Raw genomic sequence first — 89,355 nt, 5'->3', positions numbered from 1 at the left:
CCGGAACAGAACCCACAACTCATCCGGCGCCAACCGCTCAACCAGATCCTTCATGCACGATTCAACGAGCGACAACCCCATAAGAAACGACGTCTTAGTAGCAATTCCGGCCGCACGCCTCCCTTCCCACCGGCACTCCGGTTCCCCTCGGAGCCCCGGCACGCTGCGAGTTCATCTGACCTCATGCCGGAAGGAAACCCACCGGAACGTCCATCACCCATAGACCTGACAAAGCCCTACTGGTAGCGGCGTTCGCCGTCACCGCTGAGGGGAGACCACCATTGCGTGTAGTTTGTCCCGCCGTCTCCGAAGATGCCGCCGTACCCCTCGACGACTTTGCCGTTCTCCCACTTCAGCATCTGTACGCCGGAGATGTCGAGCACGTCGAAGGGCGAAGTGCTGCCTTCCGGAGCTCCCTCGCGCACAGCGTGGATCTTGTTGGCGTCGATCGAGTAGCCGTCCTCGTTGTTGATGAGCAACGTGATCGGCTCCATGCTCCAGGAGACTCCAGACGCCTTCAGCATCTCCTGTACATAGGCCAGGAAGCTGTCGATGCCGACGTGCCAGCCGGAGCCGGCGTGGCTGCCCGGTGCGAGGAAACGCAGGTCCTCAGACCAGTACTGCGCGGTCTTCTCACGGTCGCCGAAGGTCACCGCTTCGTATGCTGCAGCGACCAGGGCAGGAGTGATCTCGGTCATCTTTCCTCCATGTACTCGTGGTGGACATCTTGGTTCCCGAATTCCGGACTGCACTCAACGCTGCGTGTACGTCTTAGGTCACCAGGCGGAAGATGGATCGTCGCGCATGACCTGCGTGCCCGGCGGACTGGGCTGCGCTTGGATATCGATACAGCACCGCCGGGTCCGCACAATCAAGCAGGTCGACATCCCGCCGGATCCCGACCACTGCAAGGCACCCCTCATCGGTCCTATTTCTACGCATCACACGCCCGTGGTTAAAGCTGGACTTTCGTACAAGATTAGTGAGAGATGGTGTACGAAGGTGCACTTACGGCGACTGCGAAAGCGTGTTAAAAGGTGGTTGGAAGGGATTCTTGAATACGCACTGGAGGACCGACGCGTCGGGTAGTGGCGCGACGCGATTCTCGTGTGATGTTTGCCGGATATGTTCCTCTTATGCCCCGTTCGACATCGTTTTCGAGGTGGCCTCGTTTGCAGAACGTTCGGTTTTTCCCTCGCTCTGACGGCGTGTCCGAATTCCCGAAACGCGATCGGCCCAGCATGCCTGCCCGCCGGCGGGACATCGCGTCTCGCCGTACTCGTCTTCGTTCCTTGGTCGTTCGCCGAATTCATGCACGCTGCCGGACGGACGACTCTCGGAGGCCGTCGTGTCCTGCGCGGTGATCTGATAGGCGTACGCGACCAGTCCCGCTTGCAGTCGTGACTCAACGCCGACCTTGTTCATTATCCGGGCAACGTGAGCCTTGACCGTTCTTTCGGTGATGCCCAACTTGGTTGCAATCGACCGATTCGAGGAGCCGGCCCCCAGCAGGAAGAACACCTCAATTTCCCGAGGTGTCAGAAGTGAAGCTCTTTCAGCCTCCTGGGCCCAGGTGCGTGGTTCTGCACCGTGCACCCCTTCTCCATGTTGTGACTCGGGCGAACTCCACGCTGTGCGCGGTAATCCTCCCTGGACCGTGGGTCCGATGGACTGTTCACTCGAGGAGAACCGATCCCGAACACGCGAATCGATGTTGCGCAGCTCGGCCAATTTGCTCGCTCCCCCGCTGGTTCGGTCATGGTCGTATCGGAAATTAGTCACTAACGTCCAAACTTCGGCCATATCCAGTCGGAATCTAACATGCCAGCACTACCCGGCATATGCTCAGAGGAAAACTTTGCATTTTATTTGCATGTCATTTTCAGCCAGTCGAATCCAGTTGCCGTTGGCGTGATCCATGCGTATGGAGAACTGCCGCACTCAAGATCGATAAACCATCGATACTCGGCCTGGGGAAGGCTCTGACCAGGTAGATCTGATGGCCTCAACGCCGTCGCCGGCTCATAATGATCAACGGGGAAGGTGTCCCACTCCGAGAGAAACACGCCACTCCGCACGAAATCGAATGTCGTATTCCGATCTCGACGGCTCCCCGCAACCCTCTCCCGTGCGACTGAAGGTGCCGATTCGCAGCATCCCGAAGCCACGCATGGAGGCCAGGAGTTTCCTCACCGCTGTTGTTGTTCCTGGGGCACCTGAGATTAAAGTCAACTGGCGAGGGTAATGTTGCGCAGGGGCGCAGTCTGAAAAGTGGCCCCAGATATATCCACCACCCACGTCCGTCTGCGCTGTTTCGGCCAACGGCACCAATCGCCCCGGCCGTGGCCAGTGCTCCCCGGAGACTGTCGATACCAGCTGCGGTGGGAGTCCCTTTGGGTGCGACGCCGCGGCGGATTGGATCGGCTGCGGGACGTGCTCTGGAGGACCACAACCCGCGGGTGATCCCTTCTTGTTGTCATCCCTGCTCCTCCATGGTCAGCCGGTGGCCGGACGCGGTTCCCCCGAGACGCGGGGAAAGGTGACAACAGGTCTGCCTGCCTGGCCGTCGCCTCCAGGGCGAGCCGGCACAGGGAGGCTGTCGCACTTCCCGGGAAGGGAGCGTCGTCCAGGGTGGCGAGGGCAGCGGCCCGTCGCGTGTTGATCATTTTCAGCGCGATACGCGTGAACCAGTAGCCCTGAGTGAGTTCGCCAATGAAGACGCCCTCGTCCAGCAGGCCGAGGAGGCCGCTCGTCTGCTGGAGAATCGCGGGCATGTCTCCATGCTGGAGACACTGGCTTGGATCGGCGTATCAATCACCTTCGAGGACCTGCGCGAGGCAGACCGGGTCTGCGCCGAACGGGCCAACCACGGCGCCCGGTTCGACCACGCCCTCGACCAGCTTGCAGCGCAGGCATTTGCCGCACCTAGCGGCGCCATCCAGCTCCAGTCGTTCGTCGCGACCACGCTCTTCCTGGGTGGGCACCTCGACATCGCGGTAGTCCTGCGTGCTGCCCGCTTCCTGCGTGATTACGGCCTGGCGGTGCTCACCCCCGCTGAAGGCCAGCCCCAGACTCTGACATCGACATCAGGCGGCGAAAACTGTGCGATGTCCGGAAAGAAGGTGAGGAAGTGCATGAGTACCAAAGCACCCCTGCGGTAGGTCCGACGTTCATCCAGAACGTCCACGGTGGCACCGCCGCCCAGCGCTTCAACGTTTCCCAAAACGTGGGAGTCCAACCCGATCAGTTGGCTGGTCTGGTACGCCAGCTGCGCGGCCTGGCGGGGGAGGTCCCAGAGCAGGCGCGGGAAGGGTTTCTGCAGGATGTCGAGGTACTGGAGGACACCGAGCGAGCCCCCGAGCAACGAATGCGCGCTGGGCAGCGGATCGTGGCTGCGTTGAACGCCGTCCCCGCACTTCAGGCCGCTGTAGAGGGAGGTGAGGCGATCATTGAGAGCGTCAGCCAGGTGGTCGGTGCTCTCGGCGGATGACCAAGCACACTGCTGACTACCTACCGTTGATCTGACGGGTGGGCTCTGAGCTGCACGGTTGCGTCCCGGAGGCTGCGCGCCCACGGCGTCAACTTTGTCGTCCTGGCCACCGGAGCAGCCGTCATCTGGCGCTGCTCAACTTCCTTCCGGCCCTCTCCCTCGCCACCATGACCGACGGGCTGCTGTGGCGAAGGCAGTGGCTGAGCCTGGGGCCGTCAGCACGTCACCCTTTACAGACTCAGCCGGTACGGGAGGAGGCAGACGACGACGTCGGTACGTGCTCTCAGCGCGGTGGCCAGCAGGATGCCGCGCTGGTTCTGAAGGATCTTGTAGCGGCGGTGGCGCGGCTCGACCTCGGGGATGAGAACGGCGATCTGCCGTCCCCTCTCTGCCTCCCGCTTGACGTACTCGACGACGGGCTGCACCAGCGAGCGCTGCGGGCTGTCGATGATGTCCAGACGTACCCCCGGATTCCAGCGCTCCCAACTCTCCCTCAGACGGTTGACCTTGGCGGGATCACCGTGCACGGCGACCGCGACGACCTCATCGCCGAGGGCGCGGGCTGCCGTCAGCGCATGCTGGGTGAGCTTGCTGACCTCGCCGACCGGCACGATGACCAGGGAATCGGTGTGCCGCACCGGCGGCGGGATCTCGCCGAGCCCGAGTTCCGCGCCAACCACTGTGTAGTAGCGCTGGACGCGGGCGAACAGCAGCATCAGCAACGGCACCGCGACGACCACCACCCAGGCTCCTTCGAGGAACTTGGTGGCCAGCAGGACCAGCAGTGCCACGGTGGTCAGTACCGCGCCGATGCCGTTGAGCACCGCATGCCGGAGCCAGCCGGGCGGCCGCTGCCCCGCCCAGTGCCGTACGAGCCCGATCTGGCTGATCGTGAAGCCGATGAACACGCCAATCGCGAACAGCGGGATCATCCGGTGCGTGTCGGCGTTCACGGCGATCAGCAACAGCGCCGCGAGCAGGGCGAGCGCCACCACGCCCCAGCGGTACACCGGGCGTTCCGTGCGCAGCCCGAAGAGGTGAGGCAGCCGGTGATCCCTGGCCAGCAGGCTCATCAGGACGGGCAGGCCGCCGAAACTCGTGTTGGCGGCGAAAAGAAGGGCCAGGGTGACGACAAGGTTGGTCGCGTAGTACGCCCAGCCCGTCCCGTACGAGCCTGCAGTCAGCTGCGCGAGGACGGTCACACCCTCGCGCGGGGCCACGTGGTCGCGGCGGATCAGCACGGCAAGGCCGATCAGCATCAGCCCGAGCAGCGCGCCCAGCATCAGCTCGGTGCGCTGCGCCCGCTTGACACGGGGCTGGCGGAACGCGGGTACCCCGTTGGCGATGGCCTCCACTCCGGTCAGCGCGGAGCAGCCGGAGGAGAACGCCTTCAGAAGCAGCAACAGCCCCAGTGCTTCGGTGGCATGGACGGGTTGTGCACTGCCGACGACGGCCGCAGGGTGGTCACGCAGCAGTCCCAGAATGATGATGCCGAGGATGCTCACGATGAACAGCACGGTGGGCAGCATGAGCACCCGGGCACTCTCGGCCACTCCCTGCAGGTTCACTGCGGTGAGCAGGGCGAGTCCGATGAGACAGACGGCGAGCAGATGCTCCCCGAACCAAGGGAAGGCGGAAGCGAGACTCGCGGCGCCAGCGGCCAGACTGACGGTCACGGTCAGCACGTAGTCGACGACGAGGCTGGCCGCTGCGAGCAGACTCGTCCTGGGGCCGAGGTCCTTCTTCGCCACTGCGTAGGCGCCACCGCCGTCCGGGTGCACAGCGATCACCTGGCCGTACGAGACCACAAGTACTGCAAGCAGAGCGGCGATGACCAGCGTCACCGGCAGCGTGGCGGTCAGCGCCCCGGTCCCGGCAGCGATCAGGACGAGCACGATCGCCTCGGGTCCGTACGCGACCGAGCTCAGCGCGTCCAAGGACAGTGCGGCGAGCCCCTCGATGCTGGTCAGGTGGTGCTTGTTGCCCTCCCCGTGCTGCAGCGGAACTCTCGGCCGCAGCTCTCGGCGGGCAAGACCGTACGCCATGGGAAACCTCGCGGTGCAGGGGTGCGGGGGCTGTCCAGGGACAGTGTGGCGGGGCCACTGTGGCGCGGGACGTCAAGGACGCGCCGAGGCTTGGCATTGATCGCTCAGAGGGCCGTCAACGCGGGGGTGCGGGGGTATGACGCTCGTAGCGTCGGTGGTACCGACGGCGATTGGCGACCGGCGACTCATCCGGTCGCCCAGCAGGGAGGAGGCACCCCGCACGTCACGGCCAGCACGTTCGAGCTGTGGCCAGAACTTCAGAGCGATGGACATATTTGTCTCCGCTGTGGTGCCCGGACGGCCCCTGGGTGCCGGTGTCGCTGTCCACGCTGGACTGTGCGCTGCGGTGGTCACCGCGGGTTGGTCGGAGTGTGCGGTGAGGGCCGGCGGGCGGTGCTGGGACGGGCCGCTGTGTGGGTGGTGGGGCTGTGCGTCTTGTGATGGAGGGGATGCGGCGGCGTCCTTGACCTTCGGTGAGTTCGAAGGTCAGGGCCTGCAATGCGAAGGCGGGGGTGTATGGGGATGCGTGGAGTGCCCAGTCGGGACGGTCGGCCGTGTTGCCGCCCCAGATCACCCAGGTCAGGAGGGTACTGCCGCGCGCTTGGGCTGCGAAGGCGTCGAGCTGGACGCCGACGGCGTCCTCGTTGGGCGGGCTCCAGCCCGCGAACCCCGGCATCCGGCTCCTGAGGTAAGGGGCACCCGGACCGGGCCCTGCCCTGTCCTCGGACTGGTCCCTGCCAGACCCGGTGCTCACCGCGGCCGGCCGACTGCGAATCGATGTGACTCAGTGCGGTGAGGCGGGAACGCGCCGGAGCCGGCCCGCCGAAGGACACGGTGGTCATCCCCGCCGCCGGCTGGGCACAGGGGTATGGAGCTCCACCCGGACGGGGCGGCGTACGCCGACGAGATGTCGGAGCAGACCGCCCCGGGCGGAGGGAGTTGCGGGAGGCGACCCGCGCGTGCATTCCGGTTACTTCGGGTCGCGGTCGAACAACGCCATCGACCAGCGGTAGCCGAGCACGGACAGGCCGACGCACCAGGCGAGGGCGATCCAACCGTTGTTGCCGATCTCGGTGCCCAGGAGGAGTCCGCGCAGGGTCTCGATGGCCGGGGTGAACGGCTGGTACTCGGCGATCGGCTGGAACCAGCCCGGCATCGTGTCGGCCGGGATGAAAGCGCTGGAGATGAGCGGGAGGAGGATCAGCGGCATGGCCATGTTGCTGGCCGCCTCGGGGTTCGGGCTGGCCATGCCCATCCCGACCGCAATCCAGGTGAGTGCCAGGGCGAACAGCGCGAGCAGCCCGAACGCCGCCAGCCACTCCAGGGCCGTGGCGTCCGTGGAGCGGAAACCGATGGCCACGCCGACGGCGCCCACGAGGACCACGCTGGCGATGCACTGCAGCACGCTGCCGACCACGTGTCCGATGATCACCGAGCCGCGGTAGACCGCCATCGTGCGGAAGCGGGCGATGAGGCCCTCGGCCATATCCATGGAGACGTACACCGCGGGCCCGATCACGGTGCTGCCGATGGTCATCAGCAGGATGCCCGGGACGATGTAGGCGATGTAGTCGGAGCGGTCGGCGCCGCCTCCGCCGATGCCCGCGCTCATCACGTCGCCGAAGATGTAGACGAAGAGCAGCAGCATCATGATCGGCGTGAGCAGCAGGTTCAGGGTCCCGGACGGGTAGCGCCACGCGTGCAGCAGGTTGCGGCGCAGCATCGTGTTCGAGTCGCGGACGGCGAGGGAGAGGGCGCTCATCGGACGGTCTCCTTGGGCTGGTCGGGGACGTTGGTGCCGCCGGTCAGGGCGAAGAAGACGTCGTCCAGGTCGGGGGTGTGCATGGTCAGCTCGTCCGCCTCGATGCCGGTCGACTCCAGCCAGTCGAGGAGCGAGCGCAGTTCGCGCTGGCTGCCGTCGCTGGGAATCTGGAGCGCGAGTGCCTCGTCGTCGCGGGTGACCTCCCGCAGGGCGACGGCCGCGGACTGGTACGCCGCCGGGTCGGTGAACCGCAGCCGCACGTGCCCGCCCGGGATGAGCCGCTTCAGTTCGTCGGCGCTCCCTTCGGCGGCGATCTTGCCGTCGTTGAGGACTGCGATGCGGTCGGCGAGTTCGTCGGCCTCTTCCAGGTGCTGGGTGGTGAGGAAGACGGTGACGCCGTCGGAGACCAGCTCGCGGATGATTTGCCACATGTTGTGGCGGCTGCGGGGGTCGAGGCCGGTGGTCGGCTCGTCGAGGAAGATGATCCGCGGGCTGCCGACCAGCGTCATGGCGAGGTCGAGGCGGCGCTTCATGCCCCCGGAGTAGGTGGAGGCGGGCTTCTTCGCCGCCTCCACCAGGTCGAACCGCTCAAGGAGTTCGGCCGCGGTGCGCCGGCCCTCGGGCTTGGACAGGTGCTGCAGGTCCGCCATGAGGAGCATGTTCTCCTCGCCGGTGATCAGGCCGTCCACTGCGGAGAACTGCCCAGTGACGCCGATCGCGGCACGCACCCCGTCCGGTGATGTGGCGACGTCGTGGCCCGCGACCTGGGCCTGCCCGCCGTCGGCGGTGATGAGCGTGGACAGGATCTTGACGACGGTGGTCTTGCCGGCGCCGTTCGGGCCGAGCAGCGCGAACACAGAGCCGGCCGGAATGTGCAGATCGATACCGTCGAGGACGAGCTTTTCGCCGTACGACTTGCGTAGCCCGACGGCGGAGACGGCGGTCGGCAACGGGTGACCGTCACCCTTTTTGGATGTGGGCATGACAGATAAAGGCATGGTGACTTCCTTTCGAAGGCTGAAGACACAGGGGGAGTGGAAGCTGATTCGGAACTCGGATTGAGTGGCTGTCCCTGACTACGCGTCAGTCGCGTCGTCCTGGGGAGCAGTGTCGAGCGACCCGCCGCCGGAGACCTGCTTGCCGAGGGCGTTGCCGGCGTTGGCAGGGCTGTGCCAGGTCTTGCCGTCCTGCTCGACCACCTCGGTGGACAGGATCTGCGGCGGCGTCTGGTGGCCGGTCGACCCGCGCCTGCCCGCGCTGCGCCGAAGCGATGAACCGCGCCTGCCCGCGCTGCGCCGAAGCGATGAACCGCGCGTGCGGGCTACGCCCACTGGTATGAGGCGACGGGTGTTACTTCTCAGCCCTGCCGGGTTCCCCACTGATGGACTCCTGATAGATGTCCGCATAGGTGCGTGAGTCCTTGACCAGGTCGTCGCAGAACGCGGCGACGTCCTTGCCGATGAGTTGCAAGACCCCCTTGCCCGCGACGACGCCCTCCTCGAAGAAGTCGACGATCCCGGGGAGCAGGGGCCCGTCAGGCAGGTCGATCGGTCCGACTTTGAACAGGTACCTCTGAATCTCCTTGTAGACGATCCGGTAGTCCGGCGGGAGCGCCTTGACCCGGTCCATGTGCGCCCGCCACTGCTTCTTGCCCTCGATGATGTCCTGGATGCCCACGTCAGCCTCCCAGCCGGCTCAATTTCCTTGCGACGTTCCTGTTCAACTGTTCGCGCCACCGGTCGCGATAGGTTCGAGCCCCTTCTCCACCGGCCAGCGCTGCGCAAAAGCCTCGGATGTCGTCGCCGAGCACCTCATGGACGCTCTGCCCGTCCGCCGCTGTTTCTTCGAGCAGCCCCAGGGCGGCGTCGAGGATCGGCATCAGGTTGCGGCCGGTGAAGCCCGCATAGGGAGAGAGGTGGCCCTTGATCTGTTCCCACGCCGCCCGGTACTCGTCTGGCAGGGCCTCGGCCCGGGCTTCGAACGCCTTCCATTCCCTGGTGAGATCGCTGCCTGTGATGGTCTCCCAGAAGTTCATCTCCCGCCCTCCTTGAGCCTGTCGATGCGTGATGAGACGTACTGCCATTTCGCCCAGAACTTCGCGAGTTCCTCGCGTCCGGTGTCGTTGAGCGCGTAGAACTTGCGCGGCGGACCGACCCCGGATGGTCGTTTCGTCACCTGGACGAGTCCGTTCCTCTCCAGTCGCAGCAAGATGGTGTACACCGTCCCCTCGACGACGTCGGCGAAGCCGAGCTCGTTCAGCTGACGGGTGATGGCGTACCCGTAGGTTTCCTCGCTGCCGATGATTTCCAGCACGCACCCTTCGAGCGTGCCCTTCAGCATCTCTGTCAGGTCGTCCATCGCAAGTCCCCCTCAGTCCTATCGGTACTGCGTGCTACCGAGTACCACTACACGGTATCACCGAGTAGTGGAGGATGTCACCGATCGGCGAACACGGACCGGACTCTGCGATCCGCGAAGTGAAGGAAGAGATCCAATGCCACGTGGACCTCGGTCCTCTGGTGTTCGAAGGGGACTTCACCGCAAAGGACGAGACCGCACCGGCTGGGGCATGCTCAACCTGAATGGAGGTGTCGTCACGGCAGGCAAGGGGTGGACGAACGATGGCTCGGTCCACGAAGTGCACTCCTTGAAGCGGCGAGCCGTCAAGGCGGCGCGTCCCGTGCCGAAACCGCCGTCGTTCGTGCGCACGTTGCGAGATCACGTCGATCGTTTCGGCGTGGCGCCCGATGGGCGAGTGTTCCGCAATGCGGCTGACGGATACGTCGATGCAGCGGCCTACGGCAAGACGTGGGAGCGGGCCCGCAAGAAGGCCCGGGGTTCCGCTTCGAGTACCCGGACACCGACGACATCGTTGATGTGGACTGGTACGAGCCCACCGGGACGCTTGCCGTCAGTGTCTACGCCCCGTGCGGGAAGCTCCCGGCCGGCTTCGACGAGTACGCGTGGCCCGACTCCGAATGGAGTGCCGGGTGAGCGCCGCGCGGAGACGGACCGGCACGTCGCCCCCTGAGGGAACGGCTCGTGGAGCGGCGTCGGCCGCGGTCCGGTGGTACCGGGCCGCGGCGGGCGAGCGGGGTCAGCGGGCGGAGAAGGCCGGGTCGCTGGTGCTCGCGTGGCCGCTCTCCACATGGGCGGCCAGGCGGCGCACGAAGGTGCCGTCGTGGTCGGCGGTCACGGTCAGGTCGTACCAGCCATGGGTGCGCTCGGTCCTGGCCGAGTGCACCACGTGGGCGCCGGGGCGCAGCCGGTAGGTGGCCGGCTTGTGCTTGCCGTACTCGTCCTTGATCGTGAGCGTGACCGTGCTGTGGCCGTCGTTGGTCAGGACGAGGCGCACGGCTCCGTCCTTGCTGTCGTGGCGGGCGCCGACCTCGGGGCCTGCGGCGGTGACCTTGCCGGCGAACTGGCGCAGGAAGCCGTTGGGACCGTGGACGGTGAAGTCGTAGGCGCCGAGGGAGTTCGCGGAGACGTTCCAGACGCCGGACAGCGAGTGCCCCGAACCGACGGTGTACGTCCAAGGGCCGGAGGCGTCCGTCGCGGAGGTGACCAGGAAGCCGGCGCCGGCCTTGCCGTGGGAGGCGAAGTCGATCCGCAGCGAGCCCGCGGCGCCGACCTTGCCATCGGCCGCGAGGTCGTACGGGATGGGCCGGGCGGGGCGCAGGCCGTGCTCCTGGCGGGGCAGGGCGCCCTTGGCCGGCGGCGTCGGCGCGTAGTCGGGGTGCCGGTCACCGTCCGGCGGCAGGTAGCCGGTGGTGTCGGGCAGGTGCGGCGTGCGGCTGTCCTTGTGCCGGAAGTCGAATGCCGTGGTCAAGTCGCCGCAGACGGCACGGCGCCAGGGGGAGATGTTGGGCTCCGTCACGCCGAAGCGGCGCTCCATGAACTGGATGATCGACGTGTGGTCGAAGGTCTGGGAGCAGACGTAGCCGCCCTTGCTCCACGGCGACACCACGAACATCGGAACGCGCTGACCCAGGCCGTACGCCCCCGCCGGGCGGCCGCTGTCGCCCGCGTACAGGTCGCCGCTGACGTCGACGGTGGACTTGCCCTGTGCGGCCGAGCCGGCCGGGAAGGGCGGCACGACGTGGTCGAAGAAGCCGTCGTTCTCGTCGTAGGTGATGAACAGCGCTGTCTTGCTCCACACATCGGGGTTGGAGGTGAGCGCGTCCAGAACCTGCGAGATGTACCAGGCACCGTAGTTGGCGGGCCAGTTCGGGTGCTCGGTGAAGGCCTCGGGCGCGACGATCCACGAGACCTCGGGCAGCTTGCCGGCCTTCACGTCGGCACGGAGGATGTCGAAGAAGCCCTCGCCCTTGCGTGCGTCGGTGCCGGTGCGGGCCTTGTCGTACAGCGGGTCGCCGGGCTTGGCGTTGCGGTACTGGTCGAAGTACAGCAGCGAGTTGTCGCCGTAGTTGCCTCGGTAGGCGTCCCCGATCCAGCCCCAGCCGCCGTCCGCGTCCAGGCCGTCGCCGATGTCCTGGTAGATCTTCCAGGAGACGTCGGCGTTCTCCAGTCGCTCCGGGTACGTGGTCCAGGCGTAGCCCGCCTCGTCGTTGCCGAGGACCGGGCCGCCGCCCTTGCCGTCGTTGCCGGTGTAACCCGACCACATGTAGTAGCGGTTCGGGTCGGTGGAGCCCATGAACGAGCAGTGGTAGGCGTCGCAGACCGTGAAGGCGTCGGCGAGCGCGTAGTGGAACGGTATGTCCTCACGGGTCAGGTGCGCCATCGTCGTGGCGGACTTGGCCGGGATCCACTTGTCGTACTTGCCCTTGTTGAAGGCGGCCTGGGTGTCGTTCCAGCCGTGCGGCAGGTCCTCCAGGAAGGCCAGGCCGAGGTCCTTGGCGTCCGGGTGGAAGGGCAGGATCTCCTTGGTGCCGTCCGACTGGTGCCATACCGGCTTGCCGCTCGGCAGCGTCACCGGGCGCGGGTCCCCGAAGCCCCGAACGCCGCGCAGCGCGCCGAGGTAGTGGTCGAAGGAACGGTTCTCCTGCATCAGGACGACGATGTGCTCGACGTCCTTGATGGAGCCCGTCCTGCGGTGCGCGGGGATCTCCGCCGCGCGAGCGATGCTGGTGGACAGAGCGGACAGAGCAGCGGTGCCGCCCGCAAGTTGCATGAACCGTCTGCGGTCGATGGCATTCATGAAGAGCATGTCTCCCGGAAAATCCGTGGGCCGTAAAGAGTGCAGCGGCCAGCATTTCCCAACTTGTTCAAACAAGTGGCGGCGGAGAAACGAACCATTCGGGAAACCTGTCCCAACCCGGCGCGTGACCGGGGGCAGGGTGGACCGAGCCACCAGGGCACGGCTGTTGTCCCGGGTTGCAGTGTGCGGGTTTCGCTGCGTGGAGCCTTCCCCCTGCCGGAACCGGGCCTCAGCTGCCGGTGGAGGACGTCGACCTGTCTTCCGCCGTAGGCGCCGCCACGGGCGGCAGCGGCGGTCACTTGAGCGGATGTTCTCAATCAGCAGGCGCGGTCGGTACCGATGAGACGGGACGGATCACCTGCACCACGTCGATCCCCTCGGCGGCGAGCCGGTCCACGTGCCGGCGGATGGGTTGGGTGCCAGCGCCTACCGGTGGCTTCTACGGGGCGAATCGGCGCGCGAGTGCGGTAGCGCGTGCGCGTGCCAGGCGTCGCAGGGCGGGCGGGACGTCACGGTCATGCCTGGGCCCGGAGGCCGGGATCCGGTGCGACCCCGGGCCGGCGGCCCCCGACTGTCTTCGCCGGACTCGCCGGCGTCGCGCCCGGGCCGGTCCGACGGGCCAGTGCGTTGTTGCCTATCGAGTTGTGGACGCTGAAGCTCACCGCGTCGGAGCAGTACCGGTCGTCGGACCACTCGACGGGGCGGCCCTCGCGGGTGGTCGTGACCCGGCGCACCCGCAGCAGCGGACTCGTCCGGCGCACGCCCAGCAGTTCGGCGTCCTGCGCTCCCGCCGCCACCGCGTCGATCAGATGCTCACCGTACGCGAAGACCAACCCCGAGTCCTCGAACAGCCGTTGCGTCACCGATGGACAGTCCGCCTCGATGCGCTCCACAGCCGGGGCGATCCAGTCCGCGTACACCGTCCGTTCCAGCAGCACCGGTTCGCCGTCCAGGCCACGCAGCCGCAGGACGTGGAGCACCGGCACGCCGACCGGCATCTGGAGGCGTACCGCGTCCTGGGCGGTCGTGGGGCGGTACTGCGAGGACACCACCCGGCCCGTCGCCGTACGGCCCATCGCGCCCGCCCACTGGGCGAAGCTGCGCAGCTCGGCGAAGCTCTGATTGCGGCGGCTGGCGAGCACCACGCGCCGCGCGCCCTGCCGGGACCCGATCAGACCCTCCGACGTCAGGGCGGCGACGGCCTGGCGGACGGTGCCGCGCGAGACGCCGTAGTGTGCAGCGAGTTCTGTCTCCGGGAGCAGTCGACTGCCCACCGCGTACTCCTCGCGATCGATCGCCCGGCGCAACTCCTCGGCGATCTCCTCGTGTCGGGCTGCCATGGTCCCCTCTCGTGCTGTGCGCAGTGTGCAGGTGAACCAGCGTAGACGAGAACAGGAAGGGGGCCGTTCTCCTGGAGGGCATTCGGCGAGTGTCCAGAAGAGTGGGGGTCGCAGTTGCCCCTCTGTTCACCGGGGCGTCATGGAGGACGTGCCTACTGAGGTCAACTTGTTCAAACAAGTTCTGTCGAGCCCCGGCGGGAATCTCCGCCCGGGGCGCCACACCAGGAGAGATCGTGACGTTGCCCCTGTCCAGGATCGCCGTTCTCACCGGCGGCCTCGCTGTCGCCGCACTCGGCCTCAGCGCCTGTGGCGCAGCCACCAGCCAGTCCGCCACCACCCCGGACGGCAAGAAGGCCGCCACCGCCACCTCCGCGACGGACTTCGGCGGCATGGACGCCCTCGTCGCCGCGGCGAAGAAGGAGGGCACGCTGCACGCCATGGCTCTGCCCCGCGACTGGGCCAACTACGGCGCGCTGATCGACGGCTTCACCAAGAAGTACGGCATCAAGATCGAGGTCGAGAACCCCGACGGCAGCAGCCAGGACGAGATCAACGCGGTCACCTCGCGCAAGGGCCAGAACCGTGCCCCCGACGTGCTGGACCTGGGCAGCTCGTTCGCCCTGAGCGGGGCCCAGCAGGGACTGTTCGCGTCGTACAAGGTCGCCTCGTACGACGACATCCCGGCCGCGCAGAAGGACCCGCAGGCACGCTGGTACAACGACTACGGCGGCTACGTCTCCATCGGCTGCGACGCCAAGCGCGTCAAGCACTGCCCCACCACCTTCAAGGACCTCCTCAAGCCCGAGTACAAGGGCCAGATCGCGCTCAACGGCAACCCGACCAAGTCCGGCTCCGCGTTCGGCGGCGTCTACGCGGCGGCCCTGGCGAACGGCGGTTCCCTCGACGATGTCCAGCCGGGACTGGACTTCTTCGCCGAGCTGAAGAAGAACGGGAACTACACGCCGGTCGAGTCGACCCCGGCGACCGTCGAGAAGGGCGAGACGCCCATCAGTATCGACTGGGACTACCTCAACGCCGGCTATGCCGACGAGTTCAAGAGCAAGGGCGTCGACTGGAAGGTCTCCGTCCCGTCCGACGGCCGGTACGCGCAGTACTACTCGCAGGCCATCACCAAGGACGCGCCGCACCCCGCCGCCGCCCGCCTCTGGCAGGAGTACCTGTACAGCGTCGAGGGCCAGAACCTCTGGCTCAAGGGCTACGCCCGCCCGGCGCTGATGCCGGCCATGGACAAGGCGGGGACGCTCGACAAGGACGCGGCCGCCAAGCTGCCCGAGGTCTCCGGCGAGGTCACGTTCCCGACCGAGGCCCAGCAGAACAAGGCCAAGGGCGTCATCGCCCAGGGCTGGGGCAAGGCCGTCTCGGGATGACCTCCGGCATGACTGTCACTTCCGCGCCGCCCCCCGTCGTCGCTGCGCCCGGCGCCGCTGCCTCGGGGCGGCGGCGCCGGAGCGCCGGGTGGCTCGCCGTCGTTCCGTTGCTCGTCTTCGTGGCGATCGCCTTCGGTGTCCCGGCCCTGGCCATGCTGAACGGCGCCTTCACCGTCAAGGACCCGGCCACCGGCGCCACGTCCTACACCACCGCCAATCTGACCGCGTCGCTGCACGGCGCCTATCTGACAGCGCTCCTGGGCAGCGTCAAGCTGTCCGCCGTCTCGGCGGCCATCGCCATGCTCCTCGGGCTGTTGCTCGCCCAGGCCGTGGTGGTCTCCCGCTTCCGCGCACTGCGCGAGGCCGTACTCACCGCCTCCGGGGTGCTCGCGAACTTCGGCGGTGTCCCGCTCGCCTTCGCCTTCGTCGCGACGCTCGGCAACTCCGGTGTCCTCACAACGCACCTGGGCCTCGCCGACGCGGGCTGGACCCTGTACAGCTTCTGGGGCCTGACCCTTACGTACCTGTATTTCCTGATCCCGCTGATGGTCCTCACCATCACGCCCGCCCTCGACGGGCTGCGCTCCCAGTGGCGCGAGGCCGCCCGGAACAACGGCGCCACACATGCCCAGTACTGGCGGCACGTCGCCCTCCCGGTTCTCGCGCCGTCGTTGCTCGGTGGCCTGGTGCTGCTGTTCGGCAGCGCGTTCGCCGCCTACGCCACTGCGGCCGCGATGGTCGGTAGCTCGGTGCCGCTGGTCACCCTGCAGATTGCCGACGCCATCTCCGGCAACGTCCTGGTCGGCCAGGAGAACGTGGCTCTGGCACTCAGCCTCGACATGGTCCTCGTCGCGGGCCTGGTGATGGCCGTGTACCTGCCCCTGCAACGACGGAGCGCGCGATGGCTCGCCTGAACACCACCTTCCGCCCCGGGCGGGCCGCGGTCCTCGCCGTCGCCGGGCTCTACTTCCTGGTACCGCTGGCAGCCTCCGTGATCTTCACGGTCGACGTGCCGGGTCAGGGTCTGAACGTCGACGCGTACGCGCAGATCCTCGGCACCGACGGCTTCCTGCCCAGCCTGGTGCTCTCCCTCGAACTGGCCGCCGCCACGATCGCCGTCGTTCTGCTGCTGATGGTGCCCGCCATGGTCGCGTTGCGGCTCGGCGCACCCCGGCTGCGGCCCGTGGTCGAGGTCATCTGCTCGCTGCCGCTGATCGTCCCGCCGATCGCGTTCGTCGCCGGGATCGGAACGGTCCTCAAGTGGGGTCCCGAGTACCTCGCGACGACGCCGCTCTTCCAGACGTTCGTCGCGCTCCAGAACCCGGACTTCCCGATCGTGCTCGTCCTCGCCTACGTCGTGATGGCTCTGCCGTTCGTCCACCGTGCCCTCGACGCGGGGCTGCGCGCCGTCGACGTGCGCACGCTCGTCGAGGCCGCCCGCAGCTGCGGCGCGGGCTGGCCGCAGGCCCTCGTCCGCGCCGTGCTGCCGAACCTCCGCGGCGCGCTGCTGAACGCGGCGTTCCTCACGCTGGCACTCGTGCTGGGGGAGTTCACGGTCGCCCAGCTCCTCGGCTTCCAGCCGTTCGCCGTGTGGATCTACAGCATCGGCGGCTCCCAGGCCCAGATGTCCGTCGCCGTGTCCGTACTCAGCCTGTTCCTGACCTGGGCACTCCTCCTGGCGGTCGCCACCCTCGGCGGCCGCCGCGCCCCCTCCCGTACCGCCTCCCAGGGATGACCCCCACCATGACGATCACCACGCTGGAGAAGGCCGCCACGACCGGCGCCGCAACCGTCGAATTTAGCGGTATGCGCCGCAAGTTCGGCGCGACCGTCGCCCTCGACGGCCTCGACCTGACCGCGCGGCCCGGGGAACTCCTGGCCCTGCTCGGCCCGTCCGGCTGCGGCAAGACCACCGCACTGCGCGTGCTCGCCGGGTTCGAGCACCTGGACTCCGGCGAGGTACTCGTCGACGGCGAGGACATGACCCGGGTGCCGGCCCACCGCCGCGACGCCGGGATGGTCTTCCAGTCGTACAGCCTCTTCCCGCACCTCAGCGCGCTCGACAACGTCGCGTTCGGGATGCGTATGCGCAAGGTCCGTACGGCCGAGCGGCGCGCCCGCGCCGCCGAGCTGCTGGAACTGGTAGGCCTCGGGGACACAGGTGAACGCTTCCCGCACCAGCTTTCCGGCGGGCAGCAGCAGCGCATCGCGCTCGCCCGCGCGCTGGCGCTGCGCCCGCGGGTCCTGCTGCTCGACGAACCGCTGTCCGCGCTCGACGCCAAGGTACGGCTGACGCTCCGCGAGGAGATCCGCCGCCTGCAGCAGGAACTCGCCATCACCACACTCTTTGTGACGCACGATCAGGAAGAGGCACTCTCGATGGCCGACCGCGTGGCCGTGATGCGCGCGGGGCGGCTGGAGCAGTGCGCGGCCCCCGCCGAGCTGTACGCACGGCCCGCCACCGCGTTCGTCGCCGAGTTCGTCGGCACCATGAGCCGGATCCCGGGCGTCCTCGACGCCGAGCGCACGACGGTGGCGGTCCTGGGACGACGGCTGCCCGTGGACGGCGACCCGGGCGAGAGCGACGACGTGGACGTTCTCGTACGACCCGAAGCCGTCCGGCTCGCCGCGGACGACATGGGCGATGCCAGGGTCGTCGCCACCGCCTTCCTCGGCGCCGTCACCCGCGTCACCGTCCGCCTCGCCGACGGCACCGAGGTCAAGGCCGACCTGCGGACGCACGAGGCGGCGGTACTCGCCGCGGGCACCGCTGTGACCGTGATGCTCCCGGACCGGCCCGTGCTGGTCGCGGCGCGGCGCCACTGACCCCGGCGCCGCCGCATCCGACCGCCCGCAGGACGTCTGCAGGCGTACTGCCCTGCAGCACGTCAGCACCCGCCCTACGTCAACCCGCTGAAAGAGACCTCTGTGAAGCACCCTCGCACCACGCCCGTCCAGCCATCGCTGCTGGAGGCCGTGCTGTTCGACATGGACGGTACCCTCGTGGACACCGAGCAGTTGTGGTGGTGGGCCGTCGACGAGGTGGCTGCCGGGTTGGGGTACGCACTCACTGAGGCCGACCAGCCCGATGTGCTGGGCCGCCCCGTGGAGCACACGGCGAAGGTACTGAGCCTGGCCGCCGGCGCGCCGGTCGACGCGGTCGCCGCCGAGCTCCACAGGGAATTCGCGGCCCGGGTGAGCGCCGACGTCGTGCCGCGCCCCGGCGCGGTCGAGCTGCTCGTGGCACTGCGCAGCGAGGGCGTTCCCACCGCTCTCGTCACGGCCTCGCCGCGGCACGTCGCCGATACCGTCGTGAAGGCCCTGGAGGCATTGGGCGCGGGCCGGTTCACCACCACGGTGACCGCCGACGACACGCTTCGCACGAAACCCGACCCCGACCCGTACCTCGCCGCCTGCCGAGCCCTGGGTGTGTCCCCGGGCGCCTGTGTGGCCGTGGAAGACACTCCCACGGGCGTCGCCTCGGCGGAGGCGGCTGGCTGCCATGTCCTCGCGGTCCCGTCCGTCGCACCCATCGAACCGAGGGACCGGCGCACGGTTCTCGGGAGCCTGGAGGAGGCGTCCTTGGGACTGCTGAGTGCGCTGGTGTGCTCCGGGATGCCGGGGCCGCGTGCGCTCACCGAGCCGACGCCGGCTGAGGGGAGGCGTGCCCTGGGCCCGGCCCGTTGAGGCTGGGCGTGGTGGCGGCCGCGTCACCGGCCGGGCCGACTATTCGACGTATCGCCACAGCTCACAGCGGTGTGAGCGCACCGCGCCGGACGGCCCCTGGGCGCCGGACGGTCGTGCTGTCCAGCACCCAGGGGGCCGTCGGTTGGTGACCGCCGGCTGCGGTCAGCTGCCGTCCGGGCACAGGTGCAGAGCCAGGACGTTGCCGCCGCTGACGGTCACCTGGACCCGGCCGAGTGTGCCGGTGTCCCCGCTGTTGGTGACCCGGAAGTCGCTGCCGGCGTTCTCACCGTTGTGGAAGGCCGCGTCGTCCAGGGTGAAGGTCGCCGTCTTCCAGGTATCGGTGCCGGTCTTGGCCACCGAAGGGGACTGCTTGTAGGCGCCGGCGGTGGAGTCGTACTGCAGGCTCCAGCTGCCGGTGCCGCGGTCGTAGTGAGGCAGTCGAGGAGGCTCGGAGGGGCTGGATGGAGAGCTCCCTCTTCGGTGAGGTGAAGGGCTACGACGGCGACCGGCCGCCCCCGAACTGCCGCCGGTGGCGCTGAAACGTTGAGGACGGGTGCGCTGACTTGCGGGTGTCAGCTCCTGGCCCGGATGCGAGAAGGGCTGTTCGTCGACATGAGCGGCCGGAACAGCCCGCAGGCGCCCCCCCCGGAGGATGCCGGCCGCCCCCTGCGCTTCCCCGTCCTGAGAGCGGCCCGGTGCCCCTCGCCTCGGATCGGCGGCGAGGGGCACCGGCAGATGGAGCGGTCAGGGCTGGGCTGTGAGCGTGAAGCTCTGTGCGGAGGAGCCGTCGCAGGGTCGCTGGGTGAGTTGGACGCCGTTCGCCGAGGAGCTCGCGGATCTCAGGCACTGGCCGCTGTGCCGGGCGGTGAAGTGGTAACGCCCGCTGCTCTCCTTCACGGGCTGCCACTGCTGGTTCTGCCCGCCCGCGTAACTCCACAGTTGGAGTGGTGCGTTGTCGGCGGTCGAGCGGTCGGTCACATCGATGACCTGTTGCGGGTTCCCGCGAATGGTGATCCGGGTGAATCCGCTGTCCGTCGAGCGGAACTGGAACTGCTGGGCCAGGGTCCCGTTGCAGGAGTACTGCTGGATCGCCGTCCCGTTCGCCGTGGCGGCGGAACGGGCGTCCACACAGGTGCCGTTGGCGGTGTTCGTCAGCGAGTACCAGGCGGTCTCGGAGATCGGGTCCGCCGGTGGCACGGTGCCTCCGGCCCCGGCCAGCCACTTCAGCCCGTCGAGCAGGAACCGGTTCTGTGTCTCACTGGCGAACGTCGACGACAGCGCGGTGTTGGATGCGTAGTCCATCGCGTTGTGACCGAAGTTCGCGTACAGCATCTTGTACTTCGTATTGGTCCACAGGATCGGGTAATAGCCGCTGTACCAGGTCTGGTTGGGGTCCGTTCCCAGCGGGAAGCTGCTGGGGTCTATCGAGGCGAGAATTTTGATGTCCGGATTCTGCCGCAGGTCGTTGGACCAGCTGTACCACTCGCTGACCGACGAGGTGAAGGTCGCGGGCAGGCTCGTGGTGGACGGGTGAGTGCGGTCCTCGACCTTCAGGACGGCCGTGGTCGGACCCCAGGTGTTGGACTTGAGGGTGCCGCTTCCGAGGAACTGGTTGTGGTACCAGGGCCAGGACTGTGCGTCCGTCGTGAAGGCGGAGACGTGGAAGCCCATCCAGGCTCCGCCACCGCGCATGTACTGCTCGAAGCCCGACCGCTGGGCGGCGGTCTGCGGTAGGTCGTCGAGGAACAGGACGACTTGGTAGGCGTTCACGCCACCGTTGCTGAGCAGGTCCCAGTTGTTGCTGGCCGTGTAGGTGAAGCCGTTCTGGGTGGCCTGTTCGGGGAACCAGTCGTTGGCCTCGTGGACGAAGCTGATGTGCGCGGCGTCCCAGGTGCCGTTGTAGAGGGCGAGCACCTTGAACGGCGTTGCCGCCGTGCTCGCCCGGGCGTCGGGCGGTGCCGCCAGGCCGAGCAGCGTCGCCAGCAGGACGAGGACCCACAGGGTCGCACGCGCCGGACCGGATCTGCTGATGTCCGTGCTGATGTCCATCGGCGATCCTTCCTTGAGCGTCAGGGGTAGCTGACGAGGTTGGCGACGCTGGTGGTGGAGTTGGACGGGCCGCCCCGGTCGTTGATGACGTGCCGGATCGTCCCGGTGCCGCCCAGCGAGACCGTCACCATGTCCTTGAAACGCACATTCGCGTTGATGGGCGCCTCGATGGCGTGCTCGGCGGTCACGCTCGGATTGACGTTGAAGTAGCAGTAGCTGCCGAACCCGTACACCTGATGACTCGTTACGGAGTCCGCGACCTTGTAGGCGGCGTAGCCCTGCGTCGAACCATTCATCCAGGAGGCCTGGTTGGGCGGGTCGTACGGCATCTCGTTCTGGTAGAAGTACGTGCGGCCGCCGTTGCCGTTCCAGATGGTCTGGTGCTTCTGGTAGTGCTCGACGAACAAGCCGTACATCGTCACGTTGTTGCCGTTGACGACGAGCCCCGTGGCGCCGGTGTTGCTGGTCCAGCCCACACCACTGCCGTGGTCGGCGCGCCACAGCCACAGGTGGTCGCCGATGACGCCGTTGCTGTTGATGGTCAGGCTGGTGGTGGCCTTGCCGACGCCCGCGCCGCCGATCCGGAAGAACACGTCGTGCAGGGAACTGGGGTCGGCGCTGTGGTCGGCCGACGATCCGCTCGGACCCATCTCCAGGAGCTGGGACGAGTTCGTGGTGCCGGCGTCGATCAGCAGTCCGGCCAGCTGGACACCGTTCACGTCGGCGACCGTCATGGCGGTGATCCCGTTGTCGGGAATGAGTGTGGCCAGGCCGAGGCCCAGGACCACGGTGCCGGCCCTGTTCACCTTGAGCGTCTGGTCGAGGTGGTAGACACCCGGCGTCACCAGCAGGTTCTTGCCCTGGGCGAGTGCGTCGTTCATCTGTGCGGCCGTCGCGCCCGGCTTGACGATGAAGAAGTCGGATAGGGGCAGGGATGTGCCCGCAGGCGTGCCCGAACTCCACGAGGTCCCGGACGAGTTGGTGCGTACGCCGGGCACGAACACCTTGTAGGCGCCGGACGCGTCGACGTACAGGAAGGGCTTCTCGCGCGACACGGGGGTCTGGTCGACGGTGGTGTACGGCGGGCTCGGGAAGCTGTTCGCGGGAGCGTTCTTGGCGCCGACGTAGACCATGTTCCAGTTGGAGCCGGTCCAGCTCGACCACTCGGTGTTGCGCGACAGCCACTGCTGCTGCGAACCCGAGTTGACCTGACCGTCGATCTTCGTGTCGGCCATGTAGCCGCCGCTGGACCAACCGCCGTCGTCCAGCCGGAGGTTGCCGCGCAGATGCATCCGGCGGTACGGGGCGGCCTGCGACACCGCCCAGCGGTCCGTGCCGGAGGTCGGGGTCACGGACAGGTTCTCCGCCGACCGCCAGAAGTTCTGGGTGGCGTTGCCCTGGAACCAGTCCGCCTCGGTGTGTACCGCACCGCGGATGGTGACGTCGTCGGGGGAGGGGCCGAGCCCCGCGACCTGGGTGTAGAAGCCGACATTGGCATCGGCGTCGTAGGTGCCCGGCTTGAAGAGGAAGGCCTTGCGGGCGGTGCCGAACTGGTTGGTCTCCTGCTGGGCGAAGGCCGCGTTCAGGCTGCTCTGGATGGTGGCAGCGGGTGTGGACGGGTCGAAAACGGTGACATTCGGGCCGAGGTCCGGTGTCCCGGGCGGCTGTTGGGGATCCGCGGGGTTGACGTGGAAGGACTGGGCCGCGCTGCCGTTGCAGGTGTACTGCTGGAGCTGCACGCTGTCCGCGGTCGAGGCGCTCGGCACGTCGAGGCACTTGCCGCTGTTGCGGTTCACGAAGTGATACGCGCCGCTGGACTCCGCCACGGCCTGCCACTGCTGGTTGTTTCCGCCGCCGTACGTCCACAGCTGCACGAGCGCGCTGTCCGCCGTCGATACGTCGGTGACGTCCCAGACCTTGGTGGCGTCGGTGCGATTGCCGACCTGGGTGAATCCGCCGGAGGTGGCGGCGAACTGCCACTGCTGGGCCTGGCTGCCGTTGCAGGCGTACTGCTGGACGACGGTGCCGTTCACCGCTCCCGCGGCGCGCGCGTCGACGCACTTGCCGCTGCCCACGTTGACCACAGTGGCCCAACTGGTCGGTAGCGCGGCGGCCTGCGCGGTCGCCGTGTCCTGCGAGGCGGCCGCGACACCGGTTCCGGTCGTGGCCACGAGGGCGATCAGGGTGAGCAGCTTCGGTATCCGGCGACGGCCGGTTTCTCTCTTGGATCCGGGCACGGTGGGATCTCCTGTACGGGTCGGGGTGGAGGGTGGGAGGGGCGGACGTGTCCGTCAGCCGGTCTACTGCGCGAGGACGCGCATGCAGTCCCGGTCCTGCCGGCTCACTCCGGAGCAGCTGTCGGCGAGGCTGCAGGCCCACAACTCGACCTTGGCTCCGTCGGGGTCGAATTGTCGGTGCCGTCGGGGCGCTTGCCCGAGAGACCGGTGATCATGCCGGTGGCGGCCGCGGCCGGCGACACGCTGAGGGCACTGGCCGAGAGGGCGAGTACTGCTGTCGAGAGGGTGCCGCGCAGTGGCGTGGAGCGCAGAAGTAGATGTCTGGCCATCGAGGGGTCACAGCCTTTCGTGCGTGGCCGACGGTGGGGGCGTGGCGCGCAGGTGCAGGCATCGGGACGGAAGGATCGTGGCCCGTCCAGACATATGAACGTTGAGTGCATCCATGGAACGGTGGTGATCGGTGAACCTAAAGGTCTGAACCAGGCACGTCAAGATGTGAAGCAAAGAGACGCCGAAATTGCTCTGCATGTGCAAGGAGTTGAACGCACGGTGGCAACGACGGCTTCGTATGGTCGGCGGACTCATGTGGTGACGGCGGCACCCGTGTTCACGGTCGGAGCGCCGAACTGGCCTTCGCGGGCCCGCGGCACTCCTGGGGGGAAGGCTGCCCCGCGCTTTGGCTGAAAGGGCCCCGTGCGCACCTAGGGCGCGTATCGGGTTGTGATCAATCTGCCGGATTCAGCTTCGTGGCGGAGTCTGATCAGGTAGATCGTCATGCGTGACGCGAGTGCAACTGACAGACGTGGAGTGGGAGTTCATCGAGTCGTATCTTCCAATCGGCGGGTTCGGCCCGTACCCCGGGCGACTGCGGCAGCAGTTCGAGGGTGTGATCTGGCGCTTCAGGACGGCAGGGCAGTGGAGGGAGATGCCGAAGGAGTTCGGTGCCTGGTCGACCGTCCACAACCGCTTCCGGCAGTGGAGGGACGCCAGTGTCTTCGAGGCCCCGCTGGAGGGTCTGATCGCTGAAGCCGCGAAGCGGGGCGAGGTGGACTTGTCCCTGGTCAGCGTGGACTCCACCACTGCCAGGGCCCACCACGACGCTGCTGGGATGCGCCTGGGCTCCGACACGCTCGCCGCCGTGGAGAAGGCCGCCGCAGAGGAGGAGAAGGCCCGGCAAAGGGGGGCGGTCCGGAGGAACAAGCCGGGCGGGACACCGGAGATGGTCCGGAACGAGAGGAACGGCGACATGTCCGGCGCCATCGCAAGCTCCGGCTGAAAGTCGCGTTGCTCGGACGATCGAGGGGCGGCCTGACCAGCAAGGTGCACCTCGCCGCCGACCGCAAGTGCCGCCCGTTGACGTTCGTCCTGACCGCTGGACAGGCCGCGGACAGCCCACAGTTCATCCCGGCGCTGAAGAAGATACGGGTCCGGGGACCTGTCGGCCGTCCTCGCACCCGGCCGGACGCGGTCGCCGGGGATAAGGCCCACTCGTCCCGCGGTAACCGCGCCCACCTGCGGAAACGTGGTACCAAGGCAGTCGTCCCGGAGAAGAGGGACCAGGCGGCCATCCGGGCGTACAAGGGCTCCAGGGGCGATCGGCCCGTCAGCCACGACGCCGGCCTCTACAAGGAGCGGAACACCGTCGAGCGTCTGATCAACAAGCTGAAGGCCTGGCGAGGCATCGCCACCCGGTACGACAAGACCCCGGAGAGCTACCTCGCCGGCCTCCACCTTCGCGCCTCGATGATCCGGATCAAAGACCTCACCCAGGCCACCTCTTGATCACAACCCGATACGCGCCCTGGGTCGCATTGCAACTGGTCCCCGGACAGCGCCTGTTGGAGGTCAAACCGGGCCTCGATCTCGGTGTGCCGGGCCTCTTCCGTGGCGACAGGTTCACGATCCGGCAATGTCGCAGGGGATGCACGTCTCTGACGTCGGCCGGCAGTTCGGGGCTGGTCCGACTGGTCACCAGGACGCGGAGGTTCGGCGGGGGCCGCTCTGGCAACAGTGAGGCGATGCTCGTGCCGTTGCCGCCGGGCAGGAGGGACTGGTCCTCGTCGAGTCTGTTTACGACAAGGAGGAGAGTGCCGCCGTCTTGGGCGACGCGCTCGGCGGCTTCGCGCAGGAGCATCCTGCGTTCCCCGTCGAGCGCGGTCGCGGAGCGCGTGAAGACGGAGGCCGGCTTGCCTGAGTCGACGAAGCCCGAGACGAGCAGGCCTTCACCGGCCGGGGTGGTGATGGGGGCGTTGGTGGTGGCGTCGTAGATCTGTGCGCTGTCCCGAAAGATCGCAAGAGACCGATGCCGGCAGTTACGGTGCGGAGTCACTGCGCACCGACGCTCGGATTTGCGCCGGCGCGCTCAGTTCGACCGAAGGGGGGCACCCCTGGCACAAGGACAAGCCAGGTGCCAGGGGTGCGGTCGAACAAGTCAGGGTCTGCCGCGAGGGTCAGCGTACGGCGTACGCCCTGATCAGGGTCTGTTCGATCTTGCTGCCGTTGGCGTCCCATGCCTTGACGCGCAGCGATACGTAACCCGATTCCGGGTTGCGCAGGGTCACCGTATAGCTGTCTCCCTTCTTGCTCTTCACCTTCGCGGGGTGCCAGGTGTCACCGTCGTCGGTGGACATCGTGACCTCGACCCCGCGGAGGTCCGGAGTGGTGCCGGTCTGGAGCGCGAACGCCAGATCGAAACGGTCGGTCCTGCCACCTCGGGCGGTGTTCTCCGCGTCCAGGTCGAAGCCGTACTTCGGCCAGAGCAGTGCGAGGTTCTCCTGGCCGCTCGCCGGTCGGGCGGACTTGAATGTCCATGCGGTGCTGGTCTGCGTGGACAGCGGGAACCACGCCGGGCGCTGGGTCTCCAGGGTGAGGCGGTAGGTAGCCGGGTCCGGGCTGACCGGCAGCGTGGTCAGCGAGAGGCGCGGCACCTCCTTGAGGAGCTTCCCGTCCTGGTACAACCGCACCGCCCGCTTGTCGGCTTCGTGTTCGAAGAAGCCGGCGTGCCCCTGACTGTCACTCATCTCCGGGACGGTGAGGGTGATGTTGTCACCCTCGCGGACCGCATGGTCGGCGAGCGGTCCGGCCGGGCCGTTCGCCGCGCCCAGCCAGGTCTCCTTGCGCTGCTCGCCCGGCTGGTAGGTGCGGACTTCGTCCCTCATCATGCGGGAGTTGTCGGCGCGGTCTGGGTAGACCCTGTGCCACCACCGTATGTCCTTCATCATCGGGTGCTTGCTGCCGGTGGAGTACCACTCCTCCCGGTCCACCGGCGCGTCGAAGGAGTCATAGGCGTCGGTGACAAGGCCGTCGTTCGGGCGGATCGGCGAGACGACGTCGCCGATCACGGTGCCCTGGGTGCTGCGGTAGTGGGACTTCATCACGGCCGAGTTCGTCGCGGTGACCGCGTCGACGGGGTCGGTCGGAATCCTGCCGGGAACCATCATCGCGATGTTGTACACCTGGGGAACGCCGGTGATGCCCCTCAGGTTGATGCGGGTGGTGCCGTCGGCCAGACGGTCGAGGAGCCCCGCGCCCTCGTCCTGAGTGAGTGACCAGGCCGGGATGGTGGAGCCGGTGGCGCGCGGCACGATGGTGGCGTACGGGCCGGGCCGGTCGTTGACGATGATCACTGCCTTCGCGCCGGCGCCGGCGGCCGCGGTGATCTGGTCAATAGGCTTCCGGGAGGCATCGCGGGTGACGACTGCGAGCTTGCCACCGAGATCCTTGCCGGTCAGGTCCTCCGGCCGCGCTGTGCCGGCGTCGACCGCCTGGAGCGTGCTGGTGCCGTACAGCCGGGCCGCATACACCACGGGTTCCAGCGGGAGCGTGCGTTCCTGCCCCGCATAGGTCGCGCGGATCACCGGCGAGTACCTGCGCTGCTGGAAGTGGAACCCGAACGAGCCGAGCTTCACCGGCTTGGTGGGCACCACGTAGGAGTGGTCCCAGAGCGGGCTGAACGCGCCCTTCAGGAAGTCGATTCCCCGCTTTCCGGGGAACTGCTGGCGGTATCCGAGCTTGGCGCCGCCCGTCGCCTCGGACTCCTTGGGGGTCGCGACCTTGACCTCCTTGCCCAGCCGGGCATCCAGCGTGATCGTCCGATCCGCCTTCAGCTCCACCACGGGCTCACCGGCGAGGGTGTAGTCCGTGACCTGGGACGAGGCCTTGTCCCTCGTGTGGACGACACCCATGACGGAGTAGCGTCCCTGCGGCACGGCGACCCTCTTGGTCCCGCCCTGGGGGAAGACCTGCTGGACAGCCCCCGTGTCCAGGTTGAACACCGCGAGTTCGCCACTGGCCGGCTCACCGTGCCGGTCGATTGTGTTGACGGTGAGGTCGACGGTGGGCGCCCCCTTCGTCGCGCCGACGGTGGTGTGGATCGCGGCGCCATCGGTCGCGGTGGCGGTGATGACACCGGTGTAGTCACCCAGGTCGCCGAGCTCGGGGTGGTAGGTCACCGTCACGCTCGCGGTGGAGTTCGCCGGGACCGTCACGCTGGTGGCGCCGAGCGTGAACGTGCCTTCCGGCGCGGGCCCGGTCTCCCCGGAAGAGGCAAGGCCGAGCGACAGCGTGGTGTCCGTCGCGGAGGTGTTCACATAACTGACCGTCTTGGTGATCGGCGCGCCCTCGGCCGACGACTTGCCCATGCTGACGACGGCAGGGCTGGAGTAGAACGGGGCGTCGATGGCCTTGGCCACATCGACCCGGCCGTTGCCCTGCTGGTAGGCGGTGTACGAGCCCTGCTTGGCCGTGCCGACCAGCACCTGCTTGAGCCGGCCGGCGGTCCAGTCCGGATGGCGCTGCGCGAGGATCGCCGCGGCGCCGGACACATGCGGGGTGGCCATCGAGGTGCCGCTGGCCGCGGTGTAGTCGGCGTCGACGGGGGTACCCATCGAGGTGCCGGCGGCACGCGCGGCGACGATGCCCACGCCCGGTGCGGTGATCTCCGGCTTGACCACGAAGGTGTCCTTGAGCGGGCCGCGGCTGGAGAAGTCCGCGAGTTCGTCCTGCTTGGACACCGCGCCGACGGTCAGCGCGGCGTCGGCGGCACCCGGCGAGCCCACGGTCGACTTGCCGGGGCCTGTGTTGCCGGCCGCGATGACGAACAGCGAGCCGGAGGACGCGGTGAGCTGGTCGACGGCCTCGCTGAGCGGGTCGGTGCCGTCACTGGGGGCCTCCGAGCCGAGGCTCATGCTGACGACGTCCGCGCCCTGGGCCACCGCCCACTCCATGCCGGCGATGACCCCCGACTGGGGGCCTTCACCGGCGCTGTTGAGGACCTTGCCGATGTACAGGTCGGCGCCCGGCGCCACACCCTTGTACTTGCCGCCCGACGCGGCACCCGAGCCGGCGATGGTCGAGGCGACATGCGTGCCGTGACCGTGGTGGTCGACCGCGTCGGGGTCGTCGGTGAAGTTCTGCGTCTGCTTCACCCGCCCCGCCAGATCAGGGTGGTTGGGGTCGAGACCGGTGTCGAGGACGGCCACCTTGGTGCCGGTGCCGTCGTAGCCCTTCGCCCACGCCTCCGGCGCGCCGATCTGCGGCACACTCTGGTCCAGCGTCACCTGCACCGGCCGGTCGAGCCAGAGCTTCTTGATGCCGTCGGCGAGCTTCGGTGCCTTCGTCGCGGCGGCGCTGTCGTCGTCGACCGCCTCCCAGAACGTCGCCGCCTTCTTCTTGTTCGCGCGCAGGGCCACCGCGTTGGCGCTGGGCAGTTCGTCGTCCTTCACCGAACCGGCCGGCGCGGCCTGCTTGAGCGACTTGCCCGCCTTGCCCGGCGAGCCCGCGAAGGTCGCCATCAGCGGCACGGCGGAGCGGTGCGCGTCGTCGTAGCCGTACTCGACCAGCTTGGTGACGTTGAACAGCTCGCGGTCGAGCTTGTTCGCGGCAAGGTACGGCTGTGCCTTGTCCGGGATGACATAGACCTCGTCGCCCACCTTGATGGAGGAGAACGCCGCCGGGGTGCCGTCGGGTGCGGGCGCGACCGTCGCCGCCTGCAAGCCGTTGGCATGGCGCTCCAGCGTCACGACCTCGCCCGTGACGAGGGTGAGCGTGTGTGTGACGACGACCGGGCCGTTCTGCTGCGGCTGGGTCGCCCGGGTGGCCGGCGATTCGGCGGCAGCGACGGCGGGGATGCCGAGCGTCCCGGCCACGCAGGCCGTGGCCAGCAGCGCTGTGAGTGCCCGATTCGAGCTGTGTGGCAAGCGCCGGAATATGGGGATGGTCAGGTGGACCGGGAACCTGGATGCCCCAGCCGGTAGTGACTGTCTCATGCGGCAAAGACCTTTTCTGAGGGGAGAATGCGCGCGGATACGGCGCGGTTGCGGGGATTCGGCATCGCGTCGAGTGGCTGCGATGAATGTGGTTGGTGCCAACCAGTGCTGCTTCAGGCCGATCGGTGGCGCAGCGCCGGGCGGCGATCGGCGCGTCCTGCTGCTGCGGCAGTGACCTGGCACCGGTCGGTCAGTCTGCGGGGTTGGCCCCGGAACCTAGCTGTGCCGGAGAGCCGGGGCGGATGGGCCGGTCGAGGCGATTCGTCGGATTCGACCGTGCGGCAGAAGGCTCGCGGACGCGGGGGGACGAGTGGCGACAGGCGGAGGCGTTGGTTCCATGCCGCTGAGTGTTGTTCACGCACAGGCCACCGCACGATTGGGCAGATGACCCAACTTTGCTGTCGCGCTCGCCTAACGGTGGGCGCCGGCCCGGCTGTCGACGACGACGCCGGCTTCGACGACCTTCACGGCCAGCGCCGTCCGGGACGACACCTCGAGCTTGCGCATGGCTGTCTCCACGTGCCGCGCGACCGTCTTCGGCGACAGGATGAGGACACCGGCGATCTCCCGGTTGGTCCGGCCTCCGACGAGCAGCCGGACCACGTCGAGCTCCCGGGGAGACAGCTGATCTCCGTAGCTTCGCCGTCCACCGTGCCACGACGGACGCTTCACCCCGACACCGGATGCACGCAGTGCGCGCATGACGCGCTCGGCGTCGCCACGAGCGCCGAGGGTGGACAACCCCTGGAAGGTTTCCGTGAGGACGGAGAGAGCCGCATCGGACTGGTCCGCACGTAGCAGACAGCGGGCCTGTCGTTCACGGCTGAGCAGGGCGTCGTACGGCCGCGGAAGGCCCTGCCACGCGTCGGCCGCGCGCGCGAACAGTTCGGCGGCACTGAGGGGATCGCCTTGGTGCTGGGCCAGGATCGCCCTGCAGGTCGACAAGGCTGCGTGCGGGCCGGGTGCGCGGCGATCGCGTACTCCCGCCGCGAAAGCGTCGACCAGGTCGCCGGCTTCGTCGGGGCGGCCGGCCATGAGTAGTGCCTCGGCCCGGACCGGGGCGATTTCGGTGGCCCAGATCCACGTACCTTTGCGTTCCAGGAACCGGATCGGCTCGTCGGTCAGCCGCAGCACGTCGTCGATCCGCCCGGCGCCGAGCCGGAGTTTGGCCAGGGCGCCGGCAGGTTCGACGGAATACTCCGCACCGCCATGTCGGTCCGCCTGTTCAAGGACGAGCCGCAGGCACTCGTCCGCTCTGTCCTGGGCGCCGCGGGCCGCATACAGCAAGCCGGTGACCATGGCCGGCGCCAAGCGACTCACCGGCTGCAGGAGTTCCTCGTCACCGGCCAGCGATCCGGCCCGGTCGGCCAGCCCGTCCCAGTCTCCGGTGAGCCAGTCCAGATGGGCCAGCGTCACCTGCCCGAGCCTGCGGAGCTTCCGGTACTGATACGTGTCGGCCAGCCCTGCGGCCAGCGTGAGCACCCGCCTCGCCTCCGGGTACCTCCCCCAGATCAGCGCCATGTGCCCGACGTTGAGTTGGCCGATCGTGATCTGCTGCCTCTCCGCGGCGGTGGATGCGTCATCGGCGATCAACGCCGCCTCCGCCCACCCCTCCTCCTCACCGAGCAGCAACAGCCCGCTCGCCCGTCCGACCCGGATGCTCAGCCGGTCCCCCGGCGCCATCGCGACCGGCACCTGCGCAACGCGCCGCAGCCACCTGAGGTGTTCGGCCGCCGGCGTCGTCGTCCCGTACGGCAGGCCGAGAAACACCATTGCGCGGGCTGCCTTCGCCGGGTCGTGCCCGAGGTCGGGCAGCGCTCGTTCCATCTCGATCCGGGATTGCTCGAAGGCCTCCATCTGCTGCAGCAGCCGAGCGACATGGAAGCGGATCTCCGCCGCCTCGCTCGGCGCCGGCTCACCGGTGTCCAGCACGAGGCGGAGAGCGTCCATAAGTTCGCGGTAGCGTTCGTGCCCGCTGAGCAGAGAGAACGGAACCTTGCTGGTCAGCCGCACCACGTCGGCGGGCGGCAGGTCGGCGTTGGTGAGCAGATCGTGCAGCAGGACGACCGTCGTCGCATCGTCACCCGAGGCGAGGGCGAGGTCGGCCGACTGTTCCGTGTACCGGCACCATGCCGTCGTGTCGCCGGCCTCCCGGAAGTGGCGCGCGAGCTGGGCGACCGGGGACGGGGTGGCGCCATCGAGGACGTGTGCGGCACGCAGGTGCATCGCCCGCCGCTGCGGCACAGGAATTGCCTCGTACACCGCGCGGCACGCCAGCATGTGCCGGAACGAGACCAGCCCGCGCTGGTCTTCCCTCAGCAGCCCCGAACCCACCGCCTCCGCCAGGCCTGCCGGCCTGCTCGCCGGATCGCCATCCGGAGCCATCACCTCAACGACGGTGTCCTCGGGGGCGGGGCCGGCGAGTACGGCGGCCGCGCGCAACGCCGCCTGCGCCGCCGGGCCGAGCCGTGCGCTGCGTTCCAGTACGACGTCCCGCACCGTCGGCGGTACGTCTATCTCACTCAGTCGTTGCCGCACCCAGGAATCACCCCGCCGGGTCGGGCCTGCGCGGTTCCACATCAGCCGGACGGACTCCTCGACCGCGAGTGGAAGCCCGTCGGTCCGGTCGTGCAGGATGGTCGCGAACTCGTCGGAAACCCGTTCCCCACCCAGCATCGAGGACACCAACGCGGCAGTCCCGGGGACGTCCAACGGCTCCAACGACAGCCGCAGCCGCGCCGCACCCGCCGGTTGCCGCGACGACAACCGCAGCAGCAGAGAGTCCGGCGCGATTTCCTCCGGGCGATAGCTCACAAGCAGACTGACCTGTTGTCGCGGACGTGATGCCAGGAACAGCAGAAACTCCAGGGTCGCCTCATCTGCCCAGTGCACGTCCTCGACCGCGAGCAACCCGATCTTGAGCCGTTCGAGGATCTCCTCGATGGCCCGGAACAGTCGGTGTCGTGCCGCTGCCGCGTCTTCGGCCGGTTCGGGTGTGGGCGGCAACGCCGATGCCCACTCGGGGAACAACGGCCGGAGCGCCCCCGCCAGCCCGCTCAGGCCGAGCCGGGCGACATTTTCGGTCGCCGGTCGGATCGCGTCCACCACCGGCCCGAGCGTAAAAGGCTGTCGAACAGCCGGGCAGGCCGCCAGCAGCACCCGCTGACGGGCCGGGGCATGCGCCGCGAGCAGCTCCTGGACCAGTCGGCTCTTACCGATCCCGGCCTCACCCTCGATCAGCACGACCACCGGTGGATCGGACAACGCCGCTCTCAAAGCGGCGAGTTCGCGCTCGCGTCCGACCAAGCCGGGTGATGCGATCGCCGGTAGGTCGCGTGCGTCGGAATCGCTGGTAGACATTCGCCCCACCGTGGGAGACAGACGACGGCGTGCCCGAACCGTCGTCTTCCGTGAACAATATGATCAGAGGCTACAAGGTGGGGTGGCAGGGGGATAGGCCACGTTCACAGGCGTGGTGCAGAAGGCGACCACTGCGGAGTCCTGGGGCTGAGGATTGTGTTGCCATCAGCCCGCCCGGGGCCGGGGTCTTCGTGTCACTTGCCTCAGCCTCACACCGGTCCGCTCTGCCGCCGTGGTGGCTACGGACCGGCGGACGCTGCACCGGCGCCGCACTCTCGCACCGCACGCGCGCGGTTTTGGGCAGCGGGTTCCCCGAAGGAGCGTCACGCGCTCTGCCGAGGCTCAGCAGTTGTCACCGGCAGAGCCGGATGAGCTGAATCCGCTGCCCGTGGTGGTCCAGTGGCTGTCAATGTCGGCGACCGGTCAGCTGCGACCTCGACGGCGCGCAGGGCGCGGGCGAGCCGGCCGCCTTCAACAAGGACCACTCTGCCGGACGTTCACTGCCTCGGCGACCTCAACCTGGCCGAGGAGTTGCTCGCCGAGGAGATGTCGCGGCTGCAGTGGCTCGGAGACGGAGTGCGGAGCCTGTGCTGTGTCCGGGAACTGCTTGCCGACCTGGTCGGTGCCGGCGCGCCTCCTTCGGCTGGGGAGCGAGATCATCCGGGCGAGCGTCGGCCCGGCGGAGCGTACCCCCACCTGCCGGGCCCGAAGATCCACCGAGCTGACGAACCGATTGATGTGACCGCGTGACGGAATACCGCCACGTGGGAAACCCGTCACGCACGGCAACCCTGAGTGATCCGTATGTCTGCCAGGATGCAGCCGCAGCATGGCATGTTCACGGTTCAAGTAGGGAGACTCATGCATCCCATAGCGCGCATAGCCTTGGGCGCGGCGACCGCCGCCGTCCTGGCCGTCACTGCGGTCGCGCCTTCAGGGGCGGCGGATACGCCGCCTGACGGTGCCTCGGGAAAGAGGCCCGTCATCGGCAGCGGTGCCGCAGCAACGGGCGGCAAGCAGGTCGCGGTCACGCTCATCACCGGCGACAAGGTGCTGGTGACCACGGACACGTCAGGCCGCAGCTCGGCGGCCGTGCTGCCCCGTGAGGACGGCACACAGCCGATTGTGCAGACCTTTCAGATGGGCAAGGACCTCTACGTCTACCCGGAGGACGCCTCCCGGGCGATCGCCGAGGGCAAGGTCGACGAGCAGCTGTTCAACGTCACCGGGCTGATCCGCCAGGGATACGACGACACACACACCGACACGCTGCCGCTCATCGCCACCTACCGGAACAGCGTGAACGTTGCCGACAGCGCGCCGGCGGCCCCTCGTGGGGCCGAGCGGGGCCTGAGCCTCCCGGCTGTGGACGGCGTCGCACTCAAGGCCGGCAAGGACACTGCCGCCACCTTCTGGCAGGACGTCACCAACACCCGCTCACGTTCTGCCTCCACACTGAAGAAGCTGTGGCTGGACAGCAAGGTCAAGGCCACGCTGGACCGGTCCACCAAGCAGGTGCACGCGCCGGAGGCCTGGGCCGAGGGCTACGACGGCAAGGGCACCAAGGTCGCCGTGCTGGACACGGGCGTGGACGCCGAGCACCCGGACCTGGTGAGCCGGGTCGCCGCGTCCAAGAACTTCACGGACTCCAACAGCACCAACGACCGGCAGGGTCACGGCACGCACACCGCCTCCACGGTCGGCGGCTCCGGAGCGGCCAGCGACGGCCGCAAGAAGGGCGTCGCCCCCGGGACCGATCTGCTCATCGGCAAGGTCCTCAACGACAGCGGCTCCGGCGCAAGCTCCTGGATCATCGCGGGAATGCAGTGGGCCGTCGACCAGCAGGCCGATGTCGTCTCCATGAGCCTGGGCAACCCCGCGATCGGCGACTGCACCGACCCGCTGGCCGAGGCCGCGAAGCAGCTCTCGCAGAACACGCACACTCTGTTCGTCGTCGCCGCCGGCAACGCCGGCTCGGGCATCGAGACCGTCTCCTCGCCCGGCTGTGCGCCCGGCGTGCTGACCGTCGGCGCTGTCGACCGTGACGACACCACCGCGTGGTTCTCCAGCCGCGGTCCGGTGGCCGTCACCCACACCCTCAAGCCCGAGATCGCCGCCCCCGGCGTCGACATCTCGGCGGCCAACGCGGGCGGACGCGGCGTCTACGCGTACCAGACTATGTCGGGCACCTCCATGGCGACCCCGCACGTCGCAGGCGCAGCGGCCATTGTCCGCCAGGCCCACCCGGACTGGACCGCGCAGCAGATCAAGGCTGCCCTCGTCTCCTCCGCCCGCACCGGCGGCAAGGTCGCCGGCGCCGACCAGACCGGGGCCGGCGTCCTCGACGTGGTCGCGGCGGTGCACCAGAACGTGCTCTCCGCGCCCGCCGTCCAGGGCGGCAGTTACAACTGGCCGCAGGACACCTCGGACCGCACCACCGTGCAGGTGCCCTTCACCAACACCAGCTCAGGCGACCTCGCCCTGAGTCTCAAGGTCAGCGGTGTGCGCGGCAACGACGGCAGCGATGTCAACTCCGACGTCATCAAGCTGGAGCAGGGCAAGGTGACCGTTCCCGCGGGGGCCACCGTCCAGGTGCCGGTGCGGATCGACCCCACCGCCCGTCTCAAGGCCGCCCAGTACGGTGCCGTCACCGGCCGGATCACGGCCACCGGCAGCAAGGCGCACGTCTCCGTGCCGGTCACGCTCTACGTCCAGCCGGAAACGGTCACCCTCCGGGTCAAGGTCATCGACCGCAACGGCGAGCCCGCGACCGGCGCCTCCTCCCTGGACCTGGTCAGCCTCGACACCGACAAGGGCGAGCGCCGCAGCAACCAGGGCGCGACCGATCAGACGTACCGCGTGCGGCCGGGCGACTACGCTCTCGCCGGCTTCGTGGCCACCTACGATGCGAGCAATGCACCCGAATCCATCGGCTACCTCGGGCGCCCGCAGCTGCGGATCACCCGTGACACCACCGTCGTCCTCGACGCTCGCAAGGCCCATCGGCTGAGCGCGCACACCGACCGCCCCTCGACAGTGAGCCACACCACCTTCAGTTACGCCCGCACGTGGGACGACACCTGGCAGCTGAACGGATCGCTCTCGGCCGGCAGCACCGTGCAGAAGTTCTACGCCTCCGTCGACGGGCGCGCTCAGAACGGCTCCTTCGAATTCCGGCCCACCTGGCGCGCGACCGGGTCGCAGGGCGACTCGTCCTATGTCTACAACCTCTCGTTCCCGACCGAGGGCCCGCTGCGGTCGGACCGGGTCTACCGGCCGAGCGACTCCAAGCTGGCCCGGGTCACCGAGAAGTGGAATGCCCTCGGCAAGGAGGCCGACTACCTCGACGGGCTGTTCATCCTCCCCGCATGGAACAGAAACACCACTATCCCGGTGAGCCTGCTCGACCCGGTCCATGTGCCGGGCACCCGCGCCGCCTACTACACGACCGGCGACGACGCCTGGTACCACGGCGCGATGACCAGCTTCCCGTTTGCCGCGTTCATGAGCGACCAGTACCGCACCTACCGGGCCGGAGACCGGCGTACCGAGGAGTGGTACCGGGGCCTCCTGCGGCCGGCCGCGCCGCGTGACGCCGCCGGCAAGCCGGCGCTGGCCGCCGAGCGGCAGGGCGATCTGATCGGCTTCCAGAGCGCGCTCTGGCTCGATGCCTCCGGCGACCACTGGTCCTACGGCGGGTCGTTCGGCGACCTCGGTAACCTGGTGCTGAAGCGCAACGGTGAGCAGATCGCCACCAGCACCTATCCGTACGACGCGTTCGAGGTTCCGGCTGAGGACTCCGCGTACGAGCTCACCCAGAACCTGTCCAAGATCGACACCTCGGACCGGAACTGGCTGCGTTCCACCGCTCTCACCACCACCTGGAGCTTCCGCTCCCACCTGGAGCCGGAGGTCTACTCCCGCGGCCTGCCGATCCTCTTCCCGGCGTACGACCTGCCGGTGGACGGCATGAACACGCTGCCCGCGCAGAGCGGCATCAAGGTCGGCCTGTCGGCCGAGGGCCACGCCGGGTACACCCCGGGCACGATCACAGCGGCCTCCATGTCCTACTCCTACGACGGCGGCGCCACCTGGACCCAGGCGCCGACCGAGCAGCAGCACGGCAAGTGGACGGCCGTCCTCGACCACACCGGCGCCGCCGGCAAGCAGGTCACTCTGAAGGCCACCCTCACCGACTCCAACGGCAACGCGGTCACCCAGACCATCACCCGCGCCTACGACGTCCGGTAGCCACACAGTCCGGCCGGGCGGTCTCCCGCAACAGGGGCCCGCCCGGCCACCCACCTGCCGCCCCACGTGTGATCATCAGGGTGTACTGCAACCGTGCTTGAGGTGGCGAGGCCGCAGGTTGCTTGTTGGGCTGTGTACGGGTGGGGATGTTGACGCGGCCGTCTTTCATCTGCCGACCACCCGCGTAGCCCTGGGTTAGGGCGCGGGCGGCCACCCCGCGGGCATCGTGCTCGGCTGCAGCGAATGCTCGGTGATCGCCAAGGCCCGGATCCAGGACTACCGGCGCACCCTCGAACGTCGCTCCCAGCCCCTGCGCGTAGCCGCTGAACTTTTCCACAAAACTATGTATCTGGCTGTGCGCTACCGGGACCAATCGCAGTGCACCGGGCTTCAGCCCGGTGGTGAAGCGATTCTGAACGCTGCTCCGACCGGCAGACTACTGAACTTGATTGGGTGATGTCGGAGCCGTTCGCCTGACGGTGATAGGGCCGTTCCGGTAGCCCTGGACTGTGAGATACGCACAGGGCGGCGGGCTGACCGACGCCGGGAGGGCCGCGCGGGAGCGGGTTCGGCTGCAGGCCGTGGAACGCTTCGAGGGCGGGCAGAAGAACCTGGAGATCGCTGCCGCGTTGCGGGTCAGCGAGCGGTCCGTGGAGCGGTGGCGTCGCCAGTGGCGCGAGGGTGGCGAGGCCGGGGTCCTGTCGAAGGGATCTCCGGGCCGACCGAGGCTCAGTGATGCGCAGATCGCCAGGCTGGAAGGGGAGTTGGAGCGAGGGCCGCTCGTCCATGGCTGGGCGGACCAGCGGTGGACCCTGGCTCGGATTAAGACGCTGATCGGTCGCCCGTTCCACGTCTCTTACACGGACGAGGGCGTGTGGCTGTTACTCAAGCGGCATGGCTGGTCGTGGCAGCAGCCTGCCCGGAGGGCCATCGAGCGTGACGACACCTCAGTCGAAGCCTGGAAGAAGGAGACCTGGCCGCGGGTAAGAGCATCGCGGCGGAGCGCGGGGCCTGGATCGTCTTTGAGGACGAGGCCGGGCAGTCGATGACTCCGCCGCGTGCCAGGACCTGGGGCCGCCGGGGCTGCACGCCGGTCGTGCGGGTGCGCGGCCGCGGTTCCGGGGCGAGTGTCGATGGCGGGCATGACCTGCTACAAGGCTGGTGAGCGGGCCCGGTTGTTCTATGCCGTCCGGGAGTACGCCGGGCGCAAGGGCCAGCCGAAGGGCTTCGGCTGGCGCGACTTCCGTGATCTGATCGTCCGGGCGCGCATTCAGCTGGGCGGGCCGATCGTGCTGGTCTGGGACAACGTCCGACTACACCTGACGAAGCCGCTGCGCGAGTTCATCGACGCGAACGCCGAATGGGTCACCGTCGTTCAGCTGCCCACCTACGCGCCCGACCTCAACCCAACCGAGGGTGTGTGGTCCCTGGTCAAGCGTGACATCGGCAACCTCGCCGCCGCCAACCTCAGCCAAGTCACCCGCGCGGTCAAGCATTGGCTCAAGACGCTCCAGTACCGGCCGGACGTGATCGACGGCTGTCTCGCCGGCACCGGCTTGGCCCTGGGCACGTGACTCCTCGATGCCGAGTCCTGACTGTGTCGCTCGTCCGGCGACAGGAGACGATGCAACCCACACCAGCGCACGAAAGCGAGCAACTTCATGACGGAGCCCACTTCGATGGACCTTATCCACCTCGCCGATCCGGATGGGAACCGCTGCATCGTGCGCGTCACAGGACGGTTTCAGCCGGGCGTGCTGACCGGCCACGACATCCTGCACGCGGACGTACTCGCCTCCGCGAGCTTCGTCGACGCCCGGCTCGACCTTCACCTCTTCCAGCATGACCTGGACTCCTGGGAGCAGGCGCTGTCCAACCTGGGACCAGGCCAGACAGCCAGCATCGGCGGAGACCGCGGCCTGAGCCTCGACATCCACATGCACGAAGACGGCTGGCTGTCGATCCAGATCAGCGACCCGGACCGCCTTACGACGCTCCTGGGAACCCGGCCCGAGGGAGACTGGATCGCCGAGCACCGCGGGCGCCTGGAACAGGTCCGGCGGACCTGGCCCCGCGAAGTCGTCGAGACGGCCCCAGGGGCCTACGAGTGGAGCCCTGACCGCAAGCGGTGACCACCTGATCCAAGCAGCCGACATCACCCTTTCATGTTCAGTAGCTAGAGCGGGCGGTTCTGCTGCTCGATGTACTGACGGATGATCGACAGCGGAGCCCCGCCCACCGACCCGGCGAAGTACGAGCCGGACCACAGGCGCTGAGCCCGCCAGTAGTGCCGGACCAGTTCCGGGTATTCCTGTCGGAGTCTGCGTGAGCTGACGCCCTTGAGTGAGTTGACCAGCTTGGACAGGGCCACCTTCGGCGGGAGGTTCACCAGTAGATGCACGTGGTTGTTCTCGCCGTTGAACTCCACCAGCTCGCACTCAAAGTCCTCGCACACGGCGCGCATGATCTCTTCCATGCGCGTCAGGTGCGCGTCTTTGAAGACCTTGTGCCGGTACTTCGTCACGAAAACCAAGTGGGCGTGGAGGGCGAAGGAGCAGTGTCTGCCAGTACGGATGTTCTGATACTCGGCCATAAATCAACATGGTGCGATGCTGATCGTGCAGCTCAGGTACAGCTTCCGCCTGTATCCGAACGGTCCCCAGCGTTCCGCGGTGGCAAGGGCGTTCGGGTGCTCGCGGGTGGTCTACAACGATGCGCTTCGCGCTCGTGAGACCGCCCGTGTGGAGGGTGCGCCGTTCCCGAAGACCGGGGATCTGTCGAAGCTGCTGATCACCGACGCGAAGAAGACCGACCAGCGTGGTTGGCTCGGCGAGGTATCGGCCGTGGTGTTGCAATAGTCCCTGCGGGATCTGGATACCGCGTACCGGAACTTCTTCGATGGGCTCAAGGGCAAGCGACCGCGCATGGGCGCTCCCCGGTTCAAGAGCCGCAAGGACAACCGGCAGGCCGTCAGGTTCACCGCGAACGCACGGTGGAAGATCACCACGGGCGGGGACCTGTCGTTGCCGAAGATCGGCGATGTGCGGGTCAAATGGTCTCGCGTCCTTCCCTCCGTGCCGTCCACGGTCACCGTGGTCAAGGACGCTGCCAGTAGGTACTTCGCGAGCTTCGTCGTGGAGACCGACCCTGACCAGGCCCTGCCCGGGACGGATGCTCAGGTCGGTATCGACCTTGGCCTGTCCCACTTCGCGATCCTCTCGGACGGCACGAAGATCGACGCCCCGCGTTTCCTGCGCCGCGCCGAGAAGAAGTTCAAGAAGGAACAGCGACGCCTGTCCCGCAGGACCAAGGGCAGCAACAACAGGACGAAGGCCCGCATCGAGGTCGCCCGCGCTCACACACGGGTGGCCGACGCACGGCGCGAGTTTCACCATCAGCTCTCAACGAAGATCATCCGTGAGAACCAAGCGGTTGCCGTTGAGGACCTGGCGGTCAAGGGACTCGCCCGTACGCGCCTGGCCAAGTCCGTCCACGACGCCGGATGGTCGGCGTTCGTAGGGATGCTGGAGTACAAGGCCGCCCGGTACGGGCGCACCTTCGTACGCATCGGCCGGTTCGAGCCGACCTCTCAGGTCTGCTCGCAGTGCGGCGTCAAGGACGGCCCCAAGCCCCTGCACATCCGCGTCTGGGAGTGCGGGGCATGCGTGAGCCGTCCTCGACCGGGACATCAACGCGGGGGTCAACGTCGCCAAGGCCGCCGGACTGGCGGTGTCAGCCCGTGGAGCGCAGGTAAGACCGGTACTCGTACCGGCACAGCGCGGTGAAGCAGGAACCCACCGAGACGGTCAGACGACCGTGGTAGAAATCCCCGCCCTTCAGGGCGGGGAGCGGAAGTCAATGTCCGCCCTCGTCAGCGCGGGAGCGGGGCGGACTCACGACAGCCCGCTCAACTCCTGTGCCACGGGCACCTGTCATGGCGTTCCGGCCGTGCGGTGCGCAGAAGAGGAGAACCCCCTATGCGTCATCCCAGGCCATTGAGCTCATCCTCCAGCCGACAGGTGTCCGGACGAACTGGGTGGTCTTGCGGCCGGATCCCTCGAACCACTCGCCATCGAGGAAACCGGACTTGCTGTACTCGCTGAATCGGTGCGCGATGGACCCGAAAATCTCGGTCCGCTCGGCAACTTCCCATTCGGAGAACTCCGTCAGCGTCCCATCGGTGAGGATCTTCTCCCGGGGCTCGACGAACGCGTCGAGGTCGTAGATCACCGGCTCGCCCCCGACGTTCTTGATAATCATTCCTTGCGGAATGAACACCTCACGGACAGCGTCCACGTTCGGCCGACTTCCGCCGGTGTTGGTGAACGCACCGAGGAAGGAGCGCATCAGTTGGTCGAGCTCGGCCTTGACGTCGGACACGGATCCCCTCCCACAGGTGAAGCACCTCGCGCCTGATCGTCGCCCATTGCCGGCCTGTCGGCAAGGTCGACGTACTTGGTCCTGCCCCGGGCAGCCCCATGCACTCGGTGAGCGATGCCGCGAAGAACAATGTCCTGCCGGGATCCGGCCGGGCTGCCGACGGTGCTGCCCGCACGCGCGACCGGGACCATGACAGTGCCGCTCACGAGGCGGATGGGCCTGCTGCGTGGGACAATCAGGGGGATTGTTCCCGGCTGGCAGGTGGCGGGAGGAGCGGACATGGAGATCAAGCCGCAGGCGGCCGTCATCCCCGAGATCGACCAACTCGAGCAGGGGAAATACGGTCCCGTGTTTCCGAAGACACCGGCGTGTTACGGGTTCACCATCGTCGCGAAGGTCAAGCCGGGCCGGGCCGACGCGATGCGTGCCTACGGCAATACTTTGGCCGAGGCTCTGGAGGAAGACCCCCATCTCCTCGCGCCACTGAAGTTGCACTACCTGCGCTGGGTGCTCTTCGACGACGACACGCGCTTCATGTATCAGGGGATCTTCGATACCGACTTCGACAAGTACACCGAGGACGCCATCGCGCTTTTCGGCAAGGCGGGGGTGAACACGGCCTTCGAGAACCTCGAAGGATTCCCCGAGGACTGGCGGACCAACCCTGAGGCGTTCGTCAGGTTTGTGCGCGAACACCACTGTCCGAGCTTCATCGAGTACGGGGAGTACCCGTACGTGTCCGCTGATGAGATCAAGAAGGCTCTGCGGATCAAGGGTGCCCTGTCGGAGATGCTCGACCAGCTGCAGTGAGAGCGGGCTGTCGTGTGCTTGTCCCATTGCGGATCGGAGACGAGATGAGTGAGGTCAGGACCGCGCGCACCTACAACCAGAACCACGTCCCGCGCGAATACACCCCTGGTCGGCGACGGGTGAGCATCTACGTCTCGTGGAGCTATCCGGCCGAGTCGGGCAGGAATCCGGCTGAACTGGACAACCGGTTCTCCACGATGACGGAGGTCAGGCGGGTGGCGTGGCCTGCCTACGAGGACCCGAAGTGGTCCGACCCGTTGCAGTTCCAGCAGGGCATCGCCGGATCGCTGGAATTGTTCTTCTGGGCCTGGGTGCCGTTTCAGCAGTTCGTCGAGGAGGTCACCGGGCACCCCGTCCCGGTGTATCAGCGCATCGACCAGGCCGGATTCCGGACCCCGCTCGACGAGCGGGTACTGGCCGACACCGACACTCTCTTCGTGTTCGGGCTGGACCACATGGTCACCGGGCAGGAGGCCCGGCCCGAGGAGGTTGAGGCGCTGCGGGCCTTCCTCGGCCGGGAGGACGCCCGCCTGGTCCTGGGGCCTCACCATGACGTCGGGGCATCGGACGATCTGGCCGTGCGGGACGTGGAGTATCACCATCACGGCGATCTCTTGGTCCCCCGCCAGCAGCGATTCGCCACCTACGTCCGGGACTTGATGCAGGGCCTCGCGGTGCCGGTCGAGAACCGTTACGGACTGCGCCCCGCGGTGCGGGAGAAGAACGAGATCGCCCCGCTCTCCACGGTGAGGGACCTGGACGCGAAAGGGTGGCTGGAAGGGGTGACCAACTTCAACTTCCATATGCACCTGCCGCATTACGCCGTGACGACCGACGAGCCGGATGTCATCCACGTGCTGGCCAGGCAGCCGATCGACACCTCCAGGCCGCATCCGTTCACCGAGGCCGGCAACACCGAGTTCAACATGTTTCTGTGGATGCCTGCGAGCGGTGAGCGGGCCGGCGATGTGCTGCTGGCGGACTCCACGATCTTCAGTTCGCTGTTCGGCGGCGACGAAAGTCTGCGGAGATTCTGGCGGAACCTCGTTACGAAGTAATGTCGCAGGGAGGCGACCGTGAGCGGGCCTACGCAAGTCGCGTTGGAACTCGACGACATTCAGCGCGGGGTTCTCAGCCCTCGGCCGACCCCCTACGCGGCGACCTACCTTGTGTTCCGTGTCGATGACCGGGCGGACGGGCGGGAGCTGATGCGGCGCGCGAGCGCGGTGGTGACCTCCGCCGCCGACTCGGTCAGCCCCCGGGGGGACACCTGGGTCAGTGTCGCGGTCTCCTGCCACGGTCTGGAGGCCCTGGGTGTGCCGCGCGCATCACTGGACACGTTCGCCTGGGAGTTCCGGCAGTCGATGGCCGCCCGGGCCAGAACACTGGGCGATGTCGGTGAGAGCAGCCCCGAGAACTGGGAAGCGCCGCTGGGCACGCCGGATGTCCATGTGGTCCTCACGGCGGTCGCGCCCGACCCCCAACGGCTGGAGGCGGCCCTCGATCGGGCCCGCCCCGCGTACGACCACCTTTCCGGTGTGACCGCGATCTGGCGGCAGGACTGTTATGCGCTGCCCACCGAGACCGAGCATTTCGGCTATCGCGACGGCGTCAGCCATCCAGCCGTCGAAGGAAGCGGCATCGCCGGGTCGAACCGGCTGGAGTCGCCCCTGAAGGCCGGGGAGTTCGTGCTCGGCTACCGGGACGAGATCGGCGGTCTCCAGACCCCGCAGCCGGAGGTGCTGGGGCGCAACGGCAGCTACGCGGTCTTCCGTAAGCTCCACCAGGACGTCGCCGCGTTCCGGCGCTATCTGCGGGACAACGCCACTTCTCCCGATGACGAGGAACTGCTCGCGGCCAAGGTCATGGGACGCTGGCGCAGCGGAGCCCCCCTCGCGCTCAGTCCGCAACACGACGACCCCGCTCTCGGTACCGACCAGGACCGCCGCAACACGTTCCTGTACGAGCGGGACGATCCGGCGGGATTCATCACGCCCGGCGGCTGCCACATCCGCCGGGCCAACCCCCGCGACGCCTCGGTGGCGGGAGAAGTGCGACTGCACCGCATGATCAGACGCGGCGCCGTCTACGGACCGCCGCTGCCCGAGGGGGTCCTGGAGGACGACGGGGCCGACCGCGGCCTGATGTTCGCGTTCATCGGAGCCCACCTCGGGCGGCAGTTCGAGTTCGTCCAGTCGGAATGGATGAACGACGGCGTCTTCTTCGGCGCGGGCAGCACCAAAGACCCCGTCACCGGATCCCACGACGGAGTCACCGGCCTCACCATTCCCCGGCGGCCGCTTCGACGGCGCCTCACCCCACTGCCGCGCTTCGTCGTCACCCGCGGCGGCGAGTACTGCTTCCTGCCGAGCCGGAGTGCCCTGCGCTGGCTCGGGGAACTCCAGAACTGACAGGGCGGCCATGCACGCCGGGGCACCACCCCGGGGTGCTCCGCCGCTCAGGGGCGCTCCGCCCTGCGCGGGCGACCGCATCCGTAGCTACTGGCACGCCCACCGCGCTGCGCATGCGGCGTCTTCCTGTGGTTGCCGCCGTCGAACCAGATCGGTTCAGTCCGTGGACGCCTTCTGCTCGACGACGATCTCCCGCTTGACGATTTTGCCCGTTGCTCCCTTGGGGAGTGCGTCGGTGAATGTGACGATCCGCGGATACTTGTAGGCCGCCACCCGCTGTTTGACATGGTCGCGTATTTCATCGGCCGTGATCTGTGCACCGTCCCGGAGGGTCACGACGGCGGCTACCTCCTCTCCGTAGATCTCGTGCGGGACGCCGACTACTGCGGCCTCGGCGACGGCCGGGTGTTCGTAGAGCACCTCCTCGATTTCACGTGGGTAGACGTTGTATCCGCCGCGGATGATGAGGTCCTTCTTCCGGTCCACGATGAAGTAGTAGCCGTCCTCGTCGACGCGGGCCAGGTCGCCGCTGTGGAACCACCCGTCCCGGATGGCATCCGCGGTCGCGTCCGGACGATTCCAGTAGCCTTTCATCACGTTGTCGCCGCGGATCGCGATCTCACCCACCTCGCCCGGGCCCACCGAAGTGCCGTCGTCCGCCACGACCTTGAGCTCGACCCCGCGGATCGGGAGGCCGATCGAGCCGGCCTTGCGTGCCCTGTCCGGGGGGTTGAACGACGCGACGGGCGAAGTCTCCGACAGCCCATAGCCCTCAAGCACTGTGACGCCGAATGTATGTTCGAATTCATGCAGAACCTCGACCGGCAAGGAAGCACCGCCGGAAACGGCCAGGCGCAGTCGTGAGAGGTCGTAGCCGTCGGGGATCTCGGTGTGGAGCAGGGCTGTGTACATCGTGGGGACGCCCAGGAAGATGGTGGCCCCGTCGTGATGCATGATCTCCAGCGCCTTGGCCGGCTCGAACCGCGGCAGCAAGGTCAAAGTGGCGCCCGCGGCGACGGCAGTGTTGAGAGCGCAGGTCTGCCCGAAGGCGTGGAACAGCGGCAGGCCCCCGAACAGTACGTCGCCCGGCCCGACGTGGAGCAGCGTCTCGGTCGCGGTGGCCGCGTTGGTCATCAGGTTGCGGTGGGTCAGCTCGGAGCCCTTCGGGGTGCCTGTCGTGCCCGATGTGTAGAGAATCACGGCAGTGTCGTCCTCCGCCCGGTCGGCGACCTGGGGCATCGGTTCGGTGGCCCGCACTTGGGTGTCGAACGCCGTCGAGTTGGTGACCAGGCAGTCGGCCCCGCTGTCCGCCGCGGCCGTTGTGACCTGGTCCGCGCACCGCGGGAGTGTCACCACGATCCGCGATCCGGAATCCCGGAGAGTGAAGGCTATTTCACGGGCCTTCAACAGCGGATTCATCGGTACCACCACGCCACCGCAGCGGAGGATGCCGTAGTACGCGACCGGGAACCAGGTGACGTTGGGCATGACCAACGCGACGCGGTCGCCCGGCCGGACGCCCTTGGTCTGCAACAGTGTGGCGAACCGCGCGCTTGTGTCGTTCAGTTGGGCATAGGTGAGGGTGATCTCATCCTGGCGAACGGCGACGCGGTCGCCGTCGGCCCGGGCGGATTCGGTCAGGAGCGTGGCGAGGTTGTTCATTCGGTTTCCTCCTGGATCTGGGTTGGTGGCGGTCGCCGTTGGTGCCGGCAGCCGCTGAGGACCACGGAGTTCTGTGTCGCGATCACGTCGCGGGGGGCAACCCCGCCGCGAACGGGACCGCCGCCGGTGCTGTGCGGATCTCCCCAGAAGTCGGGTGGCAGGCCGCGTTCCTGCCGCACGGCCAGCCACAGCCGCAGGACGTGGCGCTTCAGTTCGGGCTCGGCGAAGTCCTCATATTCCGTGCGGGAATGAAGAACCGCATGGTTGTTGAGGAACAGCAGGTCGCCGACCTCGAAGTCGACCTCGAGCCGGAACTCCGGTGACCCTGCCAGTGCGTCGACGAGGTCGAACAGTTCCACGTCCGTCGGCTCCAAGCGGGGAACGTCAGGAAAGCGCTGTGCGGATTCGAGGTAGCAGCGGTTGTAGCGCATGCTGAGCTTGTCCCCGCTCCAGGACGCGAGCGGGACAGCGGCGTACGGGCGCTCGCCGGGGGCCTGCTCCTCCCGTAGGTCGAGGAAATGTGTGCGGTAAAGTCGCCCGAGCAGATCCGGTCGCCGTGCCAGGACGGCGTTGTAGACCGCTGCCGAACTGACGACGGCAGTCCGTGCGCCGGAGCGGGCCGCTCGCAGGCACAGCAGCCCGAGGACATCGGATCCGTCGGTGTGGAACAGCAAGCTCGCTCTGGTCTGGTATCCGCGCGTTCCCGGGTCGGCAAGGCTACGGCCGGTGTCCCGGGCGTGGCCCAGCATGTGGCCGGATGCGTTCTGCGACACCGGAACACCCAGATGCCGGCCCACTCCCCAGAAAATGGTGCTCGCCGCCGCCTGGCTGTATCGCTCGACCGGAATGCGTTTGACGAGCACGAATCCCCGTCCGTTCTCCAGTACGCCGGCGATGCGTTCCAGTTCGCCGGCCAGGGTCGGCAGCGGAAAGTCGCCGGCGGTCATCTTCAGCAGTGGAAGGCCCCGCGCACGCACCGCGCGCAGGGCCGCCTCGAGTTCGTCGATCTGCGCCGGCGAGAGCCGCAGGACCCATTTCTCGGAGTCCGCCAGGTCCGGACCCGCCCACACGGCCGGCCCGGTGCAGGGCCGACGCAGCATGTTGATCACGCTTGTCATGGTGACCTCCCTCAGGCCGTACGTCTCTCTTCGGACTCGTGTGCAGCTCATTGCCGGCTGGAACAGGAATCGTGCGTACGACCTCTGGCTTTTCTTTGTGGAATATTTCTGACGGCTTCGGTGCGTGTCATTGCCCCGAATCCATTGATCTGCTGGAAATCCCGTGCCGCCGTTTCAGAGATGGTCAGCATTTGAACTTTTTGCGATGGTGTTCTCCGCTGGAATTCCGATCGGCCGGGACGCCGTATCCAGGCGGAGAAACCCACCGCGGTGGTGCAACGCTAGGTCACGGCGTGCCCCATGGCTTGACTTGACGTGACATCTCACTTATCACTTGGGGACAAAGCCCCCTGGAGCGCGCCCATGAAGCCTCTTGTCCGCAATGCAGCGCTGAACAACTATGTCGAGGTCAGCCAGTCGCTGGGCATCGATCCGCGGGCCTTGATGAAGCACGTGGGCCTGGACCCTGTCGGCCTCGCGGTCCAGGACAGATGGATCCCCGGCACGGCGGTCACCCAGCTGCTCGAACTCTCGGCGGTGGCCTCACGGCGCGGGGACTTCGGCCTGCTCCTTGCCGAGCGGCGCAGCTTCTCCAATCTCGGCCCCATCAGTCTGGTCCTGCGCGACGAGCCCGATGTCCGCAGCGCCCTCGAACTTCTCGTCCGCCATGAGCACATGTACAACGAGATGCTCCGCAGCCGGCTCTCCGGGGCGAACGGCCTGGCCACCCTCAAGGTGAGCCTCGAGCTGGGTGAGGCCATGGCCGCCCGCCAGGCCACGGAGCTGGCTGTGGGTGCCTTCCACGGGGTCCTCCGCAGTTTTCTCGGTGCCCGGTGGCAGCCGCTGTCCGTGTGCTTCACCCACGACGCGCCGGCGGATCCCGGTACCCACCGGCGCCTCTTCGGTCCCGTAGTGGAATTCGACCGGGAGTTCAACGGGATCGTCTTCTACGCCAGCGATCTCAAGGCTCCCAACCCCATGTCGGACCCGCTGCTGCGGACCTACGCCCGGCAGTATCTCGAGTCCATCGCGGTCTCGAAGGACACCACCGTGCTGGACCGCGTGCGTGAGCTGATCGAAGTCCTGCTGCCCACCGGGCGCTGTTCGATCGAGCAGGTCGCAGACAGCCTCGGCATCGACCGGAGGACGATCCACCGGCACCTCGCGGTCTCTGGCGAGACGTTCTCCGCCGTTCTCAACGCCACACGTACCCAGCTCGCGGAGCAGCTCGTGGCGAACCCGCGCCGCTCGTTCACGGAGATCTCCGGGCTTCTGGGATTCTCGGCACCGAGTGCTTTCTCGCGCTGGTTCCGCGAGCGGTTCGGCTGCAGCCCGAGGGAGTGGCGGGTCCGCGGTACCAGGCAGCAGCTTTCCGGCGAGGAGTGACCACCAAGGTTTCTGCGGGGACGTGGAACGGCCGGTCACGCCATATCCCGGCATGACCCCGCCCGGGTCCGGGGACGACGGCCGCGAGGGCAAGGCATGTCCCCAAGCGGTAAGTCTTCTGTCACCTTCGGTCAAGCGCGCGCCCTGGCCCGCCCTTAACGTTGCCTCACCGCAAGGGACATGGCCGATCCCACGAGGACGGGCAGAAATCCTGCCCGCAGCCGAATGTTCCCTCCCGGGCCCGCTGATCGTATCCGAGCCCCCGGCGAGCCCGGGAACCCCCTGAATTCCCGCGTCCGCTCCTCGCAAGCCCTCCGGGCCTCGCATCGAAGGCAGTGATGCGTGCGGCGAGTGAAGACCCATCCGACAAAGGAGATGGACCATGCACTTCTTCGACGACTCCCTGTATCCGGAGAACCAGGAGAGGCTGGTCATCCAGGCCGCGCCCTACGGGCCGGAGTGGTTGCCCGGTGACGCCGACGACCTACCGCTCACCATGGACGAGCACGTGCAGGCGGCCGTCGACTGCTACAACGCCGGTGCCACGGTGCTGCACATCCATGTGCGCGAGCTGGACGGCCACGGATCCAAGCGCATCTCCATGTTCAACGAGCTGATGGCCCGCCTGCGCGAGGCTGTGCCGGACATGGTCCTGCAGATCGGCGGGTCGATCTCCTTCGCCCCCGAGGACGAGGGCGGCGACGCCAAGTGGCTCAGCTACGACACTCGCCACATGCTGGCCGAGATCACTCCCAGGCCTGACCAGGTGACGATCGCGATCAATACCAACCAGATGAACATCGTCGAGCTCTTCGACGACGAGGACATCGAGGGCACCTCGATCGCCAAGCCCGGCTACTACAAGGCCTATCGGGACATGGTGGTCGAGGCAGGGCCGGACTTCTACCTCGAGCACCTCAAGCGGCTCCGTGCCAACGGCATCCAGCCGCACTTCCAACTCGCCAACATGGCGCAGCTGGAGACCGTGGAGCGGCTGATCCGAAAGGGCATCCACAGCGGGCCGCTGGTACTCAACTACGTTGCCATCGGCGGCGGGTTCGCCGGCCGGCACCCGGCCGACCTGATCGAGTTCATCCGCCGTGTCCCGGACGGCGCCGTGCTCACCATCGAGGCATCCATGCGCGCGGTGGCGCCGATGAACGCGATCGGCATCGCCCTCGGCACGCACGTGCGGGTGGGCAACGAGGACAACCTGTGGCGGCACAAGGGCGAGCGGATGTCCTCCGTGGAGCAGGTCGAGCAGATGGTCAAGATCGCCGATGCGCTCGGGCGTGAAATCGCCACCGGGCAGGAGGCGAAGAAAATCTACAAGATCGGCGAATGGTATTCGGACACCGACGAGACCCTGGCCCAGCTCGGCATGGTGCCCAACCGCCGCCCCGGCCGGCGCGGTTCCATGCTGCGCGACCTCAAGAGCTGAATCGACCCCACTGGCGGCGGCCCGGGTTCCTGCCCCGCCGCCGCCCCACACACGAGCAAATGGAGCACGCCTTGGCACACGCCATTCGATTCCACGAAACCGGTGACCCTGAGGTCATGCGGTGGGAACAGGTCGTCGTCGGCGACCCGGGTCCGGGCGAGGTACGGATCCGGCATGTCGCCGTCGGACTCAACTTCGCCGACACCTATTTCCGCACGGGCCTGTACCCGGCTCCGCTGCCTGCGGGGCTCGGCGTGGAGGCCTCGGGTGTGATCGAGGCCGTGGGCGAGGGTGTGTCGCATGTCGCCGAGGGCGACCGCGTGACCTACACCGGCAGTCCGCTGGGTGCCTACAGCACTGAGCGGGTCATGCCCGCGGATTCACTCATCAGGCTGCCGGACGAGATCGACTGCGAGACCGCCGCGGCGATGACCATGCGCGGACTCACCTCGGCGTACCTGCTGCGCCGGATCCACCCGCTGAATTCCGGCGATACCGTGCTGCTCCACGCGGCGGCCGGCGGCGTCGGTCTGATCGTCTCCCAGTGGGCGAAGCTGCTCGGCATCACGGTGATCGGCACGGTCTCCAGCGAGGAGAAGGCCGAGGTCGCCCGCGCCCACGGCTGCGAGCACATCATCTACTACCGGCGCGAGAATGTGGCCGAGCGGGTGCGGGAACTGACCGACGGCAAGGGCGTCCCGGTCGTCTTCGACAGTATCGGCAAGGACACCGTCGCCGGATCCATGGCCTCGCTGCAACGCCGCGGCCTGCTGGTGTGTTTCGGCACGGCCTCCGGAGTCCCGCCGCTCGACGCCATGCAACTGGCCATCCACGGCTCGCTGTTCGTGACCCGCCCCGCGCTGGCCGACTACATCGCCGAGCCGGCGGAGCGGGACGCCCTGGCCGGGGAGTTGTTCGGGCACGTCGCGGCCGGTCGCATCAAGATCGAGACGAACCAGCGCTACGCCCTTCAGGACGCGGTACAGGCCCATCGTGACCTGGAAGCGGGACGGACCACGGGATCTTCCGTCTTCGTCCTCTGAGCTCGCCGTGCCCCGCACGTCACCCCAGGAGTGAGCACATGCCCCAGACTGTCCACCCGAAGGAAGCCACGCCCGCCCTGGTGCGTCCGGGCGTCCTCCGTACGTTGATCAAGGTTGAGCCGCTGACCTGCACCATCGGCGCCGAACTGTCCGGTTTGAACCTCGGCGACGCCGTGCGCGACGGCGACCTGTTCTCCGAGATCAAGGCGCTGCTGCTGCAGTACAAGGTCCTGTTCCTGCGTGACCAGGACATCACCCGCACCGAACACATCGCCTTCGCCGGGCGCTTCGGCCCGCTGGAGGACCATCCGGTGGTCGGCAGCGACCCCGACCACCCGGGGCTGGTCCGCATCTACAAGGATCTGGACAGCAAACCCGAACACTACGAGAACGCGCTGCACTGTGACGCAACCTGGCGCGCGTGCCCGCCCATGGGCGCAGTGCTGCGCTGCGTGGAAACACCAGAGGTGGGTGGTGACACGATCTGGGTCAACATGGCTGAGGCCTATCGCAGGCTGCCGGAGCACATCAAGAAGCAGATCGCGGGCCTGCGCGCACGGCACAGCATCGAGGCGACCTTCGGTGCCGTGATGCCGACGGAGCAACGTCACGAATTGAAGGCCCGCTTCCCGGACCCGGAGCACCCGGTGGTGCGTGCCCACCCGGAGACCGGCGAGCAGATTCTGTTCGTCAACGCCTTCACCACGCACTTCGTCAATTACCACACGCCCGAGAACGTGCGCTTCGGCCAGGACTACGCGCCCGGAGCGGGCAGTCTCCTGAACTACCTGATCAGCCAGGCGGCCGTCCCCGAGTACCAGGTGCGCTGGCGCTGGCAGAAGAACAGCGTCGCCATCTGGGACAACCGCTCCACCCAGCATTACGCCGTCCAGGACTACTGGCCCGCCGTCCGCAAGATGGAGCGCGCGGGGGTTGCCGGCGACCAACCTTTCTGAGCCCCGACCAGAGACGAAAAGGTGATGCCAATGGGACTGCGCACTGCCGGCACAACGGTGCCGGGGACGTCTCCCGCCGCACCGGCTGTATCCCGTAGCTATGCCTGGCTGGTGTTCGCCCTCGGTTTCGGGCTTCTGCTGTCCGACTACATGTCGCGACAGGTCCTCAACGCGGTTTTTCCCCTGTTGAAAGCGGAATGGCTGCTCTCCGATGCCGAGTTGGGCTCTCTCAGCGGCATCGTGGCCCTGATGGTCGGTGTGCTCACCTTCCCCCTGTCGCTTCTGGCGGACCGCTGGGGCCGGGTCAAGATCTTGGTCATCGCCGCGACGGCGTGGAGCCTGGCGACCCTGGGCTGCGCCGTTTCCGCGAGCTACGGCCAGATGTTCCTGGGCCGGTTCATGGTGGGCGTCGGAGAGGCGGCCTACGGGAGCGTCGGCATCGCGGTGGTCCTGAGCGTGTTCCCCATCGGTTTGCGGGCCACGCTCTCCGGGGCCTTCATGGCGGGGGGGTCGTTCGGATCCGTGCTGGGCGTGTCGGTCGGCGGTGTGATCGCCCAGGAGCATGGCTGGCGCTGGGCGTTCGGCGCGATGGGAATCCTCGGACTGGTCCTGGCCGCGGTCTACGGCATTGTGGTCACCGAGAAGAGGCTCGGCCCGGCGTCCCTGCGCAACAGCGCTGTGTCCGGCGAACGCATCCCCATCCGGACCCAGTTGCCGCGCCTGTTCTCCTCGGTCTCCGTGGTCTGCGCCTACATCGGCAGCGGGCTGCAGATGTTCATCGCGATGGCCCTGCTCGCGTGGATACCCAGTTTCCTCAACCGGTACTACGACATGCCTCCTGCGAAGGCCGGCCTGGCCGCCGGGGTCTTCGCGCTGATCAGTGGCATTGGCATGATCCTCTGCGGGATCGTCGCGGACCGCCTCAGCCGGAAGGCCGCGGCCCGGAAGTGGATTGTTGCGATCGTCTGCGCTCTCGGGTCGTTCGTGCTGCTGATGGCGGGATTCCACTTGCCGGTCGGCCCGCTGCAGCTTGTGCTGATCGCGGCCGGGACCCTGGTGGCCGGCGGCACCGCCGGTCCGGCGGCCGCCATGGTGGCCAATCTGACCCCCGCCGCCATTGCGGCGACGGCTTTCGCCACCCTCACTCTGGCCAACAGCCTGCTCGGGCTGGCCCCCGGGCCCGCGGTGACGGGCATGCTCGCGGACCACCTGGGCCTGCTCGGCGCACTGCAGTTGATCCCGCTCGTCGCGCTCGCGGGCGGCGTGGCCTTCACCATCGGCAAGTTCTCCTACGAAAATGACCTGCGCCGCCTGGGGCTGCTCCCCGACCTGGCGCTCAAGACCCCGGAGTTGCAGTCATGAGTCTCAGCGCACAGCCGACGGTCGTCATCGTCCCCGGACTGCGCGATCATGTGCCGGACCACTGGCAGACCGTCCTCGCCAACAAGATCGCCGACGCCCGAACCGTTCCCCCGCTGGAGAAGGACAGGCTGAGCCGCGATGCCCAGGTCGCCGCACTCGACGAGGCGCTGTCGGACATCTCCGGGCCCGTCGTACTGGTTGCCCACAGTGCCGGCGTGATGACCACCGTGCACTGGGCGCAACGACACCGGCGTCCCGTCAAGGGCGCACTGCTGGCGGCGCCGCCGGACTTCGACACGCCGCTGCCGGAGCGCTACCCAACCCTGGAAGACCTGCGCGAAAACGGCTGGACGCCGACGCCGCGGACACCCCTGCCCTTCCCCAGCATCGTTGCGGCGAGCACGAACGACCCCCTGGCCGCTGCCGATCGCGTCGCTGATCTCGCCAGGGCATGGGGGAGCCGCCTCGTGGACCTCGGCCCGGTCGGACACCTCAACCCTGCCTCCGGCTACGGCGTATGGCCCCGGGCGGAGGAGTTCGTCCGCGAGTTGGGCCAAGCCTCGTCCGACATGTCCGCCTGACCGACGACGGCCTTGCCTCGCGGCTCCCTCCTGCCCGCGCCGGGCAGGAGGGAGCCGCGTGCCGCCGAGCACCCCTCGTTGCAGACATGTCGATGCGGTCCCGTAGGCGCTTCCCCCGGCCGGCCTCTACGCACCGGTCCCCACCCGCACGACCCCGCCCCTGGAGGCGCTGATGAACACCGATGCCAACCTGCTGTGGTCCCCCAGCCGCTCGACGGCCGAAAGCTCCAACATCGCCGGCTTCATGCGCTGGCTGAGCGAAACGCGGCGACTGTCCTTCTCCGACTACACGGAGCTGTGGCGGTGGAGCACCACCGACGTGCCCGCCTTCTGGTCGGCAGTATGGGAGTTCTACAGCCTCGACGCCGTCAGCGGCTACGACGCGGTGCTGGCCGACGCGTCCATGCCCGGAGCCTCCTGGTTCGGGGGAGCACGGATGAACTTCGCCGAGCGATGCTTCGCCCGTACCACCGACGAGCGCCCGGCCTTGATCAGTGTCTCCGAAGGCGGCGTTCCGGTCGAGACGTCGTGGCGGCAGCTCGGACGCGACGTCGCCGCTCTCGCCGCATCCCTTCGCGAGATGGGCGTGAGGCCCGGTGACCGCGTTGCCGGTTACCTCCCGAACACGTCGCATGCCGTGGTGGCGTTGCTGGCCAGTGCTGCTGTCGGCGCGGTGTGGACCGTGTGCTCGCCGGACTTCGGTACGTCCAGCGTGCTCGCGCGGCTGCAGCAGGCGCAGCCGACGGTTCTGGTGGCCGCAGACGGCTACTCCTACGGGGGGAAGAAAATCGACCGACGTGCGGCGGTCGCTGAGATCGCGGACGGGCTGCCCACGGTCCGGCATCTGATCACAGTCGGCCACCTCTCCACCTCCTCAACCACCTCACCGTGGTCGCAGCAGCCTCAGCTGGAGCAACACACATGGTCCACGCTCCTCGACAACCAGGCCGAACTCACCTTCGCCGACGTCGCCTTCGACCACCCCCTGTGGATCTTGTGGTCATCGGGCACCACAGGCGTACCGAAGGGCATCGTGCAGGGTCACGGCGGCATCGTCGTCGAGCTGCTCAAGGCCCTCGGTCTCGGCGTCGACCTGCGGAGCGATGACCGCTACTTCTTCCATACGTCCACCAGCTGGATGGTGTGGAACTTCATGGTCGGCGGCCTGCTGCACGGCGCCACGATCGTCCTGTACGACGGCAGCCCCACGTACTCCGACGTCAACGGCGTCTGGAAGGTCGCCGAACAGACGCGCGCGACGATGGTCGGCGTGGGAGCGGCCTACCTGGTCGCCGCAGAGAAAGCGGATGCGTACCCAGCAGCTGAGATCGATCTGAGCGCTCTGCGGTCCATCCTGCAGACCGGCTCATCGCTTCCCGGCAGCACGTGGCGCTGGGTTTACGACCGTCTCGCCCCCGACGCCTGGTTGCAGTCGATCTATGGAGGGACCGATGTCTGCTCGGTCCTCGCGGGGGGCTCCCCGCTCCTGCCGGTGCGGGTCGGCCGGATCCAGTGTCCCGCGCTCGGCGTTGCCATCGCCGCCTGGGACGCCTTCGGACAGCCGCTTGTCGGGGCGCAGGGGGAGCTGGTGGTGACGGCACCGCTTCCCTCGATGCCGCTGCACTTCGTCAACGACCCGGAGAATCAGCGCTATCTGGCGAGTTACTTCGATGTCTATCCCGGAGTCTGGCGGCACGGCGATTGGGTCACGGTCGAACCGGACCTGTCGGTCGTGGTGGCGGGACGTTCGGATTCAACACTCAACCGTATGGGCGTGCGGATGGGTTCCGCCGACATCTACGCCGTTGTCGAGCAGCTTCCCCAGATCGCAGACAGTCTGGTCATCGGCGCCGAACTGCCGGACGGCCGGTACGTCATGCCGCTCTTCGTCGTCCTCGCCGAAGGGGAATCCGTCGACGACACACTTCGGAGTGCCATCGCGACGTCGATCAAACACACGCTCTCGCCTCGGCACGTTCCGGATGTCATCGTTCCGATAGCTGCCGTGCCGCGCACCTTGACCGGGAAGAAGCTGGAGGTCCCCGTCAAGCGCATCATCCAGGGAGCCCGTGCCGCTGATGTGACCGCTGAGGGCGCCGTCACCCACCCCGAGATGCTGGCCTGGTTCGAGAGGTTCGCCACCAGGCTCCCTTCCGGACACCGACACGGCCGACAAGACGGTAAATGATCTTCATGTTCCTTCCTGGGACGGACCGCGTCACCGGATCCATCACAAGCGTCGCGGAACGCGCAGAGCCGCGCGCGGCGGCACCAACCCGCTGTGCTGCGCCGTCAGCTCGATCGGTCACGGCTGCACAGTAGAACCGGGCACTGATCGCGGAGCCGACTCGCCTCGTATCGAGGGCTGTGCGGGAATCCCGACTTCCCCTGCAATCGCGGACTCCACGCTGCGAGGGGGTGCGCCACGAAGCACCGTGTGAACGAGCGGAGGTGAAAGGACTCCGCCGCTCGCCTGTCGTAGCAGGCGGGTGAAGCTGACGACAGCCTGACCTGGAGGAACGCCGGGAAGGGCGGCAAGCAGTCGTGACGAAGTCGGGCCGGTTCAGCATCGCCGGATGGGCCGGGCCCGGTGAGCGAGACGGGAAGGTGTACGCGAGGAACCGGTGTTGTTACGCCTCTCGATAGCGTGCCAGCTCACTCAATCCGGTGAATACGGGCTGGTTGGCGGCGCGTATCCGGCAGTCTTCCGTCCCTCCAGGGCGGTGACTGTCGGTGAACTCCCGGGCCGGTTTCCCCTGCTGGGTCCGGGAGGCCACGGCGAAGGTCTACGGCGTAGTCGTGGCGATGCCGCAGGGGCATAGCCGGGCACCTCACCTGTCGATCGATCAGCGGTGAACGTGGGAACTGTTCCGCGCTTCGCTCCCGCTCCGGGCCGTCGCCGGCGGCCCAGGGGCGGGATAGGCGCGTTGCCTGCCGAAGGGCGCGGACAGGGCGGAGCCGCCGTAGTACTCAGAGGCCGGGAAAGCCGGTCACACGGGGAAGGGCGGCAGCGTGTCAGACAAGGAGGGAACTGCAATGTCTGAAGACGCCCCGGTGAACACCGGGGCCGGGACGGCCACCGGCTGGCGGCCGGGCATCCCGGTACGGAAGATGCAGCTCAAGTTGCACCAGTGGGCGCGGGCGGATGCCACGCGCCGATTCGATGATCTGTACAACCTGGTCTGCGAGCCGGGGTTCCTGATCGACGCCTGGTACAGGGTCGCGGGTAACACCCGGGGCGAAGACGGCCGGGATCGACGGGCTCACCGTGGCCGCGATCGAGACCAGTCAGGGAGTGCAGCCGTTCCTGATGGAGATCAGGGACGAGCTCAGGGCGCGGACGTATCGTCCCGCGCCGGTGCGGCGTGTTCAGATCCCCAAGTCCAACGGGAAGATGCGCGATCTCGGCATCCCGACCGTTAAGGACCGGGTCGTGCAAGCCGCACTCAAGGCGGTCCTGGAACCTGTCTTCGAGGCCGACTTTCTGCCGGTCTCCTACGGGTTCCGGCCCAACCGCCGGGCTCGTCCGATCTGATGGACTGGCAGGTACCGTCGTCGGAGCCACCGCTCCGGCAAGTTCGGGCGGGCTGTCAGGGTGTGGCCGCGTTCGCCTACGCCCCGGCGGAGGAGAGGTGGGTCGGCACGGCGTTCTGGAAGGCGTACGCGATCCGGAGCAGCTCCAGGTCGCCCGCGGGACGGCCGACGAGCTGGATCCCGACGGGGAGCCCGTCGTCGGTGAACCCGCACGGCACCGACATCGCGGGCAGCCCGGCTGGCTGATGACGTACGCCGAGCGCATTCAGTTCAGGTAGCTGGTCTGCAGGACGCCCTCGATCGTGTCGGGCCACGGCAGGTCCACGGAGAACGGCGGCACCTGGCTGACGGGCAGGGCGAGGATGCCGACGTCCTCGAAGAAACGCGAGACCTCCGAGCACAGCCGGATGCGCTACTGCTCCGCCCGTGCGAGGTCGGCTCCCGAGAGGCTGAGGCCGGCGTCGATGTTCCACACCGTGTCCGGGTTGAGCGCGGCGCGGTCCTCCTCACCGAACCATTGCGCGTAGTCCCAGGCGCGCCAGGTACGGAACGCCTCCTCGGCGCCGGTGAAGTCCGGCTCGCCATCCTCGACGACGCAGCCGAGACCCTGCGAAAGCAGGGCGGCCCACGGTGTCCAGTACGCGGGTGACCTGCCGGTCGACCGGGCGCCCAGGTCCCGGCCGCAGGCGACCCGTACTCCCCTTTGACGTTCCGGTACGCCGACAAGCACCGACGGGTGCCGTTACCTGAGGTGTCGCGGAGCCCTGCACACTCCACGGCCACACGCATTCTCATCCCACGGCCGCCGTGGCGGCCGTGGGATGAGGCCGAGGCGGCGGCGCGCGGCGTGTACGCGCCGATGCATTCCGTGTTCTTCATGCCGTCCGAGGTGTCGCGCGTTTGCGTGCACGCGCGCCGCGTTGCGCTCAGCGGTGCGGTGACCGTCGGACGGACAGCACCGCGACGTCGTCGTGCTGGCCGCCCTCTCCGGCGAACGCACGCGCGTCGTAGTAGAGGGCGTGCGGCAGCTCGGTGGGAGGGAGCGACGCGCGCTCGGTGAGGCGTTCGGTGACGGGGTAGAACGTACCGTCGGCGGCGCGGGTCTCGGTGAGCCCATCGGTGGTCAGCAGCAGCGTCGCACCGGGTGGGAAGGCGAACCAGTCGACGGTCGCGGGTTCGGCTGCGAGTTCGGCGAGACCGAGGGGGACGCCGGAGCCGATGGCCAGCGTGGTGACGGTGGTGTCGTGCAGCAGCTGTGGCGGAATGTGCCCGCAGTTGATGACTTGTACCTCGTCGTGCGCGTCGACGTTGACGATGAGCGCTGTGACGAACCTTTCGTCGTCGCCGGTCTGTGCAGCATAGGAGTTGTGCCGTACGACAGAGGCATCGAGGGCATCGACGAGCGCGGTCAGGGTGGGCTCCCGGTGGGCCGCCTCACGGAAGGCACCGATGACGGCGAACGCGGCGCCGACCGCGGGCAGGCCCTTGCCCTGGACGTCGCCGATCAGAACCCGGGTCCCCCATGGGGAGACGACGACGTCGTAGATGTCGCCGCCGACGAGCCGGTCCTCCTGCACGGGCTCGTACACGCCGTCGACCAGGACGTCGTCTGTGAGCAGAGGCAGAGGGCGCAGGATGTGGCGCTGCATCGCCGCAGCGGTGGAGCGAAGCCGCAGCGTCTCATGCTCGCGGCGGATACGACGGTGGCAGGCGTAGACGGAGACCGCGCCCAGGGCGAGGGTGAGCAGCATCATCAGGATCCTGTCGAGCCACGACCGTCCGTCACCGTGCCGGACCACCACGGTGACGACCACCACAAGCGTGGTCCATGCAGACACAAACTTCGTCTGGCGTACGGTGCACAGCGCCGACGCCGTCCCCGGCAGGAACACAAGGAGTCCCAGAAGCCACACCGGGGACCCGGACAGGGCACCAAGGGCCATCACCAGGGCCGTCACTGACACCACGCCGATCACGACTTCGGCGTGGCGCGGTGGTTCGACGACTTCGAAAGGATGCGCGAATCTCTTCGGGTGAGTACGGGTCACGGGGCCTCCCGGGCAGGTGGTGTACTCCCCGTACGTTAGGCAGGCCCAGCCGCGAGCGAGCTGCGCCCCGCCGGACGATGTCCTCTGCGCGATGAGCAGCACTACGTGCAGGTTACGGCCCTTGCACCGCGCACGCGGCAGGTGGGAGCCACGCCGCCGACTGCGCGGCTCCCACCCGGTCGGTTACTTCCGCACGCCGACCGCGCGGATGATCTCCTGCTTGACCGAGCCGCCCTTGTTGTCGGCGGCTGAGGCCCGCACGGAGATGTACCGCGCGTCGTTCGGCACCCGAACCGAGCCGGCCCAGGCGGCGGACTTGCCGCGTACACCGTCGAGTTCGACGGACGTCCACGTCGCGCCGTCGTCGAAGGAGACCTCCAGCGTGGAGCCGGTGATCTTCCCGGTGTCCGTCGCGCCCTTTATGTACTCGGAGGAGATCCCGAGATCCAGCCGCTTTCCGGCCCGCACATCACCCTGCAGGTCGGTGTCGACGTCGAACCCGAGGTTGAGCACCGGCAGATACGTCCACCGGTCGGCCGGCGTGGCGGACGACTTGACGGTCCACTCGGAGTGGCCCTTCGTGGACAGCCGCCAGACCTCCGGGTCCATCGTGGTGTCGGTGACCACCTTGAAGTCCTGCTCGGTCGGCTTGACGCTCCAGGCGTGCACCCCCGAGCTTTGCTTCCGGTCGACCTGCACCCCGTCCACGTACACCTCGGTGAACTGGGTCAGCGACTTCTGGTTGAACACTTCGCCGAAGCCGGTGTGGTCCGGTCCCGAGTCGCCCCAGCCCGGTGTGTTGAACTCCAGGTCGTTGCCCGCGCGACGCTGGCCCCAGCCGAGACCGGTACCCAGCCACGGGTGCAGGACCGGCTTGAACCAGTCGGTCCCGGAGCGCGTGCCACCGCGGTAGTGCACGACGCCGCTGCGCTCCTCCAGGGCGCCCGGGCCGCTGGACATGGACTCGTGCCAGCCCTGGTCGGGGCCGGCGCTGATGTAGTCGGTGCGCTCCGCGGGGAACTTGATCTTCTCCTGGAATCCGATGCCGTAGGGGAAGCTGCCGGTGATCGAGTAGCGGAACTCGCCGCCGTCGGCGGGCTTCGGCGCGTGGAACTTGTTGTTGACCACGGCCAGTTCCCTCTTGCCCGGCCGGTACGTCAGATCAGCGGGGATCGCCCCCGAATACCCCTTGCTGAGGTCGTAGACATAAGGCGTGAACTCGGTGCCGGTCAGTTCCACGCCCCGGCTGAGCCGAGCGGCCTCGATCAGGCGCGCCCCGTCCTGCGCGTTCACCGTCGCGCTGTACAGGGGACGAGTCTCCCCGTCGGCCCCGCTGAAGTTGGCCATCAGCCGTCCGGGAGCCTCGTCGGTGACGAACAGAGCCTTGGCGCCGGCGTCACGGGCGTTCTGGGCCAGCTCGGTGGTCGTGATCACGTCGGTGCGGCGCACGACGACCGCTTTGCCTGCCACGTCCTTGCCGGTGTAGTCGGCGGTGGATCCGGCGCCCGCGTCGACCAGGGCCATCCGCTTCTGCCCGGTGAACACGTCCGATCCGAACTGCACGGTCGTCTCGCCGAGCCGCTTGCCGCCTGCTTCCACATCGAGCTGAGGCTTGCCGAGCCGCCAGATGGTCCGGTACTCGAACGTGCCGGTGGCGGGCTTGCGGGTCGGTGCGGCGAAGATGCTGTCGTACATCGGCGGGACCTGCACGGACTGAGTGAAGGAATCGCCGTTCGCGGCCCGGTTCACCCTCATCATCAGCTGACGGGTCTCGGTCCGCCGGTCCACATCGGCCCGGATCTCCCGCAACTTCGTCCCGTCGAGGGTGACTTCGCGGTCACGGTCCATGCTGACCTCGGGCTCGGTGAGAAGCCCGAGGCCGAGCGAGTCCTTGCCCTTGCTGCCGCGCACGTCGAGGAAGCTGGACAAGGTGTACATGCCGGGCTGCATACGCAGCTTGAGCGTGCCGGATTCGCCGACCGAGACGGGGAAGGGGTCTGTGTCCTTGGTCAGCTGCTTCACGGTCAGGTTCGCGGCGGACGCCGCGCCGTCCCGGTCCTTGACGTGGACGGTGAGGGTGTAGCGCTCCTCCTCCTTGGTCAGGCCGAAGGCCGTGTGCGCGACGACCGTGTCGCCGTTCCTGGCGACGATCCGGCCGGAGGTGGCGCCGACGGGTGCGGCGGTGCCGTCACCGGTGACCGTGGTCTGCGCGGTGCCGTGCGCCGGCACGGTGAGGGTGGAGTCGGCGAGGGTGACCACGTTGCTCGGAGCGCCCTCGACGGCCAGCGCCAGGGTGACCGGCTGGTCGGAGGCGTTGCTGTAGGTCAGCGTCCTCGTGACCGGCTTGTTCCCCTCGTACGGCCAGCTGGTGAAGCCGAGGTCGGCGCTGCCGGTCGCGGTGATCTGCGCGGCGATCGCGGACGGGACGTCCACCCGGCCCGCACCCACCTCGTACGGAGTGCCGCTGATCTGCTTGGACGTGCTCATCAGCCCGTCCTTGAGCTGCTGTCCGCTCCAGTCGGGGTGCTTCTCGGCGAGCAGCGCCGCCACGCCCGCGACGTGCGGGGTGGCCATGGACGTGCCGCTCATCGATGTGTACGGGCCGCTGCCGTTCACGAGCTGCGAGCGCGCCGCGAGGATGTCCACGCCCGGCGCGGACAGGTCGGGCTTCAGCGCGTTGTCGCCGAGGCGCGGACCCTGGCTGGAGAACGGCGCAAGCCTGTCGGCGGAGTCGACCGCGCCGATAGTCAACGCGGAGTCGGCCGCGCCGGGGGAGCCGATGCTGCCGGGGGAGCCTGCGTTGCCGGCCGCGATCACGAACAGGGCGCCCGTGTCCTTGGAGAGGGTGTTCACCGCCTGGGCCATCGGGTCGGTGCCGTCACTGCCCTGCCGCGATCCGAGGCTCATGGAGATGACCTTGGCGTGGACGTCCTTGGCCGCCCATTCCATCCCGGCGATGATCTGCGAATCGAATCCGGAACCCTGGTTGTTGAGAACCTTGCCGACGGCGAGCGTGGCGCCGGGCGCGACGCCCTTCTCCTTGCCGTCGGACGCCGCGCCGCTGCCACCGACGGTGGACGAGACATGCGTGCCGTGGCCGTGCCGGTCGGCAACCTCCTCGCCGTCGATGAAACTCTTGGTCTCGCTCACCCGGTCCTTGAGATCGGGATGGGTCAGGTCCACGCCCGTGTCGAGGACGGCGACCTTGACACCCTTGCCGGTCAGCCCCGCCTCCCAGGCCGCGGGGGTGCCGATCTGGGCGTTGCTGGCCTCCATCGCGGCGTCGACGCGTGCGTCCAGCCAGATCTTCGCGACGCCTCCCGACAGACGCGCCCTGCCTGAAGTCGCGCCGCGTGCCCCGGAGGTGACGTCCGACGCGACCGTGCGCCAGAACTCCCCGGACTTCGACGACTTCAGGGCCGCGCCGCCTATGCTCGGCAGCCCGCGGACCTGACGGGCTCCGTGGGGCGTCGCGCTCCGTGCGTTCTTCGTGTACGTCACGATGAGCGGGAGGCCGTCGGACGACGGGTCACCGAGCCCCTGCTCGATCAGAGCGGTGACATCGAAGAGTTCGGCGTCGAGGACACCCGCCTGGAGGTAGGGCCGGGCCTCGTCGGGTACGACGGTGATCCGGCCGTCGGACATGTCGCTGCGAACCGCTCCGGTCGCGCCCTCGGGACGCTCCACTGCGACCGACTTCCGGCCCGCGCCGAGGTCGGTCACGGTCACCTTGTCACCAGTGACCAGGGTGACGGTTCGCGCGGTGTTGGGTGCGTGCACGGGTGATGTGACACGGTCGGTGCCCGCCCCTGCCGTCCCCGATGCCCCGGCTGCAAGGGCCTGCCCTGCCGGCAGCAGTACGAGCGACAGCCCCGCTGCCAGCAGCCGGGACCTCCGTCTCGCGGATGATCTGGTCATGGATGACTCTCCTCCACGCACCCGGCGAATGGGTGGTTCCGGGTGCTGCGAAGAGTTTTCGCGGCGGCAACTCGTGTGTCGACCGTTCTGCCCTGACGGATATCCGCCTTGACGGAGACCCGTCAATAAGTCGCGGAGCACGGAATCGCCCTACGCCCAGCCGATTTGGATGCGGGCGGTCGCCCCGGCCTGGACCATCAACCCCTGGACGCGCCGCTGCACGGTGCGCGCCGGCATTTGCACCTGCGCGGCCATCGCGTGGTCGGTGAGACCGGCGACGAGAAGAGGCAGTATGCGGGTGCCCAGGACATCGATCCTGCGGTGCGGTTCGCCGTAGGGGCGGGGCCCGTTCCCACACGGCGTCGAAGAGCGCCTGGGCGGCGTCGGCGAGCCCCTCGCAGGACGAGGCTGGGGTCGACCTCGCCGCCGGAGCCCCGCAGCGGAAGCATCGTCGTCTCGCCTTCGCGGACGACGAGCTTGAGCGGTACACCATCGACGGCCCGGATCCGCATGCCCCGGGCGAGGGACTCATCCACATCGGCGGCACGTTCTGAAGCGTTGATCCACCCTGAGTCCCCAGGCCGTGGGGCCATGCCCAGCCGAAACGGCGGTCGTGGGCCTGTTGTCGCTCGATGAGGGCGCGCGCCATTCAGGGATCAGGCAGCAGTCGCCACGGCGGGGCCCAGGGCAGCGTCACGCTGATCCTGCGAGGGGCAGGTGGCCTTGAGTGGGGTGCCGTCGTAGGTCCATCGGAAGGGGCGGGCTTCGTTGTCGTAATCGAGGGTGAACTCGCTTACCTGGTTGATGAGGTCCTGGCGTGAGGTGAACTCGCCTCGTCGCAGCAGTCGGCGGGCCAGGATGGAGAAAAAGATCTCGACCTGGTTCAACCATGAGGCGTGCTTGGGTGTGTGATGGACGGTGAACCTCGGGTGGGCCGCAAGCCACGAGGGATCGCCGACGCGTCAAGATCAAGGCATCCCATGAACCCGAGAGAAGCAAGACACACGTCCCAGCATCTCCCCGGGGACGGTGCCGGGGCCGAACTCGGCCGGCCGGCGGCTAAGACGGTTTCCTATGTGGTGAGCCGGAGAAGCCGCTTGTAGCAGCACAGTGCCGCGGCGAGGCCGAGAGCGGTTGGCGTTCGTAGCGGTGGTTGAGTCTGCGAGCCAGTCAGCCACGACGTGGTCCGTTCAGTGACCCACCTTCGGCGCCCGAGTCGTTCGCTGGAGCCGGGACCAGGCCCGGTCCCGGCTCCACTGGGGGAACGCCGGTACACCGTCTGCCGGCATGGACCGGACACCGGAGGCAACTGCCTCCACGTGCAGCCCGACGTCGCCACGAACACGATTGCGGCCAGCGCCTCATGGTCACCCGTCCGACGCCGGCCCCCGCCCTGCGGACGCTTCACCTCCGTCGGCGGCACCACGCGCCGCGCACCGATCTCCCGCTGGACGCCCTGGAGATGGCCTTGTGGCGGCGGGGAATCAGCAAGGGCTCGGGACCGATTCATCACAGCGACCGCGAAGCACTCCATACGTGCCATGGTCCGCCGCTGGAAAGACCTTCACGACGAGGTCAAGGAGCAGGACACGCTGCTGGGCGAGCTCACCAAGGCCCACGCACCCGACTTGATCGAGGCCTTCGGCATCGGCGTGGACACCGCCGCTGAAGTACTGGTCACCGTCGGTGAAATCCCCGAGCGCATCGGCTCCCAGGCCGCGTTCGCCAACCTCGCGGGCGTCTGCCCCGTCCCGGCCTCGTCCGGCAAGACGAGCCGGCACCGGCTCAACCGCGGCGGCCACCGACAGCTGAACTCCGCGCTCTACCGCGTCGTGAACGTCTGCATGCGCTTCCACCAGCCCACGATCGACTACGTCGCCCGGCGCACCGCCGAGGGCAAGAGGAAACAGGAGATCATCCGCTGTCTCAAGCGATACCTGGCCGGGAGATCTACCAGCACATCAAGGTCAAGCAACCATCCACAAAAGCGGCTTGCGAACTACAGGAGCGTCAACGCCGTGGCCGAGGCACTCAACGGCGTCTGACCAGTGGGCGAGCGGGGATCGCCTGCGGCTAGTCCATGAAGGGCACCTGCTTCCCGCTGATGGTTGCGTCGCGGAACTCGAACGGCTGGTCGGACCCCGGATTCTCCACCTCTGCCATGACGCCGAACCGGGCCTGCCCGAGCCACGCCGCGGAGATCGGTGATCCGATTGGTGTGAAGTCCACGCCGTTTGTCGACACGGAGGCAATGACCGTATCGCCGGTACGGGCCAGTCGCAGCCAGAGCGCGGACTGATCCGGGGCGGCGATCCGTCGGCTCTCCTCCGGCTGCCCGGCGGACTCGGTCACGACTGTGACGGTGGGAGTTCCGTTGTTGTGCTTGCGCTGCAGAGCGATGTAGTCGTTGTCGCCGCGGTAGAGCAGCAGGCCCGCCTCCATGTAGCCGCGCTGGGTCCTACCGACCATCTGCACGGTTGCCGTCCCCTCGCCGCCGCCGACGTCGGTCAACACGATGTTGCGAGCCGAGTTCTGGTTGGCCCAGAGGAAACTGCTGCCGGTTGGGGTGAGCGACAGGGCCCCGTCGGGTAGAACCGCGCGCTTGCTGGGGGTGTCACGCAGCACGGTCCAGGAGTCGGACAGGGTGGGCGGCACGGCGCATTCAGGTGATGCCGGATCGCCGTCGACGGTCATCGTCAGGGCGCGGGAGACGAGCCGGCCGTTCTCCGTGTTGATGACCGCTGTCACCTCCGCGGTGCCCGCGGCGACCGCCGTCGCTGTACCGTCTGGTGCGACCTTCAGCACCCGTGGCTTGCTCGATCGGAACTTCGGCGCCTCAACCACCGGACGGATGTTGTCCTGCCCGAACCGGATGTCGTCCCCGTCCACTGTGACCTGGTCGGCTTGCGTCGCCTCAAGGTCGGCCCGCAGGTTCAGCCCGTTGTCGTACCGGTTGTCCTGGATGAGGACGTCACTCGAGCCGCGGAAGGTGAACAGGGACGAGGTGTGGGGTCCGTTGGCCTCGACGGCGCGGACCCGCGTCGTGGCGCCCACAGCGGGACACGGGTTGTTGGCCTGCACGGCGACGAACTGGTCGCGGTCGAGGCGTTTGACGTGGTTGCCGAGGAAAGTGAGGCCACTGACGCTTTTGGCGTTCACCAGTTCGACATTGCTGGTACGGAACTCGTTGTGCTCGATGCGGATCCCCTGGTGTACCGGGTTCTTGGGGTCGAGTACCTGGTTTGTCGGCTCAACGAAGATCACTGGGCTGGCCGGTCGGAGGAAGGTGTTGCGCCGGATGCGCACGTCTCGCACCGGCCCCGACTCGTACCACTGGTAGGCATCGGAGGAGATGAACACGCTTGCCATGGACATGCCGTCGAAGATGTTGTCCTCGATGACGACGGGGCGCCGCGTCGTGACGAGGATTCCCCGGGTCGGTACGTTCCGGAAGGTGTTGCCGGCGATCCGCGCCGAGGGCGTGTACGTCGTGTTCTCGGCGACGAAACCGCCCGCGGTGACGACGTCGGGAATCGCCCGGTCGAATGTCACGGTCATCGTCGTCAGGGGTTTGTCGTGGTCCTGACCAGACGGTCCGTCGACGCTGCGGACCGTAGCGGTGCCGCCGGGGACGGCCGCCATGGTGCGCTTCGCGACGAACTCGACCTGGTCGCCCGGATGGAACTGGGGGAAGCCTGCCGTCTCGTTATGCATATAGGACAGCACCAACTTGTCCGGCGCGAGCCGCTGGGTCACCTCGACGTACGTACCGTGGATGTTAATGGGGTCGTCATGCGGTCCGTCGAAGGTGTTGTTCGTGATGGTCACGGCCCCCTTGATCCCGGACATCTGGATGAAGTCGGCGAAGCCCGCGGTCGTACGTCCGGTGGCGGGGTCGGTGCGGAACTCGTTGCCGTCGATGGTGATGTTCTCGCTCAACTGGCCGACGATGCCGAATCCGTGCAGGTATCGGGCCGCGATCCCGCGGAGAGTCACGTCGCTCGACTCCCAGATGAACCCGGACGCGGTATCTCGAGCCGTCTGCCGCATCTGGTAGACCAGACCCCGGTCGGACGGCGCGGTGGAGGACTGGTAGTCGATGCGGATGCGGTTGTCTCCGAGGTCGGTGACCGCTGCCACGTTCTCGAAAAGCGGGTTTCCGCCGCGCCACGTGCGCTGGGCTTCGGGGTCGTGGGTCTGGGAGTACTGCATCCTGTCGACGCCGCTCCAGTAGGGCTGGCCGGTCGCCGGGCTGGTCTCACCGAGCCAGGTGACGTGGTTGTCCGCTACGCGGTACAGCGTCCCCGGCGGGACGTCGAGGATCCGGTAGGCGCTGCCGTTGGCGGTGCCCGTTTCGGCCACCGTGGCGTCGATGACCTTCGGGGTCGTGTAGTCGAAGCTGAAGTTCGTCGCGGTGACGTGCTGGGACCGGATGACGGCGAAGGCGCTCATCAGCCCGTGGAACTGCAGATGTGATCCGTCCCCGTCGATCACGACATCCTTCATGTCCTCGATGAGGAGACCGATCCGCTTGTTGCGGTAGCGTTCGTCGGCTCCGGCGGTATTGGAGATGTAGAGCTCCCGCGATTCCGCCTGCTCGGGATAGAGATGGTACTTGCCGTGTGGGAAGAGCACGCGGACCGGGCCGTCGACCGACTTGGCATGCTTCAACGCGGCGGCCACGGCGGCGGCGCTGTCCGATCGCCCGGTCGGGTCCGCACCGAAGTCGGTCACCCGTACGACCGTTGCTGACGCCCCCTGCGCCGCCCCGACAGGCGTCACCAGGAAGCTGAGGAGTACGCCGACGAGGAACATGCCGACGGCGCGGCGGACGGCCCGCATGGATGGCAGGCGCATTGCGGGTGGTTGGCGCATCATGAATGACCTTTCCTGCGGTTCCCGGAACGAGCGGAGGAGGATGCGAGTTGATGAATTCGTTGATCAGACGGTTGTCCAGAAACGGTGGGTATAGCTCGACGATCCACTGCCGGACCCATGTGCACGGTCAGAGTTGGGCGGTGCCGAGGGGTGGGGGTGCCCGCAGCGGGCGCAGTGATTGAGGGTCAGGGCAGAGGGGCTTAACGGCCATGGAAGGCCCTTCGGCGGATGAGGGTGGCGCTCTGGAGGGCGCAGGTGCCGGTTGGCCCGGCCTGCCGATCACGAGGTGAGGCCGAGTGTGGGCGGGGCGGTTGAGGCAGCAGCTCGGCAGGCGACAGGAGCGAGCAGGGCGGCAACAGCCGAGGCAGTCACCATGCGGGCACGCAGCCGCGTCTTCGGTGAGCTGGTGTTGTTGGTTGTTCCGGTGTCATGGCGGCGCCTTTGGGCTCGGGGTGAGAGAGGAGAGGGGGAGGTGGGGACTGCCGGGCACATCGAGGTCTGGGCTGTTCGTCCCCACTGACACCGGGGCGGAGTTTCCGGCCCGGTGTCAGTGGGGACGTTCGCCGGTGCGGCGCTGCTGGATGGTGACGGCGGTGACGAGGAGGGCTCCTTGGGCGACGTTCTGCCAGTAGGTGTTGATGCCTTCGACGGTGAGGCCGTTCTCGAGGCAGCCGAGGAGGGCGACGGCGAGCAGGGTGCCGCCGACGCCGCCTTTGCCGCCCTTGACGGCGGCGCTGCCGAGCGCGGCGGCGGTGATGGCCTTGAGTTCGAGGCCTTCGCTGCCGGAGACAGGCTGGCCGCCCAGCACGATCAGCCTCGGGTTGAGGTTGTCGGCGAGGAATGCGAGTCCGGGCACGAGGTTGTCGGCCATATGGCCGAGGGCGTGCAAGGTGCGCGCATTTCCTACCGGCCGACAGGATCCTGTGCAGAGACCGGCCATGCCGACGACCGGTGCCGCTCCGCCTCGGGCGGCGGACGACCGTCGGCCTCGCTGCTGCGGCAGCGAGCCGGTGTCCGCCGTCAGGGCTTGATCGGCTTCACCTTCCTGTCGACGCCGTTCACCCGCACGGTGACATTCCTCCGGTTCCGAGCCCGGTCGGCCACGATTTTGTAGGACGTGACCTTCCCGTTTCGCCACTCACAGCTGACCTCGTAACCGCCACGGGCGCGGAGCCCGGTGAAGGAACCCTCGGCCTTCCATTCGTCCGGCAGGGCGGGCAGCAGGTGGATGACGCCGTCGTGGCTCTGCAGGAGCATCTCCGCCACGGCGCCCGAGATGCCGAAGTTGCCGTCCATCTGGAAAGGCGGGTGGTTGCAGAACATATTGGGCAGCGTGTTGTAGGTCAGTAGTCCGCGCAGCATGATCTGGGCGCGATGCCCGTCACCGAGGCGAGCGAAGAGGGCCGCCCGCCAGGGCCAGGTCCACGAGCGGCGGCTGTCGCCCGACACCGTCGCGGCCGTGAACGGGACGCCTTCCTTCTCGCCGCACCGTGCCTTGAGCGAGACGAGGGCGGCGGCCGCGAAGGCGGGCGTCTTCGGGGTGATCTGTCGGCCCGGGTAGACCGCGAAGAGGTGCGAGGTGTGGCGGTGGATGTCGTTCGGGTCGTCCCGGTCGGTCTGCCACTCCTGCAACTGCCCCCAGTGGCCAATCTTGTTGGGCGCGAGCCGCTTCTGCATGTCGGCGACGGTGGCCCGGTACTCGGGGTCGACGTCGAGCACCGCCGCACAGTCGAGGTAGTTCCGGAAGAGGTCCCAGATGATCTGCTGGTCGTACATCACGCCGTCTTCATGCGGGCCGTGCTCGGGCGACCATCCATTGGGGGACACGAGCTGGCCGGCCGCGTTCTCGACGAGCCGGTCTTCCCAGAACTGGCAGATCTCCTTGATCATCGGGTAGGCGACGTCGCGCAGGTACGTGAGGTCCTGGGTGAAGGCCCAGTGCTCGTACAGGTGTTGCGCGTACCAGGCGCTGGCGACGGTGTTCCACTCCCACGCGTTGCCGCCGAAGATGCTCTGGCTGGTGCGGGCGGTCCAGCCGCGTGTGTCCTTGCCGAAGGCATTGCGGGTCGCCACGCGGCTGGGCACCGCCACCTGTTCGATGAACCGGACGAGTGCGTCGTGGCACTCCGACAGGTTCGTCGTTTCGGCTCCCCAGTAGTTCATCTGGACATTGATGTTGGTGTGGTAGTCGGAGGCCCACGCCGGCTGGTTGCTGTCGTTCCAGAGGCCCTGGAGATTGGCGGGCAGGCCGTTCGGGCGGGAGGAACTGATCAGCAGGTATCGGCTGTAGTCGAACATCGTCTGCTCGAGTGTCGGGTCCTCCCCGCCCGCCGCGTAACGCGCCAGCCGGGCGTCGGTCGGCAGAGCGACGGCGGCGGCGTCGGAGGTGCCCCAGGCGACCGAGACGCGGTTCATGAGGGCGCGTATCTCGGTGGTGTGCTCGTCGCGCAGCTGGCCGTAGGACCGGGCGGCCGCCTTGTCGAGTGCCCTGACGACGACCGGTTCCGGATCGGCTCCGCGCCATCCGGCTGCGGCGTCGAGCTTGTAGTCGGTGCGGGCGTCGAGGAGCAGCGTCAGGGTCGTGCAGCCGCTGAACCGGAGCACCGACCCGTCGGCGCGCAAATCGCCGTCGGTGTGTACGGCCTGGACGGTGCACGCGTGCTTGAGGCCGTTGCCCATGACACCGCTGAAGGCGATCCGCCGGGCGTCGGCGTCGACGGTCGTCGGGGCCTTGTCCTGTCCGGACGTCAGCGAGATCGCTCCGGAGAGTCCCCGGGCGCTGTCCGACGTGTACCGGAAGACCATGACGTCCGCGGACCGGCTGGCGAAAGCCTCCCGCACGACGCGCCGTCCGGGCGCGCCGAAGCGGGTGACGTGGACACCCTCGACGAAGTCGAGGGTGCGCTGGTAGTCGACGACCGTGGGCTGCGTGCGCGTGTTGAAGCCCGTGCCTTCCAGCGCGATCTCCCCGATCTGGAAGCCGGTGGAGGACGCGCCGGGGGTCAGGGTGAGCCGGTAGATGCGGTAGGCCGTGCTGTTGGTGATCCGGAAGGTCCGGGTCTCGCCGCGGCTGGTGAAGGGCGCCCCGGGGTTCTGCGTGTCGAGGGTCACCCAGGCACGCCCGTCCTGCGACGCCTCGAGCGCCCATCGCCGGGGGTCGTCCTGCGGACGGTCCGGGGCCGCCGTCAGCGCGTACGAGGTGACGACGACCGCGCGGAGCAGGTCGGCCTGCCAGATGACCGCCGGTGCGGCGGCGTCGACCCGCCAGACCGTGGCCGGATCGCCGTCCACCGAACTCGAAATGTCTCTGGCCCGGGACCTGGTCCCGGCACCGGATCCCTCGGAGTGCCCGCTCGGCGACGACAGGTACATCGAACCGCCCCCGCCGAGGTCGACGCCGGACAGACCGATCTCGCTCACCTGAAAGTGGCTGACTCCTGTCTTGGGGACGAAGTCGAACCGGTAGAAGCGGTAGGCCGCAGTGTCGGTACAGACGAATTCCTTGGTCTGGGAACGGTTCTCGAAGGGCGTCGCCAGAGTGCGGCTGTCCAGCGTGGTCCAGGTGGCGCCGTCGGCGGAACCGCGGAACGTCCACTCCTGCGGGTCGCGCTGCGGCACGTCGTTGGCACTCGTCAGGCGGTAGGACGCGACCTCGACGGGGGCGGGGAGCTCGACCTGCCACTGCACCTTCGAGCCGGGCGCCTCGATGCACCACTTGGTGCTGGAGTTACCGTCATATGTCTTGTCGACGCCCTCCGTCGAGGAGGTGCTGTACGGTCCACCCGGTGCTGTGACCTTCGAACCGGAAGCGAAGGTGACGACGACGTCACCGAAGTTCCGGTACGAGCCGAAGCCGGTCATGCCGATGTCGAAATCGCTGTCCGGCTTGCCCGCGAGGGCGTTGTCGTAGTTGTTGACACCGCCCCACAGACTCTGCTCGTTGATCTGGATGCGCTCCTCGTAGGGATCGGCGAAGAGCATGGCACCGAGCCGGCCGTTGCCGATCGGCAGGGCCTGCGACTGCCAGTCCATGGCGGGAACGGAATATTTCAGCGCCTTGCGCGACAGGGTCGGCCACTGGACGGCCGCCGCCCCGCCGGTCCCTGCGGCGACGGCCTGTCCCGCAGGGGTTCCGCCGGTCAGCTGAGCGATCAGAGGTGCAAGGGCGAGGGCACCGCCGAACTTGAGGACGCTTCGTCGCTGCGGTTGGGATTCATTGATCACGGTGAGGTCTCCTGGGCTATTCATCGGCTCTTTCACGGAGGGGGTGACGTGAACATTGGCATTCATCAAGAGTGTTGGACATCTTTGCCGGAGAATAGATCGGACGTCTAGGGGCGTGCGCCACTGAATCACCTGGCACCGTCCGTCGCCTGCCGCGGCGGCATGACGGGCCATGTTGCGTTCTTTGTACCGCTCTTCATCGAAGCCGGGTGGCCGTCCGCCACGTGAGCCTTTGAGCAGGCGCGCGGCCGGAGCGAAGGGGCCCCGGGTATGCCGGGCGGAGGTGCCGGCGGGGCCGCCCATGCCGCTGGAGGCGGAGATTGCGACCCCGCGCAAGAAGGTCCGCGAGTTGGTCGAGGAACGCGAGATCCTGCGGAAGGCGGCGAGGTATTTCGCCGGGGATTGTGTCCTGAACACGAAGGGGAGTTGGCTGTAGGTCACTCTCCCGCGCCGAAACGGGCCTTTGACTACGCCTCCTCCAAGGCGGTGCTCGTTCCGCTGACCGGCTCCCTCCGGGGCTTCGCCGAGCACGAAGACATCAGGTGCGTCGACCGCATCCACCTGTGACAACCTGCGCCACCACGGCAGTCGGGCTTGCGACGAGGACGCCCGAGCACCCGAATGGCGAGGCCACCTCAAGGAGGGGTGACCCCGCCACACGCGCCGCTCGTGCTTCGCACACCCGCGGCCTGCTCAGGTCCGTACGCGGAACGACATGGCTCGGCCCGGCGGACCGTCGGAGGCCGCCGTCGGTACTTCCCCATCGCGGGCGTCAGCCCTCAAGTTTCCGGCACAGAAGGGCGTCCGGGATCTTTCCCTTGGCCCAGGCGCCGGTGAAGGCGACACCCGCCACATACTCATCGGATGCGCGGGCCGGCGGATGTTGGCCATCAGCATGTCGGCGGTGAGAACGCTTCCGGGGATCGCGGCAGCGGCCATGAGACGGGCCGCGGCGGCGGGCTCGGTCTCGGGCGGGATCACGAGCAGGTCCCAGCGGCGGGAGTGTCTAATCAACGGCGGATCTGTTGATCACGGAGACGCCAAGTGAGTGAGATGACGATCGAGCACGAGTCCGTGGCTGAGCCGGTCGGTGCGGCCACGTCGGACGAGCAGTTGATCGCGATGCTGGTCGACCGGGCGTGGAGCGAGGGCCTGCAGCTGACCGGCGAGGGCGGGCTGTTGCAACAGCTGACCAAGCGGGTTCTGGAGTCCGCCCTGGAGGGCGAGATCACCGATCACCTCGGCTATGAGAGGCACGAGGCGGCCGGGAAAACAGCGGCAACAGCCGTAACGGCACCCGGGCGAAGACCGTGCTGACCGACGTCGGTCCGGTCGAGGTCAAGGTGCCCCGGGACGTGGCCGGCACCTTCGAGCCGCAGATAGTCAAGAAGCGGCAGCGGCGGCTGTCCGGGGTGGACGAGATGGTGTTGTCTCTGTCCGCGAAAGGGCTGACGCACGGGGAGATCTCCGCGCATCTGGCCGAGGTCTACGGCGCCGAGGTGTCCAAGCAGACCATCTCCACGATCACCGACAAGGTGATGGAGGGGATGGCCGAGTGGGCCAACCGGCCTCTGGACCGCGTCTATCCGGTCCTGTTCGTGGATGCCATCAACGTCAAGATCAGGGACGGGCAGGTCGCGAACCGGCCGGTCTACGTCGTCATGGCCGTCACGACCGAGGGGCACCGCGACATCCTCGGAATCTGGGCCGACGACGGCGGCGAGGGTGCGAAGTACTGGCTGCATGTGTTCACCGAGCTGAAGAACCGCGGCCTGGACGACGTGCTGATGCTGGTCTGCGACGGGCTCAAGGGTCTGCCGGAGGCGGTCGAGGCGGTCTGGCCCCGCACGATCGTGCAAACCTGCGTGGTCCACCTCCTGCGCAACAGCTTCCGTTGCGCGGCACGCCAGGACTGGGACAAGATCGCCAAGGCGCTCAAGCCCGTCTGCACCGCACCGAACGAGGACGCGGCAGCGGAACGCTTCGGAGAGTTCCAGGACGCCTGGGGCAAGAAGTACCCGGCGATCATCAAGCTGTGGGAGAACGCCTGGGCCGAGTTCGTGCCCTTCCTCTCCTTCGATGTCGAGATCTGCAAGGTCATCTGCTCGACGAACGCGATCGAGAGCGTGAACGCCCGCATACGCAAGGCCGTCCGCGCCCGCGGGCACTTCCCCAACGAGGCCGCCGCCATGAAGTGCGTCTACATGGCGCTGATGAGCCTCGATCCGACCGGCAAGGGCCGCAAGAGGTGGACCATGCGCTGGAAGGCGCCCCTGAACGCGTTCCAGATCGCCTTCGAGGGCCGGCTCACCCCGGCCAGCAACTGAACCTCAACAACCAAGATCAGCCGTTAAATTGACACACCCCACGAAACGGGACAAACGCATATCAAAGCACTAAGTTACCGGTATTGATGTTAACCTCGCCGTTTCGGTTGGGTTGAAGCGGCGTCGCTGATTACCAACTGTGGGGTGGTCGAGGCGATTTTGTTGCCTGGGCATGGCGGAGTCCCCGGGGTCCTTCGGCGTGGGTGGGTGGAGGGCGGCCGGTCAGCCAACTGGTCGGGGCAGTGCGGCGAGGCGGTGGAGGGCCGTGGCCAGTTCGTGTCTCCAGGGCCAGGTCGCCGAGATCCGTAGGCGGAGACGGCGTCCGCCGCGGGTGAGGCGGGCGGCGACGTGCAGCAGCTGGTAGCGGAGTAGGGCCTCGTCAAGGCGCACATGGAGACGCTGCTGGGCCCCTTCACCCACGGAGTTGAGGGCGTGGAGGTATCGCTTGGGTTCGGCGGCCAGAAGGCTGCGTTCGTCCCGGCAGGACGCCCGACGGCAAGACCCTCGCCACCGGCAGTAACGACGGCACAGTGCGGCTGTGGGATACGACCTCTGCCGGGTCCTCGACGCTGCGGGACACGCTCACCGGCCACACCGATCGGGTGGCCTCGGTGACGTTCGGCCCGATCGAGGGATGCGCGGACAACAGTGAACCTGGCTGTCGGTTACGGAGATCGGTTCCACGGCTGAAACAGCATCAGCAACACCTTTGTCGTCGACTTCACGGGTGACGGTGGGGGTGACCTCGGCGGTGTCGAGACGTCGATCGGAACGCTTTACCTGTACAAGGGTCATGGCGGCGGCGCCATCGATGGCGTTCCTCCCGTACGGAGATCAGTTCCGGTGGCTTGGTACGGGGTCTCGGACCACGTCGGCGGTGACTTCACCGGTGTCGGTACGGGTGACCTGGCAGCCGTCGAGTCCCAGCCGGGCACCACCGGAAAACCCCCTACCTCCACAAGGTCGACGGCACGGGTGGCCTCAACGCCCGCATCGAGATCGGCACCTGCGTCCGGTGGCACCCCATCAGGCGGGTCCGAGTTCACTGCGGCCCTGCCTGCCTCTGTGCGCTCCCGCACCCCGACCGCGCTGGCCGTGCCGCATCGGCCCAACTCCGGGAAGAGAGAATGAAGATCCGACATCTGCGCCGTTCAGCCTCTGCCTTCATTGCCGCCATCGGACTGACCGCCATGTTCCAGCACTCCGCTACCGCCTTGGCGGCGGAACGGCTCACCCACGTCGAGTACTGGGGACTCTCCATCGACGTTCCGGCCGGGTGGAGGCTGGTGGACCTGGAGAGGGATCCGAACGCCTGCGTACGACTCGATCAGCACACCGTGTACCTGGGGCATCCGGGAGCCGAGCAGTTCTGCCCCAGCCACCTGATCGCGGCGAAGACCGAAGCGATTGTGCTGGAGCCGTTCACCGGAGCTGCGCCCCGAGAGGATGTGCCCACCGTCAAAGTCCCGGTGGGTTCCCCCGCTCCCAGTGCCCTCCCGGCCGGCGACTCCCGCGAAGTACGGCTGGCCTTCGAGGGCGCCGGCGTCTATGCAACGGTCAGTCACGGCTCTTCGACGGCAGCGATCGAGCAGATCCTGGCCTCCGTCACCACTGGCAGCACGGCCGAACCGCAGACGGTTCCGGCGCCCCGGGCCCCGGCTTTCGCGGCCGCCGCTTCCGCGGTCCCGAGCACCGGCTACACCGGCAAAGCCTTCGATGCCTGCTCGGCACCCTCCTCGGCCGCCATGGCGGACTGGGCGTCCTCGCCCTACAGAGGGGTGGGCATCTACATGGGCGGTCCGAGCCGGGCCTGCTCCCAGCCGAACCTCACCGCTTCTTGGGTGGCCGAGCAGAGCAGCCGTGGCTGGCATCTGCTCCCCATCTACGCGGGGCTCCAAGCGGGAAGCATCTCCTCATCGAGCGCGGCCAGCCAGGGCCGGTCGGCCGCCGATGCGGCGGTCGATCTGGCACAAGGGCTCGGATTTGTCCCCGGCACGGTGCTTTACACCGATATGGAGGCGTACTCCTCGGGGTACCGCACCAACGTCCTCAACTTTCTCTCCGGCTGGTCCGCCCGTTTGCACGAACTGCGCTACCGGTCGGGCGTGTACAGCTCCTCCTCCAGTGGCATCAAGGACCTCGCCTCCGTCTACTCATCCACGACGCTGGAGCGTCCGGACGTGGTCTGGTCCGGCAACTGGAACGGTGAAGCCAACACCGCCGACGTGAACATCCCCGCCGGGTACTGGTCCGACCACCAGCGTGTTCACCAGTACGCGGGCAATGTCACCGAGTCGTACAGCGGGACGACGGTCAACATCGACCGGGACTACGTCGACGTCGGCGCGGCTGTGCCCATGGGCGACCCGGGTATGACAAATCTGACGGCCGGTGACTTCAATGGGGACGGCAAGAAGGACCTGGTGGCCGTTCAGGTGGCGACGGGCAACTTGTGGTTGTACCCCGGTACGGGCACGGGAAGCCTGACCTCGCCGGTACTGTTCGGCACGGGTGGCTGGAACGGCATGGCGAATCTGGCCGTCGGTGACTTCACGGGTGACGGCAGGGACGATCTCGTCGGCACCGCGGTCGCGAGCGGAAAGCTTTACCTCTACCCCGGTACCGGTAGCGGGCTGGGCAGTCGTAAGGAGATCGGTTCCGGCGGCTGGAACGGGATCAGCAACATCTTCGTCGGTGACTTCACGGGTGACGGCAGGGATGACCTCGGCGGTGTCGAGACGTCGACCGGGAAGCTCTACCTCTACCGGGGGCACGGTGACGGCACCATCGATGGCGGGTCCTCCCGGACGGAGATCGGTTCCCGTGGCTGGAACGGCATGGACAAGATCGTCAGTCCTGGTGACATGAACAAGGACGGCAGGGACGACATCGTCGCCACCGAGAAGTCCACCGGGAAGCTCTATCTCTACCGGGGGCACGGTAACGGCACCATCGATGGCGGGTCCTCCCGGACGGAGATCGGCTCCCGTGGCTGGAACGGCATCTCGGACTACGCCGGCGGTGACTTCACCGGTGACGGTACGGGTGACCTGGTAGCCGTCGCGTCCCAGCCGGGCGCAACCGGGAAGCTCTACTTCTACAAGGGCAACGGCAGGGACGGCCTCAACACCCGCGTCGAACTCAGCTCCGGCGGCTGGTGAGGAACCAGACTCTCGACGACGGCAACCAGGGGGCGACCCCGGGACCCGGCAGCGCCGGACCGGCTGTCGGTCCGGCGCTGCTGTGCGCTCTGTGGCCCAGTTTGCCGCTCCCTGCAGGCGGCCAGATACCCGCTGGAGGCGACACGTGGGAGACCAGGGCCGCGGTGCCGGGCCAAGCAGGAGCAGACGCTGCGCCAGAACACCAGCGACGTGGTCGGCGGGCTCGCCGGTGGGTTGCCGGGGCCTCGTCATGGCCGGTCGGTCGTGGCAGGCGATCGTGATCCCGCCGGCGCACGGGCCGGGCGGCGGAGGGCGGCCTGTAGGGGACGTCGGCAGCAGCATTCACCCGCCGCATGCTCCGCCGTAGGGCTTCATGAAAGCTTCACGGGCCTGCCCGCACAAGGCACATGGGTGGAGGAGAGCGTCAGCGGGCCTCCGGCAGATCCGCGGAGAGGTGTACGGCCCCGGTGCAGGCCAGTCGGTCCGCCATCTCGACGCACGCCTCGGCCCCCTTCGGGCTGGTCGCGGGTAGCATCGGGCTGCTTTTGCCGTGTGTCACCCTGTCCCGGTGCGAGGCGAGCAGCTCGTCCGCTCCGGATCGGATCGAGACCTCTTGGGTGCCACCGCGCGCGTCCGTCTCCACCTCGGACCAGACGGTGGCGCAGGACGGGCTGAACCGGAGCCGTACGGCGTAGGCATCCTCAGTGATGGTGCTCTCAGTGCGGGCATCCCGGTTGCAGCGGGAGGAGCCCGGATACTGCCCCCGGCAGCTTTCCTTGCGGCAGGACGCCGCTTGCCGGTCCGGGCTGCCGCCCGACAGGGCCGGGGCACCCACGGCGCAGGCCACGGCGCCCAGCATGGCGGAGACAGCCAGCACGACGGCCGTCCGCAGCCGTCGCGCCCGGGCAGCCGCCGCTAGCGGCAGCCGCGGCGCAGAGGGCTGGGGCGCCGCGCTCAGCGGTCTGGTCTCGGCCCGGCAGGCGTTCTCCCACAGGGCGACCAGCGGCGCCATCTCAGTGTCCCCGAGTCGCCCCAGCGCCTCGACAGCGGTACGCGGCGGGAGCTTGACGCCGTTGAGATAACGGTGCCATGAGGACTTGCTGTGGGCGGTGTGTGTGGCCAGCGCGGCCAGGCTCAGCCCGGTCTGCTGTTTGAGGTCGCGCAGCCGCTCCACCAGCAGCAGCCCGTCGGGGCCGAGCGAGTCGGGCAGTTGCTGCCAGCGAGCCGTCGCTTGCTCCTTCATGCCGTTCCCAGTCCTTCTATCAGGCATCCGGTTCATTCCGGATCGCGTGATGTGTGCCCTGGGGGCAGGGCGGCCACACGCACGGCCGGAGTCATCGGGCGATCGGCTTGTAGTACAGAGAGAAGGTGCGGTCCGAGGGCGGGCCCTGGGTGAAGCCAAGGCACAGCCAGGGCCCGCCCCGGCGCAGCACAGCCAGGCCCTCCGGCTCGCGCGGGTAGAGCCCCCTCGCAGTGTGGTCCAGCACCTGCTGCACCACGCGGCCGGTACGCACGTCGATACGGAACAGACGGACGTCGCCGGCCGAGCCGGCGGGGTTGTCAGCGCCGTATCCGTGGCCGAGCAGCTGGTAGGCGTATGGGCCGTACAGCGCCATGCCCTGGAAGGGGAGACCCAGTTCGGTGCCGGGCTGAGCGAAGCCGGTGACTGGCCGGAAGTTCCCGGCCGCGAACTGTTTGAGCCCGTACACCCCGTAGCGCGGTATGCCGCCCACCTTGTACCGCAGCAGCAGCCGGTTGTGCGCCGGGTCGAGGGCCACCTGGTTATTCGTGGAGCCGGGGAGCGGGCGATGCGTGGCAATCCTGCGGCCGGCGCGGGTCAGCACCCGGCCCGCGGTGAAGGTGAAGCGGCAGATGCCGCGGCCGTAGCCGGAGGCCGGCTGTGCGTCCCACTCCGTCCACAGAGCGCCGGCGCGGCGGGCCGTGTCCTCCACGCCGAGGGCGCTGCCGTGGCCGAAGCCCAGCAGGTACATATCGCCGGTGAGCGCGCCGCCCATGGTGAGCCGGTTCAGGCACATGTCGCCGCGGGCCGTGCGCTCGGCATGGGTGTACGCGCGCGGCTCGCCCGGCAGCCGGACGCCGCCCTCCATGACCTGGAGCGCGTACATGTGGCCGTGCCGCTCGTCGAAGGCGAAGGACTGCAGCACCGTGGAGTGGTGCAGCCGTACACCCTGGACCCACGGCTTGCCCGCCGGCGCCAGGCTGGCCGGCTGAGCCTTCGGCTGGGCTTCTGCCCTGCCGGCGGGGAATGCGGTGGCCAGTGCGACCGCAGCTCCAAAGCCGAGGACGGCTCTGCGGCCCGGACTGGATGGAAGGGAAAGGGACAAGGGGGTCTCCTCGCTTGCTCGTGAGCTTCGTGGAACGGGCCCGCCCGCCCCGTGAGCGGGGCGGGCGGGCACAGCGGCTCAGCACCAGGGGATGGCGCTCACGTTGCGGACGTAGCGGGCGGAGACGTAGCCCTTCCTGTGGGAGAGCTTGTACCAGCGGTGGTTGCCGCGGACGTTGCGCCCGTACTTCTTGCAGGGGATGTGGACCGTGCTGCCGGGACGCAGCGAGCCGATGACCCGGTAGCCCGTGCCCGGGCCGGAGCGGATCCTGAGCGGCATGTGGCGGGTTACCACACGGCCCTGGACGTAGCCGGTGCTGGTAACGGGCCGGGTCGTGGAGTGGCTGGGCGCCCACAGCTGGGGCGGGGCCGTTCGTCGGTGGGGCATCTGCTGGTGAGGCGCCGTGTGCCGCTGCTGTGCGGCAGCGGTGTCGGCGGAAACGACTGCAGCGGGCAACACCGCGATCGCCGCAATCGTGGCCACGAGGCTGCGCTGGATCGTGCGATTCATGGACTCTCCTACGAGGGTGTCTTCAGGATCGGCTGAGCGAGACCCTGTGTCGCTCAGCGTTTCCTAGCCGTAGGACAAAGATTCCGTCCCACGCGTTTCCGGGAGAAAGTGGGACGTCCCACCCTAGGGAACGGTTGAGTCTCAGCCGCCGTCGCCCGGGAGACCAGCCCCACTTCCCGCCAGGCTGCGGATGAGGGCCCCGTCAGGGTGGGCGTTGGCCAGCTGGTCGATCTCGTCTTCCAGTGCCTTGAGGCGGGCCTTGCCAGCCGCCAGCTCGTCGGCGAGTTCGCGGATGAGTTCGGCGGTGCGCCGTTCGCCGGGAGGCGCGACGCGGTGGGCCTGTGCGGAGTTCACGGCGGCGTCCACCTGGGCCTGCGCCACGGTCTGCTTGCTGACGCCATGCCTGCCCAGGTAGCCAGCGATGCGGGTGGTTCCGGCGCGCCGGATCTCGCTCGCAGTGACGTAGCGGCCCGGCAGGATGAGTCCGGACTTCTTCGTGGGGTCCACGGCGCGTTCCGGGCCGGGGTGGATGCCCGTGAGCAGATCCCGCAGACACGAGGTCCGCGCTGTGGCGCCCTGCGGACGCAGTGGACTGTGCCGCTTGGGATTCGTAAGGAGGTAACGGAGTTGCTGCTGCCTGCAAGCTAGCCGCGGCGGTGTGGGAGTGGGGGCGGCCGGCCGGCAGCGTTGCTCTGGCCTCCGTCGACATAGTCGTCGTGGTGTACGTGATGCGCGGCGCGTTTCTCCTCCGGGACGGCTGTTTGCCGCGAATCGAAGAACCTGAACTGCGGGTCGCGGGGCGAGACCGGCATAGGCGACGAGATGGTCGGCGGTGGGGGAGTGCGCCGGCGTCGGACCGGGCTACGCGCAGCGTTCGTGGTCGGCCAGGACCGGGTCGATCGCATCGAGATGGATGGCGACTCGAACTCCCCTGCTGTGGTCGCTACTTGTGGCGAAAGCGTCACCTCTCGGTGAAGTACACCTGCGTCCGGGGGTGCTGGGTCCGGCCGGCACGTTTCTTACAGGCAACGACACCATCACGCCCTCGCAGCGTAGACAACGAGTGTCCAAGGTCCCGAGGAAGCTTCAGCCGCGACCTTCACGCGAGTGTGCCGGGAACCAGACTGGCAGGGGACATCACCTTCCTGCCCACCGCCGAGGGCTGGCTCTACCTCACCTGCCGGCTCGACCTGGCTACCCGCGAGGTTGGCGGCTGCGCCATCGCCGACCACCACCGCGCCTCCCTGGTCGTCGACGCGCCGCAGATGGCCCACGGCCGGGGTGGCCTGCGACCGGCAGCGAATACACGTCGGCCGAATTCGGGGATGAGATACGTGAGTTGGGAGTGATGCAGAGTTGCGGCCGCACCGGATCATGCTTCGACAACGCCGCCGCGGAGACTTTCTGGGCTCTACTCAAAGAAGAGATCGGCACCTGCGTCTGGCCAGACCCACCGCCCGTGCCGAGGTCTTCGCGTTCATCGAGACCTTCTACAACCGCCGTCGTCTACGCAAACACAAGGTCCACGGCTACCTCACCCCAGCCGAAACCCGACAACTACATGAACACGCCTTGGCGGCATAAAGATCGAGTGTCCGAGATCACGGGGAAACGTCAGTTCAGGGCGCACCTACGAGGCGGTCCAGCGATGGCGCCAGAACCGGGGCAAGCGCATCGGCGTACGCCTCCGAGAGGTGGCTGTCGTCGCGGTAGACGGCGGTGTCGGCGACGACTACGGGGCAGATTCCGGTGCGGGGGGCGCAGAGCCAGGGGGTGGGGTCGATGACTGTGGTGGCCGTTGTGGATGCGGCGGTGCGGAGGGCGGTACCGCGGGTCGCGTTGCGGGTCGTGTCCGGCAAGTTGTTCGCGCAGGTGCGTAGTTGCAGGGAGTTACTGGCGGCGCAGTCGATCGGGTCGCCCTTGGGCCATGGGGTGTCGAGCAGGGCGGCGACCCGGGCGCCGGAGGTACCCAGGTTGCGGAAGGTGTTCTCGAAGCCGGTGGTCCACTGGTGGAGGGGGTCGGTGGCGGGGCGGGCCGGATCTCCGGCGTCCGAGGAGGAGACTACGACCAGGTCGGGGCGCAGGGTCTTGATCCTTGCCATGGCGTTGGAGCGCCAGGTGTCGCAGGCGGTGTACGGCTTGTGACCGCTGACGATGGTCACGTCGGCGACCTTGCAGGAGGCCTTCGTCAGCGAGACCAGCTTCCAGCCGCGTGTGGTTGCGAGCCGTTGCAGGGCCGGGAACCACTGGGCCGCGTGGGAGTCGCCGAAAAGGACGACCGTACGGGAGGAAGTCCGGTCGCCGTAGACGCAGGGCCGGGTGCCGGTGGCGGCGTAGTCGACGTGGCAGCCGTCCCGGTAGACCGCGGAGCGGGAGGACCTCACCTTCGGCAGGGGCGGGGCGAGGTTGCTCGGCAGGGCGGTGGGGGACGACGCCAGGAGTTCGGTGAGACGCGCCTGCGGGGCCGGTGCGTCGGAGAGAGCCTTCGCCAGCGCGGGCGCGGGGTCGCCCACCTCGATCGTCGGCGGGACCGCCATAGCCGTCAGGGACAGCGCCGAGGCGCCAGCCGACAGCGCGGCCCCGAGAACCAGGACGCGGCGGGGGCGCCTGCGGAAGGCCCTGTGGAAGCGGACTGGGTTCTCGATGAGGCGCAGGGTCAGCCACGCCAGGCCCAGCGCCGCCGCGCACAGCCCGAGCGCGAGCGGCACGTCGGCCGTGCCGTCTGCGCGGCCCAGCGCCGCCGGGGCTATGACCAGCAGCGGCCAGTGCCACAGGTACCAGCCGTACGAGAGTCCGCCGAGCCACACCAGCGGTCGCCGCCGCAGCAGCCACCCCGCGCCGTGCGGGGTGGGCGCGCAGCCGCCGGTCAGGACGAGCACGGTACCGGCGACCGGCAGGAGTGCGTGGTAGCCGGGGAAGGGCGTCTCGTCGTCGTACCAGACCGCTGCCAGCGTGACGCAGGCCAGGCCGAGCCAGGTCAGCGGGGCCGCGAGGGCGGCGGGCAGCCGTTCCAGCCGGCCGGTGCCCAGCGCCAGGAGCGCGCCGACACCCAGTTCCCAGGCCCGGGTAAGGGAGCCGAAGTACGCCCAGGGAGCCGAGGAGTTCGTCATGAGGACGCCCGCCGCGAACGACCCCAGGCACAGTACCCCGAGCGCCACCGCGACCAGTCGGCGCCGACCGCGGGCGACCCGCCAGGTGAGCCGCAGGAGCAGCGGCCACACCAGGTAGAACTGCTCCTCCACGGCGAGCGACCAGAAGTGCTGGAACGGCGACGGCGGGCTGTTCTGGGCGAGATAGTCCGTACCGGCCGCCGCCAGCCGGAAGTTGACCGCGTACAGTGCGCTGGCGAGGGCGTCGCCCGCGTACTCGGCGAGCCGCGCCTTCGACAGGAACTGCCACGCCCCGGCCAGCGTGACGGTGATGACCAGGGACGACGCGGGAAGCAGCCGCAGTGCCCGGCGGGCGTAGAAGGAACGGACCGACACCCGGCCGGTGGTGGCGAGTTCGCGCAGCAGCAGCGACGTGATGAGGAAGCCGGAGATCACGAAGAAGACGTCGACACCGATGTAACCGCCGCTGACCTGAGACACGCCGGCGTGGGAGAGCACCACCAGTCCGACGGCCACCGCGCGCAGCCCCTGGATGTCGAGCCGCAGGGCGTGGCCTTTGGGCGGTGCGGATCTGTCGCTCGCCGGGGCGGTACATATCTCGGCGGACGTGATACTCGACATCAGGCGACTCCTCGGGGTGACTGACATGCTTCGGCTAAGAAGATCGGTCCGGCCGCCCCACGGGGTTCCGCTGTGGTCGCCCCAACTTCGCCTCAGCTGCGAAGGTTCAACCGTGTGAAACCATCGGTTCACCCCCATTCAGCCCTGTGACAAGAGACATCGAGCTCTTTGAGCGTTGCCACTCCAGGGTGAGGACCGCCGCAGTAATGGAGGACATTCGATTCGGGCTGCACCGGGCCCTGCGGAACTCCTTGTGGACTGGGCTCCCGCCCGGTCCGCCGTCGCCGACGGTGCCTCAGCCACTATGGTCCTCGCACCCGAGTCCGCAGTCCGGCCGTCCTGCTGACGGGTGGGTTCCTCGCCGTCGGACGCGCGGATATGGAGCAGGCCGGGCGGCGGCCCAGTCGCGTGGTGCGGCACGCCCCTCCCAAGGCTTCCAGTGGGCAGTCATTGCCATGCCGCGGGTGTCTGGCCTGTGAACTGGTCGACGCGCGGGCCGTGGACCAGTTGGAGGTCCTGCGCCTGCGCGAGTCGCAATGCCGCTATGCGGCCCGTCGGCGTTCGGTGAAGTCGGCGACACCGTCCACCTGGCGGTAGGGCTTGAACGCTGGTGCGAGTTCGCGGACCAGGGTCACACACCGCTCGGCGCCGATGCGGCTTGCGAGATCAAAGGATTCGGTGGTGGCGGCCAGGGCATGCTCGATGTCTTTGGACTGCGGCGATCCCTTGGCCTGGTGGGTCAGGAAGATCCCGCGTGTTCTGTCCCTTACTTTCGGCAGCGGGCTGAGGCCCTGCGACGAGGCACGGTACTTGGCACAAAGGCTAGCTAGGAGCGTCCGCCAGTAGGTCATCGGATGCGGGGGATTCGAGGGCGGGTGTCCCAGCGGTAGAGGGTCCAGGCGCGCCGGATCAGGCAGCGGACGGTGATGATCGCGCTGGCCAGGGCGATGAAGAACTCGATGGGAACCCTTCGTCGCCCGGTGCAGCGGCGGAGCTTGCCGAAGTTGTTCATCCAGGAGTTCGTACGCTCGACCACCCAGCGCCCACCGACCTGGATCGGGGTTTTCGCGCCACGTCCGGCGATCTCGCCGGTGATGCGCCTGACGCGGAGATCTTGGTGGACCATGCGGTAGTCGTAGCCAGCGTCCAGGCTCAAGCGCGGGCTCTCGGGCAGCGGCCCGAGAGCCGCTTGCAGACCGGTAAGGCGTCGAAGGTGGCGGACAGCAGCGTGTGATCGCGGGTGTTCGCTGGGGCGGGGTCGGTGACCAGAGGGATGCCGTATCCGTCCGTCAACTGCGGAGGGGTGTTCGTGATCCTGAATTTTGGTCCGTGACTGGTCCGGAAGCGCTGGTCGGGAGCGGGATGGGAGTGGGAGGAACTGGGAGTTACATCACAGTCCTGGCCCTGCTGCAATAGGGCCTAGCGAAAGGCGCCTGACGGGTAAAAGCCCAGTTCAGGCGCCTTCTCTTGTGCCTCTAGAAGAAGCCGAGCTTCTTCGCCGAGTGCGACACCAGAAGATTCTTCGTCTGCTGGTGGTACACGTCATGCATGTCGCTGACCAAGGTCATCTGGACACCGAGTCCGATGTCGTGGGCCTGCAGGAGGCCGGCGGCACCGCGGCCCAGAAACTCGCCGAGGCGCTCGGCTGGTACGACAGGTACGACCACCGGGCGGGCGAAAACGTCGGCATCATCAGCCGTCACCCGGTCACCGCTCGCCTCGGCGACCCCGCTGTCGGCTTCTACGGAGCGGCGGGCGTCCGCATTTGAATCGGCGGAGCGTACGAAGTGGACGTGTGGACCGTCCACCTCCACTGCACGCCGTACGGGCCCTACGAGTCCGCCTTCGACGGGCTCCCGCTGCCGAGCTGATCGCTCACGAGGAGATGCGGCTCGCGCAGATGCGGGACGCGCTGCGGTGGATCGCCGAGGCGTCCGACGCCACGACGCCCGTGGTGCTCGTCGGGGACTTCAACACCCCCTCCCATCTGGACCGGCCGGACGTCGCCTGGCCCGTGACGAAAGCCGCCGAGGAGGCCGGCCTGCGCGACTCCTACCGCGAGGCCCACCCGGACCCGATCGCCGACGCCGGCCACACATGGTCCCCCATCCATCCCGAACGCGAGGACGGCAGCGGCCGCCCCGAGCCACAGGACCGCATCGACTACGTCCTCCACAACGGTCGGGGCCTCGGAGCCCTCGACTCCCGCGCCGTCGTCACCGTCACTCCGTGCGCCTGGCTCGATGTCGCCGGCAACGACTGGCCGTCTGACCACGCGGCGGTGCTCACGACCTTCACCCTGGGCCGGCCGGGGTGACCCACGTCGTCCACCGTCACAGCTCGGCTGAAGCTCCTTTCTAAAGGCTCTCCCGTAGTCCCTGGCAGGCGCACGACGACGGCACGGAGAAGGACGAAAGCGGCGAGGCGTACGTCGTCGACCTGTGCAATCAGGTGCTTGGCGAAACGGCCCTGACGCAGCACAGGTTCGACTGGCTCCTGGGAGACCCGGGGGCGTGCGGGCGGCGCGCCAGGCTGCCCGTCGGCGCCTACTGGCCCGGTAGTCAACTCGTGATCGAATACCTTGAGTTGCAGCACGACCAGTCGATGCCGCACTTCGACAAGCCGGACAGGCTGACCATCAGCGGCGTCCACCGCGGCGAACAGCGGGCCCTGTACGACGCCCGACGCGACACCGAGATTCCCGCCCAGGGGTCCGCTCCGACACCGTCATCCGCCGCCACCAGATGCTGGTCACCTGCGCGTTCTGACCTGCGGGTTGGCCTGTCGGGGCCTGGGCGAGGAGGTGCGGGCAGGGCTGCCGGAGGCGAACGGGCTGCTGGCGGTGCGGATCCAGCGGGACAGCTGGCCGGGCTGGCGCGGCTACAGCGAGGGCGGTTGCACATGCGGCCGTCGGCGAGGCACGCCGAGCCGACGCCCGTGCCGACCCGGCCCGGTGTCCGCTCGTGGTGGCGTCGGCTGAACTCCCGATGGTGACCGACGCCGAGGACGGGCGCGTTGGCAGGCGCCGCCGCCTCTTGCTCAGGATCACGATGCCAGGACGCGGTCGGCGGCGATGGCTGATGCGACGGTGCCGCCGGTGACGACGGCCCAGGCGGCGATGACCGGGATGCGGGTGCTCCAGGTGCGCAGCGCGGGCGAGGCCGAGGCTCGGGCGAGGAACGCGTCGCGACCGCGCAGTACCACAAGGCCGACACCGGTAAGGGTCAGCGCCATGCCGACGCCGAACGCCACCACCATCGCGATCGCCGCACCGACCCGGCCGGTCAACAGTCCGCTGAGGAGGACGAGGAACGCCGACGGGGAGGGGAGCAGGCCGCCGGACGTGCCGAGCAGCAAGATGCCGCGCCAGGTGAGCAGAGACTTGGACGTCGGGTGGTGGCTGTGGCCGTGGCCGTGGTGGTGATCGTGGTCATGCCCGTGATCGTGGCCATGGTGGTGTCCATGGCTGTGACCGTGCTTCCGGTTGATCAGGTGGCGCCGTAGCAGGCCGATGCCCACGGCGACCACGACCAGGGCTGCGATCAGCTGAAGCCAGTTCGTCACCGCTGCGACGTCCGGTGCTTGCTGGGCGGCGAGCCACCAGCCCACGGCGAGTACGGCGACCGATGCGGTGTGCATGACGGCCACGATGGCGCCGAGCCACACCGCGTCCCGCGCTCTGCCCTGGCCGCCTACGAGGTATCCGGCGGCGAGCGACTTTCCGTGGCCGGGGGCGCAGGCGTGGAAGGCGCCCACGGCTGCCGAGATGAGAAGGGCCAGTGGCAGTACGACGCCGTGGTCCAGCAGTGCCGCAAGGTCTGTGGTCCACACGGTTGTCGGTGCCGTGGACGCGGTGGCGGCGGAGCCGGCTCCGCCGAGGGCGAGGGCATGGGTGGGGGCGCTTGCTGTGTGCAGGCCGCCGCCGCCCTTCTTTGTCACGGAGATCGTGCGATAGGCCGGGTTGACGTCGGTCAGTGCGGTGATGGTCAGGGCGACCGTGTCAACGGGTTCGGGGCAGCTGTAGTGGATGAGGGCGCCCTTGCCGGCGAGCCGCGCAGTGTCCACCGCCCCGAGCCGGCATGCGCGCCCGCCCTGGTGCACGGTGATGTGCGAGCCGAGGTAGGCCGCCTCATCCCCCTTGGCAGCCTTTTGCAGGACCTCAAGGTCGTTCTGCTGGGCCGACCACGTGATGTCGACGGTGCGGCCTTCGGCCTCGACCTGGGCGACCGGCGGTGTGCCGAAGGGATGCGCCTCGGCCGTGCCTGCGGCGCCGAGCACCGCCAGTGCGGCGGCCAGGCCGATCAGCACGAGACGGGCGACGTGGGTGCGGAGGGTGTGGAGGGTGTGCACAGTGGTGGTCCCGTCGGGAGTGGAACGCCGCGCGTTGCCTCCCCTGGCGGGGGGGGGCCCCCCCCGGCCGGGTGGGGGGGTGAGCCGTGGCCCCCGGGGGGGGGGGGGCCCGGGGGTTGAGAGGCGGCGGGGGGGTGGGGGGAGAA

At 68.1% G+C, this 89,355-nt stretch carries 64 protein-coding genes, 1 tRNA gene and 9 pseudogenes; 33 read left to right on the top strand and 41 right to left on the bottom strand.

Features of this window, described 5'->3' with window-relative positions; all coding sequences use genetic code 11:
• Positions 1-236 precede the first annotated feature (236 nt).
• Both ACFVYE_RS33380 and ACFVYE_RS33375 read right to left on the bottom strand, forming a co-directional pair.
• Complete coding sequence (locus ACFVYE_RS33380) at positions 237-698, bottom strand: nuclear transport factor 2 family protein (RefSeq protein WP_383975611.1); 462 nt, start codon at positions 696-698, stop codon at positions 237-239.
• A 436-nt stretch (positions 699-1,134) separates the two neighbouring features.
• Positions 1,135-1,596 (bottom strand): response regulator transcription factor, encoded by a 462-nt coding sequence (locus ACFVYE_RS33375; RefSeq protein WP_389608044.1) that lies wholly within the window; start codon positions 1,594-1,596, stop codon positions 1,135-1,137.
• A 1,184-nt stretch (positions 1,597-2,780) separates the two neighbouring features.
• On the opposite strand from ACFVYE_RS33375, the gene ACFVYE_RS33370 reads away from it, so the two are divergent.
• Together ACFVYE_RS33370 and ACFVYE_RS33365 are read left to right on the top strand one after the other, a co-directional pair.
• Positions 2,781-3,161, top strand: a complete 381-nt coding sequence (locus tag ACFVYE_RS33370; RefSeq protein WP_383975605.1) for a hypothetical protein — start codon at positions 2,781-2,783, stop codon at positions 3,159-3,161.
• Complete coding sequence (locus ACFVYE_RS33365; RefSeq protein WP_383975602.1) at positions 3,131-3,490, top strand: hypothetical protein; 360 nt, start codon at positions 3,131-3,133, stop codon at positions 3,488-3,490. Before ACFVYE_RS33370 ends, ACFVYE_RS33365 begins: the two co-directional genes overlap by 31 nt.
• 230 nt (positions 3,491-3,720) lie before the next feature.
• On the opposite strand, the gene ACFVYE_RS33360 is transcribed toward ACFVYE_RS33365, so the two are convergent.
• The 8 genes from ACFVYE_RS33360 to ACFVYE_RS33325 form a co-directional block, all read right to left on the bottom strand.
• Positions 3,721-5,535, bottom strand: coding sequence for an APC family permease (locus ACFVYE_RS33360; RefSeq protein ID WP_389608043.1), 1,815 nt, complete (start codon positions 5,533-5,535; stop codon positions 3,721-3,723).
• 223 nt (positions 5,536-5,758) lie between these two features.
• Positions 5,759-6,211, bottom strand: a complete 453-nt coding sequence (locus tag ACFVYE_RS33355; RefSeq protein ID WP_383975599.1) for a DUF317 domain-containing protein — start codon at positions 6,209-6,211, stop codon at positions 5,759-5,761.
• Between the two features lie 294 nt (positions 6,212-6,505).
• Positions 6,506-7,297, bottom strand: a complete 792-nt coding sequence (locus ACFVYE_RS33350) for an ABC transporter permease (protein ID WP_383975597.1) — start codon at positions 7,295-7,297, stop codon at positions 6,506-6,508.
• Positions 7,294-8,280: an ATP-binding cassette domain-containing protein gene (locus ACFVYE_RS33345; protein ID WP_389608042.1), complete on the bottom strand. Its 987-nt coding sequence runs from the start codon at positions 8,278-8,280 to the stop codon at positions 7,294-7,296. The genes ACFVYE_RS33350 and ACFVYE_RS33345 overlap by 4 nt, the downstream gene beginning before the upstream one ends.
• Before the next feature lie 93 nt (positions 8,281-8,373).
• On the bottom strand, positions 8,374-8,628 hold the full coding sequence (locus tag ACFVYE_RS33340; protein ID WP_383975592.1) for a hypothetical protein: 255 nt from the start codon (positions 8,626-8,628) through the stop codon (positions 8,374-8,376).
• Positions 8,629-8,647: 19 nt separating this feature from the next.
• Positions 8,648-8,974 (bottom strand): DUF1048 domain-containing protein, encoded by a 327-nt coding sequence (locus tag ACFVYE_RS33335; protein ID WP_389608041.1) that lies wholly within the window; start codon positions 8,972-8,974, stop codon positions 8,648-8,650.
• Between the two features lies 1 nt (position 8,975).
• Positions 8,976-9,332: a DUF1048 domain-containing protein gene (locus ACFVYE_RS33330; RefSeq protein WP_383975587.1), complete on the bottom strand. Its 357-nt coding sequence runs from the start codon at positions 9,330-9,332 to the stop codon at positions 8,976-8,978.
• Positions 9,329-9,655: a PadR family transcriptional regulator gene (locus ACFVYE_RS33325; RefSeq protein WP_383975585.1), complete on the bottom strand. Its 327-nt coding sequence runs from the start codon at positions 9,653-9,655 to the stop codon at positions 9,329-9,331. Before ACFVYE_RS33325 ends, ACFVYE_RS33330 begins: the two co-directional genes overlap by 4 nt.
• A gap of 450 nt (positions 9,656-10,105) precedes the next feature.
• Here ACFVYE_RS33325 and ACFVYE_RS33320 point away from each other — a divergent pair, with 450 nt between their 5' ends.
• On the top strand, positions 10,106-10,291 hold the full coding sequence (locus tag ACFVYE_RS33320) for a hypothetical protein (RefSeq protein WP_383975583.1): 186 nt from the start codon (positions 10,106-10,108) through the stop codon (positions 10,289-10,291).
• Positions 10,292-10,394: 103 nt separating this feature from the next.
• On the opposite strand, the gene ACFVYE_RS33315 is transcribed toward ACFVYE_RS33320, so the two are convergent.
• Both ACFVYE_RS33315 and ACFVYE_RS33310 read right to left on the bottom strand, forming a co-directional pair.
• Positions 10,395-12,455 (bottom strand): phosphocholine-specific phospholipase C, encoded by a 2,061-nt coding sequence (locus ACFVYE_RS33315; protein ID WP_383975580.1) that lies wholly within the window; start codon positions 12,453-12,455, stop codon positions 10,395-10,397.
• 515 nt (positions 12,456-12,970) lie between these two features.
• The gene (locus ACFVYE_RS33310) at positions 12,971-13,795 is read right to left on the bottom strand and encodes a GntR family transcriptional regulator (RefSeq protein WP_383975578.1); all 825 of its coding nucleotides are present in this window, start codon (positions 13,793-13,795) and stop codon (positions 12,971-12,973) included.
• Positions 13,796-14,028: 233 nt separating this feature from the next.
• Here ACFVYE_RS33310 and ACFVYE_RS33305 point away from each other — a divergent pair, with 233 nt between their 5' ends.
• From ACFVYE_RS33305 to ACFVYE_RS33285, 5 genes and pseudogenes are all read left to right on the top strand, one after another.
• The gene (locus ACFVYE_RS33305; RefSeq protein WP_383975575.1) at positions 14,029-15,183 is read left to right on the top strand and encodes an ABC transporter substrate-binding protein; all 1,155 of its coding nucleotides are present in this window, start codon (positions 14,029-14,031) and stop codon (positions 15,181-15,183) included.
• Between the two features lie 8 nt (positions 15,184-15,191).
• Entirely contained in the window at positions 15,192-16,097 is a 906-nt protein-coding gene (locus ACFVYE_RS33300) for an ABC transporter permease subunit (protein WP_326743579.1), read from the top strand.
• On the top strand, positions 16,085-16,918 hold the full coding sequence (locus ACFVYE_RS33295) for an ABC transporter permease subunit (RefSeq protein ID WP_313935319.1): 834 nt from the start codon (positions 16,085-16,087) through the stop codon (positions 16,916-16,918). Before ACFVYE_RS33300 ends, ACFVYE_RS33295 begins: the two co-directional genes overlap by 13 nt.
• An 8-nt stretch (positions 16,919-16,926) precedes the next feature.
• On the top strand, positions 16,927-18,009 hold the full coding sequence (locus ACFVYE_RS33290; protein WP_389608040.1) for an ABC transporter ATP-binding protein: 1,083 nt from the start codon (positions 16,927-16,929) through the stop codon (positions 18,007-18,009).
• 102 nt (positions 18,010-18,111) lie between these two features.
• Positions 18,112-18,789, top strand: a pseudogene (locus ACFVYE_RS33285) (HAD family hydrolase); the annotation flags it as partial.
• 243 nt (positions 18,790-19,032) lie between these two features.
• Here the strand turns inward: ACFVYE_RS33285 and ACFVYE_RS33280 are convergent.
• The 3 genes from ACFVYE_RS33280 to ACFVYE_RS33270 form a co-directional block, all read right to left on the bottom strand.
• A complete protein-coding gene (locus tag ACFVYE_RS33280; protein WP_383966874.1) occupies positions 19,033-19,227 on the bottom strand; it encodes a hypothetical protein in 195 nt (64 codons plus the stop codon).
• A gap of 387 nt (positions 19,228-19,614) precedes the next feature.
• Complete coding sequence (locus ACFVYE_RS33275) at positions 19,615-20,919, bottom strand: ThuA domain-containing protein (RefSeq protein ID WP_389608039.1); 1,305 nt, start codon at positions 20,917-20,919, stop codon at positions 19,615-19,617.
• Between the two features lie 20 nt (positions 20,920-20,939).
• Positions 20,940-22,994 (bottom strand): RICIN domain-containing protein, encoded by a 2,055-nt coding sequence (locus ACFVYE_RS33270; protein ID WP_389608038.1) that lies wholly within the window; start codon positions 22,992-22,994, stop codon positions 20,940-20,942.
• Positions 22,995-22,997: 3 nt separating this feature from the next.
• Here ACFVYE_RS33270 and ACFVYE_RS33265 point away from each other — a divergent pair.
• A tRNA-OTHER gene (locus tag ACFVYE_RS33265) sits at positions 22,998-23,089 on the top strand.
• A gap of 845 nt (positions 23,090-23,934) precedes the next feature.
• Positions 23,935-24,938: pseudogene (locus ACFVYE_RS33260) on the top strand (IS5 family transposase).
• A 668-nt stretch (positions 24,939-25,606) separates the two neighbouring features.
• Here ACFVYE_RS33260 and ACFVYE_RS33255 read toward each other — a convergent pair.
• From ACFVYE_RS33255 to ACFVYE_RS33245, 3 genes are all read right to left on the bottom strand, one after another.
• A complete protein-coding gene (locus ACFVYE_RS33255) occupies positions 25,607-29,353 on the bottom strand; it encodes a S8 family serine peptidase (RefSeq protein ID WP_389608037.1) in 3,747 nt (1,248 codons plus the stop codon).
• Positions 29,354-29,833: 480 nt separating this feature from the next.
• Positions 29,834-32,782 carry an AAA family ATPase gene (locus ACFVYE_RS33250; protein WP_389608036.1) on the bottom strand — a complete coding sequence of 983 codons (2,949 nt, stop codon included), beginning with the start codon at positions 32,780-32,782 and terminating at the stop codon, positions 29,834-29,836.
• A gap of 471 nt (positions 32,783-33,253) precedes the next feature.
• The gene (locus ACFVYE_RS33245) at positions 33,254-33,442 is read right to left on the bottom strand and encodes a hypothetical protein (RefSeq protein WP_389608035.1); all 189 of its coding nucleotides are present in this window, start codon (positions 33,440-33,442) and stop codon (positions 33,254-33,256) included.
• A gap of 201 nt (positions 33,443-33,643) precedes the next feature.
• Between ACFVYE_RS33245 and ACFVYE_RS33240 the strand changes: the two genes are divergently transcribed.
• From ACFVYE_RS33240 to ACFVYE_RS33225, 4 genes are all read left to right on the top strand, one after another.
• Positions 33,644-37,033 (top strand): S8 family serine peptidase, encoded by a 3,390-nt coding sequence (locus tag ACFVYE_RS33240; RefSeq protein WP_389608034.1) that lies wholly within the window; start codon positions 33,644-33,646, stop codon positions 37,031-37,033.
• A gap of 509 nt (positions 37,034-37,542) precedes the next feature.
• The gene (locus ACFVYE_RS33235; RefSeq protein WP_383966893.1) at positions 37,543-38,082 is read left to right on the top strand and encodes a winged helix-turn-helix domain-containing protein; all 540 of its coding nucleotides are present in this window, start codon (positions 37,543-37,545) and stop codon (positions 38,080-38,082) included.
• Positions 38,083-38,166: 84 nt separating this feature from the next.
• On the top strand, positions 38,167-38,607 hold the full coding sequence (locus ACFVYE_RS33230; RefSeq protein ID WP_389608033.1) for a transposase: 441 nt from the start codon (positions 38,167-38,169) through the stop codon (positions 38,605-38,607).
• A gap of 105 nt (positions 38,608-38,712) precedes the next feature.
• Positions 38,713-39,165: a DUF5959 family protein gene (locus ACFVYE_RS33225; RefSeq protein ID WP_383966897.1), complete on the top strand. Its 453-nt coding sequence runs from the start codon at positions 38,713-38,715 to the stop codon at positions 39,163-39,165.
• Between the two features lie 44 nt (positions 39,166-39,209).
• Here the strand turns inward: ACFVYE_RS33225 and tnpA are convergent, their stop codons facing one another.
• Positions 39,210-39,626: an IS200/IS605 family transposase gene (gene tnpA, locus ACFVYE_RS33220; protein WP_383966900.1), complete on the bottom strand. Its 417-nt coding sequence runs from the start codon at positions 39,624-39,626 to the stop codon at positions 39,210-39,212.
• A gap of 25 nt (positions 39,627-39,651) precedes the next feature.
• Here tnpA and ACFVYE_RS33215 point away from each other — a divergent pair.
• Positions 39,652-40,831, top strand: a pseudogene (locus ACFVYE_RS33215) (RNA-guided endonuclease InsQ/TnpB family protein); the annotation flags it as partial.
• A 177-nt stretch (positions 40,832-41,008) separates the two neighbouring features.
• Here ACFVYE_RS33215 and ACFVYE_RS33210 read toward each other — a convergent pair.
• Complete coding sequence (locus ACFVYE_RS33210; RefSeq protein ID WP_383966949.1) at positions 41,009-41,380, bottom strand: DUF4440 domain-containing protein; 372 nt, start codon at positions 41,378-41,380, stop codon at positions 41,009-41,011.
• 312 nt (positions 41,381-41,692) lie between these two features.
• On the opposite strand from ACFVYE_RS33210, the gene ACFVYE_RS33205 reads away from it, so the two are divergent.
• Genes ACFVYE_RS33205 through ACFVYE_RS33195 form a run of 3 tightly spaced genes read left to right on the top strand, consistent with a single transcriptional unit; the run spans position 41,693 to position 44,634 of the window.
• The gene (locus ACFVYE_RS33205) at positions 41,693-42,223 is read left to right on the top strand and encodes a hypothetical protein (RefSeq protein ID WP_389608032.1); all 531 of its coding nucleotides are present in this window, start codon (positions 41,693-41,695) and stop codon (positions 42,221-42,223) included.
• A gap of 44 nt (positions 42,224-42,267) precedes the next feature.
• Complete coding sequence (locus ACFVYE_RS33200) at positions 42,268-43,281, top strand: hypothetical protein (protein WP_383966907.1); 1,014 nt, start codon at positions 42,268-42,270, stop codon at positions 43,279-43,281.
• 18 nt (positions 43,282-43,299) lie between these two features.
• Positions 43,300-44,634 carry a Dyp-type peroxidase gene (locus ACFVYE_RS33195; protein WP_389608031.1) on the top strand — a complete coding sequence of 445 codons (1,335 nt, stop codon included), beginning with the start codon at positions 43,300-43,302 and terminating at the stop codon, positions 44,632-44,634.
• 156 nt (positions 44,635-44,790) lie between these two features.
• On the opposite strand, the gene ACFVYE_RS33190 is transcribed toward ACFVYE_RS33195, so the two are convergent.
• Positions 44,791-46,296, bottom strand: coding sequence for a long-chain fatty acid--CoA ligase (locus ACFVYE_RS33190; RefSeq protein ID WP_389608030.1), 1,506 nt, complete (start codon positions 46,294-46,296; stop codon positions 44,791-44,793).
• The gene (locus ACFVYE_RS33185; RefSeq protein WP_389608029.1) at positions 46,293-47,414 is read right to left on the bottom strand and encodes a TauD/TfdA family dioxygenase; all 1,122 of its coding nucleotides are present in this window, start codon (positions 47,412-47,414) and stop codon (positions 46,293-46,295) included. Before ACFVYE_RS33185 ends, ACFVYE_RS33190 begins: the two co-directional genes overlap by 4 nt.
• A 363-nt stretch (positions 47,415-47,777) precedes the next feature.
• On the opposite strand from ACFVYE_RS33185, the gene ACFVYE_RS33180 reads away from it, so the two are divergent.
• The 8 genes from ACFVYE_RS33180 (at position 47,778) to ACFVYE_RS33145 (ending at position 57,718) form a co-directional block, all read left to right on the top strand.
• The gene (locus ACFVYE_RS33180) at positions 47,778-48,800 is read left to right on the top strand and encodes an AraC family transcriptional regulator (protein WP_383966918.1); all 1,023 of its coding nucleotides are present in this window, start codon (positions 47,778-47,780) and stop codon (positions 48,798-48,800) included.
• Positions 48,801-49,182: 382 nt separating this feature from the next.
• Positions 49,183-50,241: a 3-keto-5-aminohexanoate cleavage protein gene (locus ACFVYE_RS33175; RefSeq protein ID WP_383966922.1), complete on the top strand. Its 1,059-nt coding sequence runs from the start codon at positions 49,183-49,185 to the stop codon at positions 50,239-50,241.
• Positions 50,242-50,300: 59 nt separating this feature from the next.
• On the top strand, positions 50,301-51,284 hold the full coding sequence (locus tag ACFVYE_RS33170) for a quinone oxidoreductase family protein (RefSeq protein ID WP_383966925.1): 984 nt from the start codon (positions 50,301-50,303) through the stop codon (positions 51,282-51,284).
• A gap of 38 nt (positions 51,285-51,322) precedes the next feature.
• The gene (locus ACFVYE_RS33165; protein WP_383966928.1) at positions 51,323-52,240 is read left to right on the top strand and encodes a TauD/TfdA dioxygenase family protein; all 918 of its coding nucleotides are present in this window, start codon (positions 51,323-51,325) and stop codon (positions 52,238-52,240) included.
• A 30-nt stretch (positions 52,241-52,270) separates the two neighbouring features.
• A complete protein-coding gene (locus ACFVYE_RS33160; protein ID WP_389608028.1) occupies positions 52,271-53,602 on the top strand; it encodes an MFS transporter in 1,332 nt (443 codons plus the stop codon).
• Complete coding sequence (locus ACFVYE_RS33155) at positions 53,599-54,183, top strand: RBBP9/YdeN family alpha/beta hydrolase (RefSeq protein ID WP_383966934.1); 585 nt, start codon at positions 53,599-53,601, stop codon at positions 54,181-54,183. The genes ACFVYE_RS33160 and ACFVYE_RS33155 overlap by 4 nt, the downstream gene beginning before the upstream one ends.
• A gap of 172 nt (positions 54,184-54,355) precedes the next feature.
• Positions 54,356-56,371 carry an acetoacetate--CoA ligase gene (locus ACFVYE_RS33150; RefSeq protein WP_389608027.1) on the top strand — a complete coding sequence of 672 codons (2,016 nt, stop codon included), beginning with the start codon at positions 54,356-54,358 and terminating at the stop codon, positions 56,369-56,371.
• Between the two features lie 1,080 nt (positions 56,372-57,451).
• Positions 57,452-57,718, top strand: a complete 267-nt coding sequence (locus ACFVYE_RS33145) for a hypothetical protein (RefSeq protein ID WP_389608026.1) — start codon at positions 57,452-57,454, stop codon at positions 57,716-57,718.
• Between the two features lie 76 nt (positions 57,719-57,794).
• Here the strand turns inward: ACFVYE_RS33145 and ACFVYE_RS33140 are convergent, their stop codons facing one another.
• The 6 genes and pseudogenes from ACFVYE_RS33140 to ACFVYE_RS33115 form a co-directional block, all read right to left on the bottom strand.
• Complete coding sequence (locus ACFVYE_RS33140) at positions 57,795-57,941, bottom strand: hypothetical protein (RefSeq protein ID WP_383966943.1); 147 nt, start codon at positions 57,939-57,941, stop codon at positions 57,795-57,797.
• Positions 57,942-58,129: 188 nt separating this feature from the next.
• Positions 58,130-58,447, bottom strand: a complete 318-nt coding sequence (locus tag ACFVYE_RS33135) for a hypothetical protein (RefSeq protein ID WP_383966946.1) — start codon at positions 58,445-58,447, stop codon at positions 58,130-58,132.
• A gap of 196 nt (positions 58,448-58,643) precedes the next feature.
• The gene (locus ACFVYE_RS33130; protein WP_383976679.1) at positions 58,644-59,765 is read right to left on the bottom strand and encodes a PP2C family protein-serine/threonine phosphatase; all 1,122 of its coding nucleotides are present in this window, start codon (positions 59,763-59,765) and stop codon (positions 58,644-58,646) included.
• Between the two features lie 183 nt (positions 59,766-59,948).
• Positions 59,949-63,683 (bottom strand): S8 family serine peptidase, encoded by a 3,735-nt coding sequence (locus tag ACFVYE_RS33125; protein WP_389608025.1) that lies wholly within the window; start codon positions 63,681-63,683, stop codon positions 59,949-59,951.
• Between the two features lie 656 nt (positions 63,684-64,339).
• A pseudogene (locus ACFVYE_RS33120) lies at positions 64,340-64,606 on the bottom strand (hypothetical protein); the annotation flags it as partial.
• A 149-nt stretch (positions 64,607-64,755) separates the two neighbouring features.
• Positions 64,756-65,124 (bottom strand): transposase, encoded by a 369-nt coding sequence (locus ACFVYE_RS33115; RefSeq protein WP_383976686.1) that lies wholly within the window; start codon positions 65,122-65,124, stop codon positions 64,756-64,758.
• Between the two features lie 100 nt (positions 65,125-65,224).
• Here ACFVYE_RS33115 and ACFVYE_RS33110 point away from each other — a divergent pair, with 100 nt between their 5' ends.
• Positions 65,225-65,728: a transposase gene (locus ACFVYE_RS33110; RefSeq protein ID WP_389608024.1), complete on the top strand. Its 504-nt coding sequence runs from the start codon at positions 65,225-65,227 to the stop codon at positions 65,726-65,728.
• A 28-nt stretch (positions 65,729-65,756) separates the two neighbouring features.
• Here the strand turns inward: ACFVYE_RS33110 and ACFVYE_RS33105 are convergent, their stop codons facing one another.
• From ACFVYE_RS33105 to ACFVYE_RS33095, 3 genes are all read right to left on the bottom strand, one after another.
• Positions 65,757-68,540 (bottom strand): DUF1349 domain-containing protein, encoded by a 2,784-nt coding sequence (locus ACFVYE_RS33105; RefSeq protein ID WP_389608023.1) that lies wholly within the window; start codon positions 68,538-68,540, stop codon positions 65,757-65,759.
• A 568-nt stretch (positions 68,541-69,108) separates the two neighbouring features.
• Positions 69,109-69,432, bottom strand: a complete 324-nt coding sequence (locus tag ACFVYE_RS33100) for a hypothetical protein (protein ID WP_383977226.1) — start codon at positions 69,430-69,432, stop codon at positions 69,109-69,111.
• Between the two features lie 149 nt (positions 69,433-69,581).
• Positions 69,582-72,785 (bottom strand): glycoside hydrolase N-terminal domain-containing protein, encoded by a 3,204-nt coding sequence (locus ACFVYE_RS33095; RefSeq protein WP_389608022.1) that lies wholly within the window; start codon positions 72,783-72,785, stop codon positions 69,582-69,584.
• A 301-nt stretch (positions 72,786-73,086) separates the two neighbouring features.
• On the opposite strand from ACFVYE_RS33095, the gene ACFVYE_RS33090 reads away from it, so the two are divergent.
• A complete protein-coding gene (locus ACFVYE_RS33090; RefSeq protein WP_383977221.1) occupies positions 73,087-73,221 on the top strand; it encodes a hypothetical protein in 135 nt (44 codons plus the stop codon).
• 257 nt (positions 73,222-73,478) lie between these two features.
• Here ACFVYE_RS33090 and ACFVYE_RS33085 read toward each other — a convergent pair.
• Positions 73,479-73,781: pseudogene (locus ACFVYE_RS33085) on the bottom strand (hypothetical protein); the annotation flags it as partial.
• A 126-nt stretch (positions 73,782-73,907) separates the two neighbouring features.
• Here ACFVYE_RS33085 and ACFVYE_RS33080 point away from each other — a divergent pair.
• Positions 73,908-75,112, top strand: a pseudogene (locus ACFVYE_RS33080) (IS256 family transposase).
• A gap of 222 nt (positions 75,113-75,334) precedes the next feature.
• Here the strand turns inward: ACFVYE_RS33080 and ACFVYE_RS33075 are convergent.
• Positions 75,335-75,502 carry a hypothetical protein gene (locus ACFVYE_RS33075; protein WP_383977215.1) on the bottom strand — a complete coding sequence of 56 codons (168 nt, stop codon included), beginning with the start codon at positions 75,500-75,502 and terminating at the stop codon, positions 75,335-75,337.
• A gap of 122 nt (positions 75,503-75,624) precedes the next feature.
• On the opposite strand from ACFVYE_RS33075, the pseudogene ACFVYE_RS33070 reads away from it, so the two are divergent.
• Both ACFVYE_RS33070 and ACFVYE_RS33065 read left to right on the top strand, forming a co-directional pair.
• Positions 75,625-75,843 (top strand): annotated as a pseudogene (locus ACFVYE_RS33070) (hypothetical protein); the annotation flags it as partial.
• Between the two features lie 396 nt (positions 75,844-76,239).
• Positions 76,240-78,273: a glycoside hydrolase domain-containing protein gene (locus ACFVYE_RS33065; RefSeq protein ID WP_389608021.1), complete on the top strand. Its 2,034-nt coding sequence runs from the start codon at positions 76,240-76,242 to the stop codon at positions 78,271-78,273.
• A 424-nt stretch (positions 78,274-78,697) separates the two neighbouring features.
• On the opposite strand, the gene ACFVYE_RS33060 is transcribed toward ACFVYE_RS33065, so the two are convergent.
• The 4 genes from ACFVYE_RS33060 to ACFVYE_RS33045 all read right to left on the bottom strand — a co-directional run bounded on the left by ACFVYE_RS33060 (position 78,698) and on the right by ACFVYE_RS33045 (position 81,635).
• The gene (locus tag ACFVYE_RS33060; protein ID WP_383979702.1) at positions 78,698-79,516 is read right to left on the bottom strand and encodes a DUF2690 domain-containing protein; all 819 of its coding nucleotides are present in this window, start codon (positions 79,514-79,516) and stop codon (positions 78,698-78,700) included.
• A 91-nt stretch (positions 79,517-79,607) separates the two neighbouring features.
• Entirely contained in the window at positions 79,608-80,618 is a 1,011-nt protein-coding gene (locus ACFVYE_RS33055; protein ID WP_383979704.1) for a teichoic acid biosynthesis protein C, read from the bottom strand.
• A 78-nt stretch (positions 80,619-80,696) separates the two neighbouring features.
• Positions 80,697-81,128 carry an SH3 domain-containing protein gene (locus tag ACFVYE_RS33050; RefSeq protein ID WP_383977650.1) on the bottom strand — a complete coding sequence of 144 codons (432 nt, stop codon included), beginning with the start codon at positions 81,126-81,128 and terminating at the stop codon, positions 80,697-80,699.
• 141 nt (positions 81,129-81,269) lie between these two features.
• Complete coding sequence (locus ACFVYE_RS33045) at positions 81,270-81,635, bottom strand: hypothetical protein (RefSeq protein WP_383977653.1); 366 nt, start codon at positions 81,633-81,635, stop codon at positions 81,270-81,272.
• A gap of 602 nt (positions 81,636-82,237) precedes the next feature.
• Between ACFVYE_RS33045 and ACFVYE_RS33040 the strand changes: the two genes are divergently transcribed.
• The gene (locus tag ACFVYE_RS33040; protein WP_383977655.1) at positions 82,238-82,477 is read left to right on the top strand and encodes a hypothetical protein; all 240 of its coding nucleotides are present in this window, start codon (positions 82,238-82,240) and stop codon (positions 82,475-82,477) included.
• 270 nt (positions 82,478-82,747) lie between these two features.
• Here ACFVYE_RS33040 and ACFVYE_RS33035 read toward each other — a convergent pair whose 3' ends face one another.
• The 3 genes and pseudogenes from ACFVYE_RS33035 to ACFVYE_RS33025 all read right to left on the bottom strand — a co-directional run.
• Entirely contained in the window at positions 82,748-84,859 is a 2,112-nt protein-coding gene (locus tag ACFVYE_RS33035) for an acyltransferase family protein (protein ID WP_383977658.1), read from the bottom strand.
• A 542-nt stretch (positions 84,860-85,401) separates the two neighbouring features.
• The gene (locus tag ACFVYE_RS33030) at positions 85,402-85,710 is read right to left on the bottom strand and encodes a hypothetical protein (protein ID WP_383977660.1); all 309 of its coding nucleotides are present in this window, start codon (positions 85,708-85,710) and stop codon (positions 85,402-85,404) included.
• Positions 85,707-86,155, bottom strand: a pseudogene (locus ACFVYE_RS33025) (transposase); the annotation flags it as partial. The pseudogene ACFVYE_RS33025 and the gene ACFVYE_RS33030, both read right to left, overlap by 4 nt.
• A 275-nt stretch (positions 86,156-86,430) precedes the next feature.
• On the opposite strand from ACFVYE_RS33025, the pseudogene ACFVYE_RS33020 reads away from it, so the two are divergent.
• Positions 86,431-87,176, top strand: a pseudogene (locus tag ACFVYE_RS33020) (endonuclease/exonuclease/phosphatase family protein); the annotation flags it as partial.
• A gap of 728 nt (positions 87,177-87,904) precedes the next feature.
• Here the strand turns inward: ACFVYE_RS33020 and ACFVYE_RS33015 are convergent.
• Entirely contained in the window at positions 87,905-89,209 is a 1,305-nt protein-coding gene (locus ACFVYE_RS33015) for a hypothetical protein (RefSeq protein WP_389608020.1), read from the bottom strand.
• Positions 89,210-89,355: the final 146 nt, after the last annotated feature.

It is taken from the genome of Streptomyces sp. NPDC058239 (genome assembly GCF_042882185.1).
In the GTDB taxonomy this organism is placed as follows: Bacteria; Actinomycetota; Actinomycetes; order Streptomycetales; family Streptomycetaceae; genus Streptomyces.
This window is presented reverse-complemented; position numbering and strand designations above follow the sequence as displayed.

Bases quoted from the DNA above. Each gene is read 5' to 3' on its own strand.
- ACFVYE_RS33380 (WP_383975611.1), bottom strand. From the start codon at position 698: ATGACCGAGATCACTCCTGCCCTGGTCGCTGCAGCATACGAAGCGGTG.
- ACFVYE_RS33370 (WP_383975605.1), top strand. From the start codon at position 2,781: ATGCTGGAGACACTGGCTTGGATCGGCGTATCAATCACCTTCGAGGAC.
- ACFVYE_RS33360 (WP_389608043.1), bottom strand. From the start codon at position 5,535: ATGGCGTACGGTCTTGCCCGCCGAGAGCTGCGGCCGAGAGTTCCGCTG.
- ACFVYE_RS33355 (WP_383975599.1), bottom strand. From the start codon at position 6,211: ATGCCGGGGTTCGCGGGCTGGAGCCCGCCCAACGAGGACGCCGTCGGC.
- ACFVYE_RS33350 (WP_383975597.1), bottom strand. From the start codon at position 7,297: ATGAGCGCCCTCTCCCTCGCCGTCCGCGACTCGAACACGATGCTGCGC.
- ACFVYE_RS33345 (WP_389608042.1), bottom strand. From the start codon at position 8,280: ATGCCCACATCCAAAAAGGGTGACGGTCACCCGTTGCCGACCGCCGTC.
- ACFVYE_RS33330 (WP_383975587.1), bottom strand. From the start codon at position 9,332: ATGAACTTCTGGGAGACCATCACAGGCAGCGATCTCACCAGGGAATGG.
- ACFVYE_RS33325 (WP_383975585.1), bottom strand. From the start codon at position 9,655: ATGGACGACCTGACAGAGATGCTGAAGGGCACGCTCGAAGGGTGCGTG.
- ACFVYE_RS33315 (WP_383975580.1), bottom strand. From the start codon at position 12,455: ATGAATGCCATCGACCGCAGACGGTTCATGCAACTTGCGGGCGGCACC.
- ACFVYE_RS33310 (WP_383975578.1), bottom strand. From the start codon at position 13,795: ATGGCAGCCCGACACGAGGAGATCGCCGAGGAGTTGCGCCGGGCGATC.
- ACFVYE_RS33300 (WP_326743579.1), top strand. From the start codon at position 15,192: ATGACTGTCACTTCCGCGCCGCCCCCCGTCGTCGCTGCGCCCGGCGCC.
- ACFVYE_RS33295 (WP_313935319.1), top strand. From the start codon at position 16,085: ATGGCTCGCCTGAACACCACCTTCCGCCCCGGGCGGGCCGCGGTCCTC.
- ACFVYE_RS33290 (WP_389608040.1), top strand. From the start codon at position 16,927: ATGACGATCACCACGCTGGAGAAGGCCGCCACGACCGGCGCCGCAACC.
- ACFVYE_RS33275 (WP_389608039.1), bottom strand. From the start codon at position 20,919: ATGGACATCAGCACGGACATCAGCAGATCCGGTCCGGCGCGTGCGACC.
- ACFVYE_RS33250 (WP_389608036.1), bottom strand. From the start codon at position 32,782: ATGTCTACCAGCGATTCCGACGCACGCGACCTACCGGCGATCGCATCA.
- ACFVYE_RS33245 (WP_389608035.1), bottom strand. From the start codon at position 33,442: ATGATCTCGCTCCCCAGCCGAAGGAGGCGCGCCGGCACCGACCAGGTC.
- ACFVYE_RS33240 (WP_389608034.1), top strand. From the start codon at position 33,644: ATGCATCCCATAGCGCGCATAGCCTTGGGCGCGGCGACCGCCGCCGTC.
- ACFVYE_RS33230 (WP_389608033.1), top strand. From the start codon at position 38,167: ATGGCGGGCATGACCTGCTACAAGGCTGGTGAGCGGGCCCGGTTGTTC.
- ACFVYE_RS33225 (WP_383966897.1), top strand. From the start codon at position 38,713: ATGGACCTTATCCACCTCGCCGATCCGGATGGGAACCGCTGCATCGTG.
- tnpA (WP_383966900.1), bottom strand. From the start codon at position 39,626: ATGGCCGAGTATCAGAACATCCGTACTGGCAGACACTGCTCCTTCGCC.
- ACFVYE_RS33210 (WP_383966949.1), bottom strand. From the start codon at position 41,380: ATGCGCTCCTTCCTCGGTGCGTTCACCAACACCGGCGGAAGTCGGCCG.
- ACFVYE_RS33205 (WP_389608032.1), top strand. From the start codon at position 41,693: ATGGAGATCAAGCCGCAGGCGGCCGTCATCCCCGAGATCGACCAACTC.
- ACFVYE_RS33200 (WP_383966907.1), top strand. From the start codon at position 42,268: ATGAGTGAGGTCAGGACCGCGCGCACCTACAACCAGAACCACGTCCCG.
- ACFVYE_RS33190 (WP_389608030.1), bottom strand. From the start codon at position 46,296: ATGAACAACCTCGCCACGCTCCTGACCGAATCCGCCCGGGCCGACGGC.
- ACFVYE_RS33185 (WP_389608029.1), bottom strand. From the start codon at position 47,414: ATGACAAGCGTGATCAACATGCTGCGTCGGCCCTGCACCGGGCCGGCC.
- ACFVYE_RS33180 (WP_383966918.1), top strand. From the start codon at position 47,778: ATGAAGCCTCTTGTCCGCAATGCAGCGCTGAACAACTATGTCGAGGTC.
- ACFVYE_RS33175 (WP_383966922.1), top strand. From the start codon at position 49,183: ATGCACTTCTTCGACGACTCCCTGTATCCGGAGAACCAGGAGAGGCTG.
- ACFVYE_RS33170 (WP_383966925.1), top strand. From the start codon at position 50,301: ATGGAGCACGCCTTGGCACACGCCATTCGATTCCACGAAACCGGTGAC.
- ACFVYE_RS33165 (WP_383966928.1), top strand. From the start codon at position 51,323: ATGCCCCAGACTGTCCACCCGAAGGAAGCCACGCCCGCCCTGGTGCGT.
- ACFVYE_RS33160 (WP_389608028.1), top strand. From the start codon at position 52,271: ATGGGACTGCGCACTGCCGGCACAACGGTGCCGGGGACGTCTCCCGCC.
- ACFVYE_RS33155 (WP_383966934.1), top strand. From the start codon at position 53,599: ATGAGTCTCAGCGCACAGCCGACGGTCGTCATCGTCCCCGGACTGCGC.
- ACFVYE_RS33150 (WP_389608027.1), top strand. From the start codon at position 54,356: ATGAACACCGATGCCAACCTGCTGTGGTCCCCCAGCCGCTCGACGGCC.
- ACFVYE_RS33140 (WP_383966943.1), bottom strand. From the start codon at position 57,941: ATGTCGGTGCCGTGCGGGTTCACCGACGACGGGCTCCCCGTCGGGATC.
- ACFVYE_RS33125 (WP_389608025.1), bottom strand. From the start codon at position 63,683: ATGACCAGATCATCCGCGAGACGGAGGTCCCGGCTGCTGGCAGCGGGG.
- ACFVYE_RS33110 (WP_389608024.1), top strand. From the start codon at position 65,225: ATGGTCCGCCGCTGGAAAGACCTTCACGACGAGGTCAAGGAGCAGGAC.
- ACFVYE_RS33105 (WP_389608023.1), bottom strand. From the start codon at position 68,540: ATGCGCCTGCCATCCATGCGGGCCGTCCGCCGCGCCGTCGGCATGTTC.
- ACFVYE_RS33100 (WP_383977226.1), bottom strand. From the start codon at position 69,432: ATGGCCGACAACCTCGTGCCCGGACTCGCATTCCTCGCCGACAACCTC.
- ACFVYE_RS33090 (WP_383977221.1), top strand. From the start codon at position 73,087: ATGCCGCTGGAGGCGGAGATTGCGACCCCGCGCAAGAAGGTCCGCGAG.
- ACFVYE_RS33065 (WP_389608021.1), top strand. From the start codon at position 76,240: ATGAAGATCCGACATCTGCGCCGTTCAGCCTCTGCCTTCATTGCCGCC.
- ACFVYE_RS33060 (WP_383979702.1), bottom strand. From the start codon at position 79,516: ATGAAGGAGCAAGCGACGGCTCGCTGGCAGCAACTGCCCGACTCGCTC.
- ACFVYE_RS33050 (WP_383977650.1), bottom strand. From the start codon at position 81,128: ATGAATCGCACGATCCAGCGCAGCCTCGTGGCCACGATTGCGGCGATC.
- ACFVYE_RS33035 (WP_383977658.1), bottom strand. From the start codon at position 84,859: ATGTCGAGTATCACGTCCGCCGAGATATGTACCGCCCCGGCGAGCGAC.
- ACFVYE_RS33030 (WP_383977660.1), bottom strand. From the start codon at position 85,710: ATGACCTACTGGCGGACGCTCCTAGCTAGCCTTTGTGCCAAGTACCGT.